Here is a 115,343-nt window from a genome sequence, read left to right on the forward strand (position 1 = left end):
GCTGGTCAGCCTGCGGGATTTGCACCTGTCGTTCAGCGGCAACCCGGTGCTCAAGGGCATCGACCTGGACGTGCATCGCGGTCAGGCGGTGTCGATCATCGGCCCGTCCGGCTCCGGCAAGTCGACCATCCTGCGCTGCATCACCGGCCTGTTGCAGCCCCAGCGTGGCAGCATCCGTGTCGGCTCGACCGAGGTGCACACGCTGACGCAGGAAACCCAGCGCATCGAGTTGCGCAAGCGCGTGGGGTTTGTGTTTCAGCAGTACAACCTGTTCCCGCATCTGTCGGTGCTGGAGAACCTGGTCGTGGCGCCGCGCAAGGTGCTGGGCCGCAACCGGGTCGACGCCGAAAAGGACGCACGCGCATTGCTGGCCAAAGTGCGTCTGGAGCACAAGGCCGATGCCCATCCCGGGCAGTTGTCCGGCGGCCAGCAACAGCGCGTGGCGATTGCCCGGGCATTGGCGATGCGCCCGGAGCTGATTCTGTTCGATGAAGTGACTTCGGCCCTCGACCCGGAAACGGTCGGCGAAGTGTTGACGGTGATTCGCGAACTGACCGAGGAGGGCATGACCTGCGTATTGGTGACTCATGAAATGCGTTTCGCCGAAGAAATCAGCGACGTCGTCTATTTCACCGAGAACGGCGTCATCGTCGAGCACGGCAGTGCCGAGCAGATCTTCCAGAACCCCGTTAGTGAACGCACCCAGACCTTTTTGCGGCATGCCTTGGGCGATCCGGGTCGTCGCCCGGCGCTCGCCAACGATCCCTACCTGCTGAGCAATCTGAGCCGTTACAGCCTGTCCGTCTGAACCGAGGAGATATCCATGAGTACCGTGAACCGCGCCGACGTCATCGAGGACTTCCTGAAGAAAGTCCGCGTCATCCATCAACGGGGCGTCGACCGCACTGCGCTGAAGGAGATCGTGACGTTGCTCGAAGCGCTTGCCGAGCGCCGCGATCTGTTCAATTTCGACGAATTTCCCGCACCGGTGCCGGGGCAGGGCAGCTCCGCATTCCGCTACCGTCTCAACGACGATGGCGACACGCCGACGCTGTACCTCAACTCGCTGCTGCCGGGTAAAAGCACCATCCCCCACAACCATGAAACCTGGGCGATCATCAGTGCCATCGAGGGCCAGGAAATCAATTACGTCTACGCCCGCAGCGACGAGGGCCGCGAGCCGGGTTTCACCACCTTGCATCTGGAACGGGAAGTCATCGTGCAGCCCGGTACCTCGATCTCGTTCCTGGGTGAGGACCTGCACGGCATCCGTGTCGACGGCGACCAGCCGACCCTGCATTTCCACCTCTACGGTTTGCCGCTGGAGTCCCTCAACGGTCGCTACGGCGTCGAGGCGGACGGGCGCATTCTCAATTACAACGCCTCGCAAATGGCCCCGTCGATCAAGGCCTACGCATGATCGACCTGTATTACTGGCCGACTGGCAATGGCCTGAAAATCGCCATTCTTCTGGAAGAGCTCGGGCTGGAGTACCGCGTGCTGCCGGTCAATATCCGCGAGGGTGAGCAGAAGTGGCCGGCGTTCCAGCGTATCAGCGCCAATGGGCGGATTCCGGCGATTGTCGATCACGCGCCTCATGGTCTGGACGAGCCACTGAGCCTGTTTGAGTCCGGCGCGATCCTCAACTACCTGGCTGACAAGGCCGGGCAATTCCTGCCGCCGCCGGGCACCGTCGAACGACAGAAAGTTCAGGAGTGGCTGTTCTGGCAAGTGGGGCATGTCACGCCGTACCTGAGCCAGTTGCAGCTGTTTAAGGAAAAGGCGCCACAACCGCAGCCGTTTGCCCTCGACCTGCTCAGCGGTGAAGCGACGCGACTGTATGGCGTGCTGGAGACGCGGTTGTCTGAAGTGCCGTATGTGGCGGGGGAGTATTCCGTCGCCGACATGGCGATCTTTCCGTGGATTCAGCCGCTGCGTCAGGGCCAGGACCTGGCGCATTTTCCGCAGATCAGTGCCTGGCGCGAGCGAATCAAACAGCGTCCGGCCATCCAGCGCGCCTATGCCAAGGGCCGGGACATCGCGGTCAACGAGCGCTCTCTGGCGCTTCAATAAATCATCTTTAAAAGCGGAACCTCCATGAGCCAGACCGTATCCCCGCAGCAGTTGCAGCAATGGCTGTTCGACGGGCAGGAAATTGCCCTGTTTGATGTGCGCGAGCACGGCCAGTATGGCGAAGCACATCTGTTTTTCGGGGTGAATCTGCCCTTCAGTCGACTGGAACTCGAGGCGGCGCGCCTGGCGCCGAATCCGCGTGTTCGGCTGGTGATCTACGACCAGGATGGCGGTAGTCTGGCGACCCGTTGTATGCAGGTGCTGCAGGGGTTGGGCTATGACAACGTGCACTGGCTCGCCGGGGGCGCCGACGGCTGGGAAGCAGCAGGTTATCAGCTGTTCGCCGGCGTACACGTGCCGTCCAAGGCGTTCGGTGAATTGGTCGAGGAGGCCAGTCACACGCCGCATGTCACGGCGCAGCAACTGGCCGAATGGCAGGCCCGGGGCGTGCCGCTGGTGATGCTCGACGGTCGGCCGTTCGAGGAATACCGCAAGATGACCATCCCCGGTGCCATCTGCTGCCCGAACGGGGAACTGGGCTATCGCATCCATGACCTGATTCCGGACGACAGCACGCCGATCGTGGTCAACTGCGCCGGGCGAACCCGCAGCATTATCGGCGCCCAGACGCTGATCAATCTGGGGCTGAAGAACCCGGTCTACGCGTTGGAAAACGGTACTCAGGGCTGGTATCTGGAGGACTTTCGACTGGAGCACGGCAGTGCCCGGCGCTATGCCGATGAAGTGTCCGCCAAGGGGCTGGAAGCCCGGCGTCTGGCGGCCGCCCGGCTGGCGGATAAGGCCGGAGTGAAAACCGTAGCGGCTGACGAAGTCCGGCGTTGGGCCGATGACGCAGGGCGCAGTCTGTTCCTGTGTGATGTGCGCACGGCCGAGGAATTTGCCGAGGACAGTCTGCCGGGGGCGCAGCACACGCCGGGTGGGCAGCTCGTTCAATCCACCGATTTGTACATTGGCGTGCGCCGGGCGCGGGTGGTGCTATTCGACAGCGACGGCGTGCGCGCGCCGATCGTTGCCAGTTGGCTGCGGCAATTGGGACATGAGGCTTATGTGCTGGCAGGTGGGACAGGCAGTGGCCTGGCGTTGTCCGGCACGGGCGTCGATAAGCCCGCCGCATTGCCTCTGATCACGGCCCGGGCTCTGGCCGACGCACTCAAGGACGAGGCGGTCGTGCTGGTGGATCTGCGCCCGAGCATGGACTATCGCAAGGGGCATGTGGCGGGTTCGCGCTGGTCGATCCGCCCGTTGCTCGCCGATGCCGTGGCCGGGGAGACAAGGCCGTTGGTGTTATTGGCGGATGATCCGGCGCTGGCGTCCATCGCCGCTCTGGAATTGCCTGCGGTTCAACGCGCTGGCGTGCGCTTGCTGGACGGCGGACTGTCGGCGTGGCAAGCGGCGGGCGGCGCGGTGCAGGAGGAGGGCAGCAGTCCGGCAGATCAGGATTGCATCGACTTCCTGTTTTTCACCCATGACCGTCATTCCGGGAACAAGGACGCGGCACGGCAATACCTGGCCTGGGAAATCGGCCTGCTGGCGCAGATGAGTCGCGAGGAAATTGCCAGCCTCAAGCCGCTGAAAACACCGGGCGATGCACGGGTACGCACTCGGCTGATTCATTCGGCCCGCACCGAAGACGGCAGCGGCGCACGCTCGGTCAATGTCCCGGTCACCCGCCTGAGCACCGTGTTGTTCGACAACCTGGCGCAGATGCGTGACGCCCGTCAGCGTCGCGACACTGAACGTGTCTTGAGCTACGGCGCCCGGGGCAATCCCACGGCGTTTGCCCTTGAGGACCTGGTCACGGAACTGGAAGGCGGCTATCGCACGCGGCTGTTCAGTACCGGGCTGGCGGCGGTGGCGCAGACGCTCCTGGCTTATCTGCGCCCCGGCGATCATCTGCTGATTACCGAAGCGGTCTATGCGCCCGTGCGGCGACTGGCCGCTGAGCTTCTGGAACCGTTCGGCATTCAGGTCGATTACTTCCAGGCCGACGGCAGCACCCTGCCGGGTTTGCTCAAGGCCAACACCCGAATGGTCTACACCGAAGTGCCGGGATCGCTGCTCTACGAACTCTGCGACTTGCCGGCGATAGCGAGCCTTTGCCAACCCCGCAACATCCTGCTGGCCGTGGACAACACCTGGGGCTCGGGTTACCTGTACCGGCCGCTGGCGCTGGGCGCGGACATTTCCATCATGGCGCTGACCAAATACCTGAGCGGCCACAGCGACGTGGTCATGGGCAGCGTCTGCACCCGCGAGGACGTCTGGCAACCCTTGGCGTCCATGAGCGATGCAATGGGTGTCACGGTCAGCCCCGACGACGCGTATCTGGTGCTGCGCGGTGCACGCACCCTGGCATCACGCCTGGAGGTTCATGAGCGCCAGGCGCTGGAGATCGCTCACTGGTTGCAGGCGCACCCGGCGGTGAAACGGGTTTTCCATCCAGCACTGGCCGAACATCCCGGGCATGCGCTGTGGCAACGGGATTTCACCGGGAGCAACGGGCTGTTGTCGTTCGAGCTGCATCACGCCGGGGCTGATCAATTGGAGCGATTCATCGATTCGCTGCAACTGTTCGGGCTGGGCGCGTCGTGGGGCGGGTACGAGAGCCTGATCACGGTGACCGATGCGCTGGACAGTCGTGGCGCAGGTTCAGTGTTGCGGCTGCACATCGGGCTGGAGGATGTCGAGGCGTTGATCGAGGATCTGCAGCGCGGGTTTGCACGCCTGTCGTGAACGCTAGTCCTCGCGCACCTTGCTGATCGAGAACCGGCGCAACTTCAGCGCCGTATCCAGTCGGCTCACCCAGTTGATGTCATTGAGATCCGCGCCCAGCAGGTTCTCGATGCGCCCCGTCCGGTAATTGAGGGTGTTCGGGTGGATGCCGAGGGTTTTGGCGGTCTGGGCGCGGTGACGGCCACTTGAGAAGAACGCCTCCAGCGTCAGCAGGAGGTCGGGCTCATGGCTGAGTTGCTCGATGAGCGAAATCAGGTACCTGAGGGTGTTGTCGTTGCTGCGCACGCTGTCTTCGATCAGCACGCTGGAATAGCGTCTGACGAGTTGTTCGGCCCCGTTGAAAGGGAAGAGGTCGATCGCCTTGATCGCTTCTTCTGCCGTGCTGATCCAGCCGGCGATACCTTGATTCAACAGACCGATACCCACGCCGCGCAGTTGGGGCAGGAGCGCGGGCAGTGACGCAGCGCTTTCGGCCATTCGCTGGTCGCATTGGGTCAGGGTTTCGCCTTTGATGCCCGGCAGCCAGATCACCAGTTTGTCGCGGTACCAGACGCGGATCAGTTCCTTGACGGGAATCTTCAGGTGCCGGGAAACCTGCAGGGTCAGGCGGTCGAATTCGTCTTCGCGCTGCAACGGCTGGACAGGGCGCAAGGGCAGTTCCAGCGCGAGCGCCACGCGGGGCGTGCTGGCGTCCAGGCCGAGTGCCGACAGAGTGTCCTCAAATCCCTCGATATCTTGCGGCGAATGCAGCAGGAAGTGATAAAGACGCTGATGCAGATGTTCCCGCCAGCGGACTTTCTGAATCTGTTCTTCCAGATAGGCCTGAACCACTTCTTCGGCGATATCGTCGAAGAAGTCGAACATGTAGCCGGAAATCTGCAACAACAACTCTTTGCTTAATGCATCGTCGTCTCTGGCGAGTTCCAGGTAGCCGCTCCAGATTTCACGCACCCCCAGACTGAAGCCGCGCATCAGCGATTGCAGGGGCACGCCCTGATGGACCCGCCTGCAACCGATCTCCTTCAGCGTACGACGCGTGTCCTGCGACAAACCCTCGCCGGTCAGCAGTGTTTCGCACCACAGGCGCGCGGTGTAGCTCAGGGAGTTTTCCAGATCCTTGCGGGCTTCTGGCGTGAGGTCCTTGTAGCCCGCCATCCGGTTGAGCTGGCTGTTGATCTTCGCAGTGAGCAGGGAAGGGGTGTTCGCAAATTCGCGGGTGATCGTTGCAAGTCGAGCGCTGAGGGTGGGGATTGGCGTCAATGTGTTCACCTTTTTGCGCCTGGAAGTGTCGATTTCACTCGCCGGCGAGTGTCTGTGCGCGCTCTATACTCTTACGTTCACCAAGCCAGTTCAACAACGCTTTCAGCCCGGTTTTCCGGTTGTTTACTGTCACAACGAAGTTATGTTTTTTTCCAATATCGGGGCCGTGGACGGATCGGTAAGGTGCGCAGGTCAATTCCTTGCCCAGAGGTTCCGGTTTGCGTCAGTCGTCACTTGCGGAGGTAGGCATGCCTTCATTCAATCCCGTCAGGCTGGCACTGATACCTGTCGTTCTACTGCTCAGTGGATGCTCCATGTCCCCCTCGCTTGTACTGTTCGGTGCGGCTTTTCCTGACTGGCTGTTCTGCATTGTCGGCGGCGTTCTGGCGACCACGGCGATCCACGTGATACTGGGCAGATATTCGCTGCGCGAACACATTTCTCCTCTGGCACTGAGTTACCCGGCGCTGACCGGACTCCTGGCGATGCTGTTGTGGCTCGTCGTCTTCCACGGATGAATGCCCGCCATGAATAAAACCACCGAAAAAACGCATTCAAGCCGTGTGCCGGCGCTGCTGATCGTTCTGGCCGCTTTTCTGGTGCTGGGTTATGTGCTCTGGCAAACCGAAACCCGGCCGAGTACCGATGATGCCTATGTGTACGCCGACACCATCGATGTCGTTCCGGAAGTGAACGGCCGGATCGTCGAGATGCCGGTGCGCGACAACCAGTTGGTCAAGCAGGGCGATCTGTTGATCCGCATCGATGCACGTCCGTATCAGGATGCGCTGGATCAGGCCAGGGCGCGGCTGGTTACGCTGAATCATCAGATCGGTTTGACCCAGCGCAGTGTGAACGCCCAACAATACGAGGCGGCATCGGCTGTGGCGTCGGTCGAGCGGGCCCGGGCGCAGGCCACGCAGTCCAACGACACCCTTCAGCGTCTGGAGAAGTTGCTCGCCAAGGGTTATGTGTCCGTGGAAGCGGTGGATCAGGCGCGAACGGCCCAGCGTTCGACGGCTGCCGAACTCAACGCCTCCCGATTGCAGGCGCAACGAGCCGGGGCTGCCGTCAGTGGTGTGGATGCGCTGGTGGCGCAGCGGGCCGAGGTCGAAGCGCAGATTTCCCTGGCCGAACTGAGCCTGGAGTTCACCGAGGTGCGAGCACCTTTCGACGGGCGTATCGCGTCCTTGCGCACCACGGTCGGCCAGTTCGCCTCGGCCTACAAACCGATTTTCACGCTGATCGATACGCGCCACTGGTACGTGGTGGCGAATTTTCGCGAGACCGATCTGAAGGGCATCAAGGCTGGCACGTCCGCCACGCTTTATCTGTTGGGCGACACCGGTAAACGGTTTCAGGGCCGGGTGGATTCGCTCAGTTTCGGTGTGCTGCCGGATGACGGCGGAACCGTCATCGAAGGCCTGCCGCGCGTCCAGCGCACCATCAACTGGGTCAGGGTTTCGCAACGCTTTCCGGTGAAGATCTCGGTGCAAGACCCCGACCCCGAGCTGTTTCGCATCGGCGCCTCTGCCGTCGCGGTACTGCGCCCTGACGAACCGGCCAAGACCGGTCAATGAAACGCTCGGCGGAAGACAGGAACAGGGGCAGCCTGGAGCGCCTGTATCGGTTTCTGGTCGATGAACTTCAGCCGTACCCTGGCCGTGTGAACCTGTTGCTGCGCACGCTGCTGGGCAGTGCGCTGGTGATCATCATTTCGATGACCCTGCAGGTTCCGTTGTTGGCGCTATCGTTGATCGTGGTCTTCTACGTGACGCAGACCAATGTGGTGCTGACCCGCATGGTCGGGATGCTGTTTCTGGTTGGCGCGACACTGGCCATCGGCTTGACCATCCTGCTTCTGAAGTTCACCTACGGATACCCGCTTCTGAGAATTCTGGGGGCGAGCGTGCTGTTTTTCTGCAGTGCGTATCTGATTCGTGTGACCCGGATCGGCGTGGTGTTTTTCGTGGTCGGCATTGTGGTGATCTATGCCCAGACCTTCGTCGACCTGACCGATCAGGCCGAGGCCGTTTTGCGTCTGGTGCTTTGGGTGTGGGTGGCGGTCAGTTACGCCATCGGCCTGACGTTGTTGGTCAACACGTTGCTATTGCCGGCGGAGCCTGTCCGGCAATTGCAGAATCATCTGAGCTCCCAGTTGCTCACGGTTGCCCGGTGTCTGAGTGGCGAGCAGAGCGGGGCGGCGCTGGGTGCCGCCGCGATTCAGCGCAGCGTGTTGGCATCGCAACAATTGTTGCGGTTCGCCTGCATGCGCGACGCTGACTTTCGCAGTCAGCAGGCCGCGCATCTGGCACGCATCAGCAGTATTTCCCGGCTGTTGACGCTGGCCGCTCAACTGCCGCCGCCCACAGCCAATGCCCGGGCCTCCGAGTTGTTGCGTCAGGCCGTGCTTGATCTGGAGGCTTCTTTGGATACGGGTCAAGTGCCTGAAGGATTGTCTGCTCTTGATCAGATCGATACGACCGGTTTGCCCGGCGTGTACGAGGAAATGCGTCTGGAGTTGTTGTCTTTTCTCAATGTGCAGGCGGCTGACAGCACCCCGGAAACCAAGGCGAAGGGGCCGCCGATGTGGGTGCCGGATGCCTTTGAAAACCCTGTGTACACGCAGTTTGCCGTCAAGACGCTGCTGGCGGCGTCGCTTTGCTACCTGTTCTACATGGGCACGGACTGGCAAGGCATCCACACCATCATGCTGACCTGCCTGATCGTCGCTCAACCCAGCCTCGGCGCGACCGGGATGCGTGCGACGTTGCGCGTAGGCGGCGCGCTGGTGGGCAGTGCTCTGGCGCTGGCCATGGTGATTCTGGTGGTTCCGCACATCGACGGGATCGTCGGCCTGTTGTTCATGTCATTGCCGGTGATTGCACTGGGTTCCTGGATAGCCGCCGGCTCCGAGCGAATCAGCTATGCCGGTGTGCAGATCGTGTTCACTTTCGCGTTGGCGTTGCTGGAGCAATTCGAGCCCAGCACCAACCTGACCGAGATTCGTGATCGCATCATCGGTGTGCTATTGGGTGTCGGGATCTCCCTGTTGATTCACGCGTTTCTGTGGCCCGAGGCAGAGGGTGAAACGCTGCGTCAGCGATTGGCGACGCTGGTTGGCCGGCTCGCGGACTCGCTGAAAACCAGACGAACAGCCGACGAGGCGCCCCGTGATTTACGGGTGTGGAGTGAGTTGGCCGATTGCCAGGCGATGGTGGCCCGAGTGGCGCTGGAGCCAGGATGGCAGGTCGCCGAGAGTCATCAGGAAGTGCTGGTTTTTCGTATGCAGGAACTGCTGGTACGGCTTCGCACTATCGCTATGGCAATCGATGCGTTACAGGTGGAGTTGACTCACGGTCAGTCGCAAGGCGAGGCCTGGCTCGCATCACTTGAACTGTGCAACGAAACGGCGGCCGTGCTGGGTGACTACGCGCAACAACTGAAAGGTCAGCAGGGCTTTGCGGTTGCGAGCGGGGAGTTGGAACGCTTGCGGGAATACGCCACCGCAAGGCTGGCGGACGATGAATTAAAAGCGCGTTTTCTACAGTTGCTGGCGAGCGTGGAAAACCTGCCCGCCAGTTAATGCGACGAAACATACTCCGAGGGCGTAGTCGGGGCAGGCAACGCGTAAGTCGCCTTCATCCACTCGATCTCCGCCTGCGGTGTTCTGCCAAAAAAGCGTTTGAACTCGCGACTGAATTGCGAGGCGCTTTCATAACCCACGTTGAACGCCGCTGCCGAAGCGGTCATGGCATTGCGCAGCATTAGCAGTCGCGCCTGGTGCAGACGTGTCGACTTCAGATATTGCATCGGAGAGGTGTCCGTCACGCTGCGAAAGTGCAGGTGAAAATTCGGCACGCTCATACTGGCTTCGTGGGCGAGTTGCTCGACGTCCAGGCGCTCTTGGTAGCAACTGTGGATTTTGCGGATTGCTCGAGTGACCTTGCCGAAATGCCCCTGTCTATTGAGTGCGGCACGCATCGAGCCGCCTTGTTCACCCGTCAGAATGCGGTAGTAGATTTCCCGCAGCAGCGATGGCCCCAAAATCTGCGCTTCGCCCGGAATGCTCATCGCTTCAAGAAAACGCAACGTCGAAGTGCGGAGCCTGTCGTCCATCGGCGAAGCGTACATGCCCTTGGGCTGCGCATCGCTTGGGCCGTGAAGGTCATCCACCTGCTGCATCAACTCGCTGGCCACCTGGAAATCGAGGTGCATGTAGATCGCGAGCATCGGCTCGGCCTCGGTGGCATCGGTTTCCATGGTGAAGGGGATCGGCACGGACACCACCAGATAATGCTGGGCGTCGTAAACGTAGACGTCATCGCCCAGATAGCCGCGTTTCTGGCCCTGACAGAGGATCACGATGCCCGGGTCGTACAGCACCGGTGTGCGGGTCAGTGGCTGGTTCGAGCGCAGGAAACGCACGCCTTCAAGCGTACTGAGGTTATAACCCTCGACCGGTGCGAGGGTTTCCATGAGCTGCACCATGCGCGAGGTGCCTGCGTCGGCCTGCTTCATTGCGTTCTCTCTATTAGCCACTCAATGGTCGGTGGAGCGAGTCAACGCTTCCCACTGATCGATCTCGCTGGCGGCGTGTTTGAGCTTTTCGCGCACCAGGCGCAACGCGTCACTGCCCAGGAGCACGTGCGCCGGTGGTGTCGGGCTGACGATGATCTGCAACATCGCCTGGGCGGCTTTTTGCGGATCACCGAGCTGCTTGCCGCTCTTTTCTTCTCGCGCCTTGCGCACCGGGTCGAAACTGGCGTCATAGTCGGCAATGCTGCGCGGCGTGCGCTGCATCGAGCGACCGGCCCAGTCCGTTCGAAATGAACCCGGCGCGACGGCAGTCACAAAGATATTGAAGGGCGCCAGCTCCTTGCTCAGCGTATCGGAGATGCCTTCGAGCGCAAACTTGCTGCCGCAGTAGTAGGCGATGCCCGGCATCGTGATCGTGCCGCCCATCGAGGTGATATTGATGATGTGGCCCGCACGCCGTTTGCGAAAGAAGGGCAGGAACGCCTTGATCACGGCAACGGCGCCGAACACGTTCACGTCGAACTGGCGGCGCATGTCTTCCAGAGGCGACTCTTCGAAGATGCCTTCATGGCCGTACCCCGCGTTGTTGATCAACACATCGACCGGGCCATGCGTGGCTTCAACCTGCGCGATGACGCCATCGATCCGCTCGAAGTCCGTGACATCCAGCATCACCCCGTAGGCGTTATCCACGGAGAGCGACTGAAAGGCGTGCAAGTCGGCTTCCTTGCGCACGGTCCCGATGACACGGTGGCCGGCCGCGAGCGCTTCCTTGGCCAGCGCGTGGCCGAAGCCGCTGCTGACGCCGGTAATGAAAAGGGTCTTGGTGGTGGTCATGACGGGCTCCGGTGAATGGGGTTTCAGCTCATGGTATCCATCGAAGAAACGCTCACCTATGTCGGTTTGTCTTTGAGCATTGCCTATTCCTATCAACGAGGCGAGATAACGCCCGATGAACTTTTTGCATGGCTCCGGGCATCCAAGCAGGAACAGACCCAACGTGCTGATATCAGCCAAGGACAGACGATGACCTTTCTAATTTTCCTGTTGGCCTGCGGTGCGGCAGCGAGCACCGGGATGATTTTCCAACCGGGCCCATGGTACGAATCGTTGGTCAAACCACGCTTCACACCACCTAACTGGGTGTTTCCCGTTGCCTGGACAACGATCTACCTTTTGCTCGCGTGGGTCGGTTATCGTCTGACTCTGACGCCTGGCAGCGAAACGGTACTTGCCTTGTGGGCGGCGCAAATTGCATTGAACACCTTGTGGACACCGGTATTCTTCAGCGCACATCGTATTTTCGCCGGCATGCTGATCATCACGCTGCTGTGGCTGGTGGTAGCGGCGATGGTGGTGTTGGCATTGCGCCTGGATGTGATTACCGGTTTGATTCTGTTCCCTTATCTGGCATGGCTGTGTGTCGCGGCGGCGTTGAATTTTTCCATTCTGCGCAACAACCGCGAATAAATAGGACGAAATGAAGACATCAATGGACTGGCCCGCAGACGATAACGAGTTGGCGCAATTGCGCGCGTTCAACAAGAAGCTTGCCCGGCTGCCGCGCTTTCGCATCCGTAATCGCATCACGCCACGGGCGATTCAGTTGCTGTTGCGCCTCAGCCAATTGGGCGGCGCGAGAAAGTTGCTCAAGCACGGGCTCAAGGCAGAACGCAAAGTGGTGGGCGTCGACGGCGCTTCGGTGCCGGTGCGGATCATTCGGCCAAAGACAAAGGCCAAAGGCGTGGTGCTGGATTTTCATGGCGGCGGTGGGTCATCGGCAATGCGCAGATGAACGATCACCTCAACATCGGCATGGTGAAAGCCTGCGACGTGGCAGTGGTCTCGGTCGATTATCGGCTTGTGGTCTCGACGCCGATCGAAGGCGTCATGCAGGACTGCCTCACGGCGGCTCGCTGGCTGCTGAGCGATGACTGCCACGAGTTTGCGAACCTGCCCGTCATCGTCGTGGGCGAGTCCGCCGGCGGCCACCTCGCCGCCGCGACCTTGCTGCAACTCAAACAATGGCCGGACTTGCTCAAACGGGTGCGCGGGGCGCTGCTGTACTACGGCGTCTACGACCTGACCGGAACCCCCAGCGTACGCAACGCCGGCCCCGAGACCTTGCTGCTGGATGGGCCAGGGATGGTCGAGGCGCTGCAAATGCTCACCCCGGGATTGAGCGATGAAGAACGCCGGCAAGCGCCGTTGTCTCCGTTGTATGGCGACTTCACCGGATTTCCGCCGGCGCTGATGTTTGCGGCGGAGCTGGATCCGCTCAGGGGTGACACGCTGGAGTTGGCTAAGCGTTGGGGTAGGGCGGCTGACGTGGAAGTGCATTTGTTGCCGGAGACGGCGCATGGGGTGATTCATTTTCCGTTGGGGTTGGCGGGGAGGGTGGTTGGGTATAGTCGGGAGTGGGTTGCGGGGCGGGTTGGTGAGGGGTGAGTGTTTTATGGAGGGCCGATTTCGGCGGCCACGAATGTCTGCTATCGGCCAATTGCAGCCATCCAATAACGTCTATCAAAATTAGCCAATTAATTATTAAGTTTCAAAGCAGGTGCTGACATCAACCCGCTTCAGCCGAAGATGTATAGGCAGTCGTCAATGTGTTCCAATTCTTGTTGCGTGTATCGGGCGTTGCAATATTGTCGAATATCCTCCAATACTCCCCTGATAGGAACTGGCTGTGATGGGTCTTCAATCAACTCAATTAAGAGCTGATAATCAGGGGCTACCCCTTTGAGGTATTTCTCTATTAGCTCTTTGAGTGCTATTCGAGCTTGCTGATCGGTTAGCATTGTTTCTCCGGCGAAACAGGCGACTCTTTTGTCGTAATCGGTAATAGTCGCCAGATGCGTTTCAGAGACCTCTACGGTTTACAGGGACGACTTGCGATTTACCTTTGTTTGCATTTTTCAAGCTCGCTTTGACTTTTCAATGTCGTATCCAAACCAAGTCGATACTTGCAATAATTAATAACCAGGCTTCGCTCCATCTCGCTTAGCTCACTCAATTTTTTGTCATCTGATTCGTACGCGAAAATATTTTCAAATTTTATCTGAAATGTGGGGCTCTTTTTAATAAAGAATACTTTTTCCGGATAAGCGTCCTCCATCTTTTCGTAAAAACCTATATAAAGTATGGCGACAATCGTGGTTGATAATATGATTAGCAGCGATTTCATGATGAAGGCGGTCGCAGAAGTTTGGTTTTAATCCGAAGGTTTCTAACAAGCTCCATGCCAATATTACCAGGGCAAATTTTTCCTTCGCCGGCTTGCATGGGGAATTCACGGTGCCCACCTAACGTTGTCACCCTGAAAACGCTGGTCAGCGCCTGAATCAAGGTCAGAAGGGTATCAATTTGTATGGCAGGAATTTTCTGGTCCATGTTGCCGTTGATGCTTTCGAGGGCTTGGCGAGCAAAAGCGACCATATCGCCACCCTCTTTGGCGGTTGTCAGGTTTTCTAGCAAAACGATACCAATCACACCTGTGTTGTAGTTATGTACGCTTGATCCCTTGAATCGTATGTCACGTCCTTCAAAGACTTTACCCGTACAATCGATGCCATAGTGATAGCCGATATCATCAAACTTAGCCTGATGCTCACTCTGAATCGCCCGCATTTGTCCTGCACCAGCACCGCAGCCTACACTTCGTCCTGCGTGGTGAAGGGCGATCATCGAGTAGTCCCAATCATCCACCATTTCACCTTTTGCTTTATGCGCTCCCCATGATGACCGCTCTACAAATTCGCACTTTTTTTTGCTGAGTAGTCTGATGATCGCTTCTCTAGTGGCAGCTCTATCGTTGACGGTGATAGTCGTGGGAGCAACTGGCGCACCGGGTTTGACTTCAGTCGCTTTTGCTTCAGTAGTAAATTGTTCAGCCATTCTGAGTCAGTCCGTTAATTCGTTAAGCGTCCGAGCTGGAGAAGTGAAATCAATGCTCATGGAAATATTGGCATCTTTGACTGGAGTTTTGATCTTCGCTATCCCAGCGCTATCGGTAACACCTGTGATCTTTTGACCATTTACAGTGGCAGTGAAATTTCTTCCGACTAGAGGTTGGCCAGTCTCGCTATCAACGATGCTGAAAGTATGCCCATAGGTTTTCTGCAGTAGAAGCGGGAGTGGAGGCGTGAACGGTGCAGGAGTATGGGAGTCGCCGATGATCACCGTACCCGAGCCACCAATAACTAAGTCGCCGTGTGTGCCGACGGTTCCCACCAGAGCGGCATTCTTGCCATTGATGAACACCGTCGCAGACACTGCCGAGCCCAAAGCGCTGCCGCAGGTGCAAGTGTCTCCTTTCGTCGCAGCTGCGAGGCCGTCGAAAAACACATCGGGAGATCCGGACGCAATGGCTTTGGGCCCGTGCCCAGGCATAGGGCAACTGGTGGGGTCAGTTATGCGTGCAGCTGGCTTTGCCATGTATGACGTCCTGTCTACGATTTTTCCAAGGGCGACTGTATCAGAGTTGCGCCGAACAGTGGCTCAAGGCATTGCTCTGGTTGGCTATCGGCAACCGCTTTGAATCGCCTCTGGTTAGGCAGATGTCGATGAGCGTCAGCTTTCGGCCAGAAGCGGACGTTCACAACCCCATCGATGCGGTTATCTTGCGAGATTCTCGCTTCATCAGGAGTTAGGTTTCGTCAGACCACCATACTGTGAGTCATAGCGCTAATGGCAATGTGCTCTATAGTGACTGAGTCATCAGGGAAGGGTGGTCAACATGGCTGCGCATAGTGATGCAACAGGTTATCTTTTAGCTCACCGAGAGACTGTAAAAGAAGCGTGGTTTCACGCGGTGTGTGAAGCAGCCATCAACTCAGACGGAGGCAAACTTTCTCCGAATGAGCTTGAGCGTCTCTGGCGGCTGTTTTGCGGGCAGGAAAACTTTGCACCTACGGCATCTACTCCCCCGGCGCTGAAGGCAAATGTACGCGACGCAATCCAACCGTTTCATCTGGAAAGTCTGTCGGGCTTCTCCGGCTTTAAGAAATTAGGCGGCATGCTAAGGCTGGATCTATCGAAGCGTATAACAATAGTATTTGGTCGGAATGGCGCAGGGAAATCGAGCCTATGCCAAGCATTTAAAATCTTGGCAAATCCTGAGAAGCCGAAAGAGCCCTTAAATAATGTTCGTTCTAATAGCAAGATTCTTCCGTCCTTTAGCTATAAGCTTAGAGGCGGCTCAGTGCAAAACTGGACAGAGCTGGAGGGCTTTGGTGGTCAAGCACATGCTCTGAAATATTTTGATTCGGCAGTTGCATACAAACACGTCAATAGCTCTATCTCTTCTGAAGCTGTAGTGGAGTTGAGTGCGTTCCGATTAGAGTGCTTCGATTATGCACGGGAGTATTTGAAGCAGTTTCAGGCTTACGGTGGATTTAAAATTACGGAGTGTCGGCAGGATGCCGATCGGAAGATTGCCGAAATTAAGCTGGTCGTTCATTCAGCTATAGATACAAATACTGGAGTTTTTAAGGATTGGAGTGCAATCAATTGCGAACCTATGCTTTCTTGGATCGGGACGGTGAACTTTGGTGAAGAAAAGCGCCTCCAAAAGATAGAAAAACAGGCACGACTAGAGCAGCTTAAGGGAGCGACGAGCGCCGAGGGGCAACAAGTCCTCACTCTCAGGAAAAACTTGTTAGGCCAAGTAAAACAATCATTAACAAATTTCGTTCAGCAGTGCCGGTTTTTTTCATACTCTGACTACAATCAGATTCTGTTCTCAATACAGCAAAAGCAGGCTGCAAGCATTGAGCTTGCAGGTGCTGTATTTTCCAAAGACTTAGACATGGCAGGCCAGCAGAAACTCCTCTCTGCAGCTGCAGCATTGCGGCCATTTGTTCCTGCTGATAACTGCCCGCTGTGCCGTCAGAATCTAGACAGTGATGCTAAGGCTCTATTTTTGGCCTTCCATAATCATTTGGTTTCAACGTTTCAAACGGAGCTATACGCCCTTAATACTGAACAGCAGGCTGAGCAATCCAAGAAAAGAATGATAGAGGTTTTCACAGAGATAAATTACTCACAATATTCAAATGTGTTGAGTGCTGATTTTCTGCGTGCAGCCTCGGATCTGATCACCTCGGTCAAAGCCTCATTGCAGGCACCTCTAATTGATCAGGCTGCGCTCGATGCTTACTCTCGTTACGCCGAACTTTATGCTTATATCGAAGCGGTTAATATAGAGCACAACAAGACTGAATCAGCTTTGACGTTAGCGTCAAAAGGGTTGCAAGCGCTGAACGAGGAGATTTCAAAGCTCACAATAGAAATTGGTGTACTGAGGATCGATGAAGCCGCATCTTCCGTGCGCCCTCAAATCGAGACGATTTGCCAAAATTCGATTTCTTTTGCTGGTGTCGCAAGTGTGGTGGAGTCCTATAACTTCACATCACGCCTGTCTGCGCTGACCGCGCGAAAGAAGGATGCGCACGCAGCGCTCGTTCTAGGTTCTTTTATACCGTTTTTGGATGGTGAGTATCGCCGTCTCTGTGGCGCGTCGCTGGACCAAATGGGTGTCCGCCTGGCCAACCAAGGAGCTGATGCGATAGTTCTTCCAAAAATCGGGGATGAGCTGGTGAACCGCGTGCTGAGTGAAGGTGAGCTTAAGGTTCATGCACTTGCCTTGTTCATGTGTGAGGCGAGTGTCGCACCGCACCAAGTCCTTATTCTGGATGATCCTGTCACCAGCTTTGACTACAACTATATCTCTAATTTTTGTGAGCGCCTGCGTGACTACGCGAAGGATAATGCACAGTCGCAACTGATCGTATTGACACACAACTGGGACTTTTTTGCGAACCTCCAGAATACGCTAAATGGTTCCGGCCTGAGTGGCGCCTTCTCCGTGCAGGTGCTGGAAGACTGTGCGACGATATCTGAGTACGTAGAGAAATGGGAGGAGCTATGTGAGCAAATTGATGGATACATTGGGCCACAAGTCGAAATCAGTCCTGATGAAAAGTCCAAGCTTTCTGCTCTACTAAGGCGCTTGGTGGAGAGGTTAACGAACTCCTACGTATTCAATGAGCAACGTCACCAGTACAAAATCAGAACCCTGCAGGTTTCCAACTTTAAGGATTTCGTGAAGTTGGTTCCATTGCTTCCGGCGGAGGCAGAAAGGCTTAAGGACTTATACGCTAATCTGAGCCCGCTTGAGCATGATGATGTGCGCAATTTTTACTCCACCAAATCCATCTATCAATTTGGCACCTGGTACGATGAGATTAACTTAATAAAAAATGCAGTTGAGGGACGGCGCGCCTAACGCGCTATGTCCATTGGTAGATGGCCGTGCAACGTCGTTTAATAGGCACTCGCCCGCCTCAGAAAGAGTACCCAGAGACAGCTCGCAAGGATGTTCGGGCGGGAATAGAGGTCAATAGGGGATGTCCCCAATGTCGAATGCCGTCATTAGTGAACGGCTGCTTACGGCCAGAAGCGCAAATTGGCAAACGACCGCCTTCGGCCTCCATAAAGAGACATTCATTTTGCGTCGGGATGCCCCTAGCCGAAGCGATCAGTTTTTTGATCGATTTGAGCTGCCACCCAAATTGGCAAATAAATTAAATCAAATATCTCTAATGATGTATGCCCCATGGAGTTCTTTTATTTCATCTCCATACTCTAAATACAGACTCCCCACGGCGCTGAATCTTTCCGGCGCGACTCCAAAGGCGTCGATAATATTATTACTCGCCCGAGATCGATCTTTAATCCATGCCTCGTACATCGCCTTGTATTCTTCAGAGTATGTTAGCTCACCGCTCAAATTTTGAGTAAAACAAGCATTAATAATGGGGCCGTCACCCGATGCGAATTTCACAAAAAGCTCTTGCGAAACGGGAATAAATTGTGCGGAGTTTGTTATGCGCTCTAAATAGATTTTATCTAGCTTAGGATTAAAGCGAAGGCAATTATGAGTGCGCATCAAAGCGGTGGAGAATTCAGAAGGTGAAAATCCGAGATCGGCATGTGCCCAATAGGTCATCAGCAGTGCGATCTTCTCAACAATAAAATGAATTTCTTGGTATGAGGTATCAGCTAAGTCTAGCGTGTCACCATGCGCAACTTTATCTCTAATCCTTTTTATTAATGAAAAGTCATCATCTGTCAAATTTATAACTTTTAGAATATCCTTGTCTGTTAATCCTATCGCGTAGTCGTATTTCTCTCTGAATGTCAGATCACGCGACATCAAAAATACTGTTCCAACGAGAGATTCTATATCTTTAAATTGCGCATCATTTAAAGGGTGCTTTAGTAACTTTAACCGCTCTACAAATTTAGTTACCCGCTTGCTTTCAGCTTTGGTAGCTTTCTGATTAGCCATTGCTGCATAGGAGCTAACGTACTCGTCAAGCAAACTTACATAGCCAAGAATTTTGAATTCCCAAAACCCCTCATAACGTTGCATGCCGGCAAGGCGAACCCACGACGTCTTCCTGTAATTGGATGCGTAGTATCGATCAAACACCGACTGCCATTTATCATCTAACGAGTGTCTTTGAGCTAAACAGCTTAGCCAAAACTCGCCTCTTGAAGATTCTCGATCTACTTTTCTAAACGCCGAAAAGTAAATAGGCATAGCGTAGCTCGCAACACATCCAACCCACACATTTGCAATAGAAATAGAATTGGAAGTTAGCACAGACAATAAAGTAGATAATTCAAACGATTTCTCTTTTACCTCCTCTACTGAAAATCCACCATCCGTCCGCTCAAAAATAAAGCGCGTATGCTCATGTATTACATGGTCTTCGCCACGCTTAGTTAGACTACCAATTGTATCGGTCTTTAAAGAGAAGTTCTCCTCCGTCGTATTGACGCTAACCGATAGCTGAGGCACCTGGTTTTTCCAGCTAATATTTTCGCCAATTTGGCCGGTAACATATTGTCCACGCAGAAACCAATCAGATACATCTCCATATTTTACATGAAAATAGGTGATTTCAGATTTGATGTCGCCAAGTACGATGAAGTCCGCGTATAGCGAATACCTTTCAAGCTCGCAATTGAGTAGCGTGAGCTTCTGCCCATCTTTTGTTTTTGCCTTAAGAATCGAGAACTCACGTTGAGGAGCTTCATAGTATTGCGTCAAATCAAACTGTATGCAAATCAACGTTCCGTCGCCAAACGAAAGCTGTCCCTGACCTATGACGCCTTGGTCGTCATCATAAACCTCTACGTCGTACTGAAATTTGCTAGAGAAAACAAAATCATCTTTCATTGATAATCCGTTATTAAAAAGCTGTCTGACTTATTTATATACGAAATGTCGCGTCAAAAATATGCTTGGGAGACGGTATTTAGGTTTGTTAATGCCTGCCGAGAACTTTTGGCCGGATTTTGCCAGTCTCCACCGGCAGCTATGGGTCGTTTTCTGCCCGTCACGAGAGGCAGAAAACGGCCAAAAGGGGACGATCATGCTGTTTGAGGGGGAACTCAATCATGCTTAACGGACCGAAACCCACCCTACTAAGGCTTCACTGGCGACGGGAGTCGGAAGCAGATAGTGTCATCATTACAGTCCGACATCCTACTCTCGCCTATTTTCTATTTAATTAAGAAAAGCTTTCACCGATACAAAGACAGGTACTGTAGTATCGGCAGCAGTCTGATTAGTGGCGTACTGCATGCGGGAGTTTCCGGCCAGATTCGTATCAATTTCTCGGAAGGAAATACCTTGCTCAAGGATCGAGTAACAGGAACCAAGCACTTTAGAGTATAGGCTCACAACTTCAGGAGTGGCATATTTGCAATCATCCAAATGGCGGAACCCCTGCCTGTCAACAAGCTGAACTTGCCCGCGTGGTTTAAGACATAGGGTGCCGAGTTCACCACACCGAGCATGCAGCTTTTCCCGATACCGCGATCCTTCATCACCCTTGAACCTATCGATCGCTACATTGAAATGCGGCGCAATCCGTGCAGGCTCGGCACCGATCAGCCAGCATACGATGGCATCGAATTGAATAGGTGCAAGCAACTGATCAAGGCTCTTATCAAAGATGTCCGCGTTGATAATGGTGCTTCCCGTAGGCAAAGGTCTGCCCAACGCGCTGGCCTGAACGTAGCTGACCGGAACCCCTGCATTCTTCAGGGTGCTGAGCGCTATTTGAGCCAGTTTGGCATTGGGCTCGATCACGATGAATCGTCGGCCGCTTCTAGCCAATTCCAATGTGCCGTTGCCCGAGCCGCACCCAACTTCCAGCACGGTATCGGCCTCGCCAAGCTGTCCCGCCATCCATGTGTAATGACCACGATGCTCGAAGTCATCAGAGTTTATCTGCCACTGATCTGCATACTGGTCAGCGGTCATTGGAATTCCAAACTTAGATTTGTTAGTCATGTGTCGCGCTCTTCCTTGGTAAGTGCCATTAAGACTGCCAGCAAATACTTCAGGCAGCCAGCGCAAATGATGCTACCAAGCCATCACTCACAGTGAAGGTCTTAACGTGGCGGCTGAAGCGTATCTGGTTTTCTAGCCCCACCGAGTGACCGCTTTTGGCCGAAAGCGGCCGGTCAAAAACAGAGAGTGAAGCTCACTTTTGATTCACCCGTTTAACCCTCCAAAAATCCCCGTTTAAAAGACACCATCCGTAACGCCCTCAAGGCTACACAACCTTGCGTCATTGCCTACGACTACGCCAGAATCCGCCGGCTTGTGCGTCTGGGGCGCGGGTTTTATCGTTTCCGGGTCACTGAAAAAACAGTGATCGGGTTTGGTAGCCCGGTTTACCTGTCGCATCGCAACACCAGTTTGCAGGGACTCTTTCGTCCTCTGTTTTATGGTGGCCATGCGTAGGGCGTCTTCGGACGCGCCGGGTATCCAGGTGACCGGTCTACCAACCTCCGTATGGCCACCACCCTCGTTTGGTAGCGAGGTTGATGGCTCCACTTTCTCACCCTGGAGTTACATCAATGATCAAACCAACACCCAACCCACCCGAAACCGACCCGGTTTCCCCCTACCAATTCCCCGACTCCCGAACCCTCAACGAAGCCGCCGAGCGCGCCCTCGATCATTACCTCACCCCACAACAACGCATCATGGGCAGCCACCACAAACATGACCCCATGTTCCTGGCTAACCCCGCTTACAACAGCGAATCCCTCCTGGCCAACGCCAGCGAGTCTCTCGGCTCTGTGACCGAAATGCTCAACAACTTCGCCGCCATCCTGGAACCCGCCCACCGCAAAACCGCGCTGGGTATTGCGCAGGTGGTCATGGTCGCGGGGTTGGCGGTGAATCAGGCGCTGGATCATGTCGAGGTGAAGACGTGATCGGTTGATAGCTGTCGCTCAATAGCCGAAAAGGAAATGGCCGTGGTTGTCAGGTGTGACTGACGACCTCGGCCATTTTTCTTTTTTCCTGCACCTATCAACGCTCCAACAAGAGGACGCCTCGTCAGTTCGCGATATCTACACTTTCCCCACCACTTGGCGCGCATCCCGCCGCACCGCCTGCGGAGGCACGCCGAAGCCTCGGATAAACGCTTCCCGCATATGGCGCCGATCACGAAAGCCGGATTCGCTGGCCACCACATCGAGGGAGTGTCGGCTCTGTTCGATCATCAATCGAGCGGCCTCCAGGCGCAGGCCTTCGATGGCTTTGGCGGGGGATTGGCCGGTTTCCGCGCTGAATATGCGGGTGAACTGGCGAGGGCTCAGGTGCGCCACGCCGGCCAGTTCTTCGACGCTGAGCGGTCGGCTCAAATGCTGGCGTGCATAGTTCAGCGCGCTTTGGATGCGGTCGGATTTGGGGGCGAGGTCGAGCATTTCCGAATGCTGCGACTGGCCGCCGGAGCGGTGCTGGTGCATCACCAGTTTGTGCGCCACCGAGCGGGCGACGTCGGCGCCCAGATCCTTTTCCACCATGCCGACGGCGAGGTCGAGGCCGGCGGTCATGCCCGCCGAAGTCCAGAAGGGGCCGTCGACGATATAGATGCGGTCGGCGTCGACGCTGATTTCGGGATGATGCTTCTGCAAGGCCTGCGCGTAGGCCCAGTGGGTCGTGGCGCGGCGTCCGGTCAGCAGGCCGGCTTCGGCGAGGATGAAGCCGCCGGTGCAGATGCCGACGGTGCGCCGCGCCTGGTTGCCGGCCTGACGCACGAAGTCGAGCACAGCAGAGGCTGCGTCGGTTTTTTCCGGATCGTTGACCCCGACAACGATCCAGGTGTCGGCCAGTCCGGGCGCCTCGAGCGGGCGGGTTTCCATGGCCAGCCCCAGTGAGGAGCGCACCATGCCGCCGTCCGGCGAGAAGTTTTCGACGCTGTAGAAGGGCGCTTCGGCGATCTGATTGGCGAACTCGAAAACGGCTTGAGTCGCCAGGGAGAGCACCTGAAAACCGTCGGTGAGCAAGTAGCCGATGCGGTGCATGGTGATTTCTCGGATGTCTTGAATCACTACCATATACGTCATTTGAGATATGGCCAAGCCGTCGCATTCTGTTCTCCAGTACTTCCCACAACCCTGGAGATTCGACATGACTCAATCCCGCCTCGGTACCGCCCTGATCACCGGTGCGTCGTCCGGCATCGGTGCCATTTACGCTGAACGCCTGGCCCGTCGTGGCCATGACCTGATCCTGGTCGCGCGAAATCGCGATCGCCTGAATGTTTTGGCTGAGCGCCTGAGTGAAGAAACCGGCCGTCAGGTTGAAGTTCTGGCTGCCGACCTGTCCGAAAGGGCCGATCTGGCACGGGTCGAAGATCGTCTCAAAACGGACGCCAGCATTTCTCTGCTGGTGAACAATGCCGGGGTTGGCGCGACTCATCCCTTGCTGGACTCGGACGTCGACAAACTCGAAGACTTGCTCACGCTCAACGTGAACGTGCTGATGCGACTGACTTACGCGGCTGTTCCAGGCTTCGTCGCTCACGGCGGTGGCACGCTGATCAACATCGCCTCGATCGTGGCCATCGCCCCGGAGGTGTTGAATGGTGTTTACGGCGGCTCCAAGGCTTTCGTCCTGGCGTTCAGCCAATCCTTGCGTCACGAACTGGCGGACAAGCATGTCCGGGTCCAGGTGGTCCTGCCGGGCGCGACGGCCACCGAATTCTGGAGCGTGGCCGGCACACCGCTGGAGCATCTGCCGGAGGCCATTGTGATGCGGGCGGACGACATGGTGGACGCTGCGCTGTCCGGCCTCGACCAAGGCGAGTTCGTCACCATTCCGGCGCTTCCTGAAATCGCCGACTGGAATGCTTACGAGGCAGCGCGCCAGAAACTGATGCCTGATCTGTCGCGCAGTGAGCCGGCTGCACGCTATCGCAACTGATGCAAAAAAGGGGACGGATTTATTTTCTGAAAATAAATCCGTCCCCTTTTCCCGTTGGCGCGACTCTCCTGTCAGCCAGACAGGGGGCCCAATGGGCGCACAGGTTGTCATGGAAAATCAGGAGTGAACCGGGTAATCCACGTAGCCACGCTGGTCGCCACCGAAGAAGGTGCTCGGGTCTGGGGTATTGAGCGACAACCCGTCGCGAATTCGCCTTGGCAGATCGGGGTTGGCCAGAAACGGCCTGCCGAACGCGATGATGTCCGCGCGGCCATCAATCAGGGCCTGTTCCGCCGTCTCGGGGTCGTAGCCTCCGGCGATCATCAGCACGCCGTCCCAGGCCGCACGCAACTGACTGATGATGGCATCCCAACGCGGATCGTAGTTCTCATCCTTGACGGTGCCTACGACGGCGGGCTCGACCAGATGCAAGTAGGCCAGTTTCCAGCGATTCAACGAACGCACGATATAGCCGAACGTCGCTTCAGGCGTCTCATCACCCATGCCCATGAATCGCCCCATCGGCGTCAGACGAACGCTCACGCGCTCTTCACCGATTTCGTCGACCACGGCAGCGACCACTTCCAGCAACAGGCGTGCACGATTTTCCAGGTTGCCACCGTACAAATCTTCACGCTGGTTACTGTTGCTGTTGATGAATTGATCGAGCAGATAACCATTGCCCGCGTGAATTTCCACGCCATCCATCCCGGCGTTCAGCGCATTGCGCGCGGCCCGGCGGTAGTCGCTGATGATGTCGGCGATTTCCGACGTCTGCAGTGCGCGCGGTACCGGAACATCTCCCCAGATACCGTTGCCATCCGCGTCGACGATGAAGGTCTTGCCCGGTACGGGCAATGCGCTCGGGGCCACCGGCAATGCGTTGTCGGGTTGAAAACTGGGGTGCGATACGCGACCCACATGCCAAAGCTGCATGAAGATCAACCCGCCGGCCTCGTGTATCTGGCTGCTGACTTCGCGCCAGGCTTGCACCTGTTCATCGCTGTAGATTCCAGGCGTCTAGGCATAACCCTGGCCCTGGCGGGAAATCTGCGTTGCTTCGGTGATGATCAACGCGGCACTCGCGCGTTGGCGGTAGTACTCGGCGTTCATGGCCGTCGGAATGTCGCCGGGTTGTCCGGCGCGTGAGCGGGTCAACGGCGCCATCGCCACTCGATGGGGGAGTGTGTAGGGGCCCAGGGCGATAGGGCGGAACAGGTGCTGCGTCATGAGTGTTCTCCAGTCTTTGAAAAGCGTCGGCAGAGGGTGTCGGACGTTGGGTTGGGTCTGGCACCGGATGGCCTTACGTTAAGCGGCTGCGCAGCGCTTGATAATCCATGCGTGTCGCTACGCTGCATTGCGTGAAGTGCAACGCTGCGACGTTCAGGACGGTTGATCCGAGCGGGTCAGAGGAAGGTTCAACCAGCGCCGGCCGGTGGCGTTCGCCACGGCATTGCCGATGGCTGCCGCCATGGGGCCCTGGACGATTTCGGCAGCCCCCAGAAACGGTTGTCCCGGTTGGTCGAGCAGATGAACGTCGACCTTTTTCGGCACCTGTGGGAAGCGCAGGATCGGGTAGCCACTCCAGTCGTAGCTGCGTATGCCGCCGCCGTCGTAGGCGACTTTTTCATACAGCGTCCAACTGGTGGACTGGACAATCCCGCCTTCGACCTGGTTGCGCAGCCCATCGGGATTGACGATCTGTCCCACGTCCACTGCCGTGACGACATGATCGATCTGCACTTCGCCGGTCTGCGGATGCACCCGAAGACGCACGGCGATGGCGCAATAGCCCATGATGTTTTTGTAGCGAGCGAATGCGAAGCCGAGGCCCGTGCCAGGCTCGCTGCTTTTTTGCGGCCAGTCGACGGCGTCGCGAACCTTTTCCACCACGGCCCGTGCCCGGGAATCCGTCAGGTGTGCAAGGCGCAAGGCAACCGGATCGACCCCGGCCCTGGCGGCAAGCTCGTCCAGGCACGCTTCAATCGCGAAGATGTTGATGTGCGCGCCCAGCGAGCGCATGGCCGAGGTGCGAAACGGCATCTCGGTGACGAAATTCATGTTGATGCGTTTGGAGGCCAGCGCGTACAGCGGCACCGCATTGCGATCACCGTCGCCTTCAGGTTGTGCGATCGGCACCGATGGCGCGGAGACGAAGGGTCGAGCCAGAAGTCGCGCAGGAAGCAATCGTCCGGCATTGACGATGCGTTCGTTGTGCGGTGTTGTCCACAGTTCATAATTCCAGTCCTGCATTCTTCCGTGTGCATCAAGGTTGGCTTGCACTTCGGTGACCATCGCTGAACTGTAAGGCTCCCAGAGGTTCTCCTGTTCGCGCATCCACTGCACTCGCACCGGCGTGCCCGGCAGGCGCATCGCAATCAACGCCGCGTCGGCCGCTGCATCGTCTGCGCCGTTGTGGCCGTAACAGCCGGAGCCTTCGGTATGGATACAGCGAACGCGCTCTGGCGGTAATCGCACCATTTCGGCGATCCCGGCACGCAGGGGATACACACCCTGGGTGTGGGTCCAGACGGTGAGGGTGCCGTCATTGAACCAGGCCACGGCGCATGACGGGCCGATGGAGCCGTGCATCAGATACTGCTTGGTCACGCGTGCGCGATAGCTGTTGTCGGTCGTACCCTGCGGCGTGCCCTCCTGGCTGATGGGGTAGCGGCGTGAGGGGAGGCTCTCGAGCAATGCATGAATGTCCTGCGCTTCGGGTATCGCCTGCCCGCCAGTCCAGCGCGCCGATTCGTATCCGCTGCGCATGGCTTTGATTGCTTGCCACTCGTCACGTGCCACTACGGCCAGATAGTTGCCGTCGCGAATCACCTGCACCACACCGGACTGCGTTTTGATCGACTGCGCGTCGAAGGCTTCCAGCGTGCAGCCCGGCCGAGGCGGGCGAATGACCCGGGCGTGCAACATGCCCGGCAGCCGTATGTCCTGAACAAATGCGGCGCCGCCGCTGACTTTGGCCGGAATATCCAGCCGTTGCAGCGAATGGCCGATCACCTTGAATGACGTCGCGGACACGCTCGGCGATTCGGGCTTGGCGTAGAGGTGCAGATCGACGTTTCTGACGGCATCGGCGTAGGACATTCTTTGTCCGGTGGGGCCGTGAATGATGCCTTCCGAAGTCGTCAATCGGGCAGGTGCCATCTCCCAGCTTCGCCCGGCCGACGCCAACAGCAGCTCACGCACCTGTGCCGCCGCGTTGAACAGCGCGGTTCCGCTGTCGAAAATACTGTGGCTGCCGGCGGTGTAGCCCTCGTTTGGCGTCAGTGCAGTGTCGGCGGTAAGCAGGTTGATCGCTGTCGGGGACACCTCCAGACGTTCAGCGGCAATTTGCAGCAAGGCTGTTTTGACGCCGGTGCCCAGTTCAACCTTGCCGGTGTAGACGGTGATGCCTTCAGGGCCGACGCGGATCCAGGCATCAAGCCAGGGGTTGGTGCGCAGGCTGCCGGGGAGGTCAGGCGCCAGCACCACGGTGCCAAGCGTATCGACTTCGGTGTCCGCCCAGGCATGGCGCGTTGCGGGCACCAGGGTAAACGCTACCAGCAAGGCGCCTCCACGCAAGAACGCGCGGCGACTGTGATCGACCTCTTTGACCCCTGTCATGGTGCGCTCCCGTTTTGCCCGGCCACCAGGCTGATCGCTTCGATAATCCGCAAGTGAGTGCCGCAGCGACACAGGTTGCCTGCCATGTGCTCGCGAATGGTCTGTTCGTCCGGGTGTGGGTTGCTTTCCAGCAACGCCTGCGCGCGCATCAACATGCCGGCAATGCAGTAACCGCACTGGGCCGCCTGTTTGTCGATAAAGGCTTGCTGCAAAGGGCCGGGGTGTTCGACGGTGCCGAGGCTTTCGACCGTTCGGACTTTTTTGCCATCGAGGCCCGCGCAGGGTGTCAGGCAGGAAAAGACAGGCTGGTCATCGACGATGACGGTGCAAGCGCCGCATTGCCCCAGGCCGCAGCCGTACTTGGCGCCGTTCAACCCCAGATGATTGCGCAGCGCGTAGAGCAGCGGCATGTCAGGTTCCAGCTCCAGAGTCTGGACGGCGCCGTTGACGTTGAGCGTGAGTTGGGTCATTTCGTCTCCTGACGTAGCGCTTCGAGGGTGGCAGAAAGGTCGGTCCAGGGCTGGTCGGGTCTGGCTTGTCGACGCAGGTATGTCGCCAGGGCTGTGAGTTGATCGTTGTCGAGACTGGCGGCAAACGGCGGCATCACCGGCCCGGGCAAACCCGGTGTTGCCGGGACACCTTCGAGTACTGTTTTCAAGAAGTTGCGTGGGTGTAAGGCTTGCAGCGCTGAGGTGCGATCCAGTGACGGACGCCCGTCGATTTCGCGCATCGGTGCTGCGGTGGCATGGCAACCGGCGCAGGCGCTGGCGAACAGCAAGGCGCCCGTGGACGGGTCTGAAAGGCCTGCATTTGTCGTTGCGACATGCGTTTCGGTGATCGTTTTTTTTGCCGGCAGGCTCAGCAGATATTCGGCAATCGCCTGTGCATCACCGACCGGCAAGCTGGCCAGACCGAGGCTGACCGGGCGCATCGGGCCGGCCGCCGTGCCGTGTCCGTCCACCACTTCTGCCCGCAGGTAGCTCACCAACTGATCGTTGCTCCACGCGTTTGCACGGTGAGCCATGCCGAGCAGCGACGGCGCTTCCCAGCCGTCAACAGCACCGCCCGACAAGCTTTCGCCGGACTTCTCGGCACCGATCAGGTTCAACGGAGAATGACAGCCTGCGCAATGGCCGGGCCCTTCGACGAGGTAACGCCCGCGATTCCATGCATCAGACTGCTGCGCCATCGGCGTCAGTGGTTTCGCATGCAGGAACAGCAGATTCCAGAACGACACCAGCGGGCGGATGTTCATCGGGAAATTCATGCGGTTTTCCCGGGCCGGCGAGTTCACGGCCGGGCCGCTCATCAAATAGGCATACGCATCGGCGATGTCGTCTGCGGTCATGCGCCGGTAGTGAACGTACGGAAAGGCCGGGTACAGGAAGTGGCCGTCGCGGGCGATTCCTTCACGCATCGCCCGTTCGAACGCCGGCAGTGACCATTGTCCGATGCCGGTCTGCGGATCGGGTGTGATGTTGGTGCTGTAGAGCGTGCCGAACGGCGTCGCCAGGGGCAGTCCCCCCGCCAGGTATTGGCCGCCGGGACGTGTATGACACACCGCACAGTCACCGGCCTCGACCACTCGCGCACCGCGCTGCAGTTGCTCGGAACTGAATGTTCGCGGGCGTTCGACGGGCGCAATCGCCGGGTGCCACATCAGTACGACGGCCCCGATTGCACCGAGCGAGGCGAGGACTGCTGCGCTGATCCATAGAGGCCTGGATCTCAAGAGGCTGCCTTTCATGAGGGTTTGACACACGAGAGGCGCGCGGCGGGCATTGATGACGGATTCAGGATCATGAACAGCTCCTTGTGCGACCGGGGGAAGGGCGCCGATGGGGAGCCCTGCGCCAGGTGCCCAAGGGTAGAGAAGGCGCTGGTGTTCGAGTATTGCCGGGCCGCGCAATAGCGTATTGCGCCAACCGCAACGCTCTGGGTGTTGCGGATGGCGCATCACTCAATTGCCCGAAGGATGGATTCTCGGTGTCGACCGGAGCCCTTAGCCTTGCCATCACTTTTACGAATCAGATGAGGTGTCACCATGCTCACGGGTAACCCGGCTGCGGCGGCCAAGGCCGAACAATCCGCTTCACTCTCCGGCCTGATGGTCGCGTTCCTTGCGTTTTGCTGTGGCGCGGTCGTGGCCAACCTCTATTACGCTCAACCTATTGTCGAACTGATCGCGCCGCAGATCGGTCTGTCCAGTGCCAATGCCAGCCTGATCGTTTCACTCACTCAGATGGGTTATGCGTTGGGTCTGTTGTTGCTGGTGCCGCTGGCCGATCTCATGGAGAACCGACGTCTGGTGGTGGGATTCACGTTGGCGGCGAGCGTGGCCCTGATGTGTGCCGGCCTAACGCATTCGCCGTCGATGTTCCTCGTTTTGTCGTTGCTGATCGGTCTTACCTCGGTAGCGGTGCAGATTCTGGTGCCACTGGCAGCGCATCTGGCGCCCGAAGCAACCCGTGGCCGCGTGGTGGGTAACATCATGAGCGGTCTGTTGCTGGGCATTCTGCTGTCGCGTCCGCTGTCGAGCCTGCTGGTGGAAGTGTTCGGTTGGCGCGGGGTGTTTTTCAGCGCGGCGGCACTGATGGCCTTCATCGCCCTGATCACTGCGATTGCGCTGCCGCGTCGTGTTCCGACGCATCAGGCGACTTACGTGGCGTTGATCGGCTCGGTGTTTGCGCTGGCCCGTCGTCATCCGGTTCTGCGCCAGCGCTCCTTGTATCAGGGATTGTTGTTTGCCAGCTTCAGTCTGTTCTGGACCCTCGCGCCCATCGAGCTGATGCGTCACCACGGTTTCAGCCAGGTACAGGTTGCGATTTTTGCATTGGTCGGCGCCGTCGGTGCAGTCGCAGCGCCGATTGCCGGACGCCTGGCCGATGCTGGGCATGGCCGGCGCGGGACACTCGTTGCACTGCTGCTGGCACCGGTCTCATTGTTGATCGGCGCGTTGCCCGGCAGTAGTTACATCTGGCTGGTGGTCTGTGCGGTGCTGCTGGATTTCGCCGTGCAACTGAACATGGTGCTGGGCCAGCGTGAGGTGTACGCCATCGATCCGCATAGCCGTGCGCGCCTCAATGCCGTGTACATGACCAGCATTTTCGTGGGCGGGGCGTTGGGGTCGCTGGTGGCGAGCCCCCTCTACGAGCATTTCGGCTGGCACCTGTCTGCCGTCACCGTGGCATTGCTGCCGGCACTGGCCCTGGCGATGTTCCTGGGGCGCAAGGCCAATGCCTGAGGAACTGGCATCGAAGAGTCCGAGGGGGCACGGTCATACAAGACGCCTGGCGTTCGGTGATGCACAATCATCGCCGTTCCTTTTTGACCGGGTTGCGCTTATGGACAAGTTACTGGCACTGAAGATGTTTGTTGAAACCGTGCGGTGCGGCGGATACTCCTCTGCGGCGCGCAAACTCGGTATTTCGACTTCATCGGTGACTCGCCAGGTCGCGGGGCTGGAACACGAACTGGGTGCCAGTCTCCTCAACCGCACGACTCGCAACACCAGTGTGACCGTCGCCGGGCAAAACTATTTCGAGAAGGCCGTGGCCATTCTCGATGCCATCGACGAGGCTGACGCGGTCATCGCCGACCGTGGAAGCGAGGCGCAAGGGCGCTTGCGCATCAGCGTTCCGGTGGAGTTTGGTCGAAGGATCATCGCCCCCCATCTGGGCCGATTGCTCGAGCGACATCCGGGACTGGAATTGAGCATTTCGTTGAGCGATCAGGTCAGCGACCTGCTGAGCGAGCAGATCGATGTGTCGGTGCGTCTCGGGTCGACAGTGGTCAGTGAAGACATCGTCAGCAAGCGGGTCGGCGCGTTCGAACGCTGGATGGTGGCCAGTCCGGATTACCTTAGCCGTCACCCGGTACCGTGTCATCCCCGTGACTTGCTCGAGCACTCTTGCCTGCGCTTCGATTACGGTGGCCCGCACCAGAACTGGACGTTCCAGGGTGATGAGGAAACCCTCCAGCTGAATGTGCACGGCCGCCTGCAAAGCAACAATGCCGACATCCTGCGAGAAGCGGCAGTGGCGGGTGGCGGGGTGACTTTGCTGGCCGATTGGCTGGTGCGCGACGATGTCGCTGCTGGCCGGCTGACGCGATTGCTGGCAGGTTATGAAATCAATCCCGGCAGTGCGAGCAGTTGCATCAATGTGCTGTATTTGCCCAATCACCGGGGTTCAAGCCGGATCAATGTGTTCATTGATTTTCTTGAAGAGATTCTTGCGCCAGGTTCATAGACCTCACGTACAACATCCATGTCCCTTTGATGTCGTCACAGTGGTGTAGGAAGTCTCCGATACTTATTTCGCGGTTTCCTACATTTTGTTTGCCTCTCCAGCAAAAAACGTGGTTATTATCCGGCGGCGCTTCGGGTCACAAACCCGGCGCCAGAAGATTGCCGTGTGTCTACAGACCCGGCAGTCGCAGCCGATCGGGACCACCCTGGCGCTGTCACCCACCGCGCAGGTTGTTCCTCGTCGTTGACCCTCAAATGGAAGTCGAGGTTTCAATTGATCACGCGGTTTGCAATCGACGATGCAGTGAGCAGGGCGACGGACGTCGTCAACGATTCTGTCATCTCCCCAGCCGTTCGCGCTGACCGCGCCGCGGTGTTTTTCGCCAGCCTTTCTCCCCCCGGTTTCCTGTGTGTGCCTGCGTGTGACGCGAGTCTGCACGCGCGCGCCGCGCCATCTTCCTGAATTCGAATGACCGAACCGGTACTTGCTGCCGGGGCCTGACTGGCAGGGCGCGTGCTGTCTCTGCCTGATCACAAAAATAATGCAGTCATGGACGGTAGCCTCCGATGCTCGACAACACTTCCTTGCGTGGGACGAATCCCGCGCAGCCCGACGTTTCATCCTTGATTCCGTTCGACACCGATCTGTGCGTGCACGGTCTGTTTGAAGCGCAGGTGCTGCGCAACCCCGAGGCCATTGCCGTACGCTGGCAGGAGGAGGCGCTCAGTTACCGCGATCTCAACACCCGCGCCAATCGCCTGGCCCATCACCTGTGCAGCCTCGGAGTCGGGCCGGACGTGCGGGTCGGGCTTTGTCTTGAGCGCTCGCTGGAGATGCTGGTGGGCGTGCTCGCGGTGCTCAAGGCCGGTGGCGCCTATGTGCCGCTGGATCCGGCGTATCCGACGGCGCGGCTGGCGCACATGCTGGCCGACAGCGCGCCGCCGGTGGTGCTGACCCAGAGCCAGGCGCGGCATGTCTTGTTGGCCGCGCTTGAACAATCGGCCACTGCACCGACGGTGCTCGACCTGGGCGATTCAACACATTGGGCTTCACAGTCACCGGACAATCCCGATCCCTACGCGACAGGCCTGACACCTCGGCATCTGGCCTATGTGATCTACACCTCGGGGTCGACCGGCACCCCGAAAGGCGTGATGGTCGAGCATCGCGGTCTGATCGCCGTGAGCGCTGCCTGGGCACGACTCTATGCCTTGGGCGAGCCGATCAATCACCTGCAAATGGCCGGGTTTTCCTTCGACGTGTTCAGCGCCGATCTGATTCGTGCGCTGGGGTTTGGCGGCACACTGGTGCTGTGCCCTCGGGACACTTTGATGGATCCGCCGGCCCTGTATCGCCTGATGCGGGAAGCTCAGATCGGTTTTGCCGACTTCGTGCCGTCGCTGCTCAACCCTTTGCTGGCCTGGGTTGAAGAGACCGGCCATGACTTGTCGTTCCTGTGCACCGTGGTCTGCGGCTCGGACATCTGGACTGCCCACAGCGCACGGCAATTGCGCAGACTGTGCGGTGAGCGGGTGCAAATCGTCCAGGCCTATGGCGTCACCGAAGCGAGCATTGACAGCACCTGTTTCGAGTTCACCGACGCCAGCCTGGTCGACACTGTGCTGCCCATCGGTCGGGCACTGCCCAATACCCGGGTTTACCTGCTCGACGCTGACGGCGCACCGGTTGCCCAGGGTGTAGAGGGCGAGTTGTACATCGGTGGTGTCGGCGTGGCGCGGGGTTATCTGAACCTGCCGCAACTCACCGACGAGCGCTTCATCGACAACCCGTTCGTGGTGGGCGAGCGCTTGTACCGAACCGGCGACCTTGCGCGTTATCGGGCTGACGGTCAGTTGGAGTTCCTCGGCCGCAACGACTCCCAAACCAAGTTGCGCGGCCTGCGCCTGGAATTGGGAGAAATCGAAACCCGGCTGGCGGACATTGCGGGCGTGCGTGAAAGCGTGGTGCTGCTGCGTCAGGACGGCCTCGGTGAACCTCGACTGGTCGCTTATTACTGCGAAAAACCGGGCACAACGCTGAGCCCGCGCTCCCTGCGTGACCAGCTGCAAATCAGCCTGCCGGATTACATGGTACCGACCGCGTTCGTGCGTCTTGACGCGCTGCCGCTGACCGCCAACGGCAAGGTCGATCGGCCCAATTTGCCGGCACCGGACGTTGAGGCATTCGACCAACGGGATTACCAGGCACCACAAGGCTCGCTGGAAACCGCGCTCGCCGCGATCTGGGCCGAAGTGCTCGGCGTCGAGCGAGTGGGGCGTGAGGATCAGTTCTTTGCCCTCGGCGGTCATTCGCTGCTGGTGATGCGTGTGCTGGCGCAGGTTCGCCATACGCTGGGGCTGGAAGTCGCGCCTTCGACGCTGTTTGCCGCGCCCGTCCTGGCAGTGTTCGCCGAACGGCTGCAAGCCAGTCAGGCTGCGGCTCGTCCAGCCATTGCGGCCCTTTCACGGTCGGGCGCGCAAACGTTGTCGTCTGCTCAGCAGCGTCTGTGGTTTCTGGCGCAAATGGAGGGTGGCAACGCGGCGTATCACATGCCGCTGAACCTGCGTTTGCGGGGTTCGCTGGACGTGGCGGCACTCGAACGCAGCTTCAATCAACTGGTGGCACGCCATGACGCGCTGCGCACCACCTTCATCGCCGTTGAAGGGGAAGGGCGGCAGCAGGTTTCACCGCCCGCGCACAGCCTTCGACTGACCGTAACCGATCTGCAAGGTCCCGATGCTCAAGAACGTCTCACTCGGTTGATCGACGAGGAGGGCGCCAGAGCATTCGACCTGAGCCGCGGACCGCTGATGCGCGTAAGCCTGGTTCGACTGGCAGCGGATGACCATGTGTTGCAGTTGACCCAGCACCACATCATCTCCGATGGCTGGTCGATGGGTGTACTCACCCGGGAACTGGGGCAACTGTACGAAGCGGCGTTGCAGGATCGCGACGATCCGCTGCCGACATTGCCCGTGCAGTACGTGGATTACGCGGTGTGGCAGAAGCAATGGCTGACCGGCGAAGTGCTGGAACAGCAAAACCGCTATTGGCGCGAAACCCTCACCGGCGCACCGGTGCTGCTGGAGTTGCCGGCGGATCACAAGCGTCCGCCCGTGCAGGATTACCTCGGCGGTTTTGTGCCGCTGGTCTTCGACGAAGCGTTGACCGCACGCCTGAAAGCCCTGGGCATGCAGCAAGGCACCACGCTGTTCATGAACTTGCTGGCCGGTTTTTCGCTGCTGCTGTCACGCCTGTCGGGGCAGGATGATGTGGTGATCGGTGTGCCGTCGGCCAACCGTCCGCAACAGGAGTTGGAGGGGTTGATCGGCTTCTTCGTCAACACCCTGGCCCTGCGCATGACCCGGTCTGGCACACCATCGGTGGCGCAATGGCTGCAACAGGCGCGGCGGGTCGCGCTGGGCGCTCAGGAACATCAGGACCTGCCGTTCGAGCAAGTGGTGGAGTTGCTAAATCCGCTGCGCAGTCTGGCCCACAGTCCGCTGTTCCAGGTGCTGTTTGCCTGGGAGCAGGATCAGGATTCCGATCTGCTGCTGACCGGGCTTGAAGTCACGCCGGTCGAGAGCAGTCATCACGTGGCCAAGTTCGATCTGCAACTGGCGCTTCATGAGCGCGACGGGCAGATCGTCGGTGGCCTGGAATATGCCTCGGGTCTGTTCGAGCGGGGCACTGTCGAACAGTTTGGCGAGTACCTGCGCCGGGTGCTGATGCAGATGGTCGAGGACAGCCAACAGTCGCTGGCGGGGATCAAGCTGTTGAGCGCCGAGCAACACCAGCAGATCGTTTACGACTGGAACCGTACTTCACGCGATACGTCGTCACTTCCCGATTGCATGGCGCGCTTTGAAACCATTGCCCGGCAAACGCCCGACGCCGTGGCGCTGCTCGCCGAGCGCGAGCAACTGAGCTACGGCGAACTGAATCGCGCCGCCAACCGTCTCGCGCATTACCTGATCGAACAAGGTGTCGGCCCTGAACATCGCGTCGGCCTGTGCCTGGAACGCTCGCCGCAAATGGTCATCGGCCTGTTGGCGATTCTCAAGGTTGGCGCGGCGTACGTGCCGTTCGACCCGGCTTATCCGAGTGAGCGTCTGGCGTTCATGTTCAGCGATGCCGCGCCGACTATGCTGCTGACGCAATCGAGCCTGATGGCCGGACTGCCGGCTAACGAGACGAAAATCTGCTGCCTGGACACTGACGCATCGCAATGGGCACAACACCCAACTGATGATCCGCAGGTCACGGTGAGCCCGGAGCACCTGGGCTACGTGCTCTACACCTCCGGCTCCACCGGGCGCCCGAAAGGCGTCGCCCACAACCGTCGCGCGCTGGATAACCTGATCGCCTGGCAACTCGATCAAGCCACAACACCACATCGCGTGCTGCAATTCGCCTCGCTGAATTTCGACGTCTCTTTCCAGGAAATCTGCAGCACCCTGTGCCAGGGCGGCAGCCTGTTGCTGATGACTGAAGACAGCCGCAAGGACCTCGCCGCATTGCGCCCGACCCTGGTGGCCGAAGGCGTGCAACGGGCGTTCCTGCCTTTCGCCGTGTTGCAGCAACTTGCCGGCCTGACCGAGGCTGATGCACCGATGCCGGCCGGTGGTTGCGAAATCATCACCGCCGGTGAAGCCTTGCAAATCAATGACGAGCTGCGCGGTTTTGTCCGTGGGCTCGGTGGCGCGCAGTTGCATAACCAGTACGGGCCGACCGAAACCCATGTGGTCAGCCAGTTCAGTCTCGACTGCAACGAGGTTGAATCCTGGCCGGACGCGCCGTCCATTGGCCGTCCCATCGCCAACGCGCGGCTGTACGTGCTGGACGAGCATCTGAATCCGGTGCCGGTCGGCGTGGCGGGCGAGTTGTACATCGCTGGCGCCTGCCTTGCTCGTGGCTACCTCAATCGCCCGGACCTGACCGCCGAACGCTTCCTGCCGGACCCGTTCACTGACGAACCGGGCGCGCGGATGTACCGCAGCGGTGACCTCGCGAAGTTCCAGGCCGACGGCAACGTGCAGTACCTGGGTCGCATCGACCAACAAGTCAAACTGCGCGGCTTCCGCATCGAACTCGGCGAGATCGATAGCCTGTTGCATCAACAACCCGGCGTGCAGGAAGCCGCTGTGTTGCTGCGTGAAGACGTGGCCGGGGACAAGCGTCTGGTGGCCTATGTGGTCGGCACCGCGATCAGTGAATCCCTGCGCGCCGAACTGCAACGTCAGTTGCCCGAACACATGATCCCGAGTGCCTGGGTCCGGCTTTCGCAATTGCCGCTGACCCGCAACGGCAAGCTCGACCGACAGGCGCTGCCGGTACCGGAGCGCAGTGCCGGGGCGACGTACGAGGCGCCGCGCAACGACATTGAACGGCAAATGGCCGAAATCTGGGCCGAAGTGCTCAAGTGCGAACGGGTCGGCATCCACGACAACTTCTTCGACCTCGGCGGCCATTCGCTGCTGGCGACGCGGATGATCTACGCGATCAATCAGCGCATGGGCGCGCAGATGTCCCTGAGCAGCCTGTTCCAGACGCCGGTGTTGATGGATCTGGCGGCGCAGGTTTCGCGTGATGACCAGAGCATTGAACCTGCGTTTATCCAGATCGAGCCGGATCGCGCTAATCGACATGAACCGTTCCCTCTGACCGATATCCAGCAAGCCTATTGGTTTGGTCGCGAAGCCACGGTCAGCCTCGGTGGCGTCAGCGCCCACGGTTACGAAGAACTGCGTATTCCCGAATTCGACGCGGAACGTTTCGAGCTAGCGCTGAACCGCATGATCCTGCGCCACGACATGCTGCGCGTGGTGTTCCTCAGCGACGGCACGCAACAGGTGCTGGCGCAGGTGCCGACCTACTGTATGCCGCGCAGCGATCTGCGCGGTTTGCCCGCCGAAGTGGCGCAGCGCACGCTGGAAGCAACCCGCGAACGCCAGTCCCATCAGGTGCTGGATGCCAGTCGCTGGCCGCTGTTCGAGTTCAGCCTGTCGCTGCTCGACGACGGCATCACTCATTTGCACATCAGCCTCGACGCGTTGATTGTCGATGCCGCGAGCACGCAGATTCTGGCGCGCGAACTGATGGCGTTCTACGTCGAACCGACGTTGGAACTGGCGGAACCGGGCCTGACTTTCCGCGACTACGTGCTGGCCGAACAACAGCTGCGCAACGGCCGCCGTTACGAGCAGGCGCTGGACTACTGGCGCGAGCGGGTGACCACTTTGGCCCCGGCGCCAGACCTGCCGCTGGTGCGCCAACCCGAGAGCATCGCCAACCCGCACTTCACCCGCCGCGACCGCGACATGTCGGCCGCGCAGTGGACTCAGCTCAAGGCCGTGGCCAAGCAGTTTGCGGTGACGCCGTCGGTGATGCTGCTGACCGCCTTCAGCGAAGTGCTCGCGCTTTGGAGTCGCACCCCGCGTTTCACCCTGAGCCTGCCGCTGTTCAACCGCATGCCGCTGCATTCGGATGTCGACGAAATCATCGGCGACTTCACCTCACTGGTGCTGCTGGAAGTCGGCATCGACGGGACACAAACCTTTACCGACAAGGCCCGCACGGTGCAGGCGCAGCTGTGGCGCGACATCGATCATTCGGTGGTCAGCGGTGTGCGGGTGCTGCGTGAATTGTCCCAGGCCAGGGGCGTGCAGCAGACGGCGATGCCGATCGTGTTCAACAGCACGCTGTCGGAAGCCGCACCGGAACTGGCCGAGTTCAACCTGGCCGACGCGCTGAACGCCAAACACATGCACAGCATCACCCAGACCCCGCAGGTGTGGCTCGACCACACGTTGCTGGAGCTGGAAGGACGGCTGTTGTTCAACTGGGACAGCATCGACGAACTGTTCCCGCAAGGCATGATCGAGCAGATGTTCGTCGCCTATAACACGTTGCTCGACAGCCTGTGCGAGCCGGCGGCCTGGGGCGCGAACACGCCACAACTGTTGCCGCAGGCACGGTTGCCGGCACCGGTCGACATTCAGCAAACGCTGCCATTGATGCACGAACTGTTCGAACGTCAGGCCCTTGCCACACCGAATGCACTGGCGGTAATCGGCGCGCGACAACTGACTTACGTCCAGCTACGCAACGAGGCCCGGCAACTCGGCGCCCGCCTGCAAGCGCAGGGCGTGCTGCCGAACCGGTTGGTCGCGGTGGTGATGGAGCGCGGCTGGGAGCAAGTGGTCGCGACCCTGGCGATTCTGTATGCCGGCGGCGCTTACCTGCCCATCGAACCGAGTCAGCCAGCAGAGCGGCTGCGACATATTCTTGACCGGGCCGAGGCGAGTCTGGCCCTGACCCAACCGGCGCTGCTCGACAAGATCGAATGGCCGGCGCAGGTCACGGCCATTGCCGTGACCGAAGAAGTCTCAACCGATGCATTGCCACTGCAACCGGTGCAGGTGAACGAAAGCGACCTCGCCTACGTGATCTACACCTCCGGTTCCACCGGCCAGCCGAAAGGCGTGGTGATCGACCATCGCGGTGCGGTCAACACCTTGCTCGACATCAACCGCCGTTTTGCCGTCGGCCCGACCGACCGTGTCTTGGCGATCTCGTCGCTGAGTTTCGACCTGTCGGTCTATGACTTCTTCGGCACGCTGGCCGTGGGCGCGGCAGTGGTCATCCTCGACCCGCAACTGACCCTCGATCCGGCGCACTGGCTCGAATTGATCAAGCGTCATCAGGTCAGCCTGTGGAACTCGGTGCCGGCACTGCTCGGCATGCTGGTCGAGTACGTGGAGGGCGAGGGCGGTGCGTTGCTGGCGAGCCTGCGGGTGGCGATGTTGTCGGGCGACTGGATTCCGTTGACCCTGCCCGAGCGGACCTGGGCCTTGCAGCCAGGTTTGCAACTGATCAGCCTGGGCGGCGCTACCGAAGCGTCGATCTGGTCGATCTGCTATCCGGTGCAACACGTCGACCCGGCGTGGCGCAGCATTCCCTACGGCAAGGCCCTCGATCATCAGCGCTTCTACGTGCTGGATGAAGCGCTGCAAGTGCGACCGACCTGGGTCGCGGGGCAGCTGTACATCGGCGGTATCGGTCTGGCCAAGGGGTACTGGCGCGATGAAAAGCTCAGCGCGGGCAGTTTCTTCAACCATCCACTGACCGGCGAACGGCTGTATCGCACCGGCGACCTGGGGCGCTTGCTACCGGACGGCAACATTGAATTCCTCGGTCGCGAAGACAATCAGGTCAAGGTCCAGGGCTATCGCATCGAGCTGGGCGAAATCGAAGCCGCGCTCAATCGCCATCCCGGCGTGCAGAGCGCGGTGGTGCGCATTCTCGGCAGCACGCTGGGCGAGAAACGTCTGGCGGGTTATGTGCTCAAGGCCGATCCGGCGTTGCAGGCCAGTGACTTCACCGACTACCTGACGGACAAGCTGCCGGCGTACATGATTCCGACGTCGTTCACCTTCGTCGAAGCCTGGCCGTTGTCCTCAAACGGGAAGGTCGACAAGAAGCGTCTGCCGGAACCTGAGCAAGTCGAGGAACAAGGGCCGGCGCTGGAAGTCGAGGGCCCGCAGGAACAGCGGCTGGTGGAAATCGTGCAGGGCGTGCTCAAGCGCGAATCCATTGCCGCCAATGCCAACCTGCTGAACCTCGGCGCGACCTCGATCGATATCGTCAGGATCAGCAACGCCTTGTCCGGCGCCTTGCACTTCCGCCCGCATGTGGCGCAATTGCTGGCCCAGCCGACGTTGCTGCATCTGCTTGGCATGTACCGCCAGAACCGGGCGCGGCAGGAATTGCTCGGCAACGTGCAGCAGGCTCCGGAAACATCGCAGGACATCATCGAAGATCCGCAGCAGCGGGCGCAGTTCAAGGCTGAGCAACGCGGTCGCCGTGACTTCGCTCAAACCTTGCCGGAGGTGGCATTGGACTTGCCGCAAGACCCGGCCTTCGCCGGGCGTTTGAGCGATTACCGCTCGGTGCGCCTGTTCGGCGCGCAGCCGATTGCGACTCAAGCGTTCGCGCATTTGTTGGCGGCACTGGCGCAGGGGCAGCTCGACGGTGAGGTGAAATACCAGTTCCCGTCGGCGGGCGGGTTGTACCCGATTCAGGCCTACCTCTACGTCAAACCGGATCGCGTGCTCGGCGTGCCCGGTGGCGCGTATTACTACGATCCTCGCCAGCATCGCTTGCTGGGGCTCCAGAGCGGATTGCTCGACCCGGACACCTACGACTACTTCGTCAATCGCCCGGTGTACGAGAACGCCGCGTTCTCGCTGTTTTTCATCGCCGACATGGCAGCGATACGTCCGTTGTACGGCGAGCGCAGCCGCGACTTCTGCCACATCGAAAGCGGTGCGATGGCGCAACTGCTGAGCATGACCGCTGTCGAGCAGGGCCTGGGTCTGTGCGGAATAGGCTCGGTCGAGGAGCAGCAACTGACGGCGCTGTTCGACCTTGGGCCAAATCATGAATTGATCTACTCGATGATCGGCGGGCTGCGCACGGTCGATGAGCAGCACCGCGCGCCGGTCGAGGCATTTGCCATCGAACCTGTGACCGAAAGCCTGGACGACGAAGACATGGAGGAGTTCGAAGTATGAATGCCGATCAATTGCTGGCGTTGTTCGCTCGCCATGGCGTGGTGCTCGAAGTGGACGGTGACAAGCTGCGTTGCAAGGCGCCTCGCGGGTTTCTCACCGAAGAGCTGACTCAGGCACTCAAGCGTCACAAGCAGGAACTGATTGCCTTGCTCGGTGGCCGGGATGACGCCGTGATTCCCCGCCGTGTTGGCGAAGAAACGGCATGGCCGCTGTCGTTCTCGCAGCGGCAACTGTGGTTTCTCGATCAGCTGGAGCCCGGCAATCCGTTCTACAACGTGCCGACGGCGGTGACGCTAAAAGGGCAACTGAACGTCGCGCTGCTGGAGCGGGCGCTGAACGAACTGGTTGCCCGTCACGAAATCCTGCGCACGACGTTTTGCAGTGTGGAGGGCGAACCACGTCAGGTGGTGCATCCGTCGATGCCGCTGTCGTTGTCGGTGACGGATCTGCGCCAGCTGTCTGCCGATGAGCGCGAGCAAAAAGTGCGATTCGCCGTCGAACAGGACGCCCGGGCGCCGTTCGATCTGGCCACCGGGCCGTTGTTGCGCGCGTCTTTGTTACGTGTGGCGGACGATGAATACCTGTGGCTGTACAGCGTGCATCACATCATCGCTGACGGTTGGTCGATGGGCGTGATCCTGCATGAGGTCGCCACGCTGTACGGTGATTATCTGCGTGGCGATACACCGACTCTTGCGCCGCTGCCGGTGCAATACGCCGATTACGCCTGCTGGCAGCAACAGCGCGTGGGCGGTGCCGTGCTGGACGCCCAACTCGATTACTGGCGTCGCACCCTGGACGACGCGCCGCTGTTGTCGACCCTGCCTGCCGACCGGCCGCGACCATTGGTGCAGCGTTATGTCGGTGCCACTTTCCGTTCCTCCGTCGATGGCGGCACCTTGCGCGAACTCACGGCGCTGGCCCGCCAGACCCAGGGCACGCTGTTCAACGTGCTGCTGGGCGCATTGTCAGTGTTGCTGTGGCGCCACAGCGGTCAGCAGGATCTGTGCATCGGTACGCCGTTCGCCAACCGCAATCGTCCGGAAATCGAGCCGCTGATCGGCCATTTTGTCAACACGCTGGTGCTGCGTCAGCGCCTCAATCCGCAGCAGACCTTCGCCGAATTGCTGCGCGACGTGCGTGGCCAGATGCTCGATGTTCACGCCCACCAGGACGTGCCGTTCGACCGTGTGGTCGAAGCCGTCAACCCGCCGCGCGATCCCGGTCATTCGCCGTTGTTCCAGGTGATGCTGGTGTTGCAGAACACCCCCGGCAGCGGCGTGCAGATGTCCGGCCTGCAACTGGCGCCGTACAGCACCAGCAGCGCCACGGCCAAGTTTGACCTGGCGTTCGAGTGGGTCGAGCGGGAAGGGCGGCTGGACTTGCTGGTGGAATACAACACCGACCTCTACGACGTCGCGACCATCGAACGCCTGAGCGGGCACTACCGTCATCTGCTCGAACAGATCGCCGCTGATCCCAAGCAACCGATCAATGCATTGCCGTTGATGAACGAGGCTGAGCGTCAGCAGGTGCTGGTCGACTTCAATCGCACCGCGCCACTGACGCAAGCGGCGCCCTGCGTGCACCAACTGGTCGAAGCGCAGGCCGCGAGCAACCCTCAGGCCTGCGCGGTGGTCTTTGAAGGTGAGTCGCTGAGCTACGCCGAACTCAATGCCCGGGCCAACCGACTGGCGCGGCACTTGCGCACGTTGGGTGTCGGCCCGGATGTGCGCGTGGCGGTGTGCATCGAGCGCTCGCTGGAATTGCCGGTGGCGTTGCTGGCGGTGCTCAAGGCCGGGGGTGCTTATGTGCCGCTGGACCCCGATTATCCGCTGGGGCGCTTGAGTCATATGCTCGGCGACAGCACACCGGCGGTGTTGCTGACCCTCGGCTCGGCGCACGGGATATTGCGTCAGGCACTGCAAGGTTCGACCTGGGAAGCGCCGATCCTCGACCTCAAAGAGGACGCTGTGAGCTGGGCGTCGTTGCCTGCGGACAATCTCGATCCGCGCAGTGTCGGCGTCACCCCTGACCATCTCGCCTACGTGATCTACACCTCCGGCACCACCGGATTGCCCAAGGGCGCAATGGTTGCCCACCGTGGCCTTAGCAACCTGCTGTTGTGGTGTTTGCAGGTCTGCGGCGAAGCGGGGGCGATGCTGCACAAGATCCCGTTCGGTTTCGATGCCTCGGCCTGGGAGACGTTCTGGCCGCTGGCAACCGGTGGGCGACTGGTGATTGCACGGCCCGGCGGACATTACGAACCGGCCTATCTGGCGCGCGAAGTTTGCGAGCAGCGGGTCACGGCGTTGGTGTTCGTGCCGGCGATGTTGCAGCTGTTTCTGGAGGTCGAAGAAGTCAGCCTGTGTGCTTCGCTGACCGATGTGTTCAGCGGCGGCGGTGAACTCCCGCCAGCCCTGGCCCGGCGTTTTCAGGAGCGCCTGCCCCATGCTCGGTTGCACAACGTCTACGGCCCGACCGAAACCACGGTGATCAACAGCGTCTGGACCCTGGAGCCCGGCGCCGAAGTACCGGCCCGGCAACTGCCGATCGGACGGCCGATTTCCAACAACCGTTTTTATGTACTCGATGACCGCGATGAGCCGGTGCCGGTGGGTGTCACCGGGCAATTGCACATTGGCGGTGTCGGCGTCGCTCGGGGTTATCTGGGGCTGGTGCGGCTCAGTGCCGAACGTTTTATCGACAATCCGTTTGTGACAGGCGATCGGCTCTATCGCAGCGGCGATCTGGCGCGCTATCGGCCGGACGGTCAGCTGGAGTTTCTGGGGCGCAACGATTTTCAGGTCAAGTTGCGCGGCGTGCGTCTGGAACTGGGCGAGATCGAAGCCCGGCTCGAAGCGTTTCCCGGCATTCGCAGCGCCGTGGTGCTGATGGTCGGCGAAGCGGCGCAGGATCAGCGTTTGGTGGCTTGTTGCGTTGTTTCCGAATCGATGGATGAAGCGGCGGTTCAGGCTTATCTGGCGACGACGCTTCCTCGTGCGGTGGTCCCCGGCAGTTATCTGTGGCTGGACGCGCTGCCACTGACCGCCAATGGCAAGGTCGACCGTGCCGCACTGACTGCGTTGGCGGATGAAGAAATGGTCAATCGTCAGGTCAACCTGAGCAGCCCGCGCGATCACATCGAACTGACGCTGTACCAGATCTGGAAACGCCTGCTGCTGGTGCCGCAGATCGGCATTCGCGATAACTTCTTCAATGTCGGCGGCACCTCCATCGCCGCGATCAAGATGGCCCACGAAATCAGCCAGGTGTTCTCGGTTGAGATGCCGGTGCGTGTGGTGCTCAGCTACCCGACCATCGAAGCATTGGGCGGTTGGCTGCGTGTCGGGGCCAACCCGGCGGTTGCACAGGGCAATCTGATCGAGTTCCGTCGCGGCACAGGGCAGCGCAACGTGGTGTGCATTCACCCGGCGGGCGGTACGGCGTTCTGTTACCTGTCGCTGGCCAAGGTGTTGCCGGATGAGGCCGGCGTATACGGCGTGCAATCGCCGGGGCTGAATCCGGGGGAGAATACCGAGCCGACGGTCGAAGCGATGGCCGAGGCCTATCTGCGGCTGATCGAACCGCTGACCGCGCAACCGCTGATCCTCACCGGATTGTCGTTCGGAGGGCTGGTGGCCTATGAAATGGCGCGGCTGTTGACGGCGGCGGGGCATCGTCAGGTGACCGTGGTGCTGCTCGATACCCAGGGCAGCGACGATCCGGGTTTCCGCGAGCAGATCGGCACCGTGGACATGGCCGAGTTCCGCGACAAACTGGTGCGCTTCAACGGCATGTACCCCGGCATCGAAGACGCGCAAGTCGAGCGCTATTTCCACATTTACAACCACAACCGAATGGCCATGGCCGCCTATGAATGTGCGCCGCGCGCCGGTCGTGTGGTGCTGATTCAGGCGCGGGAAGATTTCAGCCGCCATCAGTTGCATGAACTGCGCGGCTTCTGGCGTCGCCGCGCCGGCCACGGCTATCTGGCGAAACTGGTCAGCGGCGGGCACTGGGACATGCTCGAAAGTGCGGAAATCCATCGGGTCTCGCAGATCATCCGTCAGGAGCTGCAACGCTTCGACGCGCAGGAGACGAAATGATGAACGCGTCCAATGACCTGACGTTGCTTGCACGCTTTACCGAACAGGTACGGCAACATCCGCAAACCCCAGCCGTCATCGACGGGTCGGTAACCCTGACCTACGCCGAACTGGCCAGCGCCAGCGAGCGCATCGCCCGAGGGTTGCTGGCGCGTGGCGTCGAGCCCGGCCAATCGCTGGCGTTGTGCATGCCGCGTTCATGGCAATGGCTGACGGCGATTATCGGCGCGTTGAAGGTCGGCGCGGTGGTCGTGCCGCTGGATCGAGCCAGTCCGCTCAAACGCCGGGAGTTGATGCTGGCGGATGCGGCGTGTGTCGGCCTGATTACCCAGGATGAGGAATCGCTGTGGTCGCCTTCATTGTGGCAAACCAGCGTCGAGGCCTTGCTCGATCAACCGGACGTTCCACCGCAAGCGCTGGCTGAAGACTTTACCGAGGTGATGTTCCTGTTCTACACCTCGGGCACCACCGGCACGCCGAAAGCGGTCGAGGTCGGCGAGCGCGGCTTGCTGCGCCTGGCGCACACCGACGGCTATATCGAAATTCGTCCGACGGACCGCTTCGCCTGTCTGTCCAACCCGGCGTTCGACGCTTGCAGTTTCGAGCTGTGGGCACCGCTGCTCAACGGTGGCTGCTGCGTGATGATTGCCGACGAGGACGTGCTGGATGCGCGCCGGCTGGCCGAGGTGCTGGAGCGGACGCGGGTCGACAACCTGTTCATGACGGTGTCGCTGTTCAACACCTTGATCGCCGAGTGGCCGTCGTGTTTTTCCTGCGTGCGTCAGGTGCTGATTGGCGGCGAGCAGATCAGCGCCGCTGCCGTGCGTGCGTGGTACCGCGCCAACCCTGAGAGCCAGTGCCGGATTCACAACGTCTATGGCCCCACCGAATGCACCACGTTTGCCCTGTGCTGGCCGATCAGCCGTGACTTTACCGGCGACTCGGTGCCCATTGGCCGACCACTGCCGGACACCGGCGTGCAGGTGCTGGATGAGCAGCAACGGCCGGTGCCGGCGGGAGAGGTGGGCGAACTGTATTTGAGTGGCAGCGGCGTCGCCCGTGGCTACCGCAATCGCCCTGAAGAAACGGCCCGTCAGTTCGTCCGATTGCCCGACCTCGACGGTGGCGCACACGTCCATTACCGCACTGGTGATCTGGTGCGGTGCAATGCCGATGGTTTGATCGAGTGTCTGGGACGGGTCGACCGTCAGGTGAAAATTCGCGGTTTCCGGATCGAACCGGGGGAGGTGGAGCAGCGGATGCTGGAGCAACCGGGCGTGGCGCAGGTGTATGTCTGCACCCGGCGTCAGGCGGCTGAAGATCATCAGCTGCTGGCGTTTATCGTGCCGCGCGGGGAGCTGGACTATCACGCCTTCGAAACCCACTTGCGAGCGCAACTGGCGCCGTATATGCGGCCGCATCAGTTGTTCCTGCTGGAGCGCCTGCCGCTGACGGCCAATGGCAAGATCGATCGTGATGGCTTGCTGGGCCAACCGCTGAATCCGTGGCATCCAGTTTTGGCGGCGATGGACAACGACAACGCTTCGCCGGCGTTGGACTGGTTGCTGGGTCAGGCCCGTTCGCTGCTCGGTCAACCGAGCCTGAGCGCACAGGATGACTGGCTGGGCAGTGGCGGCGATTCGCTCAAGGCCATGCGCTTGCGCTCGGCGATTCGTAGCCGTTGGCAGCGCGAGCTCACCATCGACACGTTGCTCAATGAACCGTTCTCGGCACTGGCCGAACAACTGACCGCTGAGCTGACGTGGCCTTCGATCTATCCGTCCGCGCCACCGATCAGCACGGCCCGACGCTTGCCAGCCACTGCCGAACAGCGCCGCTTGTGGCTGTTGCAGCAACGTACGCCGAACTCGACCGCTTACAGCGTGCCGCTGATTTTGCATCTGGCGGCAGGTATCGATCTACCAGCGCTGGCCGAGGCTGTGGGACGTCTGGTGCTGCGCCATCCCGGATTGCGCACGGCGTTCGTGCCCGGTGCCGATGGCCTGGATCAGGTGATCGCCGAGCAAGGCCCGGCCTGCCGAACCTTCGCCGTCGGGCATTTCACCGAAGACAACTGGCAGGCGTTCGCGGAACTGGTGTTCAGCACACCGTTCGACCTGACCACGCCGAACCTGTTTCAGGCGTGGCTGTTGCCGTTTGCCGATGGCAGCTGCCGGCTGTTGCTGAACCTGCATCACATCATCGTCGATGGTTGGTCGGTGAACCTGTTGTTCGACGACCTGACGCAGCTCTACAACGATGCTGTGCAGGGTTGCGAAAGCCCTGAGCCGTCAGCACGTCTGACGACGCTGGAATTTGGCCAGTGGCAGGGCCAGTGGGGCGTCGATCCGCATTATCGCGACCAGCGTCGCGCATTGGCCGAGTTGCATCGTCGGCAGGAAGAACCGTCGCCCGCACTGATGCCAATGCGCGAAATCAGCCCGGATGCCCGGTTGCATCGAGAACCCTTGGGTGCCGTACGCAGCGCCGCCCTCGAGCGCTTTTGCACGCAACAGCGACTGACCCGTTTCGAAGTGCTGTTCAGTGTCTTCGCCTGGAGCCTGTACGCCTTGACCGGGTGCGAGCGGCCACGGATCGCCAGCCCGGTGTCCAATCGGCCACTGGCAGAGTTCGAGGACAGCGTCGGCATGTTCGCCAACACCGTGCTGATCCCCACCACCGTAAACCACGCACTGACCCTCGGCGAGCAGTTGCGCCAGCAGACCGCTAGCGTGCGTGAGGTGCTGGCATTGCAGGACGTGGCGCTGGCGGATCTGGTGGAAGACCTGCGGCTTTCATCGAATACCGCACTGTTCGATTTCATGTTCGTGCTGGAAAACACTGATTACGCCGCACTGGCCGACTCAAACCTGCGCGCCACCCTTGAGTTCAACGAACACCTGCACGCCAAGTGCCCACTGACCTTGTTGATGGTGGGCAGCGGCTCGCAGCTGGAGTGCTGGTGGGAATATCAGTGCAGCTATTTCGATGCAGAACAGGTGAGCACGCTGAACGCATTGTTCCGCCGTGGTCTGGACCTGTTGCTGGAAAGCCCGGCGGCCACGCTCGACAGTCTGCTCGGTCCTTATCGACACGGTTTGGCTCCGGCCAGTGAAGGGCCGAAGGGCGAGCTGCCATTCAACACCCTTGCGGACTGGTTCGAGCATCAGGTCCATTGCACGCCGGATGCGGTTGCATTGGTTAAAGGTCAGCGCCGCCTCACCTATGGCGAGCTGAATGGACTGGCCGACGTTCTGGCTGCTGACTTGGTCGAGCGTCATCCGTTGCCGACCGGGAATGCTCCGTTGCATGTCGTGCTGTTTCTCGACGCGTCGGTGGAGCACATCGTCGCCTTGCTGGCTCTGGCCAAACTCAACCTGACCGCCGTGCCGCTTGATCCAGCTTACCCGGTGGCGATCCAGCGTCAGGTGCTGGAGCAGGCGCAGCCGCATTGCCTGTTGTTCAGCGACGCGACCGAAGCGGCGCTGGATGAGCTGAACGCGGGGCGGTTCGCCGTGCACCGGGTTGACCTGCGAACGGAGACAGGGCCATTCGAACGCCCACGTCATGCCGGTGAACGACCGCTTTACACGCTGTTCACCTCCGGCTCGACCGGTACGCCGAAAGGTGTGCAAGTGTCGGAAAGCACCCTGTGCAACCTGCTGCAATGGCAGCGCACGGAAGGGCAGTTGCCGGCGAAAGCGGTGACCTTGCAGTTCTCCATGCTGTCGTTCGATGTGTCGTTTCAGGAGATTTTCAGCACCCTCTGCGGGGGCGGCTGCTATCACCTGATCACGCCGCGCTGGCGTCAGGATGCCGAGGCGTTGCTGGGTTACATGGTCGAGGCGCGGGTCGAGCGGTTGTTCCTGCCTTACGTGGCCTTGCAGCATCTGGCACAAACCGCCGTGGCCCGGGGCATCTATCCGTCGGCGTTGCGTGAGGTGATCACGGCTGGCGAGCAACTGCTCTGCACGGACGCGCTGCGCAACTGGTTCGGCGGCATGCCGCAAGCTTCGTTGTTCAATCACTATGGCCCGACCGAAACCCACGTGGTCAGCGCGTTGCGTTTGCCAGCCGTGGCGCGGGACTGGCCGCTGCGGGCACCGATTGGCCATGCCGTTGGGAATGCCCGGTTGCTGTTGGTCGATGAACACGACCGCCCGGTGCCGAACGGCTGCCGTGGTTACCTGCTGGTGGCGGGGCCGATGGTTGAGCGTTGTTATCTGGCAGATCCTGCGTTGAATGCGGCGCGGTTCGTCGAGTTGGCAGAGGGCTGCTTGTTCTACCGCACCGGCGATCTGGCATGGGCCGACGCTCAGGGCTGCTTACATTATCTCGGACGCGACGATCAGCAGATCAAACTCAGCGGCCATCGTCTGGAACTGGGGCAGATCGAGGCGGCGCTGATGCAGGTGCCGGACGTGGTCAACGCGGTGGTGGCGGTTCAGACCGATCCACCACGCCTGACCGCGTGGCTGCAACTCGATGGCGAGCCCGCGACGTCTCAACAGCTGGATCGTCAGGTGGCGCACCGACTGCCATCCCATGTGCGAATCGATGAATATCGGCGGATCGACGTCTGGCCACGCACCCCCAGTGGCAAGATCGACCGCAAGGCTTTGCCGAATTTAGGTGCGGCTTTGGAGCGGCGCAGCACACCACAACCGGTTGTTCAATTGACCGCACTGGAGCGGCAACTGAGCGAGCTGTTCCAGACAGTCATCGGCCGTGACATCGAACCGGAGCAAACCTTCTTCGAGGCCGGCGCCACCAGCCTCGGCCTGATGCGTCTGCATGCGCGTTACACCCAGGAACTGCCGCACAAGGTGACGATGGCCGATCTGTTCGAACACGTCACGGTACGGCGTCTTGCGGCGCATCTGTCGACCGCGCCAGTGGCGGCGGTAGAGCGCGTACGACAAGCCGATGCAGGCCATCAACCGATGGCGATCATCGGCATGTCGGTCAATGTGGCCGGGGCGCAGAACCTGTCCGAGTTCTGGGCGATGGTGCAGGGTAACGAGCTGGGCATCGAGCACTTTGCCGCGGAAGAAGGCCTGATCGGCGCCCGCAGCCAACTGGCCGGCATGCTCGATTTCGATCCCGAATATTTCGGCATCAGCCGCCAGGAAGCACGGCTGATGGACCCGCAACAGCGGCATCTGCTGATGGGCTGTGTGCAGGCTCTGCAACACGCGGCCATCGTTCCGTCGGCGGATGGCCCGCGCATCGGCCTGATCGCCAGTTGCGGCGAAACCACGTACTTCCAGCAGATGCTGCGCGACACCGCGGAAGGTGATCTGCCGGATGGCTTCCAGATGGCGCTGCATCACGACAAGGACTTTCTGGCGACCAAAGCCGCGTATCACCTGGACCTCAACGGCCCGGCCCTGAGCGTGCAGGCGGCGTGCGGCAGTTCGCTGATCGCCGTGCACCTGGCCAGTTCGATGCTGCGCCAGGGCGACAGTGATGTGATGCTGGCGGCCGGGGTGTTGATCGACCCAACCCTGAGCGATGGTTACCGTCATCGCTCGCAGCACATCTTCTCCGCCGATGGCCTGTGCCGTCCATTCAGCGACGACGCCAGCGGGACCATCGGCGCCAGTGGTTATGGCGTGGTGGTGCTCAAGCCATTGGCCAGGGCGCGGGCGGATGGCGACCGGATCTACGCGTTGCTCGAAGGCTCTGCACTGAACAACGATGGCCGGGCCAAGATGAGTTACACCGCGCCGTCGGTGGCCGGGCAGAGTGCGGTCATCAGCGACGCCTTGAGTCGCGCCGGATTGACCGGTGCCGACATCGGCTACATCGAAGCCCACGGTACCGGCACCTTGCTGGGGGATCCGATCGAGGTCGCGGCGTTGACCAAGGCCTTCGGCGATGCGCCGGCCGGTCAATGCGCGTTGGCCTCGGTGAAGAGCCAGATCGGACATCTGGGGGCGGCGGCGGGGGTGGTCGGTCTGATTCGCGCAAGCCTCGCGGTGTTCCATGGCGTGCTGCCGCCGAATCTCGGGTTTGGCCGGATCAATCCGCAGATCGATCTGGAGCATTCGCCGTTCTACGTACCCACCACGTCCCGGCCATGGCCGGAAGGGCGGCGGCGTCTGGCCGGTGTCAGCAGTTTCGGGATCGGTGGCACCAACGCCCATGTGATTGTCGGCGCCGCACCCAAGGCGCAGGACTTGACCGAGGAAACGCTGCCACTGCTGATGGTTTCGGCCCACAGTCGAGCGGAATTGCTGCGCGATATCGCGGCGATCCGCGAGCACATGCAAGCGCATCCAGAGCAGCAGACCGCGTTGCTGCGCCACTTGCAGTCAGGTCGCCGGCAACTGCGCTGGCGCTTTGCGATGATCTGCCGGCCGGGTGATGAAATTCCTTTGCAGCCGACAACGATCAAGGAAATCACCGCGTCGGGTGTACAGATGATCGCCCGTGATCGTTCAGCGCAGGCATTGCTGGAGGCGTGGTACGAAGGCGCAACTATCCGGTGGCCGCAGCGCTCGGCGCCACCGCCGTGGGATTTGCCGCCAGCGTCATTCGATCTTCAGACTTATCGGTTTCAACCCGCTGCCGAAATCGTTGCCCCCGTTTTGGCAGGCATCGAGCGGCAACCGCTGGCGCAGTGGTTCCATCAGCGGCAGTGGGTGCGTGTCCAGCGCCTGAGTGTGAAGGCATCTGATGCCAAACGAGAAACGCTGATCCTTTGCTGCCATGAAGCACCCGGCGCGGCATTACTGGAAAATCTGCGAACGGTTTATCGCCGCGTGATTCAAGTCCGCACCGGCAACGGCTTCAAGCATCTCGGCGCAGATCGTTTCGAACTGGATCCTCTGGACAACGAAGCCCTGAATCGTCTGCTCACCGAGGTCACAGAACCTGAACCCGGCGAACTCGACTGGCTGCACACCTTGCCGCTGGCGGTGTCAGGGGCGGTCAACGAGCAATCGCTGGATCTGGCGCAGTGGGCCTGTCTGGACACGGTCAGCGCACTGATGCAGGCCTGGGGGCAAACCACACGGACGACACGTCTGCGGTTGTGGTTGATGTCGTGGCAGGCGTGCCCGGTGGACGACGAGGTTCGGCGTCCCGAATTGGCGGCACTGGCCGGGATCACCGAAGTGGTGCCGCAGGAATACCCGGTGCGTTGCCACTGGCTGGACTGGCCGTCGCCGCACCTTGATACGCAGGCCGCAGAGCTGGCGGCGCTGCTTGGCGATCCGGCCGCGTTGCCTCGACGGATGGCGGTGCGTGACGGTTACCTGTGGCAGCCACGGTTGATCGCTCAGCAATTACCGAACCCGATTACGGCTTCCAGCCTGTTGCCGGATGACGGCACGTTTCTGGTGCTGGGCGGCACGGGCGGGATAGGTCGGACCCTGTGTGAACACCTGCTGCAAGCGCCTGGGCGGCGTGTGGTGTTGCTCTCGCGTCAGGGGCAGTTGCCTGCAAATCTGACGGCTTATGCGTCGCGAATCGACTGCCTTCAGGCGGACATCGCTGACCTGTCGCGTTGGCCGCAGGTACTCGATCAACTGGCCGGGCGTTACGGTCGTCTGAGCGGGGTGATTCATGCGGCAGGTGTCGGCGCGGGCAGTCTGATTCGCCACCGCGATCCCCGGCAGATGGCCGAAGCGATGGCCGCCAAGACCCGCGGCATGCTGGCGGTCGAAAGCTTGATCGAACAGCTTTCGCCGGGATTCGTCCTGTACTGCTCGTCGATGTCGGCATTGTTCGGCGGCGCGGGGCACCTGGACTATTCAGCGGCCAGCGGTGTGCTCGACGGTTTCACTCATTACCGGGCGGATTCGGCCAGTACTTGCCTGCGCCTGGGGATCAACTGGGACATCTGGCGCGACATCGGCATGGCCACGACCAGCAATGGCGGGGACGCTGCGCACCAGGAACATCTGACGGTCGGCTTGTCGGCCGAAGAGGGTTGTCGGGTATTCGATCTGGCGATGGCGGCGCAGTTGCCGCAATTGCTTGTCTCCACCACTGGCATCGACACCGCGCGGCGCTTCTATCCGGTTCGTCATGGCGCCGCGGGGGCAAAGGTCGAAGCGCCCAAGGGCGTGGACCTTTCCGTGCGTCTGCGTGAATGCCTGTGCAAATGGCTCGGTGTGACGGATCTGGAGGACGATGATTCGCTCTATGACCTGGGTGCGGATTCGCTGACCTTGCTGGACCTGATCGACGAACTGCAAGCGGCCACCGGTGAGGTGTTCCAGCTGTCGCAGTTCAGTCACAAGGTCAGCCTGAGCGAGGTGTTGGGTCTGGTGACAGCCTGCTCGGTCGAGGCACCAACTGCCACGCAGGGCAGTTGGAGCGGCGCGGTGCGGATCGATCAGTGGCATGCCGGCGCCGGGCGCGAGTGGCTGTATCTGATTCACCCGGTGGGCGGTGATGTTCAGGCCTACCGGGAACTGGTTTCGGCGCTGCCTGCGGATCTTGGGGTGTGCGTGATTGCGGACCCTGCGTTGCGTCTGCCGGCGCTACCGAACATCAGCATCGTCGAACGCGCCCGGTTGTATCTGGAGGCAATCAAGGCCCACATCCCGGCCGGCTGTGCCTGGCGCCTGGCGGGTTGGTCGTTCGGTGCCTGGGTGGCGCAGGCACTGTGTCAGCAAGCCCAGGCTGACGGCTTCAGGCAACCGCTGCTGTACCTGATCGATCCACCCGCGCCGGATGCTGGTGCGGAACTGGCTGGCATCGACGAGCGGACCATCGAACAGGTGTTCCAGCGTGAGTTCGCCCAGCGCTGGCCTGACGTTGAAGGGCAGGCGATGTCCGAGGAGCGTCAGGCTTATCTGCAACGGCTGACAGTGTGCTGTCGCAACAATATGACCAGCATGGTCGACTTCCAGCCACCCGCGTTGGCCGCCACACCGGTTCGGATGTTCATCGCCGGGCACGCCAACCCTTATGGGCTGGGCGACGCCTGGAGCATGGATGACCTGCAACGCAACTGGCAGGCATTGCTGCCGCAATTGCGCAGTTGGCAACGGCTGGACACCGATCACTACGGCATCGTGGCGGGTCGCTGGGCGCGGATGCTGGCCGAGGTGATTGGCACGGAGGGGCCGTCGATATGAATGAGCCGATTTCAATGCCTCGGTGGTTGCCGACCTTGGCGCAGGTGCTGTGCGAAGAGCAGCCCGATGTCTTGCTTCAAAGGATTTACAGGGTCGATGAACCGCAGTCGCTTCGGCCAGTTCATGGTTGGCAAGCCAACATGGTGCTGCCGATGCTCTGCGAGGCCTTGCCGGAACATCGGCCAGCGCTGCTCGCCTTGCAAAGTCTGCATCAACGGGCGGCGCTCGGCTTGTCCGGGCGTCAGGGCGAATGGCGGGCCACGCTCAAACCGGTGTTGCTGGCGCTGTATCGACGGGCCTATGCCTACGACGCGGCGTACACCCAGGCCCATGCCAGTGCGATGACTTACGGACTCGCGCCGAGCAACACCGCCATGATCGCCGAGCACTTCGGCGATGCCGAGGCGTTCGCGGTGTATTACGCGCAACTGAATACCGAAGCCAGTGCCACGGCGTTTGCCCAGGCTCATGCGAGTGCCAATGTGGAGGTTTCGGCCAAAGCATTCGCGACTGACGATGCTGACGCGTACGCGCAGGTGTGCGCGGCGTCGGCGCGGGTGTACGTCTGGGCCTGTGCGCAGACCGACGAGCAGCGGCGCACGCTGTTCAACCATCTCGCAGAAGGTCTGGCCCTGCACCTGGCAACGCTGCAATCCCATTCAACAGGAGAACGACATGAATGACGCACAGCTGCAATTCGACGTGGTGATCAATGCCCAGGGTCAGTATTCCCTGTGGCCGGCGGGCAAGCCGATGGCCAGCGGCTGGAGTGCAGCCGGGATGCGCGGCGAACGCCAGGTCTGCCTGGATTACATCAATCAACACTGGATCGATATGCGACCACGGTCGCTGCGCGAGACCCTGTCGCCGTCGTCGGCGTCGTTCCAATAAAAAAGGTGAGGAAACATGGATCAGTTGGCACTCAAGGCAATCGAGCGCATCGCCGCAGAAAAGCGCGCACCGTATCAGCGCATCACGGTCGACCGGATCACGCCGATCATCGGTGCCGAAATCGGCGGCGTCGATCTTTCGCAACCGCTGAGCGACGATCAGCTCACGGAAATCCGCCGGGCCTTTCTGGAGAACCACGTGCTGGTGTTCCGCGATCAGCATCTGACGGTCGAGGAACACAAGGCGTTTGGCCGGCTGTTCGGCGAACTGCGGGCGTTGCCGGTGGAAGACATCGACGGCGATGACCCGGAACTGGTGGTGATCCGCGCCAATGCGCAATCGCGCTACGTGGCCGGCGAAACCTGGCACACCGACGGCACGGCCGACCTGGCGCCGTCCATGGGTTCGATGTTGTACGTCAAGGAAACCCCGGCCATCGGCACGGGCGGCGATACGTTGTTCGCCAACATGCACCTGGCGATCGAAATGCTCTCGCCGACGATGCAGCAGTTTCTCGGCGAATTGACCGCGATTCACGACGGCGCAATTCCGTGGAAGGGCTATGAGGCACCGGCCAACCTGCCAAAAACCGAACACCCGGTGGTGGTTCGTCACCCGGAAACCGGGCGCAAGTCGCTGTTCGTCAATTCCGGTTTCACATCGCACATCGTGCAGTTGTCCGGTGGCGAAAGTCAGGTGTTGTTGAACATGCTGTTCGACCTGGTGGCTCGGGAGCCGTCTCTCAGCTGCCGCGTACGCTGGGCACCGAACACGCTGGTGTTCTGGGACAACCGCTGCACCCAGCACCACGCGATCTGGGATTATTTCCCGCATTCGCGTTATGGCGAGCGGGTGACGATCCTCGGGACGCAGCCCAAGGCTTGATGGTGCTGAAAAAACCTGTGGGAGCCACTTGCTCCCACAGGTGCTAGACGCCGTGCCGGATCAGTTGCTCGACGATCAACTCACCGAATGCCAGATTGCCGTGCAGCGGGTCATCCACTTCGCAGAACGCCTCACGCTGAAAACCCTGCTCATCATTCGCCGCCTCGCGCACGTCGATCAGCTCGACGCCAAGCCCTCGCAGGCGTTCGATCAGCAATGACTGTGCGGCCATGAACACGCGCGTGTCGGAGAGCTCCGGCACCCGTTGCGGCGGCAGTACGGCGAACACCTTGAGGTTCAGCGCCAAGGCCTGCTCATAGAAAGCCAGCGCAGGGCGGGACAGGGTGTCGATGACCGTCTCGAACAACGGCCCGGCGAGAAAACCGTCGTCGAACTCGCCGTGCGCATTCTGGTAGCAGGTCCAGTTCGGCGCGGTGGCGAGGTAGTGCAGGCTCAGGCCGAGGGTGCTCACCAGCGGCACGCTGACCTTCGCCAGCTGAGGCACTTCGAGCGTGTCGAGGGCCTGGCGATACAGCCGATCCATTTCCCCATCCCGAAAGACCACGTCATTGCGCGCCAGGCTGAAGAAGTCGACGGCGAAGTCCCGACCGGTTCCCAGCGGACCGCCGCCAAAAGGCAGTTCACGAGCCTGCGCTGCCTTGCCGATGACACCAGCATGAGAGTCGCCCAGCAGCAGAAACCTAGGCGTAGTAATCGAGTACGGCGTCTTCACAGACAAGATCCTCGCTGGACACGCTGGTGGAGGGGGAGGTGGTCGGCGCCTGCACCGATTGAACCGCGTCGAGCCCGGCAAAGAACTGCTGCATCACGAACGCCACACCTTCTGGTGTGACTTCCCGCTGGTTGGGCTGGTAGAACGCACCCTTGAACGGCGTGCCGGTGATGATTTCGTAGGACGGGAAATAGTCGACGTCGGGCAGGTCTTCACACAACTGCCCGGCGACGGCGCGCAGGACTGATTTGGAATAGGTCGTCGAGCTCAGCACATGCTGGCCCGTGGCGGTTGCGGTCAAAGGCACCGGTGAAACGGTGAGCAGCAGGCGCAGTTGCGGGTTGATCGAACGCATCAACTCCAGCGCCCTGACCATGTCGCCGTAAGTGTCCATGAAACCGAAGTTGCAGAACCGGTGGAGCAACGGATCGAAAGTGCCACGCACGGTGCCGGGACACACGGGATACACCAGACCGGTCTCGCGATGTTGCCAGGCTTCGGTCAGCCCGAGGGTGAAGACGAACACTTTGGCGCGGCGCAACGCATCGCGGATGGCGTCGAGGGTGGCCTCACGCGACTCGAACAACGCCTGCTCGCTGGCAAATCCGTCAGGCTCCACGGCGGGGCGGAACGGATCGAAGAAACGCCCGTCATGCACCCAGACCTCATCCGGCGGAGCGCTCACGCCCAGCGCCCATTCAAGCCATTGGCACAACATCGCCGGGGTATACAGATTGCCGGTGCGGAACGAAAACACCCCGTAGTTGTGGGCCTTCCAGTCTGCTTCAGGCAACGCGTCGGGGGCGGGTTCCGCATCCAGCCAGTTCATGCCGCGCGCAACCAGCGCCCGGCCGATGTGCTGGGCGAAACAGGAGCCGGCGGTGACGATGGCGTCCTTGTTGCCGATCTCGAATTGCGGTGTCCACAGCTCACCGATGTCCAGCGCGGACTTGTCGGCCACGGCCGTACGCCAGAAGGAACGTGGGGGCAGGCATTGATAGGGATTCACGACGAAAGGCCTCCTTGGCGAGTCGTTGAGCGTAAGGCTCAGCGGATTTGATAGTGATAGATCAGATCGTCGAACCACCGATCACCGATCTGGTAGGCCTGCGGCACACGACGTGCGAACACAAAGCCGCATTTCTCCAGCACCTTGCAGGACGCGATATTACCGTCGGTCACGGTCGACTCCAACGAGTCCAGCCCGATGGATGCGGCATGGTCGATGATTGCCTGCCGCGACTCGGTACCAAAGCCTTTGCCCTGATGTTCCGGCAACAGCAGGCAACCCACCTCGGCATGCCCGGGCGAGAGAATGCGCAGCCCGGTCACGCCCAACTCCTGGCCGCTGGCCCTGTCGGCAACCACCAGGCACAACCAGTGCTCCGATTGCGGCCCCCACGCCGGGAGCCGATGTTCGAAACCTTTGCGAACCTGCTCCTCGGCAATTTCGCCGAACACGTACTGCATGGTCTGCGGCTCGGAGTGCAGCCTGAGGAACAGAGGCCAGTCGGACTCGAGCATCGTGCGCAGGTCCAGTCGATCCGTGGATAGCTCGAGCATCCGCTGCTCCTTGCGAGGATGGAAAAGGGAGAGGGTTTTTTACTGGGTGTGGGGGGAAAGATCAATGCAAAAGCAGGCGTTTACGTAATGACGTTGTTCATGGAATTCCTTTCCGCAAAAACTCGGGTCTGACGACCTTCGAAGACGTTTGATATCTTTTTGATATCAAAAGGCTACTTCAAATGGAGTGATTTTGGAAAGCCATCCCGGGTTTCGCTGACGGTGTCTTGTGCGCGCTGGGCCAGATGGCGTGCTTTATCCGCCACTACGGCCAGGCCTCGAAGGCGCCACTCGTGCGTGGAAATGGTTCCATGAAATAACCTGAAAGTGGATCTCGTGGAGGGGCCAATCAATCCCTAAGATTCTTCTGCAGCCTATGAAAACAGCAGGTTTTTTCATTACTTCAGGAGGGGCTCCCGGAAGGGGGATTCATTGTCATGACGCCAGCCAGCAGCTATCCACTCGCCTGGAAACTCGCGGCCACCATTCTGTCGGTCGCCACGTTATCCGGCTGTGAGCCACCCACCCGGGCGGACTTCATTAAATATCCGACCTTGAGGCAAAAGTGGGCAATGATCTGCGATGCGCGCAGTCATGCAGCGGAAATCAACGTGGAGGGGTGCAAGCATTGGCGCGACTGGCAAGCCGCCAGTCAACAACCGGTACTGGACAATCTGATGAATCAGAATCTGGGTAAATGAACGGTCGCGAAGCGATCTCGGCAACAGTCGGTTTTTGGGCAAACGGTCATCCCGGGGCATTGAAGCGCCCGGGATTTTCGTCGTTACATTAACGCGCTCGTCGAGCCCGGCGCTCAGCCTGCCAACGTCGCGTTATCAATCACAAACCGATACTTCACATCACCCTTGAGCATCCGCTCATAGGACTCATTGATCTGATCCGCGCGAATCAGTTCGATGTCGGACACGATGCCGTGCTCGGCGCAGAAATCCAGCATCTCCTGGGTCTCGGGAATGCCGCCGATCATCGAGCCGGCGATGGTGCGCCGTTTCATGATCAGGTTGAACACGTTCGGCGATGGATGCGGCGAGGCGGGGGCGCCGACCAGTGTCAGGGCGCCGTCACGCTTGAGCAGCACCAGGAACGCATCGAGATCGTGAGGGGCGGCGACGGTGTTGAGGATGAAGTCGAAGCTCTTGGTGTGCGCAGCCATTTCTTCGGGATTGCGCGACACCACCACTTCATCGGCGCCCAGTGCTTTCGCCGCTTCGCGCTTGGACTCGGAGGTGGTGAACGCAACGACGTGCGCACCCATTGCGTGGGCCAGTTTGATGCCCATGTGGCCCAGGCCGCCGATGCCGACTACGCCGATCTTCTTGCCCGGCCCGGCGTTCCACTGACGCAGCGGCGAGTAAGTGGTGATGCCCGCACACAGCAGCGGTGCGACGGCGGCCAGTTGTGCTTCGGGGTGGCGGATGCGCAGCACGTAACGCTCATGCACCACGATGTTTTGCGAGTAGCCGCCGAGCGTCCAGCCGGGGGCGTCCGGGGTCGGGAAGTTGTAGGTGCCGATCATGCTGTCGCAGTAGTTTTCCAGGCCGGTTTCGCAGTCTTCACAGTGTTTGCAGCTGTCGACGATGCAACCGACGCCGACCAGATCGCCGACCTTGTATTCGGAAACATGGGCACCGACCGCCGAAACGCGGCCGACGATTTCGTGTCCCGGTACGCAAGGGAATTGTGTGCCGGCCCACTCGGAGCGCACCTGGTGCAGGTCGGAATGGCAGATGCCGCAGAAAGCGATGTCGATCTGGACGTCATGGGCCGCAGGGGCGCGGCGATTGATCTGGATAGGCTCAAGGGGTTTGTCGCCCGCGTGGGCACCGTAGGCTTGAACTAGCATGGGAACGTCCTCGATGGGGTGGTCGAAGGGCCATCTTCCCGTTCTGCCCCGAAGGCACGTTAGTGCATTTCTATCGATTCCTTGCCTGATCCTGCCCGATAGTCGTCGAACGAAGAGCCTCGCCCGTTCACGGCTGGCACACCAGACTCACACGCTCGTAGTTCACGGACTTGTCGCGCTCCGGCAACGAATAGGCGGCCGTGCATTGCTGACCATTCCATTTGATCAAGAGCGTGGCTGCATCTTCTTCCACCAGCGCCAGCGCTTTGCCGCCGGGGTCTGAAATCGCAATCTGTTTGCCGGCGCGGTCTTCCAGCGCAGCGCCGAACGGGAGGGGTTTGTGTCGAGCATCGAACAGCTCGAATTGCACGCGTCTGCCGCTGGTGCTGGCGTATCGGGCCAGCACCACGGCGCCGCGCCTTGGCACGACTTGTCGGGTCGCGTTGTCGATCTCGATGTCGGCGCCCAGGTCCCGCGTATCGAGGCTGATCCAGTTCACCCGATAAGGTTGCGCATTGGGCACGACGGCAAAGCCGTTGCGCCCGGTTTCGGCACCGCTGTAGCTGCCGATCTTGACACCGGCGACGCCTGGCACTTCAGCCAGCGCGAAGGTTTCACCCACCGTTTGCCCAAGATTGATCCCGCCTCCGTGGGCCACGACGGCACCGGCAAGGTTGAGGTTCTGCGAGGTGTAGCCACGCCCCTGGCTGTAGCCGGCGCTGACGTTGGCCACGGACGTGCGGGTGCTGAGGTTGGCCGAGGCCGAGTTGCCACCGTTGCTGCTGTTGCCGCCTTGCAGCGAGTAATAGGTGTCGCTGTCTTCCGACAGATAACCGTTGATGCCCACCTGCGTGCTGTCGCTGTCCTTCTGCGTGCTGGCCGAGACGAAGGCACGAGGCGCCCGAGGTCTGGAGCCCAGCGGGAATGACAGGGACAGATTGACCAGAGTGTCGTTGTTCGAAGGACCGAAATCACCGACATCCTTGGTGTAGGTGGCGCCGACGTTGTACGTCATCTCGCCCCAGACGTTGCTGTAGCCGGCCGAGAGGCTCTGGGAGCCCCCGCGATTCCAGTAGCGCTGATCGCTGGCGTTGAGATAGACACTGCCAAATTGCTGTTGACGGCCCAGGCTCTGGTTGACGGTCAGGTCGGTACGGGTTTTCGAGTTGGCGCTGCGTCTTGAGCTGTCGGTGCCGAGTTCTTCGACATGCTGGGTGAGCGTCCGATAGCCCTCGGTGGAGTATCGATAGGCGGCGAGGGTGAAGCTGGTGTCGGTCCCGGTGAACGTTTTTGCATACAACGCCCGCAGGCTGTTGCCCTGGGTGGATTGTCCGGGGGTACGGCTGGCCGAGTGGGTAAGGTCGATCGAAACAGCGCCGATACGGGTGTTGCGCCCGGCACCAAGCGCCAGCGCCTGGAAATTGTCCGAGGCCTGGACACCGACGATCCCGGTCAGGTTGCTGCTGATACCGTAAGCCAGCGTGCTGCTGACAAACTGCGGCGACGTCAGCCCCTCGCTGTTGCTGTTGTACTTGCCCGCCGAGACGCTGTACTTCGCCTGACCTTCACGCACCATGATCGGCAGGCTGGAAAACGCCTGCAGCGTGACTCGGCGACGGCCATCGGCTTCGATGATGGTCACTTCCAGGTCGCCGTTGGAGCCGCTGGGATAGATATCGCTGATCTCGAACGGGCCCGGCGGCACGTTGGCGGTGTAGAGGATGTAGTTGTTCTGACGGATCTCCACCGTGGCGCTGGTTTCCGCCACACCACGGATGATCGGCGCGTAGCCGCGTTCGCTGTCCGCGCGCATGCCTTCATCGGAGGCCAGTTTCAGGCCGCGATAACGCACGCTGTCGAACAGGTCTGTGTCGGAGAAAATGTCGCCCGCACTGAATTGCCCCTTCAGCGCCGTCACATCATGCTGCACGAAGCTGCGGTTGCTCTTGAAGGTGCTCGGTTGCCCGGTGGTGCTGCTGAAGTTCGACTCGTTACGCAGCCGCCAGCCGCCCAGGTTGATCCCGTTACGCAATCCCAGGTTATTGGAAAGTGTGGTGCTGTGATCGGAGCTGTTGCGGTTGCTGCTCAACTGATAGTTGATGAAGGCTGCCGAAACACCCTGATCCCACAGCGCCGGGTCGACATACCCGCGCATGCCGCGCTGCATGGCGATTTGCGGCACGCTGACCATCAGGCGCAGCCGACTGACGTCGTAGCGCACAGTGGCTTTGTCGATCAGCTCGGGAAGGTCATGACACGCGTGCGGATCAAGGGGGTCAAGCTTGCCGGTCGCTTCGAGTTTTTTCATGTCGATGCCCAGTTGCTGGAGCATGTCCAGGGTCAGACAGGCCTGGACCTTGCCGTTCTTCGCATTGCGCCGAAAATCGATATCACGACGCCCCACCAACACCTCGTTGCTGTAGAGATCTACCCGGTAATTGCCCGGCAGCACGCTGTTGGCCGACAGCAACAGTTGCAGGTCCACGGACGACTGGGCGCCCTGAAGAAACGCGGTGTTGAATTGGTCGAGCGGTTCTTGCTCAGGCTCGGCGGCGGTCGCAGCGATGGGCAGGCAGGACGCAATGATGATGGCCAGCGTTGGGCTCAAGCGTGATAAGGGAATTGCCAGTTGCCAGCTGTGGTTTACGCCACGATCTTGTCTGTCGCGAGTGAGTAAAAACATGCAATTGACCTATATCACCCCCGGTACGCATGACTGAGCGGAGCGAAGTGAAGTACGGTTGATGTACGACTGATAATTAAACAGGCGCGTTAAGGCGATTCTTTGGCCAGGCTGGCTTTCGTTGTTGAACTTCCAGCCAGTGTTGTGGCGTAACGCTCCTGCGCGCCGTAGTCGTTGATGCTGGTGAACGACAAGTGGGCGGTTTTGATGTTTGTCAGTTGTTGGATGGCGAACTCTTTCTGCTCGCCCGGGGCGATCATCAATGAATCAACTACTTTTTCAGCTGATGTTCCTGATTGCAGTTTTATATCCACCATGGACACGTGGTAGAGACCGGGGTTTTTGATGCTCAGGGCTATTTTTCCTGCCCGTTCCACAAGCGCCCATTGCAGTTCGGTCGGTGCCAGATAAGCGTTGGCGTTCAACCCGGCCGGGCGGAAGAACACTTTGATGCGCTGGCGCACGGCGAGCTGCAGCGTGTTTTGTGCCTTGGCGGCCTGAGGGATCTCCTGGACATTGAGCCAGACCACCGACTCTCTGTCGGACGGCATGCCGGTGCCCTCGTAGATCACCCGCAGCAATTGCTGTTCGTTACCGGTCACCCGGGCCAGCGGCGGGGTCACGGCGAAGGGCACCGAGGCCGTCTCGGACCCGTCGCGGTCGACCCAGGACTGGATAAGTACGTCTTCACCGTTATTGCGCACGGTGATGCCGGCCTCTTTGTGCTTGCCGTCGAACACCAGGCGGGTGGCGCTCAAAGAGATACCGGCGCTGGCCTGGGCAGCCACGAGCAAGCCCAGGAGGCCCAGGCAAAAGGAAAGGGGACGAACCAACATGATCATTACCGATTGATTGCCAAAGAGAGGCGGGGCACCGGGCCCCGCTCCGGGGTCAACGTCTGCGCGGAGTTATTCGTATTGCAGAACGAACGGCAGGGTGGCGTCACCGCGACCGGCGACAACGGTGTCCAGCGGGCCGGTGGTGACGTAGGCAGCCGAGAACTTCAGGGTGGTGCCGCCATCCTGCAGGGTGTTCTCGATGTGGGCGGTGGCGTCCGAAGAGAGATCGATCAGGGCGCCGTTGGCGTCGAGCAGGGCGATACCGATGTTCTTCGCCGCGCCCAGCCCGTCGATCAGTTTCAACACCTTGGTGCCTTCGACGAGGCCCGAGCCGGCGCCTTTTTTCGGTTGGAAGATCATCGACACCTTGGTGCCCTTGTTGCAGGTGATCTTCATGTCGAAGTTTTCGGCGCTGAGCTTACCGCTGCCGATCGGTGCGGCTGCGGTGCCCATGTCCTTGATCGACACTTCACCCATCGGCACGGAAATGGTCTTGTTCAAGTCCGAGCTCTGAACCGAGCAGGCGTCGTTGTTGATGATGCCGGAGAAGTTGATGGTGCCGGAGCCGGCCTTGGTTGGAACGACCGGGTCTGCGGCAAATGCATTGCCGGTGGCGCTCAGGATCGACAGGGTCAAAAATGCCAGGGTGAACTTTTTCATTCTGATTTCCGTATGTGTTTGAAGTGCAGCGTTAAAGTGCGCTGCCACGATACGAAAGCTGTTCAGATGAAAAAATCAGACGATCCTTAGAATCACGAAATGCCCATGAATCAACAGTCGCTGATGACGGTTCGTTAGTTGAAAAGTTTGCGCTCGATGCAGTAAGCCAACAAATCCTGATCACTGCTGACTTCAAGTTTGCGCATTGCGGCGATCTTTTGCGTACTGATGGTCTTGGCACTTCTGTTCTGGCCACGGGCAATGTCGCTGACACTTTGGCCTGCAACAAACAGGCGCAGGATTTCATGCTCCTTGGGTGATAGTCGGGCAAAGCGTTCGTCCAGGTCGGCGGTGGACTCGATCACTGAAACCGGCTCTGGGGTCGCACTGCGGAAGGGCCTGCCACTGGCGACAGCCTTGAGTGCGACTTCGATTTCGTTGTGCAACTGATGTTTCTGGATGACCCCGAGGACGCCCAGCTCATGCAGGCGGGTCAGGATCAGCGGATTGGAGATCATGGTCAGCACCAGGATCTGCACATGGGGAAAGTGCCGCTTCAGGTACTCCACCAGTTTGAGACCATCACCATAGGGGGAGTCCGCAGGCATGTTGAAATCGGTGATGACCAGGTCGACAGGCTGGCTTTCGAGCAGCTTGATCAGCCCGTCCGAACTGATGCTTTCGCCCACGACGCTGAAATGCTCGTCCCGTTCGACGAGTTCGCGCACTCCCAGCAACACGATGGGGTGATCATCCGCGATGACAACGTTGAGTTTTTCCATGACCAGGTGTCCGTAAGGTGTCGTTGGGTAAATAAGGGGGAGGTTACTTGAATGTCGCCAACAACGCGTTCAGGTCTTCAAGAACCTGGTGAACGTCCAGCGTCAGGGCCGGGGTGAGTTTGTGCCCGGTCAGTCGGCATTCCAGCAGGGCGCAGGTCTGGGCGAGGGCGCTGGCCTGAATGACCCCCAGTGAGCCGGCGACGCTGTGGAGTTTTTGTGCCGTGCGGTCAGCCTCTTCCTGGTTCAGCGCTGTGCGGATGTCCTGCATGTCCTGTTGCAGGGTGCTGATAAAGAGCTCCTGCATTTTCGCTGACAATTGCACAGGCGCTTCAGTCGAGGAGGGGGCCTCGACTATCGGAGCGCTGTCGGCATGCGCGGCCACGGGCTTCTTGCAGTGTTTGATCAACTGCGTTCGCAATGTTTGCAGGTTCAGAGGTTTGACCAGCCAGGCGTTCATGCCCACGGCGGCACAACGTTCGCCTTCCTCGCGCAGGGCATTGGCGGTGACACCGATAATGGGCAGGTCCGCGCCGCGTTGGCGCAAGGCTGTGGCCAGTTCATAGCCGTTGATGATCGGCATGTTGACGTCAGTCAGCACCAGGTCGAACAGCCCGGGCAGCCATTGGGCCAGTGCCTGTTCTCCGTTGTCGGCCGCTGTTACCGAACAGCCCAGGGCTTCCAGTTGTTCCTTGATGATCGCCTGATTGATCGGGTTGTCTTCGGCCACCAGGATTCGCAGATTCAGATCGGCCGCTGTTTCGGGCAGTAAAAGTGGCTGGTGAACATCCGCACCGTGCAGCGCACGGCTCACGGCCCGGGCGATTGCGCGGGCATCGTGAGCGTCGACTTCGCGATCCTGCGTGGTGCCCGACGGCGCTTTGCGGGCGCCTGCGGTGGCGATGATCCGTGGGCCGGGCCAGGGGGCTTCATTGCCAATCGGCAGCATATCCACCAACAGCGCCGACGCCGTGGCGGGTTGACTGTCGCCACCCGCGACCCGGGCGTCCGCACCCAGGCGGTTGAGCCAGGCGCAGAGGTGCTGCGCCAGTTCCTGAGCCTGTGCACGGACATAAACCGGTGGAGTTCCCGGCGTGAACTCGGGGCAATCGGCCAGTTCTCCCGGCAGACACTCCAGTGTCAGTTGCAGGGAAAAGCTGCTGCCCAGCCCGGGTTCGCTGACCACTTTGAGCTGGCCGGCCATCAGGTCGCACAGCCACCGGCAGATCGCCAGGCCCAGCCCCGCACCCGCTTCGCTGGAGGCATCGCGGACCTGATAGAACGGATCAAACAACTGCACTTGCTGGGCCTGGGAAATACCGATGCCCGTATCGCTGATCTGCCACTGCAGGCTCACGTCACCGGCGCTGCGCTCCAGCACCCGGACCCGCAGAACGACCCGACCGTTGTCGGTGAACTTGATGGCATTGCTCAACAGATTATTGAGGATTTGCCGAATGCGCAGCGGATCACCGCGAACCCGGTCCGGAAGGCTGGCATCCATGCAGGCGTAGAGTTGCAGCCCCTTGGCTTCGGCGAAGGCACTGTAGGTGCGCAAAGTGTCTTCGGTCAGTTCCAGCGGGCAGAAATCCTGGTCTTCCAGCGTCATTTGCCCGGACTCGATCTTCGACACGTCCAGCACATCACTGATCAACTGGAACAAGGTGGCGGAAGACCGCTGGATGGTATTGAGGTACTGCTGCTGACGCGGTTCCAGCGGGGTCAGCCCCAACAGTTCGAGGGTGCCCAGCACACCGTATAACGGCGTACGGATTTCATGGCTCATCGTCGCCAGAAACCGGGTTTTGGCCGCGTTGGCCGAATCGGCGGCTTTGCGTGCGTCTTCCAGTGCGGCGGCATCTTCGACCAGGCGGGTGACGTCATGGATTGCGCACAGCCAGGCATCCTGTCCCTGATAACGGGTGGAGGTGAAGTCGACATGCAGGTGACGGCCATCGATCTCAAGGTCGGTCTGCCCGGAACGGATGAGATCGTGCTGACGATTGAGTACCGTGATCAGTTTGGTGCTGTCCTGCCATTGCTGGGCGCGGCGATTTTCCAGTAACACGGCATGGTCTCTGCGGCGGATGACGCACAGGCCGGCCGGTGCCGTATCAATGACTGTGCGGCTGAACGCTTCGCTTTCGGCGATGCTTTCGTGGGCCCGGTGGGCAGGCAGCACCACGCGGCGCTTGTACCAGCGATTGAACGCCCGGCCACCGCCAATCCCCGCCAGCAGCAACGCGAACAACGCCAGCAACGGCCACAGGGCGTAGTTGAGGAAGCTTTTCAGGCTGATGACGTAAATCCCCGACCAGTGCCGTTCGCCCGGGCTGGAGACTTTGAACACCAGCCCGTCACGGTTGAAGTTCAGTCCTTCATCAATCTTCAGATCAGGTTTTATCGCACCGATCAGCGCTTCACCGGAGGGGGCGATGAGGGTGAAGTGGTCGTAGATCGACCATTGCATGATGCGTTCGATGTTGTTGACCTGAGCCAGGTTCAACAGTGAAGCGACCACCACCCAGGAGCTGGCGCCCTCGATATGCATCGGGGCCGAAGACAAGTCGATGTTGACGTAACCGAGCACGGACGCCTTGGCGCTGTCACCCTCCGCCGCATTGTATTGCACCCAGTGAACCCGGTTATCCAAGGGCTTTGGGTTGGCATCGTGCAGTCGTTGCAGCAACTGCTTCATTACCCCGACAAACTCCCCGCCCTGTATCTGGCCCTCACCGCGCAGACGCCCGGCGGCGGGCACGGCGATGTCGAAGTTGTCCGGGACGTTGAACAGGACAACTTGCGGTGACTGAAAATGCGAGGCCGACCAGAAGGCGCTGTAGTGATCGGCCAGGTGCGCACCGAGGTTGAAGACTTTCAGGTGCTGACTGGGGGCGATCTTGTGCGGATCGACCTTCACACTGAAGGGCAGGGAAAAGGAATGCTGTTGGCCCCGGTAGATATCAGGCCCCTCGTCAGGCATTGCCTGTTGCAGCGACATGGGGATAACCGTCGAGGTCAACATGCCGCCCTCGGCGCTGTGCGCAGACAGCGTTTCGAGAAAGGCTTCCTGTTCGTGCAGATTCTCCAGCAACCGCGCAAAGTGGAATCGCACCGTGTCGTGCTGCTCTTCGAGCGTGCGCTGCACGCCCCAATAGCTGATTCCGATCAGCAGCATGACGGTTGCGCACAGTACGGTCAGGCCTTTGTTCAGGCGCAGCGAACTGTTGGCCAGTTTGTCGAAAATGGCGTTGGGATGATTCATCGCACGGCCACGCGACCGGTGAGCGCAAAGCGGTTGAGCACTGAGACCTCGAAGCAAGAGACGCTGGAACGCACGTGTCTGAGGGTCAATAGGTGCTAGCCGGACCGTCATGGGTCAACAACTGCTGGAACTGATCCGGGGACACGGCATGGGAGATCAGGAAACCCTGAACCTGAGTGCAGTCGATTTTACGCAACAGAGCAAGCTCTTGCGCGGTTTCCACACCTTCGGCGACCACGGTCAGGCCCAACTGCCGTCCGAGGGCGACAATGCTGGTCAGTGCCTGGGCCAGTTCCTCGTTCTCGTTGCAGCCCTGAACCAGCGCCCGGTCAATCTTCAGCTCGGTAAAAGGCGTCGACACCAGGTTCATGTAGGAGCTGTAACCCTTGCCGAAATCATCCTGAGACAGGCCGAATCCCATGATCCGCAACCGGCAGGCACCGGCGTAGAAGTTGCTGATGTCCTGTGGCACCGAACACTCCATCAGTTCAAAGCAGATTTTTCCCGGTACCCCATGATGGGCGTGCACGAACTCGAGAATCCGGTCGGTCAGGTCATGGCTGTTGAGCAGGTGCGTGGGCAGGTTGATCGACACCGGAATGTCGTACCCCTGATCGCGCCATCGGGCCTGCGCCTCGATCGCCTGACCCAATACGTGCCACAGCAGGTGTTCCTCCAGATTGAAGGCTTTGAGCGCCGGTAGAAACAGGCCCGGCAGCATCAAACCGTGTTCCGGGTGCATCCATCGCACCAGGGCTTCGGCGGCGACGATGCGCCCGTTGGCGAGGGCTTTCTTGGGTTGAAACCAGGCTTGCAGTTGACCATTGCCCAGGGCGTCAAGAATGGCCTGGCGCTCAATGCCCGGAACGGGCAGTGGCTGAGTGGCCTGGCGCAAACCCATGAGCTGGTCGGTCAGGTCGCGCAGGGCCGTGGATTTCACCGGTTTGGAAATCAGTCCGATGACCTTGACCCCCGAATTGCGCGCCACCAGGCTGGCCCCCATCAACATGCGCCGGGAGGTCGCACTCATGATTGCCAGGGCCGGTCGGGCATGCAGGGCGGCCAGCCCCTGGATGAACTGCACGCCATCCATGCCGGGCATGAGCAGGTCGGTCAGTACCAGATCGAATTCACGTCGTTGCAGACGGGCGAGCGCTTCTGCGCCATCGCGTGCCGCTTCGAGATGAAAATCACCCAGTTCGCTGAACAGGTGCTGCAAGTACAAATGCTGGAAGGGATGGTCTTCGACAATCAGGATGCTACAGCGCTTCATGGGCAGCTCTTTCATAAGGCACCAGGTAATTGAACAGGGCTTGCAGCGTGAACGGCTTGACCAGGCAGTGGTTCATGCCGGCGGCCAGGCATTGGGCCGCTTCTCCGCGCAAGGCGTTGGCGGTGGCGCCGATGATGGGAAGGGTGCAGCCCAGGCGACGTAGCTCCCGGGCCAGTTCGTAGCCATTGAGGCGCGGCATGTTGACGTCGCTGAGGATGATGTCGAACGGTCCGTCGCGCCACAGCGACAGCGCCTCTTCGCCATCGGCGGCCAGCACCACGGTGCAGCCGAGTTCCTCCAGTTGATCACGCAGGATCAATTGATTGATGACGTTGTCTTCGGCTACCAGAATGTGCAGGTTCAGCCGTTTCAGCTCCTGTGGATCGGCGTGTGTCGCAGGTTTTGCCACCCACAATCCCTGTGCCAGGCTGACCGCCTGGTGAATGGCGTGCAGGTCGTTGAGATTGACCTTCCAGCCACCGGACATGATCTGCGGCTCGTGGCTGCCGTCACCAGTGGCGAGCACCAGCGGGCCGGTCCATTCGGATTCAAGGCGTTGCTCGAACGCGCCCGGGTGCAACTCGATCAGGATGCTCTGGGAGGACGAACCCTGACGCGGAGGGTGGCCGATCTGCGGGCGCGCGCCCCAGCGTCTTAGCCAGCCGCTGATGACTTCGGCCAGCTCGCGGATCGGCGACACCACGTAGACGATCTCCTGCAGCAATCCTTTCAGATTCGTTTGTACTGCGCTGCCCGAGGGTTCTTCCAGTGGCAGGTCCAGGGAAAAACTGCTGCCCAGTCCCAACTCGCTGACCATGCGGATGCTGCCATTCATCAAGTGGGTCAGGCGCTGACAGATCGGCAGGCCAAGCCCCGTACCGGCCACCACATTGGTGCTGCCGTCGATCTGATAGAAGGGGTTGAAGATCAGCGCCTGATCGTCCTGGGTGACGCCTTTGCCCGTGTCCGAGACCTGCCATTGCAGGCTGGCACGCTCGCCTTCGCGACAGAGCAGCCTGACCCTCAGGACCACCCGCCCGGAGTCGGTGAATTTGACGGCGTTGTTCAGCAGATTATTGAGGATCTGGCGGATTCTCGTGGCGTCACCGATGACCCGTTCCGGCAGTTGCGGGTCCAGGCAGGCATACAACTGCAAGCCTTTGCCCCGTGCCGCGGCGGCATAACCCTGGATCACCTCTTGCACCAGTTGCAGGGTGGAGAACTCGCTCAGTTCCAGCGCCAGTTGCCCGGCTTCGATTTTCGACACGTCCAGCACATCGCAGATCAATTGCAACAGCGTCGCCGATGAACCCTCGATCGCCCGCAGGTAGTCGCGTTGCTGCACATCCAGGGTGGTGCGCGCCAGCAATTCAAGAGTCCCCAGTACGCCATACAGGGGTGTGCGGATTTCGTGGCTCATGGTCGCCAGAAACAACGTCTTCGCATCATTGGCGGCGTCGGCGAGCTGGCGTGCCTGTTGCAACGCTTCTTCGATCTGGGTGCGCGCGCTGATGTCACTGAAGGTGCAGAGCAACACGTCCTCACCCTTGTAGCGGGTGGGCACGCAGCTCAGATACAGATGGCGGCCATCGGCGGTTTCGAAGTAGTCGGTGAGGGGCGATGCTTCGCCATTGAAGGCTCTGCGAATCCATTCGGGACACAGTTGCTCGCGTTCATCGCCCTGGCCCAGCCATTGTTGGGACAGGGTGTTTTCCAGCACCACCTGGCCATCGGTGCGGCGCAAAACACACAGTGCCACCGGGGCTGTCTGGATCACGTCGCGGCTGAACAGTTCGCTTTCGACCACGGCCTGGATGCGGTGGATCGTCGGTTTGATGAAGCGATGCTCCATGCGCCGGATCAGCAGCCATACCAGGCTGATACTCAGCAGGCAGAACAGCAGGGCGCCGATCAGTTGCGATGCCAGCGCAGAGAGCAAGGCCCGCAATTCGATGGAGTACACCAGTTGCCAGTCCGATGACTTGAGTTGCTTGCGAATCACCAGATGGTCGGGCAACCAGCCTTCGCCGACCAGACCAAAGAAGTTTTCACGCTGAAGCTGCAAAAGATTCTGGCTCAAGCGTGTGCTTTGGCTATTGGTGAACAGCAACATGCCCTGGGCGTTAAACATCATGAACTCACCCGCGCTCTGATCGTTCAGCGCGTTGGAGACTTTGCGGCCGTCCATTTCCAGTCCCAGCCAGCCGGAACTCGTGTCGCGCTCGTCGAGGCGAATGAAAATGTACAGCTGTGAATGCCGGGCCGATTGATGTGTCAGCCACAGTTCTTCAAGTGCGGGGGCGTTCTCGCGCTTGAGCGTCTCCAGGCGATTGAGCATGGCCTGGGGAAAGTTCTTTGGCATCGGTGTTGCGGTGTACAGACGCTTGACGTTTGCATCGGTGCCGCTGCTGACGTAGATGAGGTTGACCTGTTTGTCCTCCAGGTAATCACGCATGCGCTGGGTCAGGCCGATACGCCACTGCTTGCCGGGCGTGTTGCCCAGCAGCAGATGAATCTCTTCATCGGAGGCCGGTGGTGTGGTGGCGGGTTTGCGCGTGGCCGACAGGCTGAGGCTTTCGAGCAACGCCTCGCGAGTGGTGAAAAAGGTATGTGCTTCGGCGATGGCGCTGCTCATGTAGCCGCGCCGCCGGGACAGTTCGTTGGTGAAGGTGAATAACAGAAAGTTATAGACCCCGCCGAGGATGCCGATCAGCAACACCAGCGCGAAAATGCGCAACAAGCGCCGCGCCGCATTCGGGGTGGAAAGGATCGGGTTGATTTGATGCAGGTACGACTTCAATCTCATGCCCGCACTGTAGGCAGGCATGAGTTCGATCGATATAAGACGATCCTTAAATGACTACAGATAACTCATGATGAAGGTCACGGCAGTGTTCGCCGTGCCCGCTTTCAACGTGCCTTCGGCGAGGCGGTAGTAGGACGCGGACAAGGGAATCCTGAAGTCGGTGTCGGTGGTGTTGAAGCCGTTGAACGGGTAATTGGTGTCCAGTGCGATAGGTTGCCCCGCATCGTTCATCAACTGCAGGCCGATGCCTTTGGCTGTGGACTCGGCATTCAGCGCCACGATGCCTTTCTTCGAGTCGATGACAGTGGTGGTGGCCTTGAGTTGATAGGTCACTTTCTTGATGCCGCGCTGGCACTGGTTCAAGGCAATGTTGTATTTGATCACGCGCGGTGTCGCGCCGCTCTTTTCGAACTCTTCCAGACGGTAGTCGTCACCCATCGCCACCGGCACGGACGGGGTCTGGCAGGAGGCGGTATTCAAGTGAATCGGGTTGAGCAGGTTGAACTTGATGAACACCAGATCACTGACTTGCAGGTTGCCGAGAAAGCCGGCGGCAATCTCGTTTTTCGGCGACAGTTCGCCGGATTTGAAGATCTCCAGCGTGTAGTTCCCGCCATTGGTGGTGTAAGTGCCTGAGCCGATATTGAACGGCGGAGGCATGTAGGTGATGTTCGGGTTGGGGGTGCCGACACGAAATGAAAGTCCGGTCTTGCCCAGGGGATAGGTCGCGTCGACGGGCGCTCCCAGAGCAGGGTTCACGGCGAATCCGTAGCGTGTGGCCGCCGTGCAGGTAAAGATGTGCTCCGCCGCATTGAGCGATTGCTGGTAGATGATGGTGCCAATGGGCGCGTCCTGGGGGACCGTCAAACTGTCCGCCCCCACGTTGGCGCCGAAATTCAGGGTCACTGTCGTGTTGTGTTTATCCGAATAGGTAAACGCACAGTTCGCGGCCATGGCGCCCGAACCCCAGACGAGCGCCATGACGCAGGCAATGTTTGAAAAAACGCGCATTCGTCGCTGTTTGTCGGGTCGTTCCATATTGACGGCGCCACACGGTGATAGAGGAGCCACGCACTCTAGTGGCCGTGGACAGCGCCGGACATCAGGCGATTCCTAGTTTGCCGGGGCAGGTACGCTGATTTGCTGGACTTATGTGATTTTGATATCAGTGCTATCCAATTAGTGCCGTTTATCAATCAATCGTCGAAGGGTAGTTTGCCTCTCCATACCGTATTGATGGAAAGGAGAGGCAAATGATGCGAACCACGATGAAGGCCGGGGTGCTGGCCGCGATGATCGGAATGTCAGGCGCTGAGGTCGAGGCGGCGGATTACCGGCAGAACCCGTTCACCTTGACTTACGGTGGCGCGATCACCCGCAACGAGCCGGGCAAGGTCAACATTCATCCGGTGACCTACACGCTCAATGGCCTGGCCATTTCCGCCAACGTTTACACCCCCGCGAACTACGACCCGGCCCGGCACTATCCCGCCGTTGTCGTCGCGCACCCCAATGGTGGGGTGAAAGAACAGGTCGCCGGTCTTTATGCTCAGCGTCTGGCCGATCAGGGCTACATCACGATCACGGCGGATGCCGCTTATCAAGGCGCGAGCGGGGGAGAACCACGCAACATCGACAAACCGGCCAACCGCGTCGAAGACATTCACGGCATGGCCGACTTCATCGCCAGCTACCCCGGCGTCGACAGTGCTCATCTGGGTTTGCTCGGCATCTGCGGCGGTGGCGGTTACTCGTTGAAGGCTGCGCAGACCGACAAACGCTTCCGCTCGATTGCCACGGTGAGCATGTTCAATTCCGGGCTGGTGCGCCGCAACGGTTATCAGGACTCGCAACTCGACACGATCCAGCAACGCTTGCAGCAAGCCTCGGCCGCCCGCGCCCAAGAAGCCGCCGGCGGGGAGATCCAATACGTCGGCGATGCCAAATTGACCGATGAGCAGATCGCCAAATTGCCGTTCGACCTGTACCGCCAGGGCTTCGAGTATTACGGCAAGACCCACGCGCATCCCAACTCGACCTTTCGTTACACCCTCAGCAGCCTGCTGGACCTGATGAGTTTCGATGCGACGGACCAGATCGAGCTGATCGACAAGCCGTTGCTGATGATCGCTGGCAGCAAGGCCGACAGCCTGTACATGTCGGAGCAGGCCTTCGCCAAGGCCACCGGGACCCAGGACAAGACCCTGTTCAAAATCGAGGGTGCCACGCACATCGAAACCTATTGGGTGCCGGCCTACGTCGATGTCGCCATGGCGCAGTTGACGGCGTTCTACGCCCGAACCCTCTGATTCGAAGGAAGCCATCCATGAACAAAACCTTGTTGGGCCTCGCCATGTGCGCGGCCACACCTTTTGCCAGCGCTGCTGAAGTCGCGGGCGGCGGCAGTGAGCCGTTGAACGCGCAGCAGATCCGACGTGCGGGTTCTCAGGCTTCATTCGTGGGGCCTGAAGATTATTTCTCCGGTCGGGTGCGCGTCGATCCACTGTTCAACGACACGGGTGAAATCAATGCGTCCGGCGCTTACGTGACTTTTGAGTCGGGCGCTCGTTCGGCCTGGCACACCCATCCTGCCGGTCAACGATTGGTGGTGATTTCCGGTGTCGGGCAGACCCAGGAGTGGGGCAAGCCTGTGCAGGACATTCACCCGGGCGATGTGATCGTCTGCCCGCCGGGCGTCAAGCATTGGCATGGCGCCGCGCCCAACAGCACCATGACCCATCTGGCGGTGACCGGCTCCGTGAACGGCAAGAATGTGGAGTGGCTGGAGAAAGTCGCCGAAGACCGGCCGGTTCCGCCGGCAGCACCGACAGAAGTCGCGGTCTCCGAAGTGCTCTCCGCGAGGCAGCAGGCGATCGTGCCGATTGGCGCGGCCATGGCCAGCAGCAACATGCCGCGTCTCAACGCCGCTTTGAACGAAGGGCTGGATGCCGGGCTGACGGTCAGCGAGGCAAAGGAAATTCTGGTGCAGTTGTATGCCTACGCCGGTTTTCCACGCAGCCTCAATGCGCTCGGCGAATTGATGAAAGTGGTCGAGGCGCGCAAGCATCGCGGCCTCCACGATGAGCCTGGGCGCGAACCCGGTCACGCCGTGGCGACAGGCGACGCCTTGCTGGCCGTGGGCAAGGCCAATCAGACCCGTATCGCCGGGGCGCCGGTTCAGGGGCCGTTGTTCGACTTCGCGCCGGTCATCAACCAGTTCCTGCAGACGCACCTGTTCGGCGATATCTTCGAACGCGACAACCTGGACTGGCAAAGCCGCGAACTGGCGACGGTTTCAGCCCTGGCGGCTACGCCCGGCGCCGAATCGCAGCTGCGTTCGCATATTGCGGCCAGCCTGCGGGTGGGATTGAGCAGCGCGCAATTGCGTCAGTTGACGCAGGTGCTGACGCAACACGGAGAAGTCGAAGCGGCGGGGCGCGCCAGCGAAGCACTGGAAAAACACCTGGCCCAACCCTGAGCAGCATCAGCCTCCGTAGCGCAACGCATCACGCAGCAGGGTGAAGGCGGGTGAGCTCTGGCGTCGGCTGGGGTAGTAGAGGTGATAGCCGGAAAACGGCTCGCACCAGTCGGCAAGTACCCGAATCAGCCGGCCCTGCGCGACATGCTCCTGCACCAGGTCTTCCGGCATGTAGGCCAGCCCCAGTCCCTGGAGCGCGGATTGCAGGCGCATGGCAATGTTGTTGAACACCAGTTGCCCCTCGACTCGCACATTCAGGGCTTGCCCGTCCTTCTCGAACTCCCACAGCAGCAGGCTGCCATGGGTCGGCATGCGCAGGGTGATGCAGTTGTGTTCCATGAGATCGGGTGGAATCAGCGGTTTGCGATGGCGGGCGAAGTACGCCGGGGAGCCGACCACCGCCATGCGCATGTCCGGCCCGATGCGCATTGCGATCATGTCCTTGGCCACCTGTTCGCCCAGCCGCACGCCGGCGTCGAAGCCTTCGGCGACGATGTCGGTCAGGCCGTAGTCGACGATGATCTCGACATTCAGGTCGGGGTTGTCAGGCATCAACTGTGTGAGGACGGGTTGCAGGATCGTGATCGCGGAATGCTCGCCAGCGGTGATGCGCAGTTTGCCGGCCGGTTTGTCGCGAAACTCGCTGAGCAATGCCAGTTCGTGATCGATTTCTTCGAACCGCGGCGCGATCACTCGCAACAGATGCTCGCCGGCCTGGGTCGGGGAAACACTGCGGGTGGTGCGCGCGAGCAAACGCACGCCCAGACGCTCCTCCAGTTGACGCATCGCCCGGCTCAAGGCCGGTTGCGACATGCCCAGTTTTGCCGCCGCACGGGTGAAGCTGCGTTCTTGCGCCACCGCCGAAAAGATTGCGAGCAGGTCGTAGCTTTCAACGGACATTGATGCGCCCCTGTTATGAACTGCTGGCGATTATGCCATCAGCCATAACAATCAGCCGACCTTAAAAACGTGCGCGACAGTTCGGGGCAGATCGATTTTTTACGCATTCTTTACGGTGGAGGATTTTGTTCGCATCGATACTGGCCGCGTTTTTTTGACCGCACCGCAGCCTTGTATGCCTGAAGGCCCCGGTCAGCGTATTGCCCAAGGATGGCATGCCACTTCTTCCCGCCGTTCGAGAGCCGCGACCCTTGAGTAAAAACAACGAAAATTCCCCGTCCAAATCCTCAGGCGCAGCCATGCTGGTTGCGGCTGTCGGTGTGGTTTACGGGGATATCGGCACCAGCCCCCTCTACACCCTCAAAGAAGTCTTTTCCGGCCACTACGGCGTGCAGCTCAATCACGACGGTGTGCTGGGCATTCTGTCGCTGATTTTCTGGTCGCTGATCTGGGTGGTCTCGATCAAGTACGTGCTGTTCATCCTGCGGGCCAACAACCAGGGTGAGGGCGGCATCATGGCGTTGACGGCATTGGCCCGTCGCGCGTCGGCGCCTTACCCGAACATGAGCAAAGTGCTGGTGTTGCTCGGACTGTTCGGTGCGGCGTTGTTCTACGGCGACAGCATGATCACCCCGGCGATCTCGGTACTCTCGGCGGTCGAAGGGCTGGAGCTGGCGTTCGACGGCATCGAGCACTGGGTGGTGCCGCTGTCGGTGGTGGTGCTGGTGGCGCTGTTTCTGATCCAGAAACACGGCACGGCGCGGATCGGCATCCTGTTCGGCCCGGTCATGGTGCTGTGGTTCGTGGTGCTGGGCGCGCTCGGGGTCTACGGCATTTTGCAGCGTCCCGAGGTGTTGCAGGCGCTGAACCCGATCTGGGCGGTGCGCTTCTTTACGGTCCATCCGGGCATGGGCGTGGCGATTCTGGGCGCGGTCGTCCTGTCGTTGACCGGTGCGGAAGCCTTGTACGCCGACATGGGCCACTTCGGTCGCAAACCGATTGCCCGTGCCTGGTTCATGTTGGTCCTGCCCGGTCTGGTCCTGAATTACTTTGGTCAGGGCGCATTGATCCTCGGCAACCCGGAAGCGGTGCGTAACCCGTTCTATCTGCTGGCCCCGGAATGGGCGCTGCTGCCGATGGTCGCGCTTTCCACGCTGGCGACGATCATTGCTTCGCAAGCGGTGATTTCCGGTGCGTTCTCCTTGACGCGCCAGGCCATCCAGCTGGGCTACGTTCCGCGCATGTTCATCCAGCACACCTCAAGCCAGGAGCAGGGCCAGATCTACATCGGCACCGTCAACTGGGCCTTGATGGTCGGCGTTGTGCTGCTGGTGATCGGTTTCGAATCCTCCAGCGCCCTGGCTGCCGCTTATGGCGTGGCGGTGACGGGCACCATGTTGATCACTACCCTCCTGTCCGCTGCCGTCGTCCTGTTGCTGTGGAAGACGCCGCGCTGGCTGGCGATCCCGATGTTGTTCGGTTTTCTATTGGTGGATAGCCTGTACTTCGCGGCCAACGCGCCGAAGATCCTGCAGGGCGGTGCGTTCCCGGTGATCGCCGGTATCGGTCTGTTCTTCCTGATGACCACCTGGAAACGCGGGCGCAAGATCATCGTCGAGCGGCTGGATGAAACCGCGTTGCCGCTGCCGTTGTTCATCAGCAGCATTCGTGCGCAACCGCCTCATCGCGTGCAGGGCACGGCGGTGTTCCTGACGGCGCGGGCCGACGCGGTTCCCCACGCGCTGCTGCACAACCTGTTGCATAACCAGGTGCTGCATGAGCAGGTGGTGCTGTTGACCGTGGTGTCCGAAGACAGCCCGCGGGTGCCGGTGGATCGTCGTTTCGAAGTCGAGTCCTATGGCGATGGCTTCTTCCGGGTGAACCTGCATTTCGGCTTTACCGAAGAGCCGGATGTGCCGCTGGCGCTGAGCCTTTGTCACTTGGCCGAACTGGATTTCAGCCCGATGCGTACCACGTATTTCCTGAGTCGTGAAACGGTCATCCCGACCAATCGCATCGGCATGGCCAAGTGGCGCGAGTACCTGTTCGCGTTCCTGCTCAAGAATGCCAACAGCAACCTGAAGTACTTCAAGTTGCCGTTGAACAGGGTCATCGAGTTGGGGACGCAGGTCGAAATGTAAGGACGGGAAACGGCTCAGGGCTGCTCAATGCTGACGGTGACACACAGTCCGCTGTTCTCGTTGACGTCGGTAAACCCCAGATCAACCTTGAGCCCCGTGCGATCGGCGATCGCCTTGACGATGGACAAACCCAGCCCCGAGCCCGACTCATCGGTGCCCAGGCTGCGATAGAACGGGTCGAAGACACGCGCCTGTTCTTCCACGGCAATCCCCGGGCCGGTGTCGCTGACTTGCAGGACCACCGTCGCTTGCTCCCGTTTGACCGAGAGGTCGATACGCCCGCCGGGCGGGGTGTAGCGGATGGCGTTGTCCACCAGGTTGCGGATCAGGATCAGCAGGTCGGTTTCGTTGATGCTGACCTGCACGTCCTCGCTGCTTTCGACGCCGATATCGATATTCTTGCGGTCCGCCAGAGGCAGCAGGTCTTCCAGAATCCGCCGATAGATGTGCAGGACTGAAACGGTGCTCGGCGCTGCACTGGAATTTGACTGCGCGGCGGCCAGGCTCAGCAGTTGATCGATCAGGTTCCTGCTGCGCTCTATGCCCCGGGACAACGGCAACAGGCGTTCGCGGGCGGCTGCTGGCATTTCCGTGGCGGCCAGTCGTTCGGCCTGCAGGGACAGGGCGGTCATGGGCGAGCGCAGTTCATGGGCCGCATCGGCGACGAAACGCCGCTGGTTGTCCACGGACTGGGCGACGCGGGCGAGCAGGCGGTTGATGGCCACCACAAACGGCCGGATCTCGCTCGGCACATGGCTTTCGTCGATCGGGTGCAGGGCTTGTTCGTCACGCTGGTCGATATCGGCCGAGAGCATGGCGATGGGGCGGAACATCTTGCGCACCAGATCGCCGACCACCAGCAACAGCACCGGAAACAGGATCAGAAACGGCAGCAGACTGCGCCAGGCGCTTTCGCGGGCCTCCTTGTCGCGCACGCCGGTTTCCTGGGCGACGACGATGCGCTCGTCACGGGCCGTGGTTTTGACCAGCACGCGGAAGTCTTCACCGGCCACCCTCAAGGTCGACAGGCCATCGGACAGGGTCGTGGGGAAGGGCAGTGGCAGCAGGGCGTCATCGTTGCCGACCGCTTGGCTGCCGTCGGCCAGGTATTGCACGATGACCCGGGATTCTTCGTTGTCGTCATCCACGGCCTGAGCGGCGGGGTAGTGCAGGGTCATTTGCTGGCGGTCGAACAGGGCCGCCACCTGGCGCAAGGACTCGTCCTGCATTTCGTGGGCCTCGTCCAGCGCCGAGACGAAGGCGAAAACCGCCGCCAGCAGCGCGACGATCAGGATGGCCAGCGACAGCGTGACCGACAGCCGCAGTTGCACCGAATCCCTCAGGCGCCTTTTGAAACCATCCATCCCATTCCCCTGACGTTCTTGATGACGTGACTGCCGAGTTTGCGTCGCAGGGCGTGAATCAGAAACTCCACCGCGTTGCTTTCCACTTCGTTACCCCAGCCATAGAGCCGGTCTTCCAGTTCACTGCGCGAGAGGATCGCCCCCGGCCGGATCAACAGGGCCTGCAACAGGGCGAACTCGCGGCTGGACAATTGCACCTCCGCGTTTTCCGCAGTGGTGGCTTGTTTGGACACCAGGTCCAGCGACACCACGCCATTGTCGAGCAACGACAGGGCGCTGCCACCCTTGCGCCGCAACACCGCACGCATCCGCGCCAGCAATTCGGCCATGTCGAAAGGTTTGAGCAAGTAATCGTCAGCACCGCCGTCGAGGCCACGCAAGCGGTCGTCGAGACCGTCCCGGGCGGTGATGATCAGCAACGGCACCGGGTTGTTGCGAGCGCGAATGCTGTCGAGCACGTCCAGTCCGTCCTTGCCGGGCAAGCCGAGGTCCAGCAACACCAGGTCGTAGTGCTGGGTATCCAGCGTGGCCAGTGCGGTGAGCCCGTTTTTCACCCAGTCAGTGGCGTAACTGGCGTCGTTCAGCGCACCCTGGATGGCATCGCCGATCATCGGATCGTCTTCGACCAATAATATCCGCATGACCCGCTCCCCAAAAAAATAGCGCGACGGGCTGGGCCGTCGCGCTTGTATTGAAGCATCTGTGCAAGAGTTTGTCCGGCCCCGGATCAGGCGTTGCCCTTCAGCGAGTCAAAGGCTTTGAGCAACTCGTCCATCCGCGCCTTGCAGTCTTTCTGTTGCGGGGCGCTGGCACGCAAGGTGTCGAGCGAGCGGTCGATGGCCTTGTCCAGCATGTGCCAGTCCCCGGCAGCACGCGGCTTGATCCCGGCTTCGGCCGAGTCCCAGGCGGTTTCCAGATCCTTGATGCGGGTCTTGGCGCCGGGCAGGTCGTTTTTGTCGACGAGGGCGGCGACATCGGCCGCAATGGTGCGGAACTCGGACAGATCCCCCAGTTTGGATGCAGCCTGGCCTTGTGTGCTGACTGCTCCCTCAGCGGCGTTTGCAGCAGGCTTGTCTGCCGGTTTCGAGCAGCCGGCAGCAATGCTCAGCAGGCAGATGGACGAGACAATGGCGACGTGACGAATGAGGTTTTGAATCTGGCGCATGACGATTCCTTGATGAACAGTTGAAGGTTTATTCAGTGATTGCTTTGCGATTGCCGGTGCTGATTTGCGCGGCCGTCACCAGCAGGACGATGACGCAGAGGAAGATCGCGCTGGTCCAGGTCGCGCCCATACCAAGGCCGCCGTAGGTTTTGGCCTGGGTCAGCAGGTCGCCGAGGGACGCGCCGAAGGGGCGGGTCAGGATGTAGGCGATCCAGAATGTCAGCACCGTGTTGCCGCCCAATCGCCAGGCAATGAAGGTGGCGGCGATCAGTGCGCCGAAGATGACGGCGCCGACAGTGAAGCCCAGGCCCAGCGCTTCGGTCGCCAGGTCGCCGGCGGCCGTGCCGAGGGCAAAGGTGCAGAGCACCGTGGCCCAATAGAACAGTTCTCGACGCGGGGTGACGATTTCGCGGATCGACAGGCTGCGTTCCGTCCGGTACCAGACCAGGAAATTCACCACCAGCAATACGGAGAACACAGCGGTGCTGGTGTAGAGGCTGACGTCCAGCATGTCGGTCAGGATGTCGGTGATCTGCGTGCCGACGATGCTCACCAGCACCACGGTCAGCCAGTAGATCCAGGGGGTGTAGGCTTTGGTACGCAATTGACCGAACAGCGCAATGGCCAGCAGCGCGGCCATGCCGAGGCTGGTCGGGCCTGCGCCGAATCCGGCATCCACGGCCAGAAAGTCGGCACCGGTTTCACCCACGGTCGTGGACAGGATCTTGATCACCCAGAAGGACAGCGTCACTTCGGGTACTTTGTTGAGCCAGTCGGCTATGGCGGGTTTCATGGGTGGGATGCCTCTCCTGAGCAGCGCTGGAAGTGCGCAGGGGGAGAAGGTATCCAGTGAAACTTAGCTGAGCCTGAGGACGGAACCTTGCGGTCTTGTTTCAGCGCTCGCGCAAGGCGACGGCGCTGTAGAGACGCTGTTCATCAAACGCGTATCGGACATCCACCGTGAAGGGGGCGAGGCAGGATTCCAGATCGGGCGCCAGGCTGTGGATTGCGCAGTGTCCTGGTTCGGCCAACAGTTCCACGATCAGGTCACCGGCACGCACGTGGCGTTGGCAAAAGGAGAAGATGGCTTTGTAGAACGCCTCCCTGATGCTGAACTGCAATGTGCCTTCGCAGAAACCCTGTGTCGCGAAGTCTTTTGTCGGAGGACGGCCCAGCACCCGTCGATATAACGGCGCCTCCAACGGTCGGTTGCTCTGGGCATCAATGCCCAGGGCTGCGATGTGGCGCTTGAGGGCGAGGGCCGCCGCACAGTAGTTGTCGGTGTGCGAGATGCTTCCGCAGACACCGGGCGGGAACAGCGGTTCGCCCCCGGAACCCTTGCCGATTGGCAGGCCCGGGAATCCGAGGTGTATGAGCGCTGCGCGGGCGCAGTTGCGCCCGGCAGTGTATTCGCGAAGGCGCTGCCGGTTCATCCCGACCGTCAATCCACGTTCCGCTTCGAGCAGGCCCGCAGACCACATAGCGCGGTCGCGGGCCTCGACGATGCAGCAATCTTCCCCGAGCAAGGTCGTAAAGCCCGTCATGCCCGGTCCAGCTCAACCGGCCGTGTAACCGGCGATGGTTGCAGTTCCTCCTTTATCAACGCACCGAGCGTTTCGACTTGCGGGGTCGTGAGCATGGACATGTGGTCGCCGGGGACATCCTGCAACTCGGGTACCTGGAGCAGGAGTTGCTGGCAGACACGCACAAATCCCGCTCGCAGTTTTTGCCGCAGGCTGGCGTCTTGCGCCAGAAAGACGGCAACCCTTCCACTGAACCTGCCGTCGGGTACATAGCCGGCGAAAATCTGGCAATGCTGCCTGTAGAGCTCTTGAGCGGCGGTCCGCAACTGATGTTGCAATGCGTGGCTGCCCGGATCTTCCTCGGTGGATTCCAGCCATTCAGGAAGCGCATCCGGTTGTGCGCACAGTCCTGCCTGCTCTTCCAGTACTCGCGGATCGATCAATGTGGCATCCAGCAGGATCAGCCGTACGGTTTTTGATTGCTGTTCCAGCAAGCGTGCCGTCTCAAAAGCGATCGTGCCCCCGAAGGAGTGTCCCAACAGCGTGATCGGTTCCTCGCTCCCACGGTTGAGGATCGCGTTCGCGTAACGATTGGCGAGTTCCTGGACGCCGAGCAGGTGCTCGCCGTCGCGGTAGGTCTCGAAGGGCTCCACCGCATGGAAGTTGCACGTTGACGCCAGTGCTCTGGCCAACTGGAAATAGGCAATGCCATGCATCCCGCAGCCCGAGAACCCATAGACGTCGGGCAGGCCCGGTTGCTCGAACCAGCGTGTGATTTTGACCTCCCGGGAATCGCTCACGGTGCTCTGCTGATCCAGGAAGCGGCTCAGCGCCTCGACGGTCTGGTGATCGAAGAACGTGCGCAAGGACAGTTGGCGGCCGAATTCGCGGTTGATACGCACCAGACAACGAATCGCCAACATCGAATTCCCGCCTAGTGCGAAAAAGTTGTCGTGCACAGACACCTGTTCGACCTGCAGGACCTGGGCCCAGATGGCGGCCAGTCGATGTTGGGTGGCGGTTTGGGTGGCGACGCTGACCGTCTCGCCCGAGGTGGGTGGGGGCAGGCGGCTGCGATCGATCTTGCCGCTGACGTTCAGTGGTAATTGCTCCAGAAACACCCAGGCGCTCGGCACCATGTAGTCCGGCATGACGCGTTGCAACTGCAGTTTCAGGGCATCACGCTGCAGCGTCTGTCCAGGGCGCGGGACGACGTAGGCAACCAGTTTACGGGTGGCGGGATCGTCCCCGTGCGCCGTGACGATCGCCTGCCTTACGCAAGGACAACGTCTCAAGGCGGCCTCGATCTCGCCCAGTTCGATCCGCAAACCACGGATTTTCACTTGGAAATCGATACGGTCGAGGTAGATCAGGCGGCCATCGGGCAATTGGCGCGCCAGATCTCCCGTGCGGTACATGCGACTGTCCGGCGGGCCGAACGGGTCGGGCAGGAACCGTTCTGCGGTGAGGTCAGGACGATTGATGTAGCCCCGCGCCAGACCATCGCCAGCGATGTGGATTTCCCCTGTGCAGCCCACTGGAACCGGATTCAGGTAGCGATCCAGTACATACAGGCGAGTATTTTCCACGGGGCCGCCGAGGGTGGGGGACTGGCCGGCAACGATGTGCGCGCGACTGGAGTAGATGGTGGTTTCGGTGGGGCCATAGAGGTTCCAGACACGGCGGGCGAAGGTTCGCATGCCGTCAGCCAGCGCATCGTCCATGGCTTCACCGCCACTCATGGCGGTGTCCAGAGTCAGCTCGACCTGGCTGTCGATCAACATGCGCCACGTGGCGGGTGTCGCCTGCAGGACTGTTGCGCCGTATTCGTTGGCCAGTCGCGCCAATGCCATCGGATCAGAGGTGTCTTGCTTGCTGGCGAGCAGGATCCGGGCCCCGCTGATCAGCGGGAGATAGACCTCAACCGCAAAGATATCGAAGGCGGCCGAGGTCACGCTCAGCCAGACGTCCGAAGCCGTCAGCCCCGGTGCGGCCTGCATGGCCGCAAGCAGATTGCTCAGGGCCCGGTGTTCGATCTGCACGCCTTTTGGACGCCCCGTCGAACCTGAGGTGAACAGGCAGTAAGCCAGCTGTTGCTGACCGACCTCGATCTGTGGATCGGTCGACAGCTGCCCGAGTAGGGCCTCCCGATCCCGGTCCAGGCAGATCGTCGGCAGCGCACTGTCAGGCAAGTGTCCGTGCAGATCGTCACAGGTGAGAATCAACCCGACTCCGGCGTCATCCAGCATGGTTGCGATCCGCTGCGCGGGATACATCGAGTCCAGCGGCAGATAAGCCCCTCCGGCCTTGAGAATGGCCAGCAGACTGCTGATCAACCGGGGGCCGCGTTCAACCAGTAGCGCCACGACGGTTTCCGCTCCCACCCCTTGCGCGCGCAAGTGCCAGGCCAACTGGTTGGCCTGACGGTTGAGGGTCGCGTAGCTCCATGCCTGCCCTTCAAAAATCAGCGCAGTGGCCTCAGGGGTTCGTTGGACCTGTTCTTCAAAACGCTGGAACACCGGCAATTGCTGTGCGGCACTGAGTACCGTGGCATTTCGGGTCAGCGATAGCGAAGGGCAGTCCATCGGGGCCAGAGGCAATGTGTCGATCGGTGCCTCGGGAGTGTGTGCGAGGGCTTTCAGGATGGCCTCGAAGTGCCGCGTCAGGTGCGCCATCGTCTCGGTGTCGAATTGATTGGCGTCGTATTCCAGGCGACCTTCGAGCGCTGTCTGAGCTGAATATGCCAGCAGCTTCAGGTCACAGCCGAGGCTCTGAGGCCGGGGCGAATCGGATTCTCCTCGTTCGAACATGACGGGCAGGTGTTCAACGGTCGGGTGATCACCTTGTCGGGCCAGTTCTGCCAGCACACCTGCAAAATCCGCATCGGGATTCTGCTCGGCCTGTGCATGGGCTTCACGTGTCAGAGACACCACCGCCGTAAGGCTGAGTCCGCGGCGAAGGCGGGTACGCAGGAGCCGTGTATCGACCAGGTTGCCGACCCCGCCTTCCGCTTCGCCGGGGGGGCGACGCATCGGGGTGTAACCGAGGCAGATCTCGTCCTGCTGGCTGTAGCGATACAACAAAGTGTTGAATGCCGCGATCAACGCAATATCGAGTGTCGTGCCATGGTGTGCGGCCAGGCGTTCGATGGGCTCAAGCGTTGAGGGCTCGATACGCCAGGCGGCTACGCCACGCTGACGTGGCCGGGAGGAAGGCGAAACTCCGGTTCGAGGCAGTTCCAGGGTCCATGAGCGCTGAGGCGCTGGCGGGTGGGTGATCGACGTTTCGGTGGGGGCCGTGGCGGGTTCTTCACGTTGCAGCCAGTCCGGAGGCGGCAATGCCTTGCGGTCGACCTTGCCATTGAGGTTCAGCGGCAGGCGCTGCAGCGCTATCCAGGTGTCGGGCACCATGTAGTCGGGCAAGCCGTGACGCAGGGTGCGGCTCAATCGTTCGGGGTCGAGCGTGTGCTGGTCGGCGCAAACGAGGTACGCCACCAGCCGTTTTTCGCCTGGGGAAACGTCCAGAGCGATGACCACCGCTTCGCGGATCCCGTCGCAGGCCAGCAGTTGATTCTCGATTTCCCCCAGTTCGATGCGGTGCCCGCGAATTTTCACCTGGAAATCGATACGGCCGATGAACTCAAGTGTGCCGTCCGCGCGGCGGCGTCCCAGGTCGCCGGTCTTGTACATCCGGCTGCCGACAGGGCCGAAGGGATTCGCGATGAACTTTTGCTCAGTCATCTCCGGACGTTTGAGGTAACCCTGTCCGACGCCGATCCCGGCGATATGGATTTCGCCGGCCACGCCATCCGGGGCGAGATGCAGTTGTTCGTCCAGCACATACACCTGAACGCCAGGAATGGCCTGGCCCAATGGCATTTCTGCAGCGACTGCGGTCGATTGCAGGTCTTGCTTGCACCAGGTCGCAACGTCCGAACACTCGGTCGGCCCGTAAGAGTTGACCAGGGTCAGCGGCCTGCCTCGCAATTGCTCGATCAGCGAGCGGTCGACCGGTTCGCCACCCAGTACCAGCGTGCGCAGGCTGGCGGTTCGGGGCGAGGCGGCAAAGGCCCGGAACGCGGACGGCGCGCAGTTGAGCCAGGTCGGGCGATAGGCGGTGAGGGCCTTCAGGAAACCGCCGGCATTGGCAGGCGAATGGGCTGGAATCATGAGGCATGCACCGGCGCACAAAGGACCCAGAATGTTCTTCTGGGTGAGGTCGAAACCGATCGAACTGGCGAGCATCACCCTGTCGTCGACAGACATCTGCAAACCGTCGCGGACATACCATTGCACCAGGTTGGCAAACCCCCGGTGATAGTTGAGTGCGCCCTTGGGACGTCCCGTGGAACCCGAGGTGTAGATGCAATACGCCAGATCGTCCATCGCCACAGGCCATTGCGGGTCCGTCGAGTCGAACGCGGCGAATTGTTCGGGCTCCTCCACGGCGATCGACTCCACCGATTGACCCTCGAAGCGATCCTGCAAATGACGGGAGGTCAGTACCGTTCGAACAGCCGTGTCTTGCAGGATGAAATGGATTCGCTCATCCGGATTGTCCGGGTCGATGGGCAGATAGGCACCCCCGGCCTTGAGCACCGCCAGAATGGCGACGACCATTTGTGGGCTGCGCTCAATGCAGATGCCCACCAGTGCGTTGCGGCTGACACCGGCAGCACGCAATCGCCCGGCCAACTGATTGGCCTGGACATTGAGTGCCCGGTAGCTCAAACGGGTGTCCTGGAAAACCAGTGCGACAGCGTCCGGAGCACGGCGCACCTGTGCTTCAAACCAGCGGTGTACAGGCAGGCCAGGGGCGAGTGGCATGTCATCCCCGGTGCACGCGAGCTTCACGGGCGCGAGCAAGTCACTGACGGCGGCGCCCGGATCACTTAGGGAGGCGGACAGAATCCGCTGGTAGTCTCCGGCGAGTGCCGCGACATCGGAGGGGGTGAAGAGCATGTCGTCGAACTCGAACACGGTGTCAAAGCCACTGTCGGTCTCGACGATTGCCAGGTTCATTTCGAAGGCGGCGGTGATGTTGGTGCTGGGTAGCAGCTCGAACGTGCAATCGCCGACCCGCACGGGCAGCCGTTGTACTGAGGCATGGTTGAGAAAGATCCGGAACAGCCCGCCCGAGCCGGCTTCCTGGCCCAGACGCAGGTGGCCGACCAGTTCGTGAAACGCCAGATGGCGATGCATCATGGCGCGCAGCACTCGCGCCCGAACATGCTGCAACAGCCCGGAAAACGACAGTCCGCGCGTCAGGCGCAGCCGCAGCGGAACCACGTTGACGAACAATCCGGTCAGGTCTTTCTGGTCGGCGTTGTCACGGGTGGACAGCGGCATGCCAAAGATCATGTCTTCGGCGCCGGTGTGCCGATGAAGCAGCAGCGCGCAGACGGCCATGTGGACCATGAACGGCGTGAACGTGCCGGGACCGGTCAACGCCCGCAATTGCCCGGTGGTTGTCGGTGTCAGTGTGTTGACCACGTCGCGGGCCTTGCGCGTGAGTTGTCCGCTGGCAGGCCTGGCACAAGGGAAACGCTGGGGGGCAGGGCGATCCGCCAGTTCCGTGAGCCAGTAACCCAGCGAATCCGATGGGGTGGTGGTCTTTTGGCGATTCACGTACTCGCTGTAGGACAGTGGCAGAGGGGACGCTGTATCGGTCCCGCCGGTGATTGCCGTGTAACGAGCCAATAGATCGCGCCACAGAATCTCGATCGAGCTGCCATCGAAAACCAGATGATGGATGACGAACAGCAACACATGCTGCTCGGGCCCGGTTCGCAGCAGCACACAACGCAACAGCGGACCACGGCTGATATCCATCGGCCTTTTCAGCAACGCATCGATGCGCGCGGCAAGGGTATCGCGCTCGTCGTCGGCGATCACCACGTGCTCGAGGGTGGCGTCGAGGGTACCGGAAATGATCTGGCGGGGAGTTTCTCCCTCCAGTACAAACCGCGCGCGCAGGTTGTCGTGGCGCTGTACCAGCCAATCGATGGCTTGCTGCAAGGCGGGGATATCGAGTGGGCCATCAATCGATACACGCACCGGAATGTTGTGGGAGGTGGCGGCCTGGTTGACCTGTTCGCTGATCCACAGACCTACCTGAGTGTCGAGCAGCGGCAATGAGCAATCGTTGGGAAGGGTCTGGTTCATGAGGCTTGTGTCTCGACTTCACAGGTTTCCAGCCAATCGAAAATCTGCAGTGCGCGATCCTTGGATTCGCAGGTGAAAAAGGCCGTCAGCACGGTTTCCAGGGCCACCGGAGGCGCCATGACGAACTCGCCGTTGCTGCGGTGCTGGATGATGGTGCCGGCACCCATTTCGCGGCATTGCGCGACCGTCTTTTCGATGGATTTCAGCACGCCGCTTTTCTTGACGCTGAAGTCGTACTCCAGGCCGATTCGGCGCTGCGGCAGATCCAGTTTCAGTTGCGGTGTATTCAGTTTGAGGTCGACGTCATAGACATCCAGCCCGAGGCAGATGTCCATCAGATAACGGGACGAGATGCCGCCACCGGAAATTCTCGGGGCCAGTTCCAGGATGTAGACCCGTTGGTCGGGCGTGATGCGAAACTCGGCGTGGAAGGGCGACTGATCCAGCCCGATGGCCGCAATGATCCGGCGCAGCGCAACCAGGAAAGGCTCACCCGCCTGCATGTCGAACGGTCTGGAAATCTGGGCGTTTTCGTGGAATGTCGGTCCTTCCAGGCGTGGGTATTTATGGTGCAGCAGCAGGGGTGTGATTTCGCCATCCAGCACATAGCCATCCACCGAGAACTCTTCACCGTCTATGTACTCTTCAATCAGGATCTGCGAGCCGCCACGCTGGCTGGTCATCAATGAGCAGACCCGACGGGTCAGCGTCAGCGCCTTGTTGAACGCGGCCTGGTCATCGACCCGGATCACCCCGGCGCTGTAGAAGCCGTTGGAGGGTTTGAGCACGACCGGCAGATTCAGCGACGCCTCGACCTGCTGCCATGCCTGCTGTGCGCTGACATCCTGGGGCAGGCACAGATAACGTGAAATGAAATCGGCGGTCGCGGGGACCGACTTGAAGGCCGCTTTGTCCGTCAGCGTGAAAATGGCGTCCGGATCGCGCGCGGGCAGCCCGAAGAGGCGCTTGAGGACATCCACCTGAACCTGGAACCCGTCGTTGAATGAAACGACATGGTCGAACCGTTGCCCGGCGCCGACGGCCTCCAGTGCCGCGGACAACTGTTGTTCCCAGGCGCTCTTTTCGTTCTGCAGCAGTGCGGGCGGCACGAAACAGACGACGTCTCTGCCGTGTTCGCGGCAATACGCAACATAATCCTGAAGGTCACTTTCACGGCCAAGGGCCAGAATCTGCATCATCTTTCCATCTCTGAATACAAAGTCATCGGGCGAGACGGCGCCGTTCGACGCGCCGGTCCGGTAGGTTGAAATCGCACCTGTTCCGTTCAGGTGTTGTGGAGCGAGTCATGCAGCGTTTGCCACAGCTCCAGCGTGAGGGACTCGATCACGTCGAAACGATCCTCCAGGCGTACGAGGATCAACGGTGAGTGGGTTGCCTCGAACTTCAGTGCCAGCATCGACAGCGCCCGCCAGTGGTTGATCAGCGTCTGGGTCAAGGTCGTTATCGACCCCTGGCAGTCTGCGCGCTGCAGCGATTGCGCGAGCAAGGTCAGCCCGGGAATCACGTAAAGCACCACAATGTGATCGAACAGTCGGCGTGCGGCCGTTGCGCCAGTCTCCGGCACGTCGCGAAAACGCGACATGCACAGGGCTCGATAAGCCGGGAGGGCACCGCGGTAGGTATCGTTGGTGAGAAATGAACAGGCCTGACGGTACAGACTGGCTCGCACATCAAAGTCGACGGGCCGCCCGGCAGGCAGCATCACGACAAAATGGCCCATGTGGTCGTAGGTTTCGGTGCGTACCCGATCGGTGATTGCCGTCGCGAACGCTTCGATCGGCAGCCAGGCTTCGCAGCCGTGGGGTTCGCGATCGACGATCAGTGAGTCGAAGATCCTTACATGGGTGGCGGCGTCGTTCATGCCGATCACCAGCACCGCATGCAGATAACCCGGTTTACTGCTGTAGACCGGGGCGTAGTCCAGATACGCGGAATTGACCCACACCACGATTCCGGGGTATTCGCCGAGCAGGGCCTGAAGTTGCGCTACCCAGTCTGAAGCAATGGGCACTCGTGTCACCTGGGCACCCAACACCTTGCAGGCGCGAAGACCGACGTCCTCGACGGCGAACGTGTATTCCGGCATACCCCATTCATCCAGGCCGGCGCGCAGGAGGTAACCGTCACCGGCCTCCAGCAACTGCGCCTCGTGGAGCGCGACACCGCTGCGGCCGGACAACTGCGCCAGGCTTCCGGTGAAGCAATTGATGGCCAGGGGGGCGAAGCGCACGACTTCATTCAGGTTCACAGGGCGCCCTCCGTGGCGGGATGATGATTGACCTGCAGGCGGTTTTCGGCACCTCGTACGGCTTTGGCGATCCTCCAGAAGTAAATGAGCCCGATGGCGAGTTCGAATACCGAACCGATGATCCAGCAGGTCACCAGCGACGAGGGATCATCGCGATTGCCCATGGCGACGTAATAGATCAGCGGGATGCTCATGAACCACATCAACACCAGCCGCACGATCAGGGAAAACCGGGCCATCCCGATGCTTTCGAGAACAGCGGCGCCGGTCATCGAAAAAGCAAAGGCACCGGAAAACGTCCACAGGACGCGCTGGGTATCGATGGCCAGGTCGATGATTTCCTGGTTATGCCCCAGGTCGCCAAAAGCCTTGAGCAAGACTTGCGGCATCGTCACCTGGACGGTGGACACCAGCAGGACGTAGATCAACTCAATGACCACGGTCACCCGCACAATCGTCGCCAGCTCGACATATTGCTGTTTTCCTGCCGCCGTGGCGCACAGGATGCTGCAGCCGATGCCCAGCCCGATGATCGGGATGATGCCCAGGTAGTTGATCGTCAAGTTGACGTTGTTGGCCGCCAGCGCACTGGCGCCCAGTACCGCAACGATCCAGATGAACGCCGTGTTGCCGAGTTGATCCACCCCCGCCGACAAACCGCTGGGTACGCCTCGGCGCAGCCGGAAAGCCAGGCGACTCCACAGGTGTTCACTGCGGGCGATGAAGATATTCATCAGCTCGCGCCAGACCTCGCGCGGCAGCATGACCGCGTAGCAGCCCAGCATGGACAACGTACCGATCAGGGTCCCGATAGCCGCACCGGCCATGCCCATTTCGGGCAGCCCGAACTTTCCGAACACCAGGCCCACGGTAAAGATCGAGTCGACCACTTGACCCACAATGCCGACCATCAGTGTTTCACGGGTGCGTCCCACGCCATTGAAGAAGGATGACAACGCCGTATTGATCGCCATCACGCCACCGAAAATCGCGGCCCAGAGCATGTACTGCGACTCAAGGCTGACGATTTGCGCGGGACGCGAGCTCAACTGCGGAATCAACGCGATCAGCGGGGCGGCCATGAACAGCAGCGCACCGCAGGCCAGTCCGAGGAATAATCCCAGCGCCCCTTCACCCCGGGCTTCTTCGATGCCCGAGCGGCCGTTTGCCTGGGCAACGAACGAGCGTGAAACCCCGACGGTGCTGCAGAAGAACGCGATGATCGCCATGCTGGTAAAGACCGCCGGCCCCGATGCCGCCAGCGTATCCGGTGAGTAATGCGCCAGGCATAACCGGTCGACGAGCATCATCAGCAGGTTGCCGACCATTGTCCCCATCAACGGAAACGAGACGACGGCGATACGTTTGGCCACCGCGGCGTCAAACCAGCGCTGCATGCTCGAACTCCTTTGTCCGTTGGCCGGCAGGCTGATCATCGAGTACCTCGTGCAAGTGAGCAAGCAGGCGGTCGGGGTCGCCGATCCGGGCAAGCAAAGACAGCAGCAGGCGTTCCATGCCGAAGGCTACGCAGGCTGAGTGCATGGCGGGCTCAGGGGCTTGCGGGCCGATTTTGAATGCCTGCGTGAACAGGTCGCGGTGCAGGTTGCGCGATCCGACGCTGACCTGGCGCTGCGGCCAGGGAATCACCGCTTCGAGCTTGACGCCCATCGCCAGTTGAACCTTGCGGGTCACCTGGGCCGACTCACCATAAAAGACATCGCTGGCCCGCTCCACGAAGGTCGATGGCACCAGGCGTCTGATCAGTTCCACGCCACTGTCGAACAACACCTGACACATGTGTTCGACTTGCGACTGCTGACCCAACAGTACGAATTCACGCATGGTGAAACTGGCCAGGCGTGTCGGCTCGTCGAGGACGGGCTCGTATCGGTGGCAATGGCCCAGCGCCGTGAAGCACTTGAGGTCCCAGCGCTCTGTGCTGCCGGCCAGGTGGGAGAATGTGTGATAGCAGGTCGAGGGGCTCAATACCCAGTCGCCCTCGTGATCCTTTTCAGAGTGATCACTGCACGCATGCGGGCTGGCGGTCATCGGGATGCAGGGCAGCTTGTTGAAAAAACCGATCTTCTCCAGCGCCTGTCGCTCGATCAGCGTCGTGCACGAGTGTGCCGTGGCGCTGATATGGCGGCTCATGGTGTTGATCAGTGCCCGGTCCAGAGCCTCGTAGGCCTGGTGGAGGGTGTCGCAAAAACGGTAGCCGATCAGGCCATTGCCGGAAGCGACGACCGAGAGCAGGCGACGAGCCTGTAAATCCTGCAGTGCGAACATGTCGATTATCCCGCTTGGTTCATCATGGCGATCACGCTGTCGACCAGCGCCTCGCGGCTGTCCAGACAAAATGGCTGCAACGCGGCATCGTCGAAGACGAATTGCAGACGGTCTTCGATGGCGACCAGCAGCCGCATCTGATCCAGGGAGTCGAATACGATCATGTCCAGCGGCGATGTCGGGCTGACTTGCTTGGCAGTGGCAAGCGTGTGCAGAACTTCATCGACCACTCGGGTCAGGTCCACGTGAGTCAGGGTTTCCATACGATGAATCCTTCCATGTAAAGCGTGTCCAGGGCGATGGAACGGAACGTCGCGAGTGCGACATCCGGTGACATGATCAAAGGCTGGCCCTTGACGTTGAACGACGTGTTGATGGAGCAGCCATGGCCGCACACCTTGCGAACCTGGGTCAGCAGACGCCAGAAGCTCTCGTTGACGTCCTGGCTGACCACCTGGATCCGCGCACTGCCGTCGGCATGTGCCACACCGCTGACGGCAGCCATGGCGTCTTCCCGAACCCGTGCGGTGCAGAGCATGTAGCGGGTCGGCTGCAGTTTTTTCGACTCGAACAACTGATCGCAATCGATATCCAGAACCGCCGGCGCGAAAGGGCGGAAGGGCTCTCTGAACTTCACCAGACCATTGATCCTGGCCTTGATTTCATGCCCGTTGGCCCGTCCCAGAATGGAACGATTGCCCAGCGCCCTCGGGCCGAACTCCATGCGTCCGTGAAACCAGGCAATGATCTTGTCCTCGGCGATGTCCTGGGCAGCCCGGGCGAAGTATTCATCCGTCAGCCCTTCGTAACGCCATTTCAGGCTGCCATCCGCCGCGGCTTCCTCGAGTTGCCGGCGTATGTGTTCGACACTGTATTCAGGGCCCAGGTACGGGGAAAACCCGCTGTCCATCAGCTCACCCTGTTGCGCCGCCAGATAGAGCGCGGCACCCAGTGCGGTTCCATCATCACCTGACGCCGGTTGCACGAAGGCCCGCTCCACCGATGGCAAGTTGCACAGCCGTTCGTTTGCCTTGCAATTGAGGAATGAACCTCCCGCCAGGCACAGCGATGTTTCACCGGTGCGCTCGAGCCAGAAAGCAACGAGTGACTCCAGAAGCGAGGTGAACACGGTCTGCAAGGCCGCGGCAAAGTCGGCGTGCCGGTCACCGAGTGCCTCGTCGCTGGTTCGAGGTGCCAGGTTGAACAGCGTCGCCAGAAACTCCATCGCCGCGGGATAACCTTCCTCCGCCCGGCTGAGTGCCTGGGCAGGCCAGCGGATGCTGATCGAGCCGGTTTTCGCATCGAATTGTGCAAGCTGATTGAAGGCTTCGAGGTACGCCGTACCGTTGCCATAGGCTGCCAGCCCCATGACTTTGTACTCGTCGCTGTTGAAGGCGAACCCCAGGAATCGGGTGCAGATGGAGTAGAGCAGGCCAAGGGAATTCTTGATGGGTTGGCCATGCAGTTTCTTGAGCGTGCGGCCTTGTGCCTGGAACACCGTCAATGATTCGACTTCACCCATGCCGTCGGAGACGATGCACAGCGCACGTTCGTAACCGCTGGTGAAATAGGCCGACGCCGCGTGGGCAATGTGGTGATCCACGGCTTTGAAACGTGGTGCGACATCCTCCCAGCCGGCTTGCTCCAAAGCCTTGATGACGGATTTTGCACTCAAGACTTCATCGAAGGATTCCGCCGACTGGGTGAAAAAGCGCCGGTAGCGGTCATAGTCGAATCCGTGGGCGATCACTTGAACATCACCCGGTTGCAGGTGTGCCGTACGCAGGCAATAGTCAATCGCGTGAAGGGGCAGTTCACCTGTGCCTTTGTCACCGGTGAAACGTTCTTCGGCCGCTGCCGCAATGACCTTCCCATCAATGATCAGGCAGGCGGCACTGTCCAGGCCCTGACAGATGCGCTCGTCGATTTCCAGCGCTTGAGGGTGAGCGGCGCGATGGGCGCGCTGCGAGTTGGGTAATCCGCTGATTCCGAGAATGATCATGGTTCGATGACCTTGAAAATGGAGATGGCGTTATTGCCGCCAAACCCGAAGGAGTTGTTCTGGATATGCCGTAGCGGGCGAGACAGACCACCCGGTTGGGTGACCAGATCGATCTCGTATTCGAGGCTGTCCGGCTCGATGTGAGTGGGCGGCAACAATTGATGCCGCAGGGACAGGCAGCTCGCTACCGCTCCGATCGCTCCTGCGGTGGCCATCATGTGGCCAACCGTGCCTTTGATCGCGGTCACGGCCGCCGTGGGGTAGGTGTTGGCGAAGATCGTGCTTTCCGTGAGGTCATTGGCGCGGGTTCCGGTGCCATGGGCATAGATTGCGCTGATGTCCCCGGCTTGCAGACCGGCCTGTTGCAGTACCTTTTGGTGGCAGGCGGACACGCCGGCCAGATCCGGGTTGGTCGGATGCGCCGCATCATTGTTGCTCGCGACTGCCAGCAGTTGGGCATAGGGCGTGGACACGACGTCCTTGGCTCGCTGCAACACCACGAAAGCGCCGCCTTCGCTGATGGTGATGTAGCGCCGGTCACGGGAAAAAGGTTTGCATTGCTGTTCGCCCAGTGCGTTCAGGGTGTAGAACCCTGACCAGACTTTCTTTGAAAAGGCATCTCCACCGCCCACCACGGCGGTGTCGACCGCACCGCTGCGCAGCATGCGCAGTGCGAACTCCAGTGCCACGTTCGCTGAGGCACAGGTGTTGTGGAAGCACAGCGCCGGGCCTTGCGAACCGATGGCTCGCGCAACATTGCGGGCAATCGCGTGGCTGGAATAGGTGTTTTGGCGCCAGCCTTCGTCATCGTCTTCCAGATGTCGGTCGAGGATGTCGGCTTCGGCCTCGTTGTTGCCGACGCACACCAGCGCATGGCGCAGCGCAGCGGATCCGGCATCCAGGCCGGCGTCCGCGATCGCCTGCATTGCCGCGTCCACCGCGTACAGCGAAGAGTCGGGCACGTTCGGCCCGGTGACCTCAGGCGCGCGCTGTTTGAGCAGGGCTTTCTGCGGCGTGTCGATACGGCCGGCCATGAAGTTCGGCTTCATCCCTGGATAGACCGCCGCCTGGGCGCTGAAATTGGCCTGGCGATCGATCAGCGCGGTCCAGAACTGTTCGACATCGAGACCAATGGGGGTCACCGCTCCGAGTCCGGAAACGTAGATTGTGTTCAAGGGGTTTTCCTCTTGACGGAAATAGCGTTGTGAATCACCAGCCTCATGCCCTGTTCATCCCAGGCACAGGCATCCCAGGCGAGGAACGAGCCAAAGTGCCGAACGCGTGTTTTCAGATTCAGGGGGGAGGCGGCAACCTCGCGATTCAGATCGATCTGCAGTGCATCAAACCGGGCAAACACGTAGCTGGCCGCCGCGCCACCCGCACGACGCTGCTGCAGCACCAGGGCGAGATTGCCCAGCGCTTCGGTCAGGACCAGCAACGCCGGATCGGCCATTTGCGCCAGGTAGGGGTGCCGTGCAATGACCTGCTGCAGGTCGATGACAGTCTGGGCCTGGGTGCCCTCGTCATTCAGATCGATCTGCTCCGGCAGAAACCAGTACAGCGGTTCACGCGCAGGGCTGACGGGTTGTGTCGATCGACACACCTCATCCATGAACGCCGGTGTCTCGATGAGATCGCCGGCGAGCGTCGAAAACGAACAGCAAAGGCCGGCGTCGCCATTGATCTGCGTGTGCGGCCCCTCGTTCACGTAAGTGACGGCTTGCCCCGGGCGCACGAACGATTTGAACAGCAGCCGTTCGACAACCGTGGAGGAGGGCGCGGGCCGAGTCGGTTGCTGCAGTTCTCTGAGCAGCAACATCAGGCCCGGCACGATCGGGTCGTTTTCGAAGTGCACCTTGAACACATCAAGGCCTGGGTCAAAGATTTCGGCTCGGGTGCTATTCATGATGGCGCGAAATCACGATGCTGGCGGCGTTGTCCGTCTGGGCCAGCAGCAGAGCGGCATGCTGGCCGGGCTTCAAGACCTGTACGCCCTCCAGGAAGGCCGCGAATACAAATGCCCGGTTGTACTCATTCGCCGTGGTGTCGTCGGCGTTGTCGTCCGGCGGACACTGAGCGGCCAGCAGCGTCCGGCTGCCGCTGTCGAGAAACAGCCGCGCATCGCCGGGTAACGTCTTGAGCGACTGTTGCACGTCCTTTTCAAAGCGGATAACCGCGCTGAATTGATTGCCTTGCTTCAGGGCCAGGTAGCTGACTCCCGAAGACACCCGGGTTGCAGAGGGTGCCTGCCGGGCGATGTCATCGAGTGCTTCGGGGCAATAGGTGTCCCCGACAAACACATGACTTTTTGCCTGATCGTGATCTTGCAGGTGAAGCAGGCCGTGAAGCATGGCCAGCGCCGGTGTGAGTACCCCGGCATTCAGGGTCGCATTGCCACCGCGGATGTGCTGGCTGATGTTGATGAAGGTCGAGGCCGAGCTGGTCGTGGCATAGGGGAACTGCTGAGCCGACAGTGCCTTGTGATCGAGTCTGGCCTGGCGCTGAAAGCGCAGCATGGCTTCCAGGTTGCCGTACTCGGTGCCCACGATGACGGTTTCATTGTGGGTCGCGTCCGTCGGGGTCATATAACGTGCGGCGAGGTAGAAGCAGATTCGACTGAAGGTGTCGCGGAACCGATCGCCTTTGGCATCGACCCATTCATTGAAGTCTTCGGGCAGCAGTTCAGCGTCGCCAGACGCCGACGGTGCAGGCGGATACAGCGCGTAACGCTCGATCGAAAATTCGAGAGTCGCTGGGTTCATGGGATGCTCCGAGCGGAAATGCGCAAACGCATTTCGATAGAGGCGGAGGCATCGCGAATCCGGCCATGGGCCGAGCGCGATGCCGCCGAGGGTCCAGGGTTGAGCCGGCGGACGCTTTGCAGGACCGCCGATTGACGCGTCAGGCCTTGGCGCCCTCGATTTCACGCCACAGCTCGCCAACCGTGCGCGCACGAACCAATGCATCCTCATCCAGCTCTGTGCCGAACTCGCGTTCGACCGACATCACGACATCGATCAGTTTCAGCGAATCAATGCCCAGCGCCTGCAACTCTTGGGACTCATCGATGGGATGGGTGGCATCAAGTTCGGCAACAGTTCTCAGGATTTCTACAAAACGGCTATCAACAGGCATGGTCTGGCTCTCTGGTTTTTGTATGAGTCAAATGCGGGGAACGCTGAAGGTGTCAGGACGCAAGCGCGGCGTGGATGTCGCAGACGAATTCCCGTGTATCGAGGATGGCGGCGTTGAATCCTTCCGCGACCTGGTTCGCTTCGATGGAACCGTCGGCGATCAATTGTTCGATGGATTCGCACGTTGCCTTGGCGTGGGCCTCTTCACCGCTTTCATCCATGTGGATGGTGAAAAACTCGTCGCGGGCGATAACGTTCGGAAATTGCCGGATCAGGGCGTTGTGGATCACGGCGATCTGGAAGTCGGCCTCGGTCTCGACGCCCAGGGCGTAACCCAGCGCAAAGCCCAGGTCTGCGCTGTACCCGGCGATCAGTCGGTCGACGAAACGTTGCGCGGTGTCGGGTCTTTCACCGACGTCGTAACCCAGGCTGCGCACAAAGTTGCTGAACATCGTGGAGTGGCAACTGGGGGTGTTTTCTTCGCGAATGATGCTCTTGATGTAGGCGCGCCAGTTCTCGTTTGTATGAGCTTTCAACGCTGCCGGCAGCACCTTTTTGTTGAAGCCCTGGCTTGAACCCCAGTAATACGGTTGCAGGAACGACTCGAACGCACGGGATGACATCTTTCCGTCCAGCAGCGTCAGGTACATCGGATTTTCGATGTGTTCCAGATCCATGATGCCGTGCTTGAGCAACCGGTTCAGCCAGGGCAGGGTCGAAGGATCGTCTCGCGAGGAAATTCGTTCGTGATAGAGCTGATTGGCCGCTGACCGAGCGGTGCCGGGCGCAATACCCTGCGCTGCGGCCAAGGTTGTTTCCATGGTCGTCATTGCGTTTTACCTTCCTTGCGTCAGTGTTTTCCTGGGTGTGGGGTTGCCGGTTTCAGCTGGCCAACCCACCGTCGAGCGTCAGTGCCGTGCCGGTCAGGTAAGGAGAGTCGAGCGTGGCAATGCAAAAGTGCGCGACGTCAGCGGGCGTGGCCAAGCGCTTGAGCGAAGGCTCTCTGGCCAACAGCGCTTTTTTCTCCTCCGGCAGATGGGCCAGCATTCCACCGTCGACGTAACCTGGCATGACGGTGTAGGCGCGAATGTTGAAACGGCCATAGTCGTGGGCAATGTTCAGGGCCAGGGCATTCAATGCAGCCTTGGAGCAGGAGTAAGGCGCTGCACCGGTTGCTCCACGTACGGCTGCCGTGGAGGAAATGAACTGAAAAATGCCCTTGCGTGCCTTGATGAAGTGGGGGAGCAGGTGGCGGGCTACGCGAGCCGCGCCAAAGACGTTGACATCGAATGCAGCCTGCCAGGCGTCATCATTGAGCGTATGAATCAATCCGTCGCTGGACAGGGCAGGCGCATAGATAACCGCGTCGATCGTCCCGAAGTCCGCGATGACCTGCTGGACGGCCGACCGGACGCTTTCATCGGACGTGACGTCCATGAACAGCCCGCTGGTGTCTGCCGAGCGCTTGGTATTGATGACTTGATAGTTGTTGTTTTCCGCCTCGCGGACAATGGCTGTGCCTATTTCACTGGAACCGCCAACTACCAGAAGATTCTTGTTTTGCATATATAAAGCCATAAATTCAGAGGATTAAAAGGCAACCCTTGCACTGCTGAAACCTAAGTTTCAGGACCTCTTCATCAATATCCGGTTTGATGATTTTCTTGCTGTTCTGTTGAGTGGCTTTCGTCGGCAGTACTTGCAATTTCAACAGTGCAATGAGTTGTAACAATTGGTGTGGCGGAGGGACTATGCAGCAAGCTTAAACGGGCTGTCAAGGATCTTGGATCCAAAAAAATCAACCCATAATGCAAAATAAAAAAATCATATAATGCTAATAAATCCATATAAAACAACGTCTTAAAAAATATGTGCATGAATGGCATGCATAAATGAGTTCTATCGATAGAAAAAATAATTCGACTCTTTGAAAGTATTAAATGAGGGCAGAGCGCCACTATCTGACTGTTGTTGCACTTTATTAGTGCATTGATAAGGGCGCACAAGATCAAGGATTGAAAACTTCTGGTGCTTCAACTTTCGTGCGAAGTTGTCCGGCCTTTGGGCAGGATTTAATAATTAAATTGAGGTTTTGTTTAAAGTCGGTTAGGTCGTTGTTTTTCAGTCAACTGACGGGAGAGCACAAGGTGTGTTGTGACAGGTGATCGACAGGCCTGTCCTGCAGAGGATTGCGGAGCAATCAGTCCAGAGAGACTGGATCGTCGGCCCGTTTTTCTCCCGACACGGCTGGCCTAAGGTGGCCTCCAGATATTTATTGGAGGTCACCATGAATCACCCAACCCTGTTTTCTTCGATCCAGATCGGCCCGCATGCCTTGTCCCACCGCGTGGTCATGGCGCCGTTGACGCGCATGCGTTCCGAGCCGGGCGATCTGCCCGGTGCGTTGATGGCTGAATACTATTCGCAGCGTGCCACCGCCGGCGGCCTGATCATTTCCGAAGCCACTGTGGTCTCGACCACTGGCAATGGCTATCTCGGTTCGCCGGGCCTGTACAACGACGCGCAAATTGCTGGCTGGAAAGCCATCACCGATGCGGTTCACGCCAAGGGCGGGCGGATTTTCCTGCAACTGTTTCATGCCGGGCGCCAATCCCACAGCGACATGCAGCCTGACGGCGCACAACCCGTGGCGCCTTCGGCGGTCGAGTACGACGGCGTGGCCTACACCGCCAGCGGCTGGGTCCCGAGCACACCGCATCGCGCCTTGAGCGAATCGGAAGTGGTGGCGCTGGTCGAGGATTTCCGTCGCGCCTCGGCGCGAGGCCTGGAAGCCGGATTTGATGGCGTGGAAATCCACGGCGCCAACGGTTACCTGATCGACCAGTTTCTGCAGGACGGCAGCAACCGCCGCACCGATGCCTACGGCGGCACGATCGCCAGGCGTGCGCGGTTCCTGATGGACATCACCCGGGCGGTGATTTCGGTCTGGGGTCATGAGCGCGTGGCGGTACGTCTGGGCCCGAGCGGCAATTTCGGCGACATGAAGGACAGCGATCCTGAAGCGCTGTTTGTGTATGTCGCCGAGCAACTGGCCGAGCTGAAACTGGCGTATCTGCACTTGATCGAACCGCGCGTGCTGGGCAATTCGATCGATGAAAGCAAGGATCAGAACCCGGTGGCGGCGCAGTTGATCCGCCAGCATTACGACGGCGTGATCATCGCGGCGGGCGGTTTCAATGCCGCGTCGGCCGAGCAGATTCTGCAAGCGGGGGATGCCGACCTTGTTGCGTTCGGTCGCGACTTCATCGCCAACCCGGATCTGCCGGAACGCATCCGTCATGACCTGCCGCTCAATGCCTACGACCGTGACACCTTCTACGGTGGCAGCGCGGTCGGGTTTACCGATTATCCGTTTTATCAGCAGAGTGCCTGATCGGTTTCAACTGCTGCGTTGAGGGTAATACCGCCATCGCGGGCAGGCCCGCTTCCACAGACGATTGTGGGAGTGGGCCAGCCCGCGATGGCGTTTTTGTTGGCAAGACGTCTCTTTGCAAATCCCCCGCCCGCATCTACTCTGCCTGAACTCTCCCCACCCCCGAGTACCCCCGCCATGATGGACAGCCTCAGCGGTATCACGGCCTTCATTCAGGTGGCCGAAACCCGCAGCTTCACCGAAGCCGGGCGTCTGCTGGAGATATCCTCGTCGGCCGTCGGCAAAAGCGTGGCACGCATGGAGGAACGCCTCGGTGTGCGGCTGTTTCACCGCAGCACCCGCAGCGTCACCCTGACCACCGAAGGCGAGCTGTTTCTGGACCGCTGCAAACGCATCCTCAGTGAAGTGGAAGCCGCGCAAATGGAGCTGCTGGAGTTGTCCGCCACGCCACGGGGCAAGGTGCGCATCAGCGTGCCGATCCAGAACGTGCTGATCATGCCGGTGCTGGCCGGGTTCATGCGTGCCTACCCGGACATCGAGCTGGATGTGGACATGTCCGACCGCATGGTCGACGTGATCGAGGAGGGTTTCGACGCGGTGATCCGTACCGGCGCACCTCAGGACTCGCGGCTGATGGCGCGCAAGCTCGGTGGCTATCAATTGCAGTTGGTGGCGTCGCCTGCGTACCTGGAGCGCAACGGCGCGCCGACGCACCCGGACGATCTGAGCAAACATGTGTGCCTGCTGCACAAGTTTCCTGCCACGGGGATGATCGAGCGCTGGCCGCTGCGGGTGGGCGACACGCACATCGAACCGAGCCTTTCGCGTGCATTGACCTGCACCACGATGGACCCGCTGACGTACCTGGCGCTGGATGGGGTGGGGATTGCGTGTCTGCCGGACTTTTCAATCCGTGAGCCGTTGGCCGATGGCCGGCTGAAGGTGGTGCTGAAGGACTACACCGACCACACCGGCAACCTGTGGATGCTCTGGCCTGCGTCGAAGCAGACGGCACCGAGGTTGCGGGTGTTGATCGACTTTTTCAAAGACAACATTCTGAAGGTCTGACACTCAGCGTTGCAGGGTCTCGGCAATCGGCGACTTGCTCAGACCGAAACTGAGCATCACGGCCAGCCCGAGCAGACCGACCCCGGCGCCCAGCCACAGCGGCGAAGCGATGCCGGCATGGTCGACCATCAAGCCACCGAACAACGAACCCGAGGCGATCGCTACTTGAAATGTGGTGACCAGCATCGCCGAACTCGCTTCCGGCAGTGTCGGCGATGTCAGTTGCATCCAGCTGCTGACACCCAGCGGAATCGCCCCGTATGCCACGCCCCACAGCAACACCGCCAGCGTCACGCCCAGCCCCTGCAAGTGCGGCAAGGCCAACTGCACGATCACCATCAGCAACACCACCGCGCCCAGGGAAGCACGCAAGTGCGAAGTAATGGTGCCGGCCATGGCAAAGTTCGCCAGCATGCCGACCAGGCCGAAGCCCAAAAGGATCGCAGTAATCGCACTCGGCGAGAAACCGGCTTCATGGCCAAGGAACGGCGCGATGTAGGTGTACGCCGCGAAATGCGCCGCCACCACCGTGCCCAGCAACAGCATGCTGCGACGTGCATTGCCGCGCGACACATAAGCCAGCAGCGCGCGTACTTTCAGACCGTCGCGGGAAGGCAGCGAAGGCAAGGTCAGGGCTTGGGCTGCGAGCGCGAGCAGTGCAAGCCCCGCCGTCAGCGTGAGCGACATGCGCCATGAAAACAGGCTGCTGATGAACGTCCCGAATGGCACGCCGAACACCGTCGCCAGGGTAATCCCGGCGAAGATCAACGCCGTGGCCTTCGCTGCGTTCGATACGTTGACCAGTCGCCCGGCCACCGCAATCGCCACAGCCCAGAAGCCGCCCAGTGCAATGCCGACAAGTCCACGTCCGACCAGCATGATCGCCAGTGACGGTGCCAGCGCCGAGATCAGGTTGGCGGCCACCAGCAACAGGGTCAGCAGCAACAACAGATGCCGCCGGTTCATGCGTCCCGCGCCCAGCATGATCGCGGGCGCCGACACCGCCGCGACAACACCCGGCACGGTGACCATCAGCCCCGCAACACCCACGGTGACGTTCAGGCTATCGGCGATCTGCGGCAGGATGCCGACCGGCAGGTATTCCGTGGTGACAAAAGCAAAGGCGCCGAGGGCCACGGAGTACACCGAGAGCCAGGAGGAGGGGACCTCTTGTGTGGCCGTCGCCGTGGTGGGTAATGCCTGTAGATCGTGCATGGGAGAGCTCCACAATAATGAGTGGAGCCATGCTAGGCAGCGCGTGCCTGCGGAAAAACGGGGCACAGTTCCAATCACTGCGGAGCGATTGCTCCACAATCGAATGGCGCTGGCCCCGGCCGTTCAGTTGCGATTCTGGGCGACGATTGCAAAGTTGCCCGGCGCTTTTTCCAGCAGCCCAAGGAATCTCACTAGATCGACTGTGCTGCCGTCGACTTTCAAGTCATTTGAGGTCAGCGTTTCCTTCAGCCCCGCAGTGCCGCCCAGCAGTTGCACGAACAGGTCTTTGGTGACGGTCAGCGTTGCGTTGGCATTCGCTGCCGGCGGGCCTTTTCGGTAGTGCAGCACGGCGTTCTCGATCCACAGCACGAAGGATTCGCGGGTATCGGTCAGCAGCAGATTGAAGGTCCAGTTCTTGCCGTCGGCGGCCGGCCCGTCGAGGCTCGCGGCCATGGCTTCGAGGAAGCGTTCAGTGGGCGTCTGCTTCATCAGTTCGATCAAGTCCGAACGTCTGACGCCTTTGGTGGGCGGGCCGTTGCGCAGTTCCTGAGCGGCGGTCAGGTAGCTGTTGCGCCAGGTCGCGGACTCCGATTGGTAGCCCAGCTGTTCATAGGTCTGGGCCAGCAGTTCCTTGGCGGCCTTGTCGTCGGGTGCGTCGAGAACGGCCTGATCCAGCAGTTCGGCCACCCAGCGGTATTCGCCTTTGTCATAGGCCACGCGTGCGGCCTCGACCACTTTGGCGTGGCCGCCCATCAATTCGACATAGCGTTTGGCGGATTCCTTGGGCACCAGCGGATTCAAGTGCGCCGGGTTGCCGTCGTAGGCGCCGAGGTACATCTGGTAGATCGCTTTGACGTTGTGTCGCACATCGCCGTAATAACCACGGGTGCCGAAGTACGACGCCAGTGAGTCGGGCAATTGGATTTTGTCGGCGATCTCGTTGGGCGTGTAGCCAGCGTTCATCAGCCGCACGGTCTGATCGTGCATGTATTTATAGACGTCGCGGTGCTTGGTGATGAACTCGCGGATCCGCTCATTGCCCCAGATCGGCCAGTTGTGTTGGCCGAAATAGACTTCTGTGTCGCCGAGTTCGTCGAGGGCGATCTGCGTGTAGTCGGACCAGCGCAGCGCATCGCGAACCTTGGCGCCGCGAATCGGCAGCAGGTTGTGCATGGTCTGCGCCAGCAATTCCGCACCGCCGTAGGCCTTGCGTTCGGGGATCGAGAAGGTCAGCTCGGCCGGGGCTTCGGCGCCCGGTATGTTGTGAAAGACGAAGCTGACGCCGTCGAGTACGAGTTCCTGCATCGGCTGATCGATGATTTGCGTCGGCGCCAGAATGCCGATGCTGCCGTAGGCGACGTTTTTGCCCAGCCCGGTATCCACCATGCCGGTTGCGCCCGGTGTCAGGTTCTTGCCGAACTGATACATCGAACGGCGCGACATTGCCGGCCCGGCCAACACGTTTTCGCTGGTGGCTTCCTCCATGAAACCCACCGGTGCCACTACAGGGATCTTGCGCTCGGCGACTTCCGCGACCGAAGTAATGCCCAGCACTCCGCCGAAATGGTCAGCGTGGTCATGGGTGAAGATGATGGCGGTCACGGGCTTGTCGCCCAATTGTGCGCGGGCGAATGCCAAGGCTGCGGCGGCGGTTTCCTTCGAGGTCAGCGGGTCGACCACGATCCACCCGGTTTGCCCTTCGATCAACGTCATGTTGGCGATGTCGAAACCGCGCAACTGGTAGATGCCGTCGGTGACTTTGAACAAACCGATCTGGGCGTTGAGCATCGCGTGGCGCCACAGGCTCGGGTTGACCGTGGCGGGGGCCTTGCCTTCGACGAATCTGAATGCATCGAAATCGATCAGCACGGTGCCGTCGGAACCGAGGATCTGCCCGGTCGGCCGGGCGATGAGGCCGCGTTGGGCATCTTCCATATCCCGGGTGTCATTGAGGTCCAGGCCCTTGACCGAGGCTTCGATCACCGCTGCGGTCGCTGGCGTTGCTTCGCCATTGACAACGCTCGGTGGTTTGTCACAACCGGCGAGGGATACCAGCGCCAGGGCGATGAGGGTGTGGCAGGTCGATCTCATTCTTGTTGTTCTCCGATGATCAATCAGCAGAGAGTAGGGAGAGGAGGGTGATGTATCCAATGCATTGTTTACATCTGGATAATGCGTGGCTAGCATCGGCGACATGGACCTCAAACGACTGACACACCTTCTGGCGCTGGCCGATGAACGCCATTTCGGCCGCGCCGCCGAACGCGTGCACCTCAGCCAACCGGCCCTGAGCCGCAGCATTCAAGCGCTGGAGAGCGAAACCGGCCAGCGCCTGTTCGACCGGGACAGTGGCGACGTGCGCCCGACGCCGGCGGGAGAATTTCTGATCGAGCGGGCGCGACGGCTGTTGTTCGATGCACGCTCGCTGGAACGTGATCTGGCGCTTTACGGTGATGGCCGGCTCGGCAACCTTGCGTTCGGCGTCGGGCCGTTTCCGGCGGCGATGTTGATGCATCAGGTGGTGCCTCGGTTGCGTCGGGAGTATCCGGAAGTCACCCTGCGGGTAGAGATCAACAACTGGCAGATTCTTGAAGCCCGTTTGCGGGATGAAGCGATCGAGTTTTTCGTCGCGGACATTCGCAATTTCTCGGCCGACACCGATCTGCTGATTCGTTCACTGGGACAGGTTTCGGCGGGGTTCTTTGTCCGGCCGCAACATCCGCTGGCCGGGCGCGCGGTGACGATGAGAGACCTGGAAAAGTACGGCATCGCAACGACGCGCCTGCCGGCCGTGGTGAAGGAAGAGACTGCGCATACCCTGGGCATTTCCACTCGCCAGGCCTTGCCGCTTGCGCTTGAGTGCGACGATGTGGCGTTGCTCAGAACGGTGGCCTGTTCGACCGATACCATCCTCGGCGTGATCCACGGCGCAGTGGCTGAAGACCTGCGCATCGGTAACCTGATCGAACTGCAGGTCGTGGACAGACCCGGGCTGCATTCCGAAATCGGCGTCGTCAGCCTGCCCAACAGAAGCCTGTCACCGACCGCCCGCTGTGTGATCGACGCCATCGTCGACGAGATGGCGCAACGCAATATCTCGACCTGAGCGGGGCTCCGGTCGGCGGCCAAAACGCCAAAGCACAAGACTTCCCGCTCAAAAACCGGATAATGGCGGCCATTCTGTTCAGCTCGCTATTCTGGTAGTCCCCCATGGAAATCAAGGTCAACTTTCTCGACAACCTTCGACTTGAAGCCAAGTTCGACGACTTCACGGTGGTGGCCGACCAACCGATCCGCTACAAGGGCGACGGCTCGGCACCGGGTCCGTTCGACTATTTCCTGGCCTCGTCGGCGTTGTGTGCGGCGTACTTCGTGAAGCTGTATTGCGAAACCCGCAATATCCCGACCGATAACATCCGCCTGTCGCAGAACAACATCGTTGACCCGGAGAACCGCTACAACCAGATCTTCAAGATTCAGGTCGAGTTGCCGGCAGACATCTCCGACAAGGACCGCCAGGGCATCCTGCGCTCCATCGACCGCTGCACTGTGAAAAAAGTGGTGCAGGCCGGCCCTGAGTTCGTGATCGAGGAAGTGGAAAACCTCGATGCCGACGCCCAGGCACTGCTGATGCCGGGCGCGAACTCCAGCGCGAGCACTTACATTCCGGGCAAGGATCTGCCGCTGGAGCAGACCATCGCCAACATGTCGGGCATCCTCGCCGACCTCGGCATGAAGATCGAAATCGCCTCGTGGCGCAACATCGTGCCCAACGTGTGGTCGCTGCACATCCGCGACGCGCACTCGCCGATGTGCTTCACCAACGGCAAGGGCTCGACCAAAGAGGGGGCGCTGGCGTCGGCACTGGGCGAGTTCATCGAGCGCCTGAACTGCAACTTCTTCTACAACGATCAGTTCTGGGGCGAAGACATCGCCAATGCGCCGTTCGTGCATTACCCGGACGAGCGCTGGTTCAAGCCGGGCAGCAATGACGAGCTGCCGACCGAGATCCTCGATCCGTACTGCCTGAAGATCTACAACCGCGACGGCGAGCTGCGCGGCTCGCACCTGATCGACACCAACTCCGGCAATGAACAGCGCGGTATCGTTTCCCTGCCATTCGTTCGCCAGTCGGACGGCGAGGTGGTGTATTTCCCGTCGAACCTGATCGAAAACCTGTACCTGAGCAACGGCATGAGCGCCGGCAACACCCTGGCCGAAGCTCAGGTGCAGTGCCTGTCGGAAATCTTCGAGCGCGCCGTGAAGCGCGAAATCATCGAAGGTGAATTTGCATTGCCGGACGTGCCGCAAGAAGTGCTGGCGAAGTACCCGGCGATCATGGCCGGCATTCAGGGCCTGGAAGCCCAGGGCTTCCCGGTGCTGGTGAAGGATGCATCGCTGGGCGGCGAATTCCCGGTGATGTGCGTCACGCTGATGAACCCGCGTACCGGCGGCGTGTTCGCCTCGTTCGGCGCGCATCCGAGCTTCGAAGTCGCGCTGGAACGCAGCCTGACCGAACTGCTGCAGGGCCGCAGCTTCGAAGGCCTGAACGATCTGCCGCAGCCGACCTTCGAAGGTCAGGCGGTCACCGAACCGAACAACTTCGTCGAGCACTTCATCGATTCCAGTGGAGTGGTGTCGTGGCGCTTCTTCAGCGCGCAGGCGGAATACGAGTTTGTCGAGTGGGACTTCACCGGCCAGGGTGAAAACTCCAATGCCGAGGAAGCGGAAACCCTGTTCGGCATCCTCAAGGGCATGGGCAAGGAAGTGTACATGGCGGTGTACGAGCACATTGGCGCCACCGCTTGCCGCATCCTGGTGCCGGACTACTCGGAAATCTATCCGGTGGACGACCTGATCTGGGACAACACCAACAAGGCGCTGTTCTTCCGCGAAGACATCCTCAATCTGCATCGCTTGAACGAAGAAGAACTCCAGTCGCTGGTCGAGCGTCTGGTCGAAAGCGAACTGGACGACTACACCGACATCACCACGCTGATCGGCATCGAGTTCGACGACAACACCGTGTGGGGTCAACTGACGATCCTGGAACTGAAACTGCTGATCTGGCTCGCCCTGGGACAAATCGAGGAGGCTAAGGAAGCGGTGGAGATGTTCCTTCAGTACAACGACAACACCGTCGAGCGCGGTCTGTTCTATCAGGCCGTCAACGGGGTGCTGGAGATGCAGCTGGACGAAGACCTGGAGCTGGCCGACTACGAAGCCAACTTCCGCCGCATGTTCGGCAACGAACGGATGGACGCCGCGATCGGCTCGGTGGACGGCAGCGTACGCTTCTACGGCTTGACGCCGACCAGCATGAAGCTGGAAGGCCTCGACCGTCACCTGCGCCTGATCGACAGCTACAAGAAACTGCACGCGGCCCGGGCCAATGTGACGGCTTCGGTTCGCTGACAGCGATGACAACAAAAAAGCACCTTCGGGTGCTTTTTTGTTTTTAAGATGGACGCCTGTCAGAAGGAGCGATGCAATGGATCTGAAGTTCAGTCACGTCGATGTGCTGGTCAACAACCTCGAAGAGGCCTGCGCCTACTATGCGCAGATCCTGAAAGCGAGAATCTCCCGGACCCTCGTCTGGGAGCGGGGTGGCCTGCATGTTCGCTACGCGGTTGCGCTGATCGGGCAGGAGCGTTTCATGCTCGTCCAGCCATTGGCGGGCAACCTCAAGGAACTGCTGGACTCGTCGGGGGAGGGGATGATCTATCGCCACTGCTATTCGACACCGGACATCGAGAAGGCTTACGACGAACTGGTGATCGCCGGCGTGCAGCCCGAAGACGAAAACGGACAGCCCCTGGAGCGCGCCAACCTGCAATCACCGTCTGGCACACGCATCATCTGGCTGCCCAAGCGCTTCGGGCATTTCTCTATCGAGATTCTCGAAGAGCAGGCGCTGGAGGCGTTCATCACATCTGCATTTGCCTGAGTCTTTTTAAAGGGGACAGATTTATTTTGAAAATAAATCTGTCCCCTTTTGCATTTATGTCTTCGTCTGAAAAATACATGCGTTGTTATGCATCCGATTGCATGCCTGCTCCGTAAATTCAGCACCCTCATTCGAAGGGTCGAAGAATTCAGGAGACACACCATGCACTCGCTCATCAAACGCATTGCCATCGCCTGCTTCACATTGCTCTGCCTTGGCACGGGATCGAGTTTTGCTGCCGATACCGTGATGGTCGGCGGTGCAGCCATGTACCCGAACAAGACCATCGTTGAAAACGCCGTCAACTCGAAGGATCACACCACGCTCGTTGCTGCGGTCAAGGCGGCCGGGCTGGTCGACACCCTCAACAGCAAGGGGCCGTTCACGGTCTTCGCCCCCACCAATGAGGCCTTCTCCAAATTGCCCGCCGGCACTGTCGATACGCTCGTCAAACCGGAGCACAAGGCCGACCTGACCACGATCCTCACCTATCACGTCGTTGCCGGCACTCACACGGCAAAACAGCTGATGGATGACGCCAAGATGCACGGCGGCAAAGTCATGCTCAAAACTGTTCAGGGCGAATCCCTGACCGTCATGCTGCACGACGGCAAGTTGTGGGTGGTGGACGCCAAAGGCGGGAAGGCTGCGATCACCATTGCGGACGTGATGCAGTCCAATGGCGTGATTCATGTAGTGGATACGGTGTTGATGCCGAAGTAATCCTTTAAAGGGGACAGATTTATTTTTTAAATAAATCTGTCCCCTTTTAGGGGCTTGGAATTGGCCAGCGTGCCCTCATAACAAGGGTTACCTCCAATATCCCCCGAGGGGAAGGACAGACCATGACCAGCCAAACCGAAACTGCCATCCTCGCCGGCGGCTGCTTCTGGGGCATGCAGGATCTGCTGCGGCGCTATCCCGGCGTCCTGCAGACGCGCGTCGGTTACACCGGTGGCGATGTGCCGAATGCGACCTACCGCAATCATGGCAACCACGCCGAGGCCATCGAAATCGTCTTCGATCCTGCCGTTATCAGCTATCGGCAGATCCTTGAGTTCTTCTTTCAGATACACGACCCGACCACGCCCAACCGTCAGGGCAATGATCTTGGCCCCAGCTATCGTTCGGCGATCTATTACCTCAACGAACAGCAACGCGACGTCGCCGAAGACACCGCCGCCGATGTCGACGCCACACGGCTGTGGCCTGGACGAGTGGTGACCGAAATCGAACCGGCCGGGCCGTTCTGGGAGGCGGAGCCGGAGCACCAGGATTACCTGGAGCGTATTCCGAATGGCTACACCTGCCACTTCATCCGCCCAAACTGGAAGCTTCCGAAGCGCGGCTGAGGTTCTTTAGCGTCAGTGTGAAAGAGGGGAACCGGTCTGTTTTCTGAAAAATGGACCGGTTCTTTTTTTGTCCTTAACTCTGAAAGGTAGCTAAGCAAGTTAGCTATATGCTAGTTTCGCGTCCTCATCACGACCAGCCCGGACCGATCCTGCACATGACGTCACCTTCATCTCCGCCAAATCCGACCGAAGACCCCCGCAGCCTGCAGATCGCCAGTGATGTCGTCGGCCAGCAGTTGCAACAGATCGCCATCCTGACGCGCAAGGCTGCCAGCCATCTGGGCACAGCGCTGGGCATCAATCAGACGGATGTGGCGGCGCTGGAACACCTGATCACTGACGGGCCTCTGCCACCGACTGAACTGGCGGCGCGTCTTTCAGTGACTACCGCCGGTATCACGCAGGTCATCGATCGACTGGAACGCGCCGGGCACGTGGTTCGCGAACGACAGCTCAATGACAAGCGCCGGGTGCTGGTGTGTCCGGTTCCGGAGTCGGTGGCGCAGGCCTATCGGCATATCGCGCCAATGCTCAACGGCCTGAGTGCCGTCCTCGGAGCACTCGACGGCAAGGATCGCGCCGTGGTTGAAGCATTCCTGGGCCAGGTGATCGAGGTCTACCGCACCACATTGCCGGGCAGCCCTGTGGCCACGTCTGAAAACCAGGACGCGTGATGAAACCAAAAAAAATACTGGTGACCGGCGCAAGCATCGCCGGGCCTGCTTTGGCCTATTGGCTGTCCCGCCAGGGTATGGACGTTACGGTGGTCGAGAGGGCGCCTGCGTTTCGCGATGGGGGGCAAACGATCGACGTGCGGGGCGCCGGGCGTGTGGTGATTCAGCGCATGGGTCTGGAAGATTTGATTCGGGCGAACACGACTCAGGAACAGGGCATCGCCTTCGTTGACCAGGATAACCGGACCCAGGCGTTTCTGGGTGTCGATGCGTTCGACGGGGAGGGGCCGATTGCCGAACTGGAGATCCTGCGGGGCGAGCTCGCCAGGCTATTGATCCAGCACAGTCAGGATCGAGTGACCTATCGATTCGGCGACAGCGTTGCAGCGATGGAAGACGATGGTGAGCAGGTTCATGTGCGTTTCGAGCAGGGTGCCGAGCAGGTTTACGATCTGGTGATCGTGGCTGAAGGGATCGGTTCGACAACGCGCAATCAGGTGTTTGGCAACGAAGTCCAGCGCCGTCCGCTCAATCTGTATACGGCCTATTTCACTGTTCCTCGGCAGCCGAGCGATGGCCAGGTCATGCGCTGGCACAATATTCCAGGTGGTCGCTGTGTCTGCTTGCGGCCTGACAATCTGGGTACCACCCGCGCGTTTTTGTCTTTTCAGCAGGCGCCGTGTGGATACGAAAAACTCGCGCAGGACGAACAGAAATCCTTGCTCAGGCAAATATTCGCCGACGCCGGTTGGGAGACACCCCGCGTGCTGGCTGCACTGGAGGAGGCCACCGACCTTTATCTGGACGCGGTGGGGCAGGTCAAAATGCCTCGTTGGTCCAAGGGGCGCATCGCGCTGGTCGGGGACGCGGCTTATTGCGCATCGCCCATCAGTGGCATGGGCACCAGCTTGGGTCTGTGCGGCGCCTACGTGCTGGCCGGTGAACTGGGGCGCCATGCCGACCATACCCAGGCGTTCGCGGCCTATGAAAAATTGATGCGGCCCTTTGTTGCCCAGGCGCAAAGCGTGCCTGGATTTGCCCCCAGACTGGCCTCGCCGCATTCGCGCCTTGGCATCGCCCTTGGTCACGCGGTGTTGAGGCTGGCGAGTGCGCCGGGGTTCAAGCGCCTGTTCGGGAAGATTCTTTCGCCGAAGGCTGATGCTATCGAATTGCCGGAGTATGACGAGCAGCCGTGGGTGTAGAGCGAGAGCATTCAATGGGGACAGATTTATTATCAAAAAATAAATCTGTCCCCATTTTGTTTAGAATTGCGCCCCCTGCAGTTCTGCAGGTTTGCCATGGAAAGCAGCCGTCCGCACCTGCGCCAGGCAATCGGCTTCTTCAAATTGAACAAGGATAAAGGCTCATGGGTATGAGAATGGCCGCGTTGGTTTTGTTGCTTGCAACGTCACTGACCGCCTGTGGAGGAAGCAAGGACAAGGCCAGGGAATTGGTCGATATCAGCGGCGCCTTCAAGGAGCATTACGATGAGGTGGTGGAAACCGTAATGCGAGATTACTCGCCACGTTACATGGCGGTGATGGACGAAGAAATCCGCGAGGTTGTGGAAGACAAAGTTCCCTTCGACGAGATCAGAAACCTGCGGATCGATACCTTGGCGGCTCACTTGCAGCCGGACGAACTCAATGCGGCGATTCGTGCCCACGATAACCCCGCGCAGAGCAAAGACATTTTGAACAACACGCCTGAGGGCCGCAGCTTTCTGGACAAGATCTTCGACGCTGAAGACTCCGTCGAGAATACCTTCCAGGCCCTATTGAAGGAGCGTGAACCCGCCATCCTTCAAGCGCTGGATAAAATCAATAACAAGAGGCTGGATGGCTAGGCGTCCCTGACGCACGCTCAATCCACCTTCACCGCCGCTGGCGGAGTCCACTGCCCGTCGAGCGCCGTCGCCATGAAGCATCCTTACTTCATGGCCGTCACCCGATGGCGGCGAGTCGCTGAAACCATAGCTCATGTTTGATCGAGTCAAATGGCGGTGACGGTCATTGCCGCCGGTTCAACCGGTCGATGCGCCACACCGGTTCCTGTACCCTGCAGCCTTTCACTCCCACGAGCATGGAAAATGGATTCTCACTCGATTCTGGCTTTTACCCTGGTGGCCGCAATTGCCATCGCCAGCCCAGGCCCCGCGACACTGATGGCGATCAACAACAGCCTGGCCCATGGTCAGCGCAGCGCGATCTGGTCGTCGCTCGGCAATGCCAGTGGCCTGTTCTGTCTTTCAGCCGCTGCGATGCTCGGGCTCGGCGCGTTGCTCGCCAGTTCCGAAATGCTGTTCAACGCGGTGAAGATCATCGGCGCCGGTTATCTGTTCTATCTCGGGATCAAGCAACTGTTCAAAAAGGACGCGATGCTTCAGAACAGCCCTCAGGACGAATCGAAGAAAGCCCGGCCCACGCGCCTGAAACTCTACAAGTCGG

79 protein-coding genes and 2 pseudogenes (2 of these 81 cut by a window edge) are annotated in these 115,343 nt (G+C 60.3%); 35 read left to right on the forward strand and 46 right to left on the reverse strand.

The genetic code is table 11. From position 1 onward, the window contains the following. The 4 genes in view from AC1RME_RS21250 to metC are tightly spaced (at most 24 nt apart) and all read left to right on the forward strand, a layout consistent with a single transcriptional unit that may run on beyond the window. Positions 1–808, forward strand: the 3' portion of a protein-coding gene (locus AC1RME_RS21250; RefSeq protein WP_096820584.1) for an amino acid ABC transporter ATP-binding protein. 29 nt of this gene lie to the left of the window's left edge; the window shows 808 of its 837 coding nt (coding positions 30–837); the start codon falls outside the window, past its left edge; it ends in the stop codon at positions 806–808. A gap of 15 nt (positions 809–823) precedes the next feature. Further along, on the forward strand, positions 824–1,420 hold the full coding sequence (locus AC1RME_RS21255; RefSeq protein WP_096820585.1) for a cysteine dioxygenase family protein: 597 nt from the start codon (positions 824–826) through the stop codon (positions 1,418–1,420). Continuing rightward, the gene (locus tag AC1RME_RS21260) at positions 1,417–2,073 is read left to right on the forward strand and encodes a glutathione S-transferase N-terminal domain-containing protein (RefSeq protein WP_096820586.1); all 657 of its coding nucleotides are present in this window, start codon (positions 1,417–1,419) and stop codon (positions 2,071–2,073) included. Before AC1RME_RS21255 ends, AC1RME_RS21260 begins: the two co-directional genes overlap by 4 nt. Positions 2,074–2,097: 24 nt before the next feature. Then, positions 2,098–4,827, forward strand: a complete 2,730-nt coding sequence (gene metC / locus AC1RME_RS21265) for a cystathionine beta-lyase (protein WP_096820587.1) — start codon at positions 2,098–2,100, stop codon at positions 4,825–4,827. A gap of 3 nt (positions 4,828–4,830) precedes the next feature. Here the strand turns inward: metC and AC1RME_RS21270 are convergent, their stop codons facing one another. After that, on the reverse strand, positions 4,831–6,096 hold the full coding sequence (locus AC1RME_RS21270) for a PucR family transcriptional regulator (protein ID WP_096820588.1): 1,266 nt from the start codon (positions 6,094–6,096) through the stop codon (positions 4,831–4,833). A gap of 305 nt (positions 6,097–6,401) precedes the next feature. On the opposite strand from AC1RME_RS21270, the gene AC1RME_RS21275 reads away from it, so the two are divergent. Genes AC1RME_RS21275 through AC1RME_RS21285 form a run of 3 tightly spaced genes read left to right on the forward strand, consistent with a single transcriptional unit; the run spans position 6,402 to position 9,673 of the window. Further along, the gene (locus AC1RME_RS21275; RefSeq protein ID WP_217993306.1) at positions 6,402–6,605 is read left to right on the forward strand and encodes a YtcA family lipoprotein; all 204 of its coding nucleotides are present in this window, start codon (positions 6,402–6,404) and stop codon (positions 6,603–6,605) included. Between the two features lie 9 nt (positions 6,606–6,614). After that, positions 6,615–7,667, forward strand: a complete 1,053-nt coding sequence (mdtN, locus tag AC1RME_RS21280) for a multidrug transporter subunit MdtN (protein ID WP_096820590.1) — start codon at positions 6,615–6,617, stop codon at positions 7,665–7,667. Continuing rightward, positions 7,664–9,673: an FUSC family protein gene (locus tag AC1RME_RS21285; protein WP_096820591.1), complete on the forward strand. Its 2,010-nt coding sequence runs from the start codon at positions 7,664–7,666 to the stop codon at positions 9,671–9,673. Before mdtN ends, AC1RME_RS21285 begins: the two co-directional genes overlap by 4 nt. Here the strand turns inward: AC1RME_RS21285 and AC1RME_RS21290 are convergent. Together AC1RME_RS21290 and AC1RME_RS21295 are read right to left on the reverse strand one after the other, a co-directional pair. After that, positions 9,670–10,608, reverse strand: a complete 939-nt coding sequence (locus AC1RME_RS21290; protein WP_096820592.1) for an AraC family transcriptional regulator — start codon at positions 10,606–10,608, stop codon at positions 9,670–9,672. The two genes, AC1RME_RS21285 and AC1RME_RS21290, sit on opposite strands and share 4 nt — an antisense overlap. Before the next feature lie 21 nt (positions 10,609–10,629). Further along, a complete protein-coding gene (locus tag AC1RME_RS21295) occupies positions 10,630–11,463 on the reverse strand; it encodes an oxidoreductase (protein ID WP_096820593.1) in 834 nt (277 codons plus the stop codon). 189 nt (positions 11,464–11,652) lie between these two features. On the opposite strand from AC1RME_RS21295, the gene tspO reads away from it, so the two are divergent. Both tspO and AC1RME_RS21305 read left to right on the forward strand, forming a co-directional pair. After that, the gene (gene tspO, locus AC1RME_RS21300; RefSeq protein ID WP_096820711.1) at positions 11,653–12,096 is read left to right on the forward strand and encodes a tryptophan-rich sensory protein TspO; all 444 of its coding nucleotides are present in this window, start codon (positions 11,653–11,655) and stop codon (positions 12,094–12,096) included. A 10-nt stretch (positions 12,097–12,106) separates the two neighbouring features. Further along, positions 12,107–13,074: pseudogene (locus AC1RME_RS21305) on the forward strand (alpha/beta hydrolase). A gap of 451 nt (positions 13,075–13,525) precedes the next feature. Here the strand turns inward: AC1RME_RS21305 and AC1RME_RS21310 are convergent. Genes AC1RME_RS21310 through AC1RME_RS21320 form a run of 3 tightly spaced genes read right to left on the reverse strand, consistent with a single transcriptional unit; the run spans position 13,526 to position 15,063 of the window. Beyond that, on the reverse strand, positions 13,526–13,813 hold the full coding sequence (locus AC1RME_RS21310) for a hypothetical protein (protein WP_096820596.1): 288 nt from the start codon (positions 13,811–13,813) through the stop codon (positions 13,526–13,528). Then, positions 13,810–14,523, reverse strand: coding sequence for a peptidoglycan recognition protein family protein (locus AC1RME_RS21315; protein ID WP_096820597.1), 714 nt, complete (start codon positions 14,521–14,523; stop codon positions 13,810–13,812). The genes AC1RME_RS21310 and AC1RME_RS21315 overlap by 4 nt, the downstream gene beginning before the upstream one ends. A gap of 6 nt (positions 14,524–14,529) precedes the next feature. Then, complete coding sequence (locus AC1RME_RS21320) at positions 14,530–15,063, reverse strand: PAAR domain-containing protein (protein WP_096820598.1); 534 nt, start codon at positions 15,061–15,063, stop codon at positions 14,530–14,532. 301 nt (positions 15,064–15,364) lie between these two features. Between AC1RME_RS21320 and AC1RME_RS21325 the strand changes: the two genes are divergently transcribed. Next, positions 15,365–17,914, forward strand: coding sequence for an AAA family ATPase (locus AC1RME_RS21325; RefSeq protein WP_493091727.1), 2,550 nt, complete (start codon positions 15,365–15,367; stop codon positions 17,912–17,914). Positions 17,915–18,217: 303 nt separating this feature from the next. Here AC1RME_RS21325 and AC1RME_RS21330 read toward each other — a convergent pair whose 3' ends face one another. Together AC1RME_RS21330 and AC1RME_RS21335 are read right to left on the reverse strand one after the other, a co-directional pair. Beyond that, on the reverse strand, positions 18,218–19,876 hold the full coding sequence (locus AC1RME_RS21330) for an ApeA N-terminal domain 1-containing protein (RefSeq protein ID WP_493091728.1): 1,659 nt from the start codon (positions 19,874–19,876) through the stop codon (positions 18,218–18,220). Positions 19,877–20,206: 330 nt separating this feature from the next. Next, positions 20,207–20,998: a class I SAM-dependent methyltransferase gene (locus AC1RME_RS21335; protein ID WP_096820602.1), complete on the reverse strand. Its 792-nt coding sequence runs from the start codon at positions 20,996–20,998 to the stop codon at positions 20,207–20,209. Positions 20,999–21,570: 572 nt separating this feature from the next. On the opposite strand from AC1RME_RS21335, the gene AC1RME_RS21340 reads away from it, so the two are divergent. Beyond that, positions 21,571–21,933, forward strand: a complete 363-nt coding sequence (locus tag AC1RME_RS21340) for a DUF6124 family protein (RefSeq protein WP_096820603.1) — start codon at positions 21,571–21,573, stop codon at positions 21,931–21,933. Positions 21,934–22,071: 138 nt separating this feature from the next. On the opposite strand, the gene AC1RME_RS21345 is transcribed toward AC1RME_RS21340, so the two are convergent. Beyond that, positions 22,072–23,028, reverse strand: a complete 957-nt coding sequence (locus tag AC1RME_RS21345; protein ID WP_096820712.1) for a GlxA family transcriptional regulator — start codon at positions 23,026–23,028, stop codon at positions 22,072–22,074. 106 nt (positions 23,029–23,134) lie between these two features. Here AC1RME_RS21345 and AC1RME_RS21350 point away from each other — a divergent pair, with 106 nt between their 5' ends. After that, positions 23,135–23,929 carry an SDR family NAD(P)-dependent oxidoreductase gene (locus AC1RME_RS21350; RefSeq protein WP_096820604.1) on the forward strand — a complete coding sequence of 265 codons (795 nt, stop codon included), beginning with the start codon at positions 23,135–23,137 and terminating at the stop codon, positions 23,927–23,929. Positions 23,930–24,046: 117 nt separating this feature from the next. Here AC1RME_RS21350 and AC1RME_RS21355 read toward each other — a convergent pair. The 4 genes and pseudogenes from AC1RME_RS21355 to AC1RME_RS21370 all read right to left on the reverse strand — a co-directional run bounded on the left by AC1RME_RS21355 (position 24,047) and on the right by AC1RME_RS21370 (position 29,282). After that, positions 24,047–25,159, reverse strand: a pseudogene (locus AC1RME_RS21355) (alkene reductase). A gap of 153 nt (positions 25,160–25,312) precedes the next feature. Then, on the reverse strand, positions 25,313–27,550 hold the full coding sequence (locus AC1RME_RS21360; RefSeq protein WP_096820605.1) for a xanthine dehydrogenase family protein molybdopterin-binding subunit: 2,238 nt from the start codon (positions 27,548–27,550) through the stop codon (positions 25,313–25,315). Beyond that, a complete protein-coding gene (locus tag AC1RME_RS21365; RefSeq protein ID WP_096820606.1) occupies positions 27,547–28,020 on the reverse strand; it encodes a (2Fe-2S)-binding protein in 474 nt (157 codons plus the stop codon). Before AC1RME_RS21365 ends, AC1RME_RS21360 begins: the two co-directional genes overlap by 4 nt. Continuing rightward, positions 28,017–29,282 (reverse strand): cytochrome c, encoded by a 1,266-nt coding sequence (locus AC1RME_RS21370; protein ID WP_493091729.1) that lies wholly within the window; start codon positions 29,280–29,282, stop codon positions 28,017–28,019. The genes AC1RME_RS21365 and AC1RME_RS21370 overlap by 4 nt, the downstream gene beginning before the upstream one ends. A gap of 312 nt (positions 29,283–29,594) precedes the next feature. On the opposite strand from AC1RME_RS21370, the gene AC1RME_RS21375 reads away from it, so the two are divergent. From AC1RME_RS21375 to AC1RME_RS21410, 8 genes are all read left to right on the forward strand, one after another. Beyond that, entirely contained in the window at positions 29,595–30,794 is a 1,200-nt protein-coding gene (locus tag AC1RME_RS21375) for an MFS transporter (RefSeq protein ID WP_096820608.1), read from the forward strand. A gap of 100 nt (positions 30,795–30,894) precedes the next feature. Continuing rightward, positions 30,895–31,800 (forward strand): LysR family transcriptional regulator, encoded by a 906-nt coding sequence (locus tag AC1RME_RS21380; protein ID WP_096820609.1) that lies wholly within the window; start codon positions 30,895–30,897, stop codon positions 31,798–31,800. A 566-nt stretch (positions 31,801–32,366) separates the two neighbouring features. After that, on the forward strand, positions 32,367–41,375 hold the full coding sequence (locus tag AC1RME_RS21385; protein WP_493091730.1) for a non-ribosomal peptide synthetase: 9,009 nt from the start codon (positions 32,367–32,369) through the stop codon (positions 41,373–41,375). Further along, positions 41,372–45,484 (forward strand): non-ribosomal peptide synthetase, encoded by a 4,113-nt coding sequence (locus tag AC1RME_RS21390; protein WP_096820611.1) that lies wholly within the window; start codon positions 41,372–41,374, stop codon positions 45,482–45,484. Before AC1RME_RS21385 ends, AC1RME_RS21390 begins: the two co-directional genes overlap by 4 nt. Further along, positions 45,481–54,579 (forward strand): hybrid non-ribosomal peptide synthetase/type I polyketide synthase, encoded by a 9,099-nt coding sequence (locus tag AC1RME_RS21395; RefSeq protein ID WP_493091731.1) that lies wholly within the window; start codon positions 45,481–45,483, stop codon positions 54,577–54,579. The genes AC1RME_RS21390 and AC1RME_RS21395 overlap by 4 nt, the downstream gene beginning before the upstream one ends. 14 nt (positions 54,580–54,593) lie before the next feature. Next, positions 54,594–55,262, forward strand: a complete 669-nt coding sequence (locus AC1RME_RS21400; protein WP_096820613.1) for a hypothetical protein — start codon at positions 54,594–54,596, stop codon at positions 55,260–55,262. After that, the gene (locus tag AC1RME_RS21405) at positions 55,255–55,470 is read left to right on the forward strand and encodes an MbtH family protein (RefSeq protein WP_096820614.1); all 216 of its coding nucleotides are present in this window, start codon (positions 55,255–55,257) and stop codon (positions 55,468–55,470) included. Before AC1RME_RS21400 ends, AC1RME_RS21405 begins: the two co-directional genes overlap by 8 nt. Positions 55,471–55,485: 15 nt before the next feature. Beyond that, positions 55,486–56,355, forward strand: a complete 870-nt coding sequence (locus tag AC1RME_RS21410) for a TauD/TfdA dioxygenase family protein (protein WP_096820615.1) — start codon at positions 55,486–55,488, stop codon at positions 56,353–56,355. A gap of 43 nt (positions 56,356–56,398) precedes the next feature. On the opposite strand, the gene AC1RME_RS21415 is transcribed toward AC1RME_RS21410, so the two are convergent. Genes AC1RME_RS21415 through AC1RME_RS21425 form a run of 3 tightly spaced genes read right to left on the reverse strand, consistent with a single transcriptional unit; the run spans position 56,399 to position 58,651 of the window. After that, on the reverse strand, positions 56,399–57,088 hold the full coding sequence (locus tag AC1RME_RS21415) for a hypothetical protein (protein WP_096820616.1): 690 nt from the start codon (positions 57,086–57,088) through the stop codon (positions 56,399–56,401). Beyond that, the gene (locus tag AC1RME_RS21420) at positions 57,057–58,097 is read right to left on the reverse strand and encodes a GSCFA domain-containing protein (protein ID WP_096820617.1); all 1,041 of its coding nucleotides are present in this window, start codon (positions 58,095–58,097) and stop codon (positions 57,057–57,059) included. The genes AC1RME_RS21415 and AC1RME_RS21420 overlap by 32 nt, the downstream gene beginning before the upstream one ends. A 38-nt stretch (positions 58,098–58,135) precedes the next feature. After that, positions 58,136–58,651 (reverse strand): GNAT family N-acetyltransferase, encoded by a 516-nt coding sequence (locus AC1RME_RS21425; protein WP_096820618.1) that lies wholly within the window; start codon positions 58,649–58,651, stop codon positions 58,136–58,138. 437 nt (positions 58,652–59,088) lie between these two features. Here AC1RME_RS21425 and AC1RME_RS21430 point away from each other — a divergent pair, with 437 nt between their 5' ends. Further along, complete coding sequence (locus tag AC1RME_RS21430; RefSeq protein ID WP_096820619.1) at positions 59,089–59,352, forward strand: hypothetical protein; 264 nt, start codon at positions 59,089–59,091, stop codon at positions 59,350–59,352. 113 nt (positions 59,353–59,465) lie between these two features. On the opposite strand, the gene AC1RME_RS21435 is transcribed toward AC1RME_RS21430, so the two are convergent. From AC1RME_RS21435 to AC1RME_RS21475, 9 genes are all read right to left on the reverse strand, one after another. Continuing rightward, on the reverse strand, positions 59,466–60,515 hold the full coding sequence (locus AC1RME_RS21435) for an NAD(P)-dependent alcohol dehydrogenase (RefSeq protein ID WP_096820620.1): 1,050 nt from the start codon (positions 60,513–60,515) through the stop codon (positions 59,466–59,468). A gap of 127 nt (positions 60,516–60,642) precedes the next feature. Further along, entirely contained in the window at positions 60,643–63,198 is a 2,556-nt protein-coding gene (locus AC1RME_RS21440; protein ID WP_096820621.1) for a fimbria/pilus outer membrane usher protein, read from the reverse strand. 89 nt (positions 63,199–63,287) lie between these two features. Then, entirely contained in the window at positions 63,288–64,034 is a 747-nt protein-coding gene (locus AC1RME_RS21445; RefSeq protein WP_096820713.1) for a fimbrial biogenesis chaperone, read from the reverse strand. Between the two features lie 72 nt (positions 64,035–64,106). Continuing rightward, positions 64,107–64,697 carry a fimbrial protein gene (locus tag AC1RME_RS21450; RefSeq protein WP_096820622.1) on the reverse strand — a complete coding sequence of 197 codons (591 nt, stop codon included), beginning with the start codon at positions 64,695–64,697 and terminating at the stop codon, positions 64,107–64,109. Between the two features lie 134 nt (positions 64,698–64,831). Beyond that, positions 64,832–65,479, reverse strand: a complete 648-nt coding sequence (locus AC1RME_RS21455; RefSeq protein WP_096820623.1) for a response regulator — start codon at positions 65,477–65,479, stop codon at positions 64,832–64,834. Between the two features lie 43 nt (positions 65,480–65,522). Then, on the reverse strand, positions 65,523–68,741 hold the full coding sequence (locus AC1RME_RS21460; RefSeq protein WP_096820624.1) for a hybrid sensor histidine kinase/response regulator: 3,219 nt from the start codon (positions 68,739–68,741) through the stop codon (positions 65,523–65,525). Between the two features lie 85 nt (positions 68,742–68,826). After that, a complete protein-coding gene (gene pvrR, locus AC1RME_RS21465; protein WP_096820625.1) occupies positions 68,827–70,014 on the reverse strand; it encodes a response regulator cyclic di-GMP phosphodiesterase PvrR in 1,188 nt (395 codons plus the stop codon). Then, a complete protein-coding gene (locus AC1RME_RS21470; RefSeq protein WP_096820714.1) occupies positions 70,001–72,820 on the reverse strand; it encodes an ATP-binding protein in 2,820 nt (939 codons plus the stop codon). Before AC1RME_RS21470 ends, pvrR begins: the two co-directional genes overlap by 14 nt. A 54-nt stretch (positions 72,821–72,874) precedes the next feature. Beyond that, complete coding sequence (locus AC1RME_RS21475; protein ID WP_255261917.1) at positions 72,875–73,831, reverse strand: fimbrial protein; 957 nt, start codon at positions 73,829–73,831, stop codon at positions 72,875–72,877. A 242-nt stretch (positions 73,832–74,073) separates the two neighbouring features. On the opposite strand from AC1RME_RS21475, the gene AC1RME_RS21480 reads away from it, so the two are divergent. Both AC1RME_RS21480 and AC1RME_RS21485 read left to right on the forward strand, forming a co-directional pair. Continuing rightward, positions 74,074–75,129 (forward strand): alpha/beta hydrolase, encoded by a 1,056-nt coding sequence (locus AC1RME_RS21480; protein ID WP_096820626.1) that lies wholly within the window; start codon positions 74,074–74,076, stop codon positions 75,127–75,129. 17 nt (positions 75,130–75,146) lie between these two features. Next, positions 75,147–76,298, forward strand: a complete 1,152-nt coding sequence (locus tag AC1RME_RS21485; RefSeq protein ID WP_096820627.1) for a (R)-mandelonitrile lyase — start codon at positions 75,147–75,149, stop codon at positions 76,296–76,298. Positions 76,299–76,304: 6 nt separating this feature from the next. Here the strand turns inward: AC1RME_RS21485 and AC1RME_RS21490 are convergent, their stop codons facing one another. After that, positions 76,305–77,198 carry a LysR family transcriptional regulator gene (locus AC1RME_RS21490; protein WP_096820628.1) on the reverse strand — a complete coding sequence of 298 codons (894 nt, stop codon included), beginning with the start codon at positions 77,196–77,198 and terminating at the stop codon, positions 76,305–76,307. Between the two features lie 215 nt (positions 77,199–77,413). Here AC1RME_RS21490 and AC1RME_RS21495 point away from each other — a divergent pair, with 215 nt between their 5' ends. Next, positions 77,414–79,339, forward strand: a complete 1,926-nt coding sequence (locus AC1RME_RS21495) for a potassium transporter Kup (protein WP_425220386.1) — start codon at positions 77,414–77,416, stop codon at positions 79,337–79,339. Between the two features lie 14 nt (positions 79,340–79,353). On the opposite strand, the gene AC1RME_RS21500 is transcribed toward AC1RME_RS21495, so the two are convergent. The 18 genes from AC1RME_RS21500 to AC1RME_RS21585 all read right to left on the reverse strand — a co-directional run bounded on the left by AC1RME_RS21500 (position 79,354) and on the right by AC1RME_RS21585 (position 100,812). Beyond that, on the reverse strand, positions 79,354–80,703 hold the full coding sequence (locus AC1RME_RS21500) for an ATP-binding protein (protein ID WP_096820630.1): 1,350 nt from the start codon (positions 80,701–80,703) through the stop codon (positions 79,354–79,356). Continuing rightward, positions 80,679–81,344 (reverse strand): response regulator, encoded by a 666-nt coding sequence (locus AC1RME_RS21505; protein WP_096820631.1) that lies wholly within the window; start codon positions 81,342–81,344, stop codon positions 80,679–80,681. The genes AC1RME_RS21500 and AC1RME_RS21505 overlap by 25 nt, the downstream gene beginning before the upstream one ends. 86 nt (positions 81,345–81,430) lie before the next feature. Next, positions 81,431–81,868 carry a hypothetical protein gene (locus tag AC1RME_RS21510; RefSeq protein WP_096820632.1) on the reverse strand — a complete coding sequence of 146 codons (438 nt, stop codon included), beginning with the start codon at positions 81,866–81,868 and terminating at the stop codon, positions 81,431–81,433. 28 nt (positions 81,869–81,896) lie between these two features. After that, complete coding sequence (locus tag AC1RME_RS21515; RefSeq protein WP_096820633.1) at positions 81,897–82,661, reverse strand: COG4705 family protein; 765 nt, start codon at positions 82,659–82,661, stop codon at positions 81,897–81,899. A 100-nt stretch (positions 82,662–82,761) separates the two neighbouring features. Then, entirely contained in the window at positions 82,762–83,412 is a 651-nt protein-coding gene (locus AC1RME_RS21520; RefSeq protein ID WP_096820634.1) for a 4'-phosphopantetheinyl transferase family protein, read from the reverse strand. Next, positions 83,409–89,555: a non-ribosomal peptide synthetase gene (locus AC1RME_RS21525; protein ID WP_096820635.1), complete on the reverse strand. Its 6,147-nt coding sequence runs from the start codon at positions 89,553–89,555 to the stop codon at positions 83,409–83,411. The genes AC1RME_RS21520 and AC1RME_RS21525 overlap by 4 nt, the downstream gene beginning before the upstream one ends. Further along, entirely contained in the window at positions 89,552–90,754 is a 1,203-nt protein-coding gene (locus AC1RME_RS21530) for an ATP-grasp domain-containing protein (RefSeq protein ID WP_096820636.1), read from the reverse strand. Before AC1RME_RS21530 ends, AC1RME_RS21525 begins: the two co-directional genes overlap by 4 nt. Before the next feature lie 86 nt (positions 90,755–90,840). After that, positions 90,841–91,824: a cysteine peptidase family C39 domain-containing protein gene (locus tag AC1RME_RS21535; RefSeq protein WP_096820637.1), complete on the reverse strand. Its 984-nt coding sequence runs from the start codon at positions 91,822–91,824 to the stop codon at positions 90,841–90,843. Then, positions 91,821–93,221 carry an MATE family efflux transporter gene (locus AC1RME_RS21540; RefSeq protein ID WP_096820638.1) on the reverse strand — a complete coding sequence of 467 codons (1,401 nt, stop codon included), beginning with the start codon at positions 93,219–93,221 and terminating at the stop codon, positions 91,821–91,823. Before AC1RME_RS21540 ends, AC1RME_RS21535 begins: the two co-directional genes overlap by 4 nt. Further along, complete coding sequence (locus tag AC1RME_RS21545) at positions 93,205–94,110, reverse strand: class-II aminoacyl-tRNA synthetase family protein (protein WP_176504847.1); 906 nt, start codon at positions 94,108–94,110, stop codon at positions 93,205–93,207. The genes AC1RME_RS21540 and AC1RME_RS21545 overlap by 17 nt, the downstream gene beginning before the upstream one ends. 5 nt (positions 94,111–94,115) lie before the next feature. After that, positions 94,116–94,373: a phosphopantetheine-binding protein gene (locus AC1RME_RS21550; RefSeq protein WP_096820639.1), complete on the reverse strand. Its 258-nt coding sequence runs from the start codon at positions 94,371–94,373 to the stop codon at positions 94,116–94,118. Further along, a complete protein-coding gene (locus AC1RME_RS21555) occupies positions 94,361–96,112 on the reverse strand; it encodes a carbamoyltransferase family protein (RefSeq protein ID WP_096820640.1) in 1,752 nt (583 codons plus the stop codon). Before AC1RME_RS21555 ends, AC1RME_RS21550 begins: the two co-directional genes overlap by 13 nt. Then, entirely contained in the window at positions 96,109–97,287 is a 1,179-nt protein-coding gene (locus tag AC1RME_RS21560) for a beta-ketoacyl synthase N-terminal-like domain-containing protein (RefSeq protein WP_096820641.1), read from the reverse strand. Before AC1RME_RS21560 ends, AC1RME_RS21555 begins: the two co-directional genes overlap by 4 nt. Then, positions 97,284–97,976, reverse strand: coding sequence for a hypothetical protein (locus AC1RME_RS21565; RefSeq protein ID WP_141401780.1), 693 nt, complete (start codon positions 97,974–97,976; stop codon positions 97,284–97,286). Before AC1RME_RS21565 ends, AC1RME_RS21560 begins: the two co-directional genes overlap by 4 nt. 34 nt (positions 97,977–98,010) lie before the next feature. Further along, complete coding sequence (locus AC1RME_RS21570) at positions 98,011–98,874, reverse strand: hypothetical protein (protein WP_096820643.1); 864 nt, start codon at positions 98,872–98,874, stop codon at positions 98,011–98,013. Positions 98,875–99,013: 139 nt separating this feature from the next. After that, on the reverse strand, positions 99,014–99,247 hold the full coding sequence (locus AC1RME_RS21575; protein ID WP_096820644.1) for an acyl carrier protein: 234 nt from the start codon (positions 99,245–99,247) through the stop codon (positions 99,014–99,016). 52 nt (positions 99,248–99,299) lie between these two features. Beyond that, positions 99,300–100,067 (reverse strand): diiron oxygenase, encoded by a 768-nt coding sequence (locus tag AC1RME_RS21580; RefSeq protein WP_141401781.1) that lies wholly within the window; start codon positions 100,065–100,067, stop codon positions 99,300–99,302. A gap of 61 nt (positions 100,068–100,128) precedes the next feature. Beyond that, entirely contained in the window at positions 100,129–100,812 is a 684-nt protein-coding gene (locus tag AC1RME_RS21585) for an SDR family oxidoreductase (protein ID WP_176504848.1), read from the reverse strand. A gap of 721 nt (positions 100,813–101,533) precedes the next feature. On the opposite strand from AC1RME_RS21585, the gene AC1RME_RS21590 reads away from it, so the two are divergent. Together AC1RME_RS21590 and AC1RME_RS21595 are read left to right on the forward strand one after the other, a co-directional pair. Further along, a complete protein-coding gene (locus AC1RME_RS21590; RefSeq protein ID WP_096820647.1) occupies positions 101,534–102,640 on the forward strand; it encodes an alkene reductase in 1,107 nt (368 codons plus the stop codon). 180 nt (positions 102,641–102,820) lie between these two features. Next, complete coding sequence (locus tag AC1RME_RS21595; RefSeq protein ID WP_096820717.1) at positions 102,821–103,708, forward strand: LysR family transcriptional regulator; 888 nt, start codon at positions 102,821–102,823, stop codon at positions 103,706–103,708. Positions 103,709–103,711: 3 nt separating this feature from the next. Here the strand turns inward: AC1RME_RS21595 and AC1RME_RS21600 are convergent, their stop codons facing one another. Both AC1RME_RS21600 and AC1RME_RS21605 read right to left on the reverse strand, forming a co-directional pair. Continuing rightward, positions 103,712–104,923 (reverse strand): MFS transporter, encoded by a 1,212-nt coding sequence (locus tag AC1RME_RS21600; protein ID WP_096820648.1) that lies wholly within the window; start codon positions 104,921–104,923, stop codon positions 103,712–103,714. 123 nt (positions 104,924–105,046) lie between these two features. After that, a complete protein-coding gene (locus AC1RME_RS21605; RefSeq protein ID WP_096820649.1) occupies positions 105,047–107,014 on the reverse strand; it encodes an alkyl/aryl-sulfatase in 1,968 nt (655 codons plus the stop codon). A gap of 85 nt (positions 107,015–107,099) precedes the next feature. Between AC1RME_RS21605 and AC1RME_RS21610 the strand changes: the two genes are divergently transcribed. The 9 genes from AC1RME_RS21610 to AC1RME_RS21650 all read left to right on the forward strand — a co-directional run. Then, the gene (locus AC1RME_RS21610) at positions 107,100–108,029 is read left to right on the forward strand and encodes a LysR family transcriptional regulator (protein ID WP_255261918.1); all 930 of its coding nucleotides are present in this window, start codon (positions 107,100–107,102) and stop codon (positions 108,027–108,029) included. A 104-nt stretch (positions 108,030–108,133) separates the two neighbouring features. Next, positions 108,134–110,338 (forward strand): OsmC domain/YcaO domain-containing protein, encoded by a 2,205-nt coding sequence (locus AC1RME_RS21615; protein ID WP_096820651.1) that lies wholly within the window; start codon positions 108,134–108,136, stop codon positions 110,336–110,338. Positions 110,339–110,414: 76 nt separating this feature from the next. Next, on the forward strand, positions 110,415–110,870 hold the full coding sequence (locus AC1RME_RS21620; RefSeq protein WP_096820652.1) for a VOC family protein: 456 nt from the start codon (positions 110,415–110,417) through the stop codon (positions 110,868–110,870). 162 nt (positions 110,871–111,032) lie between these two features. Next, positions 111,033–111,593: a fasciclin domain-containing protein gene (locus tag AC1RME_RS21625; RefSeq protein WP_096820653.1), complete on the forward strand. Its 561-nt coding sequence runs from the start codon at positions 111,033–111,035 to the stop codon at positions 111,591–111,593. Between the two features lie 122 nt (positions 111,594–111,715). Then, positions 111,716–112,222: a peptide-methionine (S)-S-oxide reductase MsrA gene (gene msrA, locus AC1RME_RS21630; protein WP_096820654.1), complete on the forward strand. Its 507-nt coding sequence runs from the start codon at positions 111,716–111,718 to the stop codon at positions 112,220–112,222. Positions 112,223–112,377: 155 nt separating this feature from the next. After that, positions 112,378–112,896: a MarR family winged helix-turn-helix transcriptional regulator gene (locus AC1RME_RS21635; RefSeq protein WP_096820655.1), complete on the forward strand. Its 519-nt coding sequence runs from the start codon at positions 112,378–112,380 to the stop codon at positions 112,894–112,896. Then, the gene (locus AC1RME_RS21640; RefSeq protein ID WP_096820656.1) at positions 112,896–114,098 is read left to right on the forward strand and encodes an FAD-dependent monooxygenase; all 1,203 of its coding nucleotides are present in this window, start codon (positions 112,896–112,898) and stop codon (positions 114,096–114,098) included. Before AC1RME_RS21635 ends, AC1RME_RS21640 begins: the two co-directional genes overlap by 1 nt. Before the next feature lie 164 nt (positions 114,099–114,262). Further along, the gene (locus AC1RME_RS21645; RefSeq protein ID WP_096820657.1) at positions 114,263–114,742 is read left to right on the forward strand and encodes a hypothetical protein; all 480 of its coding nucleotides are present in this window, start codon (positions 114,263–114,265) and stop codon (positions 114,740–114,742) included. A 243-nt stretch (positions 114,743–114,985) separates the two neighbouring features. After that, positions 114,986–115,343, forward strand: the 5' portion of a protein-coding gene (locus tag AC1RME_RS21650; protein WP_096820658.1) for a LysE family translocator. The gene runs 284 nt beyond the window's last position; only the first 358 of its 642 coding nucleotides appear in the window; the start codon lies at positions 114,986–114,988; the stop codon falls past the right edge of the window.

It is taken from the genome of Pseudomonas sp. GW822-FHT03F08, assembly GCF_058801265.1.

Coding starts and splice junctions, on each gene's coding strand:
- AC1RME_RS21255 (WP_096820585.1), top strand. CDS start 824: ATGAGTACCGTGAACCGCGCCGACGTCATCGAGGACTTCCTGAAGAAA.
- AC1RME_RS21260 (WP_096820586.1), top strand. CDS start 1,417: ATGATCGACCTGTATTACTGGCCGACTGGCAATGGCCTGAAAATCGCC.
- metC (WP_096820587.1), top strand. CDS start 2,098: ATGAGCCAGACCGTATCCCCGCAGCAGTTGCAGCAATGGCTGTTCGAC.
- AC1RME_RS21275 (WP_217993306.1), top strand. CDS start 6,402: ATGTCCCCCTCGCTTGTACTGTTCGGTGCGGCTTTTCCTGACTGGCTG.
- mdtN (WP_096820590.1), top strand. CDS start 6,615: ATGAATAAAACCACCGAAAAAACGCATTCAAGCCGTGTGCCGGCGCTG.
- AC1RME_RS21285 (WP_096820591.1), top strand. CDS start 7,664: ATGAAACGCTCGGCGGAAGACAGGAACAGGGGCAGCCTGGAGCGCCTG.
- AC1RME_RS21290 (WP_096820592.1), bottom strand. CDS start 10,608: ATGAAGCAGGCCGACGCAGGCACCTCGCGCATGGTGCAGCTCATGGAA.
- AC1RME_RS21295 (WP_096820593.1), bottom strand. CDS start 11,463: ATGACCACCACCAAGACCCTTTTCATTACCGGCGTCAGCAGCGGCTTC.
- tspO (WP_096820711.1), top strand. CDS start 11,653: ATGACCTTTCTAATTTTCCTGTTGGCCTGCGGTGCGGCAGCGAGCACC.
- AC1RME_RS21310 (WP_096820596.1), bottom strand. CDS start 13,813: ATGAAATCGCTGCTAATCATATTATCAACCACGATTGTCGCCATACTT.
- AC1RME_RS21315 (WP_096820597.1), bottom strand. CDS start 14,523: ATGGCTGAACAATTTACTACTGAAGCAAAAGCGACTGAAGTCAAACCC.
- AC1RME_RS21320 (WP_096820598.1), bottom strand. CDS start 15,063: ATGGCAAAGCCAGCTGCACGCATAACTGACCCCACCAGTTGCCCTATG.
- AC1RME_RS21325 (WP_493091727.1), top strand. CDS start 15,365: ATGGCTGCGCATAGTGATGCAACAGGTTATCTTTTAGCTCACCGAGAG.
- AC1RME_RS21330 (WP_493091728.1), bottom strand. CDS start 19,876: ATGAAAGATGATTTTGTTTTCTCTAGCAAATTTCAGTACGACGTAGAG.
- AC1RME_RS21335 (WP_096820602.1), bottom strand. CDS start 20,998: ATGACTAACAAATCTAAGTTTGGAATTCCAATGACCGCTGACCAGTAT.
- AC1RME_RS21340 (WP_096820603.1), top strand. CDS start 21,571: ATGATCAAACCAACACCCAACCCACCCGAAACCGACCCGGTTTCCCCC.
- AC1RME_RS21345 (WP_096820712.1), bottom strand. CDS start 23,028: ATGCACCGCATCGGCTACTTGCTCACCGACGGTTTTCAGGTGCTCTCC.
- AC1RME_RS21350 (WP_096820604.1), top strand. CDS start 23,135: ATGACTCAATCCCGCCTCGGTACCGCCCTGATCACCGGTGCGTCGTCC.
- AC1RME_RS21360 (WP_096820605.1), bottom strand. CDS start 27,550: ATGACAGGGGTCAAAGAGGTCGATCACAGTCGCCGCGCGTTCTTGCGT.
- AC1RME_RS21365 (WP_096820606.1), bottom strand. CDS start 28,020: ATGACCCAACTCACGCTCAACGTCAACGGCGCCGTCCAGACTCTGGAG.
- AC1RME_RS21375 (WP_096820608.1), top strand. CDS start 29,595: ATGCTCACGGGTAACCCGGCTGCGGCGGCCAAGGCCGAACAATCCGCT.
- AC1RME_RS21380 (WP_096820609.1), top strand. CDS start 30,895: ATGGACAAGTTACTGGCACTGAAGATGTTTGTTGAAACCGTGCGGTGC.
- AC1RME_RS21385 (WP_493091730.1), top strand. CDS start 32,367: ATGCTCGACAACACTTCCTTGCGTGGGACGAATCCCGCGCAGCCCGAC.
- AC1RME_RS21390 (WP_096820611.1), top strand. CDS start 41,372: ATGAATGCCGATCAATTGCTGGCGTTGTTCGCTCGCCATGGCGTGGTG.
- AC1RME_RS21395 (WP_493091731.1), top strand. CDS start 45,481: ATGATGAACGCGTCCAATGACCTGACGTTGCTTGCACGCTTTACCGAA.
- AC1RME_RS21400 (WP_096820613.1), top strand. CDS start 54,594: ATGCCTCGGTGGTTGCCGACCTTGGCGCAGGTGCTGTGCGAAGAGCAG.
- AC1RME_RS21405 (WP_096820614.1), top strand. CDS start 55,255: ATGAATGACGCACAGCTGCAATTCGACGTGGTGATCAATGCCCAGGGT.
- AC1RME_RS21410 (WP_096820615.1), top strand. CDS start 55,486: ATGGATCAGTTGGCACTCAAGGCAATCGAGCGCATCGCCGCAGAAAAG.
- AC1RME_RS21425 (WP_096820618.1), bottom strand. CDS start 58,651: ATGCTCGAGCTATCCACGGATCGACTGGACCTGCGCACGATGCTCGAG.
- AC1RME_RS21430 (WP_096820619.1), top strand. CDS start 59,089: ATGACGCCAGCCAGCAGCTATCCACTCGCCTGGAAACTCGCGGCCACC.
- AC1RME_RS21435 (WP_096820620.1), bottom strand. CDS start 60,515: ATGCTAGTTCAAGCCTACGGTGCCCACGCGGGCGACAAACCCCTTGAG.
- AC1RME_RS21440 (WP_096820621.1), bottom strand. CDS start 63,198: ATGTTTTTACTCACTCGCGACAGACAAGATCGTGGCGTAAACCACAGC.
- AC1RME_RS21445 (WP_096820713.1), bottom strand. CDS start 64,034: ATGTTGGTTCGTCCCCTTTCCTTTTGCCTGGGCCTCCTGGGCTTGCTC.
- AC1RME_RS21450 (WP_096820622.1), bottom strand. CDS start 64,697: ATGAAAAAGTTCACCCTGGCATTTTTGACCCTGTCGATCCTGAGCGCC.
- AC1RME_RS21455 (WP_096820623.1), bottom strand. CDS start 65,479: ATGGAAAAACTCAACGTTGTCATCGCGGATGATCACCCCATCGTGTTG.
- AC1RME_RS21460 (WP_096820624.1), bottom strand. CDS start 68,741: ATGAATCATCCCAACGCCATTTTCGACAAACTGGCCAACAGTTCGCTG.
- pvrR (WP_096820625.1), bottom strand. CDS start 70,014: ATGAAGCGCTGTAGCATCCTGATTGTCGAAGACCATCCCTTCCAGCAT.
- AC1RME_RS21470 (WP_096820714.1), bottom strand. CDS start 72,820: ATGAGATTGAAGTCGTACCTGCATCAAATCAACCCGATCCTTTCCACC.
- AC1RME_RS21475 (WP_255261917.1), bottom strand. CDS start 73,831: ATGCGCGTTTTTTCAAACATTGCCTGCGTCATGGCGCTCGTCTGGGGT.
- AC1RME_RS21480 (WP_096820626.1), top strand. CDS start 74,074: ATGATGCGAACCACGATGAAGGCCGGGGTGCTGGCCGCGATGATCGGA.
- AC1RME_RS21485 (WP_096820627.1), top strand. CDS start 75,147: ATGAACAAAACCTTGTTGGGCCTCGCCATGTGCGCGGCCACACCTTTT.
- AC1RME_RS21490 (WP_096820628.1), bottom strand. CDS start 77,198: ATGTCCGTTGAAAGCTACGACCTGCTCGCAATCTTTTCGGCGGTGGCG.
- AC1RME_RS21495 (WP_425220386.1), top strand. CDS start 77,414: ATGCCACTTCTTCCCGCCGTTCGAGAGCCGCGACCCTTGAGTAAAAAC.
- AC1RME_RS21500 (WP_096820630.1), bottom strand. CDS start 80,703: ATGGATGGTTTCAAAAGGCGCCTGAGGGATTCGGTGCAACTGCGGCTG.
- AC1RME_RS21505 (WP_096820631.1), bottom strand. CDS start 81,344: ATGCGGATATTATTGGTCGAAGACGATCCGATGATCGGCGATGCCATC.
- AC1RME_RS21510 (WP_096820632.1), bottom strand. CDS start 81,868: ATGCGCCAGATTCAAAACCTCATTCGTCACGTCGCCATTGTCTCGTCC.
- AC1RME_RS21515 (WP_096820633.1), bottom strand. CDS start 82,661: ATGAAACCCGCCATAGCCGACTGGCTCAACAAAGTACCCGAAGTGACG.
- AC1RME_RS21520 (WP_096820634.1), bottom strand. CDS start 83,412: ATGACGGGCTTTACGACCTTGCTCGGGGAAGATTGCTGCATCGTCGAG.
- AC1RME_RS21525 (WP_096820635.1), bottom strand. CDS start 89,555: ATGAACCAGACCCTTCCCAACGATTGCTCATTGCCGCTGCTCGACACT.
- AC1RME_RS21530 (WP_096820636.1), bottom strand. CDS start 90,754: ATGATGCAGATTCTGGCCCTTGGCCGTGAAAGTGACCTTCAGGATTAT.
- AC1RME_RS21540 (WP_096820638.1), bottom strand. CDS start 93,221: ATGCAGCGCTGGTTTGACGCCGCGGTGGCCAAACGTATCGCCGTCGTC.
- AC1RME_RS21545 (WP_176504847.1), bottom strand. CDS start 94,110: ATGTTCGCACTGCAGGATTTACAGGCTCGTCGCCTGCTCTCGGTCGTC.
- AC1RME_RS21550 (WP_096820639.1), bottom strand. CDS start 94,373: ATGGAAACCCTGACTCACGTGGACCTGACCCGAGTGGTCGATGAAGTT.
- AC1RME_RS21555 (WP_096820640.1), bottom strand. CDS start 96,112: ATGATCATTCTCGGAATCAGCGGATTACCCAACTCGCAGCGCGCCCAT.
- AC1RME_RS21570 (WP_096820643.1), bottom strand. CDS start 98,874: ATGAACCCAGCGACTCTCGAATTTTCGATCGAGCGTTACGCGCTGTAT.
- AC1RME_RS21575 (WP_096820644.1), bottom strand. CDS start 99,247: ATGCCTGTTGATAGCCGTTTTGTAGAAATCCTGAGAACTGTTGCCGAA.
- AC1RME_RS21580 (WP_141401781.1), bottom strand. CDS start 100,067: ATGGAAACAACCTTGGCCGCAGCGCAGGGTATTGCGCCCGGCACCGCT.
- AC1RME_RS21585 (WP_176504848.1), bottom strand. CDS start 100,812: ATGCAAAACAAGAATCTTCTGGTAGTTGGCGGTTCCAGTGAAATAGGC.
- AC1RME_RS21590 (WP_096820647.1), top strand. CDS start 101,534: ATGAATCACCCAACCCTGTTTTCTTCGATCCAGATCGGCCCGCATGCC.
- AC1RME_RS21595 (WP_096820717.1), top strand. CDS start 102,821: ATGGACAGCCTCAGCGGTATCACGGCCTTCATTCAGGTGGCCGAAACC.
- AC1RME_RS21600 (WP_096820648.1), bottom strand. CDS start 104,923: ATGCACGATCTACAGGCATTACCCACCACGGCGACGGCCACACAAGAG.
- AC1RME_RS21605 (WP_096820649.1), bottom strand. CDS start 107,014: ATGAGATCGACCTGCCACACCCTCATCGCCCTGGCGCTGGTATCCCTC.
- AC1RME_RS21615 (WP_096820651.1), top strand. CDS start 108,134: ATGGAAATCAAGGTCAACTTTCTCGACAACCTTCGACTTGAAGCCAAG.
- AC1RME_RS21620 (WP_096820652.1), top strand. CDS start 110,415: ATGGATCTGAAGTTCAGTCACGTCGATGTGCTGGTCAACAACCTCGAA.
- AC1RME_RS21625 (WP_096820653.1), top strand. CDS start 111,033: ATGCACTCGCTCATCAAACGCATTGCCATCGCCTGCTTCACATTGCTC.
- msrA (WP_096820654.1), top strand. CDS start 111,716: ATGACCAGCCAAACCGAAACTGCCATCCTCGCCGGCGGCTGCTTCTGG.
- AC1RME_RS21635 (WP_096820655.1), top strand. CDS start 112,378: ATGACGTCACCTTCATCTCCGCCAAATCCGACCGAAGACCCCCGCAGC.
- AC1RME_RS21640 (WP_096820656.1), top strand. CDS start 112,896: ATGAAACCAAAAAAAATACTGGTGACCGGCGCAAGCATCGCCGGGCCT.
- AC1RME_RS21645 (WP_096820657.1), top strand. CDS start 114,263: ATGGGTATGAGAATGGCCGCGTTGGTTTTGTTGCTTGCAACGTCACTG.